Genomic DNA, 115,343 nt, shown 5'->3' with positions numbered 1-115,343 from the left:
AACCAAAAGATAAGAAAAAGCGAAACGCTTCCACATCTGCCGTTAAACGAGACATTAGATCTCCCGTTTTAGCATTGTCATAATATCTAAAGGGCAAGAACTGAAGCTTCTCATACAATTCATTACGTAAGCGATATACAGACGTAATTCCAAATAAGTCTCCATAATATTGTTGAATAAAAGTGGTAATGCCTTTAATCACCATAATTCCAATAAATCCAAAAGCAAGATAAGGAATCCACTCGTATTCCCCTTTTAAAATGACATCATCAATCGTTATTTGTAAAATCATTGGATAAACGACTGTAATTCCTGTTACAAATATCAAAAAGAACATTGAAATAATAAAGTACTTTTTATATGGCCAATAAAAGCCTTTTAATTTCTTAAACGTTTCCATAGTCTCTCTCCCTTCCCTTGTTGCAAAAACGACGTATAAATAAATATATCGGTTTTCGAAATAATTATCTACCCTTTTTTTAGAATTTTTTACTTTTTTATGAATTATTCATTTAGTCTTACTATTCTTATTTATGTTAAAAATAATCCAGTAAAAAAAGATCGGTCTAATGACCGATCTTTTCTCCATAAAAGGTATTATTCACTTTTTTCTATTTCATCTAAAACCCTGTTCACACGTTTTTCTAACATTTTCATCCCGCTTCCTCCGGCTTGGAAATGACGAAGGTTTCCTTCTTTGTCAAACACATAATAAGCAGGTACATATTGATTCTCAAATGCGTCCGTTAATTTGTGCTCAGAATCCACAAAGATTGGTTGAGTGATGTCATGCTCTGCTGCCACTTTCTTGATTTCATCAAGATCCAGGTCGTCCTCTGAACGTGGCATGTGGACAGCAACAACATTTAACTTATCGCTGTAATTGTCTCTGAATTCATTTACCTGAGGCATAGCCTCCTTACATAAGTGACAACTAATAGACCAAAAGTGAATAAGCGTTGGTTTATCTCCAACTAAATCTTCCTTTGATCGTTCTCCATTCAACCATTCTGTTGCCCCCTGTAATGCTGGCATAGGTTCACGAAGTCTCATAATAACTCCTCCTTTAAATTATTGGTTCTTTTAAATTATTCTTTACCGTTTTGCACTCATGATACAATTTAAAAAAGTACATTATAAACATGGAAACATGAAAAAGGCCTAACAAACGGTTAGGCCTTTATTCATTTGAAACTTATAAAGTTTTTTGTCCTGGCTTCCAGTTTGCTGGGCAAAGACCACCTGTTTGAAGAGCTTGTAGTACACGAAGCGTTTCTTCCACGTCACGTCCAATGTTGTTGTGGAATACTGTTTGGTACTGCATTTCTCCTTCAGGGCTGATAATGTATAGACCGCGAAGGGCTACACCCTCTTCTTCAATAAGTACACCATAATCGCGAGATAAACTGTGATTAGTATCTGCTGCTAATGGATATTTTAATTCACCTAGACCATTCTCTTTACGATCTGTATTGATCCAAGCTAAGTGTGTATGAATAGTATCTGTTGAAACACCGATAACTTCAGCATCTAAATCTTCGAACTCATCGTAACGGTCTGACATTGCCGTAATTTCAGTTGGACATACAAAAGTGAAGTCCATTGGATAGAAGAACAATACTGTCCACTTTCCGTTTTTCATGTTTTCTTCAAGTGATACCTTACCGAATTCTTTGTTTGGCATTACAGCGTCCATTTCAAAACGAGGAGCTTGTTTACCTACCATGCGTTCAGCCATGAATAAATCCCTCCAATGAGTTTTATGTTAAATTATCTTGAGTAAGGGAGAGACAAGATTGTCTGCCCTTTCTGACTCACGATTTCCATTATAAAGGATTAGTTAATTTTAGTCAATATCAAATTATAATAATTGTAAGATTAAAATCATTATAATTAACCTTTTCTAATCCCCTATTTGTTTTGCCCTAATCACCAACATTTACTCTTACATCTACTGATATGTAGTTAATCAGACGACATATAGAGTTTATCATTTCTCCCCAGGGGAATAAAACAATATGCACTTTAAGGGTTGCACCTTTGACATAACCCATATAGTTTTGTGTATACTATAATCGTTCAATTTAAACATTAGTAGTAAAGGTGAAAGGATGATTTGTTTGAATTACATACTAGGAATGAATGTACTGGGTGATCGGATTACCAATTTTAATTGGAATGGATTACTTGTAACGATTGGAATCGGCGCTTTACAATTGTTAGCTATTTGGATTGCTTTTATACTTGTTAAAGTTGCTGCTAATAGGGTTCTTAAAAGAATTTTCCAAAAGTATCGTGAACGAAAAGATGTATCTGAAGGCCGCGCACAAACCCTGGAGAGCCTTTCAAAGAACATTGTAGGTTATGTACTTATCTTTATATTCTTTGTTACTATACTACAAATTTTCGGGATTGAAGTAACCGCAATTTTAGCAGGAGCTGGAATTATCGGTCTGGCTGTCGGTTTTGGAGCACAAGGATTAGTTAGTGATGTCGTAACAGGATTTTTTATTCTTTTAGAAAAACAAGTAGATGTTGGTGACTATGTTACAACGGGAAGTTTTTCAGGAATTGTTGAAGAAGTTGGATTAAGAACGACTCATATTCGAGGATTTGACGGCACTTTGCATTATGTTCCTAATAGAGAGATCACAAGCTTAAGCAATCATTCTAGAGGAAACATGAGAGCACTTGTAGATATCGGGATTTCGTATGATGATGACATTGATAAAGCCATGGTCGTTCTCCAACAGGTTTGTGATCAAATTTCACAAGAAGACGACAATATTGTAGACGGACCAAACGTCCTTGGTGTCCAAACTCTTGGTGCTTCTGATGTTGTATTACGAGTTCTTTGTAAAACCAAAAACATGGAACAATGGGGAGTAGAACGTAAGCTTCGAAAAGCTTTAAAAGAAGCATTAGATCAAAATGGGATCGAAATTCCTTTCCCACACCAAGTTTATATTGAGAAAAAAGAACAATAATACGAAAAAGATGGGCTCACACACGTAAGCCCATCTTTTATGTCATTAGAGGTTTTTCAGATTGCCTATATAGTCACTCATTAGACCAATGGCAAAATCAATGGCATCTTCATTAGGGTCTAATTTTGAATGATGCAGACCATATTGAGAGTCTACTCCTAGCCAAAACATGAATCCCGGGATTTCTTCCAGCATATATCCAAAGTCCTCTCCGGTCATAGCTTCTTTACAAATGACAAGGTTCCCTTTATCAGCAGACTCTACAAACGAAATAAAATCTTTTGTCCATTCAGGGTCATTATAGACCTGGCAATACATGCTTCCATAATCAATATGTATATTACAGTCATAGCTAATTTTCATTCCTTCAATTAAAGCTTCTAATCTATTTTTTACATTGATCATGGATTTGGGAGAAAGAGTTCGAATCGTCCCCTCCAGCTTAGCTGTTTCAGCAATTATATTTTGGACCGTTCCGCTTTCCATTTTTCCAACAGTAATCACAGCACTATCCAAAGGGTCCACGTTTCGTGAGACGATCGATTGAAGCTGGGTGACAAATGAAGATGCTACAACGATCATATCTTTTGTTTGGTGAGGGTATGCTGCGTGCCCACCTTTTCCTTTAAACTCAATGAACAATTCAGAAGTATTAGCAAATAAAAGCCCTTCTTTGATTGCCACTGTCCCGACTTCATACTCAGGAGCAATATGTAAGGCAAAGATTACGTCCGGTTTCCACTCTTTCATGATGTCACTTTCAAGCATGGGCTGTGCACCACCAGGTCCTTCCTCTGCAGGTTGAAAGATAAAGAGTATGTCATCTTCGATTGGGTGTTGAATAAAGTGAGTAAGAACTCCTAACTCAATCGTCATATGAAAATCATGACCACATGCATGCATTTTACCTTCATGTTCAGAGGGGAAACCTAATCCAGTCTCTTCTTGAATAGGCAATCCATCAATATCGCCACGATATCCAATCATTCTTGAAGGCTTTGTACCATGCACTTTTACAAAAATTCCCGTCTTCCAAGTCTTCATTTCAAACCGGTCTGAAGGCATAGAGGAAATATAATTCATTAAGTATTGCTGGGTTTTATGCTCTTGGAATCCTAACTCGGGAATTTGGTGGAGATCTCTTCTTATTTTTTTATAATCTACATTAGACATGCTTCTCCTCCTAACAATATGACAGTACAAGAAAAGAACAGACGAAAAGGGTTCTTATATTCGTCCGTTCTTTTCTTCTATAAGGTAAGCGATGTAAATCAATTAAAGTTGACGTAGTTCTTGTTTAATCTCTGTTTTAGATTTTGTCTTTTCATCAATATCTTTTAACTTTTTGGCAGGTGTACCTGCAACCACGGTATATGGAGGTACATCATCGACAACGACTGCTCCAGCTGCAACTACGGAACCCTTCCCTACTGTTACCCCTTCTAATACGACTGCATTTGCTCCTATTACAACATCATCTTCAATGATAACAGGCTTAGCAGAAGGCGGCTCAATAACTCCAGCCAGTACTGCACCTGCTCCGATATGACAATTCTTACCGACAGTAGCTCTTCCACCTAGTACTACATTCATATCAATCATGGTTCCCGCACCTACAACGGAACCAATATTAATAACTGAACCCATCATGATAACGGCATTATCACCAATTTCAACCTGATCACGAATAATCGCTCCTGGCTCAATTCGTGCTTTTACTCCCTTAAGGTCTAACAAAGGTATGGCCGAATTACGACGATCATTTTCCAGAACATAGTCTTCTATTTTATCTTTATTCTCTTCAAGAATGGTAGATAACTCACTCCATTCTCCAAATACTACACCTGTATTGCCTTGAAGAAACGTTTGTGAGGATGAACCAAAGTTGATTCCATCTAATTCACCTTTAACATAAACCTTTACAGGTGTTGACTTTGTACTATTTTGAATAAAAGAAATAATTTCGTGTGCATCCATCATTTTCATTTTAATACCCTCCAGAATTATGTATATATTCAGAATTTGTTTCTTGAATTACTTTATCAAATTAAAGGAAAGAAGACAACTAAAAACCAATTTTATTCGTCTTCATTTTCATTTAAAAATTGCTTTATTACTTCAACAAATGCTTCAACCTGCCTTAATTGAAACGCAGATTCATAGCCTAGTAACCAAGTGTCTCGATGGATCAACGTATCATGCTCATCAAGCAATGGAATTTTGTAGATATTTTCTTCCATCCCATCTAGTGTTATAGCTGGTAAAATAGCATAACCAATTCCATTTAGGGTCATTTGCTTACATGTTTCAATTTGATCCACTACAATTGTTCGCTTAGGAGTGGTTTGAAATTGCCGACGCCACCAATCTTGAATTTCCTGATAATAATTGGAGTCACTTTTAAACTGGATAAAAGGTCGATCCGTTTTCATTACCTCTTCAACAGATTGTATTTCACGATCTACTAAATACAGTGTATCTTGAAACAGGTGATGCTTAGGACCTTTCCAATCAGGCGTTCCACGAATGATGCCGATATGGACTTCATCTTCATAAATGGATTTTAATATTTCGCTGCTCCATCCTGTCATTAACGAAATCTTTGCATGTGGATAGGTTTCTACGAATTTTTTTAACACTTTAGGAAGCCAATTCTGACCAACAATGGAAGCACAAGCAATTTTCAACGTCCCGTGAACCTCATATTCCAAGGATTGAATTTGCTCTTTAACGATTTCTTCTTTTAACAGCATTTCTTCAGCTAATTTCACTACAAGTTCACCAGCAGGTGTTAAGGATAACCCTTTTTGAGAGCGGAGAAAAAGTTTAGTCCCCCAATCTTTTTCTACGTTCTGGAGTCTTTGAGAGAGTGCGGGCTGGGAGACGAATAATCTTTCAGCAGCTTTGCGCATGTTCATTTCTTGTGCCAGAACATGTAAAATTTCATATTCAGAAAAGGACATATTCTCACCTTCATAAGTTTTTCTTATATTATATCTTAATAATTATAGAATTTCATTATTAAGGTTAATCGAATAAGCTGAAGTATAAAGAAGGGGTGAGCATTTATGGAGATGGTATTATTTTTGACAGGTTTTCTCGTAGCCTTAATCGGAACACTTGCAGGTAGCGGGGGACTAATAGGAATGCCTATTATGCTACTTTTAGGCATTCCTGTTCACATTAGTATCGCTACTGCTAAATTTTCAAATATCATTAGCTCTTCCTCTAGTTTTGGTTACTTATTGAGGGACAAAAGAGTAACCTTATCAGAATGTCTCCCAATCCTTCCAATTGCTTTAATTGGAGGGATGACAGGGGCTGTGATAGCAGATCAAATTTCAACTAAAATCTTAGAAACTATAGCTTTTCTATTTTTAATCATGGCGTTATTTTTAAGTATAAATAAGGGGATTAAACCTAAAGGAAATCATAAACAGCGTCGAACACTATTTGGTTACCTTTTATTTATTAGTACGTATGATGGAATGTTCGGGCCGGGTCAAGCAACAATGTTAATGTATACTCATTTATTGCACGGATCTAGTTACTTAAAATCTATTGCCCTTACAAGATTCCAGACATTTGTTAGTTGTCTTGGTGCATTCGCTATTTACTTCCAAAATGGCCATGTAGATTGGAGTATAGGAATTCCTTTTGCCGCTGGTGCTTTTCTAGGTGCATCATTAGCAGTGAGGATAGCGAAAAAAATAGATATTTCACATGTCAAGCTTCTATTAAATTTCATTACAATGATTTTAATATTGCAATTTGGTATAAAATTGTTTTTTTCATGAGCGGTCCTTTGGCAAACACAATATCCCTATAAAACTTACGACCGCAAAAAGAAGGACAATAAGGTAAACATCATGTAGAGACTCAGTAAGCCCTTCTTGTAATACATCAAGAAGCTGTGGAGGTAAGAGTTCTCTTTCTGATTTATTTAATAGAGAGTTAGTACTATCAATTGAAATATCTCTTGATATATTCGCATCTTCGAAATATTCTTTTAGTCGACTGTTCAATATTCCTCCGAGTAAGGCTGCTCCAATCGTCGTTCCTAAGTTCCTCATAAACATATTTGTAGCCGTGGCGATACCTCGAACCTTCCATTCCACACTTGATTGAATAGAGACAATAAATGCAGTAGAGGACATACCCATTCCGATTCCAATAAAGAAGGAACCGGCCGCTGCCCATAACGGGCCATAAGATGGCTCCATGAGGGAAAAGATCGTTGCCCCAATAACAAGAGACACTCCTCCTATTAATGATGTTTTGTAATAACCTATCCTTAATAAAAGCCTACCTGCAATCGTGGCAGAAATTGGCCAACCAATGCTCATAGCAGTTAATGTAAATCCTGCAACGGTTGCACTTCTTTCCATTACTCCCTGTACAAAAGCAGGTAAAAAACTTGATATTCCTATTAACATTACGCCTGTTGTTAATGACACAAGGTTCGCAACCAATATAGAACGGACCTTCCATAAATCAAACGGCATCATAGGTTGAGGCACTTTTCTTTCGTGATAAATAAAATAAGCAAGTGTAATGATTGATGTGACGATTAACAGAATGGTTTCCCATGAATACCAAGGAAGGCGCACCCCACCTTCTACCAAAACAAACATCAGCGAAGAGATCGAAATGACCAATAAAGTCGCCCCTCCATAATCAATGACTGGCTTTTTCTTTTCGATGTTTTCATGTAAAAACATCCAAAGTCCTACAATTGCAAGGATTCCCAAAGGGATATTAACCCAAAATACATATCGCCAACTCACAAATTCGACAAGGATTCCTCCAACAAGTGGACCACTTATTGCTGAAAGTCCCCATACACTTGATAAATATCCTTGTATTTTTGCTCGTTCTTCTTTTGAATAGATGTCTCCAACAATTGTGGTGGCCATAGGTAGTACAGCTCCTGCCCCAAGCCCTTGAATCAGTCTAAACATAATCAATTGCTCCATATGCTGTGAAAATCCACATAAAATTGAACCAATTAAAAATATAATAATTCCGAACGTTATGACTGGTTTTCTTCCGAAAATATCAGATAACTTTCCATAAATCAGCACAGTTATTGCATTCATTAAAAGATAGGCAGAGAAAACCCAGCTATATAAAGAAAATCCACCTAAATCCCCAACAATAGCAGGCATAGCGGTGGATACAATAGTCGCTTCAATGGCCCCCATAAACATTGCGAGCATAACAGATACTAATACAATGGGTCTATTTGTCTTTTTACCTGCATTTTTTCCAGTACTATTCATACTTTACTCCTCTAATTATGTAGTTTATTAAATGGATTTTTTCTTTCTATAAGGCTCTTCACACAATCTTTGTTGCTTTCTATAAAGGGAGTAGTGAATGTTTGCAGCTCGCTTCCTCTCCTATCACCTTTCTAAGCATGAGTTTCTTAAAATAACTACCATACACGGTTAGAGAAAAGCCTTTCTTGCACTCTGAACTTAGTTAATAAAGAATCCCCAAAAATAAAAGAGGATGACTATAAAGCCACCCTCCTACCGTTTAACACATTCATTTTTAAACAGCCTTATGTATTTGCACTTATTATGACATTTTATACATATGGCGTTGAAAATGTTTTAACACGACTCTTCTTGTCAAAATCCCTTCAAAATATCCATTTTCAGATATAACACATAAAAAAGGATGATCTACCAAAAGTTCAATAGCTTCTTTGAACTTTGATTCCAGGGAAACGGTTGGAAAGTCTGTCGTCATAACTTCTTCTACCTTCTTTAGTTCAAGCTGTTCAAACTCAAACCGTTCAAGTCCTAAAATTGAATCCGTAATAAGACTGGAACTAATTAAACCTTGAAAATGAAACCTTGGGTCAAGAACCGGAATGGAAGAATAACCACTCTTTGTTAACAATAGTAGAGCATGTTCAAGAGAATTTCCTACTTGCACATGAGCTACTTTTTCAGAAGGAATAATGAAATCTGTTATGTTGGTATCTAATAATTCCTGATTACTTAGTGAAATCATCTATAACCCCTCGTTTTATTATTAAATGTAACCACAATAATTTTAACACAATGTCAGCACAATGTATGTTTTCAAGATTAAAAATACAAAAAAAGGGAGCCAAAGAAGAATCCTTACATGGCTGCCCTTTTTCATCTTATTAGTCTTGAATTGCTTCTTGAAGAAGCTCATATATCTCTATTGCTGTAATATCAATGTTATCAAAAGGGAAGGTACTTCCTTTTTCATTTACTACTTCAATTTCAAAAGTATCCTGTTTAGGTAAGTACTTTACTTCACAAACTTTCTTTCCATTGTACTCAAAGAATCTTTGTTGAGTTTCCCCTTGTTCACCTTGTTCTTGTAAGGTTTTTAGTCTTTGTATAATTCCAAGAAGCTGAGACATAAACGGTCTCTCCTTTCCTATCTGATACTTGGTCATAGCTTTTGCATTGTACCAGATTCTATCCTGTAAATTCTAATGTTTTGTCCTTTTTTTCATAATATCCTTTATACTAAAAATAGAAATCATTTAGAAGCAGAAAGGATTGTTAAGATGAGTATTTATCGTATAGATTCTCGTATATCTTTAATTGACTTAATGGATCTATCCTTAAAGGAACGTACAGGAAGTTATGTCATTAATGAAGAGTCCCTAACTATTATTGAAACATCTGCAAGCCCTTCTATACCTCACCTAAAAAAAGGTCTCTCTAAGTTAAACATTAATTTAGAAGATATTCAATACATAATTTTAACTCACATCCATCTTGATCATGCTGGCGGAGCAGGTCTATTTTTAGAAGAATGTCCTAATGCTACAATCGTCGTTCATCCTAAAGGACAAAGGCACCTTATTGACCCTTCTAGATTAATTTCTGGAGCCAAGGCAGTATATGGAAATAAATTTGATGAATTGTTTGCCCCCATTAAATCCATACCCGAGGATAGAATTGAAATTAAACAACATGGAGACTTATTAAAGCTAAGCGATACTTGTACGTTAACCTTTTTTGATACACCTGGACACTCCAACCATCATTTAAGTATTTATGACCCTGTCTCGAACGGGATGTTTACAGGAGATACGAGTGGAATTCAATATACTGTCGGTTCGAAACATTTTTATTTTCCGTCTACCTCACCTAACCAATTTAATCCAATACAAATGAAGGAAGCTATTGCTTTTTATAAAGGTTTAAAGTTAGATTACCTTTATTTTGGACATTATGGTCCTACTGAAGACGTATCATTTGCCCTTTTGGAAGTTGAGAAATGGCTGGACTTATTTATGGAATGTGGTAAAACATATTTTGACCCGAAAAATTCATTAGAAGTTAATATTGAAGAGATTACCTCTATACTTTTCGACCTTTCAAAGAAAACCATGATACAAAAAGGAGTTGAAGCAGGGGATCCCATCTTTCAGTTATTAAGGCTTGATATGAATGTTTCGGCAATGGGAATTGTAGATTATTTAATGAAGTACGAAAAAGGAGATTGATAAACATGAAGCAAGTAATTCTATACTCTCAGCCAGAGTGCCCACCTTGTGAGGTTGTGAAAATGTTTTTAAAGGAAAACAAAATACCGTTTGAAGAAATTAATATAAAGGAGGATTCAGAAGCAAGAGATTATATTATTCATCGTTTGAAATCTTATTCTACCCCAACTATAACTGTAGATAAGGAAGTTATTACAGGCTTTAATCTTGAAGCTTTATCTAAAGCTCTTCACTTATAAAAACGTCAACGTTACACCAACATCAAAGCAAATTGATAAAAGGGGCCATTATATCGATTATATTGGCCCCTTTTACGTGTTATTGAGTTTTCATTCTCCTGATTGAATATTTTCTGGAAGTTCGTACGTGATAGAAGTTACTTTCCAGGTGCCTTCTTCTTCTGATAAAACGACCACTTCGACACCAGGAACGGTAGCAACAGGACCTTTTTCATCTCCACTACGCTCTTCCCATATGTACCATTTCCCATCTGCCTTTTTCACATGAGTTGACTCGTCATATTGAAAGAATGGAATATAATATGATGCAAAATCTGATCCGAACGTTTGGTATCCACCATCTACTTGATAGACATTTTCTTTTATAAAAGAGTTTGTCATTTCTTTTGTGAAGTACTGGGTAAGGCTATCCACGACTTTTTGTTTGGATTGTGGCTTTTCACTTAGTGAAACTTGAGTATGAAATGCTTTTTCAGCAAGTGAAAGTGCCTGTTCCCCACCGAAAGTGGATGCTTGAGTTTGGTTAACCTGTCCACATGAAGCTGAAATTAAACCTAAGATTAATAATAATAGCAAAAACTTTTTCTTTACCATCTTCTTCCCCTCCTAGAAAACTATGTATAATTATTGTAGCAATGAAATGAATTTGTTAGTAAAATTTTCCTTCGCGAAATAGTAACAAAGAATTGCAAGTTTTTCATTATAATTGTAAAATTCCCACTTAATTTGTCACTGAAACATGAATTCAACTGGTACATATAACCAAAAACCCGCCTTTCGTTCGAAAATTCACGAACGAAAGGCGGGTTTTTATCAGAATTAAGTTAAATAGCGAATAGACCTATAAATAATAAATAGTGTAATCAGTATAGTAGCAATGAGAATTGATACGAATACTGGATTACGAATATAAGGGTGCTCTTTAACGACCTCTGGAATATCTGTATCATATTCTCCTTTTAATCGTTTTTCTTGCCCTGCAATCCTAAATGTATACACCAATGAATAGCCCGCTATTCCAATAACGATAAGTGAAAGTACAATCATATAGATACTCATTGTATCCCCTCCTTAAATTCGTCTTTAGGGATAATTTCCCCTATAAGGAGAAGGATATTCAACAAGAAAGTTTCAAGGGCTTTATACATAGAACGACAAAATAGCGAGCATATGCTATAGCGATCTGTGCGTGTTTTAGTTAACAACTATTTAAAAGAGTAAACTATCTTCTTCAAATAAAAATTCATACGATAAATCAATAAACAAATACAAGCCATCTCCAAATGGATAGGAATAGGTCCTGATGGATTCTCCAGAATCAATATCACTGTATACGTCTGATAGTAAACCTTTTTTTCCCATTCTCATACGCATGATATTTTCTAAAAAGTAAGGTCGCCAGCTCCAATTCTTCCCTTTAAATGTAGGTTGGATTTGCCATTTTCGATTTACTTTTTCAATATTACTTGTTACTTGAAATCCATTTTCATCGCAAATATATAATCGAAAGCATTTATCATTGAAAAAAGCAGCCAATTCATACAATAGCTGATCATATCCATTACATTGCTTTTTTAACGGAATTAATTCATGACTAATCTCTTTATGAAATAAGTCAGCAAAATGATAACCTGCCTCTAGATGTTTTTTTTCATAACGAATATAATCCTGGCATTTCTCTTTAAGCTTTTGTTTTAATATTTCCTTATCTAGAAAAGAGGCAGAAGGGCTTTGTAAATAGTATCCTTGATAATATCTACCTCCATTTAACCATGAAAATTGAAGTTGAAAATTGATTTCGATATGTTCGAATAACAATGAAGCTCCAATTTTCCTTGCCAGAATAGACAGGCTATATAAAATATCTTTATACATTTTATTCCCTGCATCATTTCGTAATAAATTCAGATCCACTTTTAATATATCTGGAGAGAATTGAGAAATTCGCTCTAAGCTACCGCTGTTTCCCCCTACGTTATCAATGGCAATTTTGATTCCATATGTCTTGTAATATAGTAGTAAGTGAACTAATTGATCTAAATCCCCTTGAAATGTTTTTTCTGACAGCTCTAAAACAATACGATTCAATCTCAACCCTTTAGTCTCAAATTCCTTTAAAAGGGTTAAGAGTGATTCTCCATGATCAAGCATCAATAACCTGGCATCTCTATTAAGAAAAATAAAACCTTCCTGACCTTCGTCTGTAAATTTTTGAAGAGCTAATTTAGTTATTTTTTCATCTACTTCGAGTTTGTATTCATCAGGAACTTCTTCATCATTAAAGAACGGACCTAAAGTATCTATTACACCTTCTGTATTTGTTATTCTTCCTAAAACTTCATATCCAACAATACTATGTTCATCAGCACTAAATATTGGTTGAAAATACGGTATAACTCTTTCAATATTAGTCAACACATCTAAAGCGTCCATGTAATTTCCCCACCATTACTCATCTTTTTGCATAATTATAACACAATGTATGATTAATGATGGTAGCCAGTGATTTACTACCTAATAAAAAAACAATGAACATTTATAATGTTCATTGTTCTTTATTCTAAATGCTCTTTTCGCAAAGATTGATGTTTTATTAAAACACATGATTTACCAAGGCTCTGTCAACCAGTGTGTGCTGGATGATGATCAATAGCAACACAGTTTACGAATACATCCTTTTTTAAAAAATATATTATTGATTTAGAATCTCTCTGAATCAAAAAGGAAATTGATTTAACCACTGTCCCCCATCCATGGTGACGCATTCTCCATTAATATACCCAGCCTTCTCGGATGCTAAAAAGAATGCTAGACCTGCAATTTCTTCAGGTGTTCCTAGTCTTTTTAATGGTACACTATCAATGGTTCTTTTCGCAGCTTCCTCTGAAATCCATAATTTCTCTGCTCCACCAGTTCTTTCGATTGGTCCTGGAGCAATGGCATTTGTACGTATACCATATTTATGTCCCCATTCCACTGCAAGGGTTCTCGTCAATGAAAGAACTCCTGCTTTTGCTGCAGCTGAATGAGCAACACCCGCTCCTGCATTCCATGCATATGTAGCAACCATATTAATGATAGAACCTGTTTTCTTGTTCTCAATCCAGTAGTTCCCAACGGCGTGAGAGCATAAGAAAGTGCCATTTAAGACAATATCTATGACTGATTTCCAGCCGTTTGGTGTCATTTTTTCAACTGGGCAAATAAAATTACCGGCAGCATTATTAATTAACACGTCTATCTTCCCAAACTTTTCTAGGGTGAATTCCACCATAGCTTTTACATGTTCTGACTCTCTAACATCCATTTGAAAAGTCTCGATTTTACCTTTTAAAGATGAGAATTCTTCTTTTACTGCTAGAAGTCGTTCCTCATTTCTTCCAGTCACTACGACACTTGCACCTGTTTCTACAAAATGCTTCGCCATATATTTCCCCATACCATTTGATCCACCCGTAACAATGACAACTTGCTGTTCAGACATAAATTCTCCCCCTTAATGAATGAATATTCACTCATTATTTTATCACATCTATCTTAACTTTAGCTATCCTTAACAGAAAAAAAGACTGACTTTTAAGAAAATAATAACTTCTTAAAAAATCAGCCTAATATAATCAACTATCCGGGTTATTCACAATCGTTTCATGTAATTGTGCCAGTGCCTTAACAATCGTTTTATTTCTCTTATATCCTTTTGCTTCAACAGAAACATTATTAAATGAAACAAGAACTTGACCTAAAGATCGAGGAGACTTAAAGCCATAAACATACACTTTAATTGTTCCTCTTTCGGTAGGGAGAAATAGGATTTCCATTTGTTTTGTCTTTTTCATAATCCCTCTCCTTTGTAAAGCATTAGGATCTATGGTTCATTCGCCGAATTCACTCAAACTTCTTTACACCTATGAACCTATTACTCTCCTCACCTTAAAATAAGTCATTGTAACAACTGTGTCAAACATTATGAGCAATTTATTATACGAGTTTAGTAATTCTGCCTTTGGTTACATAACTACAAATTGCTGTTCTTCAACTTCTCTAGGACAAATTGGTTTGCTAAAATAAAACCCTTGTGCCTTTTGACAGTTCGCTTCCTTAAGAAAGTGAACTTGCCCTTCCCTTTCTACCCCTTCTGCAATAACCTCGAGCCCTAAACTATGAGCCAGGTGAATGATTGTGGTCGTTATCGCCGAGTCCTTTTGATTCAAACCGATTTCGCGAACAAAGGATTGGTCGATTTTTAGAATGTCAATAGGAAATCGCTTTAAATAATTCAAAGAAGAATATCCAGTACCAAAATCATCAACAGAAATAAAAATTCCAAGCTTTTTTAACTTTTTCAACATTTTTAACGTTTGCTGTGTATCCTGCATTGCTCCCTCTGTAATTTCAATTTCTATGCACGAGGCAGGGATGTTATACGAAGATAAGTAATAATCGATTGTATCAACCAATTCTTCTTGCAAAAATTGTTTTGGAGAAATATTAATAGCCACACGAACATTTCGATAGCCCTTTTGTCTCCATGTTTGTAATTGAATACAGACTTGCTCAAGTACCCAATCTCCAATTTGATGAATCAACCCTGTTTCCTCTGCCAAAGGAATAAATTGTGCTGGTGATACAAAGCCAAATTTGCGATTATTCCAACGTATTAAAGCTTCAAAGCTTTCAATCGTTCCCGTTGATAAGTTCACTTGTGGTTGATAATGAATGTAGAGTTCCTCTTTTTCAATCGCTTTCCTTAAATGTGACTCCATAATAATATAGTTGGGGAAACTTGATTTCATATGGGTCTGATAAAACCGAAAATGAGCTCTTCCTTTTTCTTTCACCTCAAATAATGCTTGTGCTGCTTTTTGAATAAGTGAATTAGAGTCATATCCATCTGCTGGATATCGGCTTATGCCGATAGAAGGACTGGTATAAAACTCCTGGCCATCAATTGTAAAAGCCTCAGCAAACAGATTTAATATTTCTTTTGCTTTTTCTTTCGTTTCTTCAAAACTACTATTTTTCAGCAAGTAAATAAACTCATCTCCGCCTTGACGATACAGTAAACATTCATCATTGGTGAGAGTAATTAAACGCTTGGTTATTTTTATTAGAAAACGGTCTCCACCTTTCAAACCTAAGGTGTCGTTTACAAATTTAAAGCGATCTAAATCTAAATAGAGTACCGAAAGTTCTTTACCGTGTTCTTCCATGTTATGAATCATTAATGGGATATGATCGTCCAATGCTTTTCTGTTCCATAAACCAGTTAACTGGTCATGGAGAGCCATGTAATGAATGATTTCATTTTGTTCGTGATGCTCTGTCACATCTTTAGCAATGATATAGCAGCCGTCACATTTTTCATTAATGACAATGGGTACGGTTTTAAGATGTGTAATCTTTTCTTGTCCCAAACTATTTCGTAAAAGGCAATATTCTAATGTTGTCGGAGTTCCTACTAACGTTTTTCTAACAGACTCTTTAATTGCGTTTTTATTTTGGAAATGAAACAGATCATAAATGCTTGTATTCGTTAACTTCTTTTTTGAATATCCTGTTAGTTGGCACCCTGCCCCATTAGATTCTTTAATAATTCCATTGGAGTCTAAAATAAAAATGGCATCTAAATTATGCTCAATTATTGATTTATACCTTTCCTTTGCCTTTAGAAGCATCTTCTTCTCGTTAACTGCTTCCGTAATATCTCTAGTAATTGAAGCTACATACTCGACTTCACCCAGATCATTTTTAATAGGAGTTAAGATTGATTCATTTACTACCTGTTTTCCCGTAGAAAGTTCCAGTTCGTCCTGGTACGTAATACTAACTCCTGAGTGTACGAGCTCCGTATACCTAATTTGTAGCTCTTTAGCTAAATCAGTAGAGACTACTTCCTCTAATAGCTTTCCCATATCCTCATTTTTAATTGACGTATAATGGATGGCGGATTCATTAATATAGGCATATCGGAATTGATTTCCGTTCTCCACCTTCATGATAAATATCATGTCATGTATATAATCTAATATAAGTTCTTTAATAACTGAGTCTAGCTTTTCATTTTCAGTGTGAAAGTCTTTGTTCGTATCAGTTAATCTCATGGATTCGTCATCCCTTTTGCCTTCTCTATTTTTCTGTCATTTTCATCCTACATATATTTTACTAGTTATTGCTAACATTTCCTATATTCATATAAGAATATTCAAACTTTTTTTCATTTTTTAATACTTTAGACCTATGTTCACTGTATTAATTACTATGCCCATCCTATATTAAGACAGGCGCAGGGATTTACCTTTGACCATACACTGATATGTATAGAGAGGAGGTTCGTTTATGTATCAACAGCACATTATGCCTTACTATCGTAGTTACCAGCCCCACGTAGGAAGGAATCAACGTTTTTTCCCTTTTTTCGGTTTACCTTTTTTAGCAGGAGGTTTAGCAGGATTGGCTATCAGTCCTTTCTTCTTTAATCGACCGTTTTATGGACCTTATTATCCGCCATATCCACCATACCCACCTTATGGCTATGGTCCTCCCCCTGCTTACTCGCCATATGGGCCAAACTATCAAGGATCACCAAATCCTGTTACAGAGAATATTAACATTTACCCTCAAAGATAATTAAAAGACTTACCCAATTCATAACTACAATTGGGTAAGTCTTAGTTATTTATTCTATATCCGTTATTAATTGATAAGAAGATTCTAATAGTTCCTGCTGACTATTTATTACTCTATCCTGCTCACTTCTCCTTACATAGTGGTAATTTCCATCAGAATCCTGATATCTTCCTTTAACGTTGTCTGAAAGTGTAATCGCAAGGATGTCTGATATTCTCTTCTTGATATTCCCTTGAAATATAGGAAATAGAATTTCAACTCTTTTCACCATGTTTCGCGTCATCAAATCCGCAGAAGATAAATACATCTTCCCTTCCCCACTATGGTGGAAATAATATATTCTTGTATGCTCTAGAAAACGGCCAACGATACTAATGACACGTATATTCTCACTTATGCCTTTTATGCCCGGGCGCAAACAGCAGATTCCTCGAACTATAAGGTCTATTTTTACCCCTGCAGAAGAAGCCTCATATAACTTTATGATGATTTCCTTATCAGTTAAAGAGTTAAATTTGGCGATGATATGACCAGTTCCATCTTTTTGGTGGCAGGAAATTTCTTTTTCAATTAAAGCAATAAATTCATCACGAATATCAAATGGAGCCACTACTAAATGATAAAAAAATGGTTTTTCAGTAAAGCCGCTTAGATAATTAAAAAAATTGGTGGCATCTATTCCAAATTTTCGTTTAGATGTTATTAACCCCATGTCGGTATAAAGCTTTGCTGTTTGATCATTGTAATTTCCTGTACCAAGGTGAACAAATCTTTCAATATGGCCGTTCTTCCTTCTCACAACCAACGTAATTTTACTATGGGTTTTTAAGGCGTTCATTCCATAAATCACATGACACCCTGCTTTTTCAAGTTCCTTGGCCCATTGCACATTATTTTCTTCATCAAATCGAGCCTTTAACTCTACTAACACCGTTACTTGCTTTCCATTTTCTGCTGCCTTTTTTAATCCTTTGATCACAGGCGAATCTCCACTTACTCTATATAACGTTTGCTTAATAGCCAGAACATCTTTATCATCTGCAGCCTCTGACACCAAATCAACAATTGGATCAAAGGATTCATATGGATGATGGAAAAACAGATCTTCACGTAAGGCTTTTTCAAATAAGTCTTCACCCGGCTGGAGGTCTTTTGGGGGCTGTGGAATAAAGGGATCAAAAGATAAATAATCTTTTCCGTCCTTTAAAAATCCAACAAATTGAAATAAAAAGGTTAAATCTAATGGTCCATTTATTTTATATACATCTTTCATATGTATTTCCAGTTCGTTCAGAAGATAGTTCAATACTGCACCTTCCATTTCACCTTCTTGTATTTCCAGGCGAACGGCTGCGCCCCACTTGCGCTTTTTTAACTCTTTCTCAATTTCAAGAAGTAAGTCTCTTGCACCTTCTTCATGTATTGTCATATCTGCATTTCTAGTAATTCTAAAAGCACCGACTGAGAGTACTTTATGCCCTTTGAAAATTTTGTTTATAAAGCATTTAATCACATCCTCAAGTAAAACAAAACAGTTTTCTTCAGGATGTGATGGTAAATGAATGAATCTATCTAAAACTGAAGGAACTTGTACAAGTGCTAATTTTTGTCCTTCATCCTCAAGCTCATCTTGAGGATTTACATTATTAAGCATTACGACTAAATTTAAACTTTTATTTAACAACATAGGAAATGGTCTATATGCATCTACGGCCATTGGAGTTAAAACAGGGAAAATTTGGTTATCAAAATACTTCTCTAAATAATGTAAATGTTCTTCTGTTAACTCTTCTCTGTTTAAAAGAGATATCCCTTCCCTTTTCAGGTATGGCATCACATCATGATTGAAGCATTGATATTGAAGCTTGACTAACTCGTGATTTTTCTCAGAGATGGATAATAGCTGATTCTTTGGTGTCATACCGGCTTTATTCTCAGGTTTTTGAAAACCGGCTTTAACCTGATCCTTTAAGCCGGCTACACGGACCATAAAAAATTCATCTAGATTCGAGCTAAAGATGGCTAAAAATTTCATTTGTTCTAAAAGCGGATTGGAAGAATCCATTGCTTCTTGCAAAACCCGTTCATTAAAAGCCAACCAACTTAGTTCCCGGTTGTTATAAAAATCTGGAGAACCAAAGTTTATACCATTCATCCCTAAAACCCCTGCCTTTCCATAAAAGAATTTTCTAGAAGTATCATTTACAGATTAATAATTTCTATAAAAAATCTATTTTCGCAAAGATTGTTGGTTTAATACGTGTTTTTGCCAATGGCTCTGACAATCAGTACGTGCCTAGATGATAATTTCGAGACAGAGCTTAATAGTGAAAAATATAAATATTTACGATACACAACAGCAGAACGTAGATCAACTACTATGATCTTCTCTAAAATAGTAACAATTTTTCAAAAAAATCCTTAAATAAGAAACAACCCTACTTTTATCCTATTAAAGAAAAAAAGAGTGTGTTAAATAAATTCCAGTAAATGAAAATGGACATTAATATTGAGCTTTAAAGCTTTTTCAAGATGTTTCTTCTGCTTTTCAACTTGATATTTTTCTGGTAAATAACGTCCGCTACAAAAGGCATGAATGTTGATTTGTTTTTGATCATCCATTTGTACTTTAATTTCCTTTACAATTTTTCTCTTTGTTGTATTGAGACTGTAGGCAAGCTTAATCAAAGCTCCCCATTCACGTAGTTTTTTCATCTCTTCTTTAGAAAACCAACTCGTAAAAGGGGTTAAATAGTGAAATAGAGTTGACTTACTTTTAAATGACGCCAAACAAGCTAAACTTATTCTTTCTTTATGGTATAGGCCATTAATCGAACGGTTGGCAATAATATAAAAGGTATGTTGACTGCTGGAGCCAGCATCAATGTACTTACCTAAATAATACAAATACGCTCCCATCCGTACCAGCTTAAGTTGATGTGGAAGATCATCCAAAATTCCTAATTTACTAAACTGTATTTGTAACGATTCGGTTAAATAAACTGAATGCTCAGCCCGCTGAGGATTGATAGAATAATCATGTTCAAGTTCTTTTATACTATTTTCAATGATTTCAGTTGTATCCCAAGGACGTTTTACAGTTTCTTCCATTTCATCTAATACTATTCCATCTCGCAATCCCTTCCGGCTAAACATAATAAAAGAAGCTTGGGAATAGTGATAAAGATGAAAGAAAACCTCTAAAGCAGGTAAAATAATATCGAATCGATCACTTGAAAGTCCTTCAATTTTTTTTAACTCACTAGCTGACAAATACAAGAGATCACTACGTAAGGTGGCCAGTTCCTCTCCACTCATCTGATATTGATGCACACCAGCAATTGAATATCCTACTCTATGCTGATGAACTTGTGCAATATTTCTTGCACTTCCACCAATCATGACAATAGGAACCCTTTTATCCTTTAACCAATCTAAAGTAGAAAATTGATCAATGAGGAATTTCTTTAATTTATTTACTGTATCGTCAGTTAAAGGGTCTTCTCCTGTAAACATTTGATTTAATGAAACTACACCGAATGGAAAACTGTGAAAATAAATCATTTTCTTATTTTCAAAATAGGTTATTTCTGTGCTTCCTCCCCCTATATCGATTGTTACTCCTGTATCTATTGGAGTGTTATTGACTACAGCATAATAACCATAATAGGCCTCTTGCTTTTCAGAGAGTATTTCCATTTGAAACCCTGTTTTTTTAAAGACGGATTCTACTATTTTAGTTTGATTTTTGGCTTGACGGATGGTAGCAGTAGCGACACATCTAATTTTTTCTATCCGATGAAAATCTGCAACTTCTTTAAAATTAACTAAAATCTCCAACAATACATTTATTCCTTTTGATGTTAAGTAATTTGATTCATCTAAATAATTTCTTAACCTGGCAACTGTCTTAACATTTTCAATTTCTTTGAACTGACCATTTATATAATGTTCATGAATAACGAGCCTTATTGTATTAGAACCAACGTCAATAATTGCAGATTTATGTTGATGCAAGCCCATGCCGAATTTACCTCTTTTCTTTAAGCACTAAAAGTGCCTTTATAAGATACCTTCAAATTTAGCAATACAATATGTTAAAATGTACTTTATTTGTTTTAAAGATGGTATTAAAAAATATAGTAGAAAAAGTTCCATTTTTCAAACAATATAAATGTCGAACCTTTCCATTCATACAAAAAAAAGTTATAATAGACATACTATCAATATGAAAGGAGACTTATGCTTGAGTAATACTAGTAAATATACCCCTACTTCCACTTCAGTAACCACCCTCTCAAAAGCCATTTTCACTGTTAATAGACATGCCAAAACAGCGGGTAATCCGAAATTTCTTTATTTTTTAAAGAAAAAAGCGTTAATGAAAATGATACGAGAAGGTAAAGCAAAAAAGGTTGGGCTCCATTTTTCTAATAATCCAAAATTTAGTCAGCAACAATCTGATGTCTTAATTGATTGTGGAGATTATTCCTTTCATATGCCCCCATCCAAAGAAGATTTTAAAGAGTTACCACATTTAGGAACACTTGATCATTCGTCGAGAAACCCTAAATGTAAAATGGGCCTTCAAAAAGCGAAAGAGATTTTAGAAGAATATACTGGAATAACGGAAAACGATGACAACCATAGGAAACAAGGAAAAAACAGTTATCAAAAACCTGTATTTAAAAAACTGGGAGATAGCTTCTTTTAATACCGAAATATTTTACTGCTTTAAAGCATATTCCTAAACTACAAAAGCCTGCCGGATTTATTCAAATCCGGCAGGCTTTTTTTATTAAACTCTACATGAAGATAGAACGAATTGGAAAGACGTTAACTAAAGAATATATTTATCAATCTTTAAAATTAATTCTGCGATTTCCGGCTTGCTTATTTGGTCTTCAGCACCTACCATTTCACCCTTATGCTTCAGATCATTTGTAATAAGAGAAGAAAAGATGATGACAGGCAATTTTTCTAATTTCGAATTACTTTTAATTCTTTTTGTTAGATGATGTCCATCCATTAGAGGCATTTCTATATCTGTTAAAACTAGTTGTACAGAGTCTTCTATCGCTTTACCTGAATCAACAAGTGATTCAAGATATTGTAGGGCGTCAGAGCCATTTTCAAAGAATTCAACCGATTCATACCCAGCCGCACCAAGTGTATCACTTAAAAGTTTTCGTAGTAAAGGAGAATCCTCAGCAGCAACAATCTGTTTATTACTTCTCTCTCTTGGTCCCAATTTCTTTACTTGATCAACATGAATTCCTGACTCTGGATTGATTTCCACCATAATGCTTTCAAAGTCTAACAGAAGAATCATTGACTCGTTTCTTTTAATAACTCCAATAATTCCTGAATTAATTCCCGAATACATATCTGACGGTTTCTCAATTTGGTTCCATGAAATTCGATGAATCTGAGTTACATTATGAACGTGGAACACAACTTTTTGTTTATTAAACTCTGCTACAATATATTTTGATTGTGGAGACTCATCACCTATTACCCCAAGGACCTTAGCCATATCAACAACCGGGAGAACTTCCCCTCTCAATTGAATAAGACCCTTTACATGGGGATGTGAGTGTGGAATAGGAATTACTGGTGTAGGTTGTATAATTTCTTTCACTTTAATAACATTAATTCCAAATTTATTGTTTCCAACTTCAAACTCAACGATTTCAAGTTCGTTTGTACCACTTTCTAGTAATATCCCTTTTGACTCATTCATTATGTATTCTTCCTTCCAATCTTAATAACCATTTTAACTTTTCTTAATCTACTCTTTTATTATATCGAACAAATAAGACAATTCTTTAGGCTCTTAGTACAATGTTCTTTTCGTTAATGATGTTTTCCCTCAGTAAAGATGCTTCTTCCTCTCAAATCAACTTTCTAGCATGAAATTTACGAATAAAATTAGTCTCTTTCGCAAAGATGGTTGTTAGTATAAATCACACAATCTCGAAGGCTCTGTCAACCATTGTGTGCCAGATGATGAAGGAAACAACCATTACGACCTATAAAAAAAAGTCCACTTGCAGAATACACAAATGGACATTATGTTTACTGTTCAATTTTCAGAACTCGGTTAATTCTTTTTCTAAGCATTTTCATACCGCTTCCTCCTGCTTGAAAATGACGAAGCTTTCCTTCTTCATCAAATACATAGTAGGCAGGAACATATTTGTTTTCAAATGCCTCCGTTAACACATGATCACTATCGACAAACGTAGGCTGAGTAATATCATGTCCTAATGCCATTTGTTCAATAACACTCAAGTTCAAGTCATCCTCAGAACGTGGCATGTGAACAGAAACTACATTTAGTAAGTCTTCATATTCATCACGTAGCTCATTAATCTCAGGCATTGCTTCTTTACATAGATGACAGCTAACAGACCAAAAATGAATGAGAGTAGGCTTTTCCCCAATTAATTCTTCCTTCGTAACTTCTCCATTTAACCATTGAGTGGCTCCTGCTAATTCTGGCATTTTCTCTCTTAATTTCAATTAAACTCCTCCTCAAATAATAAGAACTACTTATTTATAATTATTATTAACTAATATACATTATATTTAACCCACGATATCTCGTCAATAGGAATGCTCACTTATCAGTTTTAATGTATACATATATCTGAATAGAATAAAACAAACTATTTATAGGAGGTGTTCATAAATGAGAAATGGAAAAGACTCGGAAAACAGGAGCGTTCCAGATTACAATGAAATCAGTCACCACATCCTGCCAGCTCAGAACAATATTCCTTACATCGCCATTGGAAAAAATATTGAAGGAAATGATGACCTACAAGAACTGGATTATGTAGAAGGAAAAAGAGGTCTAAATAAAGAACATAACGATAATGCTAAACAGTGACTTGAAATAAAAAAGCGATGGTAGGTTCTTAGAACCTTCCATCGCTTTTTTACATTCATGCTATACTCCCCTTTTATTTCCCCATACTAAAGTATGCAATTGAGGGAGTACCCGTATATTATTTAGTTTTTCGCTTGCAGAGACTTTTTCGATAAGATTCTCATAGTCCAGTAGCAGGTTTGTTACTAATTTACTTGTGTCTCCTTCTGAGACTTCAGGATTCCCAGTCTGGATATAAAAAGGTACATTTGGATACCTTTCGTGAACATATGTTGCATAATCTAAATCCTTCTCATCAAATACAACGACTTTAAGGCTAAACAAAGATTCTTGTTCCTGTAGTCGTTGTATAATATCGTCCAGCACTTCAAAATTTGTTTCCATTTGCGAGCTTGGAGGTTTCGGTGAAATGGTTAAATCATCAATATCATAAAACCAATCTTGCCATCGACTTCCTTGTGTTTCTAGTGCAGATTGAATATTATTTTCCTTAAAGATGGTTAAAAGCTCCTTAAGGTTTGAAAGTAGGGCTGGATTTCCTCCTGAAATCGTAACGTGTGAGAAACGATTCCCCCCCATTTCTTTTAGCTTATTCCAAGTCTCTTCTGCTGTCATAAGCATAATTTCTTCCTTAGCAGATCCATCCCACGTAAATGCTGAATCGCACCATGCACAGCTATAATCACAACCAGCTGTACGCACAAACATTGTCTTTTGCCCAATGACCATCCCTTCCCCTTGAATGGTTGGACCAAACACTTCTAATACCGGGATTTTCTTCATGAAACCCTCCCCTTTTTAGGTCGATAAATGACATAACTAGTAGGAGTTTCACGTAGAAAAACCTGCAAACACTGGGGACGATGATCTAAAGTATCCAAATGGCTTTGGATAATTTTACACATAGTTTTAGCTACCACTTCAGTGGTAGGAAATTTGTTAGAATCACTATCAGAAAACAAAGTATCATTGTTCATAATACTATGATCAAATCGTTTATGAATCAGATTTTTAATGTGCTGAAAATTAATTAAAAATCCAGAATCGTCCAGTTGGTCTCCACCTATCGTTATGTTGGCAAAATATGTGTGACCATGAACTTCCTTACAGCTTCCTGCTGCTTCGTGTGGAATATAATGTGCTGCTGAAAAATGCATATCTTTATTTAATTCAAATTCAAAATTGTGCTCGGGAGTCGGGTAAATTTGTTGTAACAACTTATTCCCCTCCCTTTTTATTATTTAAGTATTCATCAAGTCCATTTTGTCTAAGTTCGCATGCAGGGCATTCACCACAGCCACTTCCGATTACCCCATTGTAGCAAGTAAGAGTATGATTTTGAATATATTCGAAAGCTCCTAAATGATGGGCCATTTCCCATGTTTCTGCCTTATTGATCCACATGAGGGGCGTATGAATAACAAATTGTTCGTCCATTGACAAATTCAATGTAACGTTTAAAGACTTTACAAAAATATCCCTACAATCAGGGTAGCCACTAAAGTCAGTTTCGCAAACTCCTGTTATGATATGTTTTGCACCAATTTGCTTTGCTAAAACCCCTGCAAAAGATAGAAATAACAAGTTTCTCCCTGGTACAAAAGTAGAAGGTAGCTCTCCAGCTTTATGAGTGATTTTTTCTTCTGATCTTGTTAATGCACTAGGAGCAAGTTGATTTAGTAAACTCATATCTAAAATATGGTGATTAATATTTAGATCCTCTGCAATTTCTCTTGCACAGTCTAATTCTGCCATATGTCTCTGACCATAATTAAAGGTAACGGCTTCGACTTCCTTAAAATGCTTTTGGGCCCAAAATAAACACGTTGTACTATCTTGACCACCACTGAATACGACTAACGCTTTCTCTGTGTTCATAAAGGTTCTCCTTTCTTTTCTAAAGGCTATAATTTTCTGCCATGAAAAGAAGAAAAAGATTCTTTAATACTCTATAACAAAAAATAACGACACCTAAGGATGTCGTTTCCTTAGTTTTTTATAGAGGGTTGTGCTAGAACCTCTCGAAACGAATAGATTCGCTTCTATTTCTTCTTTTAATCCTTACTCAATATACCGTTTTTTATGATAAAAATCCACCTTTTACATAAATTCTTTTAAGTCACGTTTTTTTATATCATTACTTTAAACGTAAGAGTCTTCTTCTCCTCTTTCTTTTTTTCGAACTAAACCTTAACCAGCCTATCTTCATAAAGAAACCAAACATAATAAGAGCAATGATTCCCATAATAGCCAATACAATAAAATATCCATTTTTTTCGTTTAATTCTGGCATATAAACAAAATTCATTCCATAAAGGCCAGCAATAAATGTAAGTGGCATGAAAATAGTCGTGATAACCGTTAATGTCATCATAATATTATTCATTTTATCCGAATTAATAGATAAATAATTATCTCGGATATCTGAAGAAAATTCACGATATGATTCAAGCATTTCTACTAATTTAATCAAGTGATCATACACATCATTGAAGTATAATTGTTCTTCTTTTAAGGAATTTAACCTTCCTGAATTACTAATTCTATATAACAGGTCCCTCATGGGTACAAGAGTTCTTCTTAACTTAGACATATCATGTCGAATGTCGAATAATTCATCCATCAAGTCTGCATCTGCGTCCTCATTTGTGTTATCTTCAATTTTATTTAAGCGATCTTCGATACTATAAACTAAAGGAAAATAATCATCGACAAGCCGATCAATAATTCCATGCATTATTTTGAACGGACTAAGTTGATTTCCTTCTTCACTTACTCTTTCCCATAATTGATCGAGTTCCCTAACAGGTTCTTTATGAAATGTCACAATGAGTCTTGAATTAACAAACATATTTACTTCATGGGAATTAAGTGTATTTTTGTTTACTGCATGCTGTAAAACGAAAATATACTGGTCATAGAAATCAATCTTGGGTCTTTGGCTGAAATCATCCAAGCAATCTTCAATGGCTAGAGGATGAAATTTAAAATAAAGTTTAAGTATTCTTAGATCTTTATTAGTAGGTTCTGAGAAATCTACCCAATACCATTTAACATCATTTTCTTTTATCTTAGAAAGTTGGACATTTTGAAATACTTCCCCATTTTCCATAATTACGCTTGTTCGAATCATTTGCTTCTCCTCAAGTTAAATTTAGATGTATATCCTTAACCATTCCCATTTCTATTATTAATCAAACTAAACCATTACTTTAATAAGCTAAAAAGTGTTAAAATATGAATCAAATTGTAAAAGTAGGTGTAGTATCGTGGAACAATATATTAACCCTCGTGTAAAAGACATACAAATTTCAGGTATTAGGAAATTCTTCAATATGGTTGCTGATATTGAGGGAATGATTTCCCTCACAATTGGACAACCTGATTTCCCGACACCGTCACATATCAAAGAAGCTGGAAAAAAAGCCATAGATGAAGATTTCACCTCTTATACACATAATGCTGGATTCCTTGAGTTAAGAGAAGCAGCTGCAGCTTTTGTTTCACATAAATATAATGTTAACTATGAATCGAATGAAGTGATTGTTACCAATGGAGCTTCCCAAGGGATTGATGTTGTTCTTCGCACCATTTTGACAGAAGGAGAAGATTGTCTTCTGCCTGGACCTATATACCCTGGATATGAGCCAATCATACGATTATGTGGGGCTAATCCCATTCATATGGATATTACACAAAGCGAGTTTAAATTAAATGCAGATTTAATTGAGAAGAGCATAACTCCATCTACAAAATGCATCATCTTACCCTACCCTTCAAACCCAACTGGTGTAAGTTTATCAAGAGGAGAACTAAGAGATATTGCTACATTATTGAAAGACAGAAATATCTTTGTTTTAGCAGATGAAATTTATAGTGAGCTCACCTATGACGATTCACATTCTTCCATTGCTGAATTTCTTAGAGAACAAACGATTATCATTAATGGATTATCAAAATCACATAGTATGACTGGATGGAGAATAGGTTTCATATTTGCACCAGAGTCCATTAGCAAGCACCTATTAAAGGTTCACCAATATAATGTTTCATGTGCTTCATCTATTTCGCAAAAAGCCGCGTATGAAGCCCTAACCGTGGGCAAAGATGATGCAATTGTCATGAAGGAAGAATATAGAAAAAGAAGAGACTATGTTTACAACCGATTACTTGAAATTGGTTTTCAACAAGTAGTAAAGCCCCATGGTGCCTTTTACTTCTTTGTAAAAATACCAGACCATATTAAACTCGATTCTTTCAATTTCTCAATAAACCTAGCCAAACAAGAAAAGGTAGCTGTCGTACCGGGCAATGCCTTCTCTAACCTAGGTGAAGGATATTTCCGGTTATCCTATGCCTGCTCCATGAAAGAACTTGAAGAAGGACTCAATCGACTTCAATCATTTATCAAAAATCGATAATACTTGAGGGACGGACCTTAAATTCAAGGTCCGTCCCTCATCCATTCTATCCTTTAAATTCACCATTATTTTTAGATGCTTTTTCTTTTTTAGCTTTGTCTTTATGAATTTTATTAGTAGCTGCACTACCCATTTCGTGAGCAAATTCTTGATTAAGTTGAGATGAATCGAACCCTTTTTTATTCTTTTGTTGCGGATCATTCTTTTTCGTACGTTTAGCCATTGCTGATGCACTCCTTTAAGCGTGTCACTGTCATCACTATTCCTAATCGGAAAAGCTATTCTTAGTATTCATCTTTTTCGTAACGATATTCAAATTTGACACCAACAGAACAAGGATTTTCATTCACTTCTTCTTCTTAATCATATTGATTCGATCCTCTACTTGAGGTGGTTCCTCCATCCACCCGTTTTTTATCATAAGTTTAATCCCTTCATTTGCGTATAAATAAATGTCTTTTGCTATCAAAGTATTTTTCAAAGTTAGATCCTTTCTCAAGCTAAAAAAAGCACCAAAACTACTCCCAACAAGTCCAAATCCATTAAGTAGATAAACGCAATACATCATGAGTTTTGGTGAAAATGGAGCTGTTGTTGAATCAGTGACAGTGCTCCCGGTAGTAGAAGATAGCTGTATGTCACATTCATGAAGAATTTCTTCATAAATTTTAATTTGTTTCTGAGCAAGATCTTTTCCCTTTACAAAAAATTGTTTCACTTCTTTCTCTTCAGCACATTGAGAAAAGCCAGTAACCAATTGCATTCCAATATTATTCACTTCAATTCCATGATGTACAGTGCCTAATTCAATGTCATTTAACACTCTTTTTTCACTAAAGGGATTGAAGCCATTCAGATAACTTTTTTCCTTAATAAATCCTGTTGTTTTTGGCATCATAACCTTTGGTGGCAGCGTTAAAATTCCTTTATTTAGCAAGTAGTGAGTGGCTAATTTATAAACTTTTTGTGTAACAGATGTTAAACCTTCATAAATAGACATAACATCTTCACGGTATGCCATACTCATATTTATAGTGTACATCCCCATACTCACTTCCTTTAAAATACGAAGAAACATAATATCAAAACCGTTGTCGTATAATTTTGGAGCATCAATGTTCACATCTTCTTTTTTAAATCCTTGAGGATAGACTATACCTTCCTTTTCGAAAATACCTTCCATCTGTTTCACAAAATGGTTTAACTCTTGCCACAGCCCTCCCATAATATTGATGGCTTCTTGATCATTCGCTTTTTTCATGAAGTATTCCAACATTCTTAAAATAAGTGTTTTCTCTTGGTATGTAAGCCACAATGTTCCAAGTTCAGATGAGCTAATTGGATTTTTCACTTTCAAGGTTTTCTTCCTCCAGTATGTTCTTTACTATTATTTATTTTCCTAATGCTTCCAAATTATTCGTTAAAAGGACTGGTTCTAGAATTATGTAAGAAAAACAAAAAAAACTGACACAGTATAAACTGTATCAGTTCAAAAAAGGAAAAGGGGGGTGTTAGTGAGAAATTAATCTCCAATTTCATGCTTAGTTATAGAATACCCGCTTTTATTTTTGATAAACCTTCTTTCTGAAAAATATTATTAATATTTTTTGAAGCTGAAATTATTTTAGTAAAACACTTTAAAAAAGCGCTTTCATAAAGTATAATAAACAAGTAAAATCTGAGAAATGGGGTTCTAATTTGTATTTAAAAGAACAATATGTTTTCAGAAATGATCAGGTTCAAAAAGCTATTGTTAGAAATTATTATGAAGAAGATTTCAATAATCTCATTCCTCTTCAGAAAAAGGCTTTTCCTCCGCCTTTCCCTTCGGAATTATGGTGGAATGAAGATCAACTAACCCACCACTTAAAACACTTTCCCCTTGGTGCCGTTTGTGTTGAATTAAATGGGAAAATAGTTGGTAGTATGACAAGTTTGATTGTTGATTATACCCTATCACAACCTGATCATACTTGGGAGGAAATAACAGATAATGGATATATCCGGAATCACATTAATAGTGGTAACACTCTATATATAGTAGATCTATGTGTTGACCCTGAATATCGAGGTTTTAAGCTAGGCAAGCTTTTAATGAATGCTATGTATGAGATTGTCATTCATTTAAACCTGGACCGTTTACTCGGTGGTGGGAGAATTCCTACTTATCATAATGTTGCACATGAGCTTTCAATAGAAGATTACCTAAATAAACTTACCAACGGGGAATGCAAAGACCCTGTCATCACGTTTCTCCTCCAATGTGGACGTACTCCTTTGAAGGCAGTAAAAGGGTACCTAAAAGATGATGAATCACGTGATTACGGAATATTAATGGAATGGAAGAATCCTTTTTACAAAAAAAAGGATTGAAAGAACAATGTTGTTCCATCAATCCACTATAAAGGGGGAAATGAGAATGAAAAGGCCTGTAGGATGCCGATTCTTCTTAAATAAATTACCCCCATACTCAACTGTTAAACCAGTTATTCACACAATATTTTTATTTTGAAATGGCTTTATTTACAGCCTCTATTACTGCATCATTCGTATCTAGCATTAATGCCTGGTTTGCCAATTCTTCCATTTCCTTTTGATTTAGCTGACGAATTTGAGAACGAGCCTTTAAGATAGAGGTCGCACTCATTGAGAATTCATCTAAACCTAGTCCCAGTAATAACGGAACAGCAATCTCATCTCCAGCCATTTCACCACACATGCCTGCCCATTTTCCTTCTTTATGAGCCGCATCAATAACCATTTTTACAAGACGTAAAATGGCTGGGTTATACGGTTGATATAGATAGGATACACGTTCATTCATGCGATCGGCAGCCATTGTATACTGAATTAAATCGTTCGTACCGATTGAAAAGAAATCAACTTCTTTTGCAAAAGTGTCTGCCATAACTGCCGTTGATGGAATTTCAACCATGATTCCTACTTCAATGTTATCCGAAACGCTTGTGCCACTTTCTTGAAGAGCTTTCTTCTCTTCTTCAAGAACGGCTTTTGCTTCTCTAAATTCTTGAAGATTTGAAATCATTGGGAACATAATCTTAAGATTTCCAAATGGGCTCGCTTTTAATAAAGCTCTAAGCTGTGTACGGAAAATCTCTTGCTCGTCCAAACAAAGACGAATAGCGCGGTAACCTAAGAAAGGGTTCATTTCTTTAGGTAAATTTAAATATGGAAGCTCTTTATCTCCACCAATATCCAATGTACGGACAACAACTGGTTTACCTTCCATCCCTTCAAGAACAGCCTTGTATGCTTCATACTGCTCTTCTTCAGTTGGTAACTCGTCGCGCCCCATATATAGGAATTCTGTGCGATACAGACCTACTCCTTCGCCGCCATTATTCTTAACCCCTTCTAAATCTTTAGGAGTTCCGATATTTGCAGCAAGCTCTACTTGTTTTCCATCCTTAGAAACTGTTGGTTCATTCACAAGTTTTGCCCATTCGGCCTTTTGATCTTCATATCGGGCATGCTCTTTTTTGTACTCTTCAATAACTTCTGGTGTTGGATTAATATGTACTTCTCCATTTAATCCATCTACGATGATCACATCGCCATTTTCTACAGTAGAGGTGATTGATTTAGTCCCTACAACAGCCGGAATCTCCATGGAACGAGCCATTATAGCAGAGTGAGAGGTTCTTCCTCCAATATCTGTTGTAAATCCTTTTACAAATTCACGGTTTAGCTGTGCTGTGTCAGAAGGTGTTAAATCCTCTGCAATCACAATCACTTCTTCCGTTACCATACTTGGGTTGGCAATTTGAACACCTAGGAGATGTGAAAGAACTCGTTTCGTAACGTCACGAATATCTGAAGCACGCTCTTTCATATATTCGTTATCCATTGATTCAAACATAGAAACGAACATATCAGCTGTTTCTTTCAGTGCGAATTCAGCGTTTACGTTTTCTGATTTAACTTTATCTTCAATTGGTGTTAGTAATTCTGGATCGCTTAAAACAAGAAGATGCGCTTCAAAGATTTGAGCTTTATCTTCACCTAATTCTTCTCTTGCTTTGTCTCGAATCGCTTCAAGCTCTGACTTAGATGTAGAAATCGCTTCCTGAAAGCGTGTAACTTCTGTTTCAGCATGATCGATTGTCTTTTTGTCGAAGCTTAAGTCAGGCTCAACTAATCGATATGCTTTAGCAATGGCAATCCCGTTAGATGCCGCAATTCCTTTTAAAATACTAGACATTACTCAGCTAAACCTTCTTTATTTAACGTTTCTTTCAGGCTGTTTAATGCTTCGTCCTCGTCACTACCTTCAGTAATGATTGTGATTTCTGCACCTTTACCAACACCTAATGACATAACACCCATAATTGATTTTAAGTTAACTTTCTTTTCTTTGTATTCAAGATGTACATCGCTGTCAAATTTGCTTGCCGTTTGAACTAATAGTGTTGCCGGGCGAGCATGAATTCCTGTTTCAGCTGTTACTGTAAATGTTTTTTGTGCCATGTAAATCGACTCCTTATTCTTATCTTGTTTTTAGTAACTTCATAAAAGTAAAGGATTATATCTAAAACGTCAACTAATTCTAGAGATTAATCCAATTCTCCTATAAACCTGTTCAATAAAAAAGAATAGCATGCAATGAAGATATACACAATTGTAAAGCTTGGTTTTTTTAGTATTTCATTAATTTGCCACTCTTATGAATTCTCTTTTATATGTATGTTTCCAATATTTATCATTTCAAAACTTATTTATGAAACTTCCGCCCTGAAAGTGCTTGCTTTTTCACGGCTGTGAATTGCGCCTCCTCCAATTCTCGCAGGAGTAGAGCAACTTGCGCCCTGATCAACCTTTTAACATGAATATTTCAAATGAAAAAAGACACTATTTTTTAAATATGGTAGATTTATTCTGGAAATAAATACTTGATATAAATTATTTGTTTTCTCTATTAAACTCTTTAACATATTCTCTTATAGATGGGTAACATATCCATTAAGAGACTCATGTAATAAAACAACAAAGAGAAGATTTTATTAATCTTCTCTTCAGTGATATCTTCAAGTCTGTTCCTCTAAACTTTCTGCAATGTTTTTAATTGTGTTATATCCTACCTTCGCTTTCATAACAGTTCCTTTTAAGGTCATTTCATGATCTTCAGAAATATTTGCATACACGTTAACTAAATCACAAATGCATCTTCCAAACAATTCGGACAGGCTTCTTAATTCTTTTGTTCCATATTCATTTTGGTCATTCATTAGTTCCTCTAAAACATCCAGTGCCAAGCTTTTCACCCTAAGTGCCTGTTCAATTTCATATTTCATATGGAACTCTCCCCTTTTTCGTCAATTCTATTACTATCATATGTTTTGAATGAAAGAATAGAACTGTTTAGGGGGACTAAAACTTATTACTAGATGATAGATTTGGTTCTAATATACTTCACCAAATCACAAATACCAGTCTAGTCTATACTTATTTGGTTTTATCTCTTTCCTTTAAAGAAGCAACATGAACTTGAATACGCTTAATAAAAAAGTCTACTTCCTCTTGAGTGGGAACCTTACGTCCATATCTGACACTTTCATACAACGAGAAAAACTCCTCATTTTCAATTAAATTCATTCTTTTAAACCAAGGTCTAACATTTTCATTTAATCGTCTGCCTACTTGATGATCAGCTGCACAGTCCTCTAACGAAACCATTGACTTCCGTACAATGTTTTTTGCTTTGGAGTATGGAATGTTTCCCCCTTCTCCTTCCTTTATCGGTCTGTGAATACTTTTAGGTATAATGACAGGCACAATTGCTTCGTTAGAGGTCAAAGCAAAATCGATTTTTCTTTTTCTTACGAAATAAATAATGACTAGAACTATAACTATCCCAATAAAAATCTCGTTCAGCCATGGAAAGGAAAAACTTTCATAAAATGCCTTTTGCTTGAACTCTTCAAGATTTTGTTTTTGCATTTCCACTCCCATCCCACTCTGACTTTCATTGTCAATCAGGCTCATCAATTTATCTCTTAATACAATCAAAGCATTTAAGATTGGATTGACCAGAAAAGAAAACATCCAAAATATTTTTGATAAAACCCAATATATCCCTTCAGCCACCATAGAGCTAACAGCTGCAAGTAAAGCACCTACCGATACTATTCCTGTCAGTATAGCAAATGGCTTGAAATAATTCTTTTTAACCCCTTTATTTTCGTTACTCATCATTCTTTGAAGTGGGGTAATGGTTCCTATTAATGTAAACAGCAAAAACAACAAACCATAAATAATATGAACATTTCCTAAATCCCTTATTGCTCCTACAAGAATGGCAAAAGAAGATAGGAAAAGAAACACTAATACCATACCGCTACTCACTTCTATCGAAGGATCTTCACTTTGGAAGTAGGATGTACTTTTCAAATGTAGAAAGAGTAGTAACGGTGTTAATACCAACCATGAAATAGAAAAAACAAAAAAACCAATCCCAAATAATAGTAGTAACACTGCATATAATAGAATGTTATTCATTCTTTGGTGCTTAGTAGATAACACTAAATACATTAGTAAAGATAGAAAAGCTGTACATAAGAGAGGTACATATTGTGTGAGTATCGCTTCTTTCGTAAATAAAATAGTCAAAATTAAAGTTGCAAATAAAATATCGATCCCTAATAACATACCCATTTTTAGAAGATGCATTTGCCTTCCCTTCATTATGAAGGAAGTTTCAATTTGCGATTCCATATAGTGACGACTCCTTGTTTTTCTTCTGTATTTAGTTTGAAAATTTTAGTTTGACTTTTGCTGATTTTTAGTAACCGTTCTTCTTCTTTAGAATCAAGTTCTCCGGCAACTATAAGAACGGGAGGAACCAATTTGCGAAGGTACAAATGCTGCAATGCAATATTGAACGGAATAGTAAAATCATCCCGGGATAATGTGGACAATAACTCCAGCCCCTTTTGACGGTGTTTTCTTCCTGTTCCAGAAGGAAGAAAGTAGTACGGTGTCAAACCTGGAATTCGCACATTTAATACGAGTGAAAACGATATATTCTTTTCTACAGCAAGGTGCATTAAGTAGGATGTATGTTTAATGATCGATTCTATTTGATCCGTGATAGAATAACGACTCGAAAGATTAATGGCAATCATCCATTCTTTCTGAGTAGCTGGTTCAAAAACCTTGGTTTGAAGCTGACCAGTTCGTGCCGATGCTTTCCAGTTCACATCCTGGAATCTGTCACCAGCCACATATTCTCTCGTTCCGATTGGGTGAAACACATCATAAAACAGGGAACTAGGAGTAAATACATCCCCTTGATTAAACGTTCGTTGATCTTCTTCAATGATTACAGGTGAAGCTGTTGGAAATACCATTATAGTTGATGGAACAGGGTCAAGAAGGTTTAATAACACTTTTCCACTTCCAAATAAATGAGGGATTTCCAATTGCATAGTCTTAATCTTACATAATCCTCTCCTTTTGCCTTTAATAGGCAAAGAAACATGGCCGATTTCTCCTCTGCCAATCGAAATCGGCATGGAAACTTCTAGGATATTTCCAGGATTCGTGGCATATGGGTGGGAAGTAGGCTCCACAATATCTTCAAATGTAAGATTCATGGTTGCTCCCCAAATTGGCAGCCCGTTGTTCTCAATTTGAAATTCCCAATTATGATCATCATCACAATGCAAACGAATTCTCTTAGGAGATTTCCCCATAGTTATTTCTTTTCCAATATTCATTAAATACCATTGATGAACCCGAAAATAAAGAATCGTTAATAAAAATAAGCCTAAACCAATATAGGATTGAAAATATAGACTCAAAGTTCCCGCAATGACTAAAATAACCATACTTATAGAGGTATTAGAGTCCTCTACAATCTCACGCTTCCAGTTCATTATGCATTCCTCGCTTCTACTGGAAGCATAACCATTTCGATAATCCCATGAATGACTTCTTCCTCTGTCCTTGTTAAAGATGCTTCAGCTGTCAACTGTACTCTATGCTGCAAAACAAATGGTGCAACAGCTAAAACATCCTCAGGAGTAACAAAGTCTCTACCCTGTATAAACGCCTGGCCTTGACTTGCTTTTAAAAGCGCTAAGCTAGCACGTGGACTAGCTCCCACTTCAATCCATTCATGTTCTCTCGTTCCACGAGTAATCTGAAGAATATACGATTCGATGTCTTGAGATATATGTACTTCCTTTACACGTTTCACCAATGATTGAATTTCCCTTAAACTCATGATTTTTTCTACTTTATCCAAAGGCTGTGAGGATTTAAATCTGTTAAGGATATTTCTTTCTTCTTCAAAACTTGGGTATGAAAAGGGGATTTTCAATAAAAATCGGTCTAATTGAGCTGCCGGGAGTGGAAAGGTTCCCTGTTGAGATTCAATTGGATTTTGGGTAGCGACCACAATAAAAGGAGGCTCCAATGAAACGGTTTCTCCATCAATGGTAAATTGTTTTTCTTCCATCACTTCTAATAAACTCGCTTGCGTACGGGGAGTAGCTCTATTAATCTCGTCGGCTAATAATACATTTGAGACAACAGGCCCGGTTCTCAATTCAAACTCCTGTGTTTTTGGATTAAAGAATTGTATTCCCGTTACGTCACTCGGTAACACATCAGGAGTAAATTGAATTCTTTTAAATGCTCCGTCAATGCATTGGGCAAAGGTTTTGGCTAACAATGTTTTCCCAGTCCCCGGGACACTCTCAAGCAAGACATGCCCTTCCTGGAGTAAAGCAATCATTAAAAGATCAATTTCTTTGTCTCTTCCCACTAACACTTTGCTCATTTCTTCTTTAATATATTGTATAGATGACATCTCATTTCCCCCTAGAAAAATTTATAAGTATAATGAATATTATAATAATAGAATAGTAAATATTTAGCAAATATTCATAAAATTCCATTTCACTATACAACTCTATTGTCACACGTTTTTTATTTAAGTATGATAGAATCATAGGAAAATTCTCTTGCAAATTGGGTGAGGAGTATGAAATACAAACGTGATGAGGCTTTTCGATATTCTTTTAAACAACCTATAGAAATGGAGTTTAAATTACTCCTTGAGAAGGATGGAGTTTTAAATGAAACTCGAAGTTCTACCGCTACTCTATTGGATATAAGTCCTCGGGGAGTTCGCTTAAAAACCCCCTTAAGTTTACCTTTAGAGGATCAAATGAATTATTTATTAGAAATGCATTTCAAATTAAATGAAGTTCCTATATCCATTATAGGGAAACCTGTTTGGAAACGGAAAGAGTTTAACTATTATTTATATGGGATAGAGGCATTAGAAGATAAACAAACGGAAGAAATCATTATTCAAGAACTAAAACATTTCGCTAAAACTAGAAAAAATAGGCTAGAACCTTAAAATTCCGCCTGACATATTCACTTATGTCAGGCGGATTTTTTGTTTTTATATACAAAACTTTACAATTTCTTTAAATAGAACAAAAATGACTACAATCATTTTTATGTATCCTTTATAAAAAGGATAACAGGAGAGTGACTGAGATGATTTCATGTTTACTATTTATATGGATTATAGGAATAATCAATGTACTTATTTTAAGAAAAGGCTGATATCAATGTTTGTATATCATCTTCCTTGTCATCCCACCATCAATAACTAAATTCTCACAAGTAATAAAGTCATTTTCCGGGTCAGCTAAAAAGAAACACGCTCTAGCTATATCTTCTGGCTTGCCGACTCTCTTTGACGGGTGCTGTAAATGATCAATCTCTCTAAGAGATGAATAATTTTCTGTTTCTATCCAACCAGGACTTATAGAATTCACTCGAATTCCATATTCACTTAATGTAATGCCTAAAGAATGAGTAAGACTTACAATCCCACCCTTTGTAGCAGAATAAGCTTCAGTATTTGGCTCAGACATAGCAGCGCGTGTAGAAGCCATATTAATGATTGAGCCTCCTTTTCTTTTCATTAAACGGGCCGCTTCCTGCGAACAATAAAACACACTGCTTAAATTAGACGAAAGAATTTCATTCCATTCCTTAGGACTCATATCCCAAAATGAGATAAAGTTTGATATGCCTGCATTATTAATCAACACATCTATCTCCTGGTGATGTTTTTTTATGGTGGAAAATACTTCTTTGACATCTTCATGAGATGAAACATCTACTTCATGAAATCGTGTGGAAAACCCTTTAGAATTTAATGCATTCTCAAGCTCTTTCCCATCTTCACGATTCTTGTCTAAAAACTCAACACTCGCACCTTTTTTGGCGAAATTCTTTACTAGTGTCCTTCCAATTCCCTTTGCCCCTCCGGTAATACAAACTACTTTATCTTCCATCATTTTCCCCTCCACATTAATGTGCCTTCAATTTTAGTAGATTACCCTTTTAATCTAAGGTTGAATCAACAAGGTCAAAAAAAGGCCATCTAACAGAAATGCTCTTTCTCAAGAGAACAACCTGATTAGAATAACCTTTTACGGTAATGCTTGCCACATCTTCAAATATAGGTATATATGATCTTCATCATTAATATTCTATACAAATGGAAACCTAACTTCTTGGTGTATCTAAATATCGATAAGAAATACTTCCACCATGGTGAGCAATTCCACGGAATTGCTTAAAGTCCTTTTGTGTAACTAATATAGACCTAAAGGTTAGAAAATCTCCCTTCTCAACTCTAATTTCATCCACTTCTTTGTTTCGTAATAACGATAATTGTTCTAATACGTCTGATTCGTTCATCTGTTCCCCTCCATCGTTAAAAAGATCTATCTCTATTGTAAAGGATATCGCTCTTAGCTCAAGAAAATATTTTTTTGTTAAATTTTTAGAAAACTCTTTACCTTTCGTGTAGTTTACGTCAAAATATTAGTAATTGTTTGTAGAATTTTGGCAAAAAAGGAGAGACCCTTGATGAAAAAAGCAGAAATTGGCAATGTGATCGAATTTAAAGAAGGTCTAAAAGGAATTGTAGAAAAAGTAAATGAAAATTCTGTTATCGTAGACCTCACCTATATGAAAAATTATCGAGAGCTAGAACTAGAAGAAAAAACGGTTGTAAATCATAAAAACTATAAAATCGTTGAAATGTAATTTGTGCAATCAAATATATGTAAGAAAGAAGCTGCTCAGTAACGCTGGATAGGGGATTTGTTCCCTTCACTAACAGGCTTATACTGGTTGGGAAAACCCATTAAATATTACAACATGTATAATAAGCCTAAATAAAAATCCACCAATGAGGTGAAGATAATAGAAACGGTAATGTAACAGAACCTTCTATTATCTTCACTTCTTTTGTCTTCTATAATGAGATAAAAAAGGTTTACTACTATCCATTTGAGGATATTCTTATATCATACTGTGCAGTTAGGTGGCATTTGAAATGAATATATTACTATTTAAAAAGGCAAGAAAAAGCTTTTGGTTCATTCCCGTGGTATTCTCCCTATTCTCATTAATATTAGCGATTATTACCTTTTATTTTGATTCGTGGTTAAGTCATAATGATTATCCACTTTTCCCAAAAGTTCTATTCTCCAATTTCGATTTATCTACAATGATTATAAGTACGATTGCTTCATCTATCATGACTATGACAACGATTACTTTTTCAACTATAATGGTTGTTTTAACAACGTTTCTTTCTCAATATTCACCAAGAACTTTGCAAAACTTTATTAATGATAGACCTACTCAACGAGTTCTGGCCATTTTTGTATCTGGGGTTGTATATTGTATCACCCTCCTCATTCTATTAAGAGATGAGTCCGGGCAAGACCTATATATATCCTCTGCATTTGCAGGAATTGTCGCCATTGTTTGTTTATTTGTATTCGTCTATTTTGTTCACCATGTATCCAATTGGGTGAAAGTTAGTAATTTAATACATAACATTACGATTAAAACCAATAAAAAAATTGACACTAGTTATTTATTCCGAAAAAATGATGTAGAAAAAGACGAGGCTCCTCCAGAGTTAAACGATGCTTTCTTTGAGGATATTGAGCCTATTTATATTTCAAGTAAACAAACAGGCTATCTTCAAGAACTCGATATTAATGGAATGATAAAAAAAGCAGCAAAAGACGAAGCTATTATTCGAATGCTAAAAAAACCCGGTGAGTATTTATTAGAAGATACACCTGTCATAACGGTATGGACTTCTAATCAAGAAATAAATAAAGACTCCTATTTGAACTTTCTCATTATTGGTCCAGATAAAGAGCCAATTGAAGACATTGAACTTGGGATTAGAAAATTAGTCGAGATCGCTTTAAGAGCCATCTCTCCTGCAATAAATGACCCTAATACGGCAAAGAATTGTATCGAGGAAATTGGAATTATTTTATCTAAATTAGCCAAGCACAAACTTCCTAGCTCCTATTTGTCAGATGAAAACAAAGTAGTGCGTATTATTTTGGAACAACCTACATTTGTCGATTATTTATATAAAAGTTTTTATCAATTAAGACATTACGGAAAACACGATATTTCAATCATCACTGAGATGTTGGGCTCATTGAAAATGATTGCGGAAAACAATAATGAAGAAACCAAAAACATTGTTTGGACATTTAAAAATCATATATTAGAGGGAATTGATTATTCAAGCCTTCAGAGTCTTGATATGCAGTATTTAATGAGACATCTGGAGGAATTAGCAATCAGCACACAAAACCCTGATTGGGATAAAGATGAAATTCGCAATCGTTTTTTTCCAGAAGTATATAAAACCGAAGACGCTCTACCAACAGATTAGAAAAGAGATGCCAAAGAATTGGCATCTCTTTTCTTAGTCCTTCTTTTTTCCTTGATCTAATTCTTTCAAGGATGGTACTTTTCCATGTGGGTGCTGATCTTGTTTCCTTACATTCCACTGTCTCTCTTTTTCATGTTTAGATTGTGTCAAAGCAGTAATAACCTCCTTCCGCGTGGTTCTTTATTAACATAAACAATGTGAATGCTTTTTACTCAAGTCTCTTTTCGTAAACTTTGTTGCTATTTTAAAGAAGAAAGTAGTAGTTGATTGCAGCGAGCAGTCCCCCCCACCATCCAGCACACACTGATTGACAGAGCCCAGGCAGAACTCATGTTAAAAACTACAATATTTACGAAAAGAGCCTTTAAAAAGAGAATACTTTAGGAAAATAGGTTTTCTATAACATCCGCTTCCATTTTAATCGTTACATCGTTTACTTATCTCGCTTCATCCAAAGAAGAATTAGAAACAATAAGCTCATGTAACCAAAAAGGGGATATAAATATGATAGAAGTTTACTGTATTCGAAAAAGCTCAGAGAATATATCACAAGGAAAATTCCTGAAAACGTGGTGACGGACGAAAACTTCCAATAATTTGTCAATTGTTTTTCCAGTCCAAAAACGCCACCAATAACAGAAGTAAAAATTTCACCGTAGATAATGATGATATAAATAACATAAATACCAGATACAAAAGATTTCATCACGACCGCCATTGGAATTTCATACTGAGTGACATTTGGAATCATGACCAAAGTAAAATGACTTGAGATGAGGATCAAAGTAAGAAATATTCCACCCAGGTATCCACCATACTTAATGGTTTGGACATCTTTTACCTCACTGGCAACAGGTACTAACACTGCTTGAGCCATTGCTAAGTTAAAAGCCACATACGAAAACGGAGCAATAACTGATTTCCAGCCATCATCAGAATGAGGGATGGTTAGAAACGACTCCAAAAAAAGCGAATTTTTCACTGAAAAAACCATTAATAATAGATTAAAGATAATCATGATTGGCACTACAAAGGTATTAACGGCAAAGAGACCCTTGATTCCTACCATCATAGTAAGAAAACCTAAAGCAATTGTTATTCCTATTCCTAATTGCTTTGGTAGAAGTAACTGCTCCTCAAATACAGCCCCAGCACCTGAAAGCATAACAGCGGATACCCCTATTAACATGACCATCATGACAAAATTCATGAATTTCGAAAAGACTTTCCCAAATAGGTATTCGTTAAAGTGTTCAAATGATTGAGCATTAATCTCATGAGATTTAAGCATAATCTTCGTTCCAAGTGTAATAAATAGATATCCACTTAGTAAGATGGCAATAAAGCCAATAAAACCAAAACGGGTAAAAAATTCGACTATTTCTCTTCCCGTTGCAAATCCAGCTCCAATTACAGTTCCTACATAAACTGCTGCAATTTGAAATGAACCCGTTATTCTTTTCAACATATCACCTCTAAACTCCTTATAATTCAAGATATGTACAAGCAAGGAAATTCAGAAGCAAAAGTACTCAATTTACATTATTGTGGAGTGTTTCTTAAACATTGTTTTTTACATATTCTCTTATAGTTGGTGAGGGGAACTTTGTAGGCTCCTGTGGAAGTACAATCGTGGCGGAGCTGAGGAGGCTCGGACGAACGCTGGCTGCAAGGAGAGTATTTCACCCTCACCTCTAGCACATACTGGTTGACAGAGCCATTGGCAGAACTAAAATTATAACGTGTTGCACCTCTTTCCATACTTCGTTAATCTAACGGTAAAAAAGGATATTTATTCCGAAAAGTATGTGTCATTTGTGAAATATTCCTTAATTAACATATTCAAAGATGAAATCCTTTTATAAAGTGATTATAATAAAATTATAAATTCATATAGAAAAGAGGAATTGTCATTGAATTTTCTTACTAGATTCAGCTTGAGAAATGCAGTTGCTGTATTTATTATTTCATTCCTATTAATATTAGGCGGTTTATTTTCTTTTTCCAAATTAAAAGTAGATCTCCTACCGAACATCGAATTCCCCCAATTATCTGTCGAAGTCATTTATCCTGGAGCTTCACCCCAGGATTTAAATGAAAAGGTCACCACTGACTTAGAAGAAAAGTTCACAGGTATATCAGGTATCAAAAAGGTTTCCAGCTCCACTTATGAAACCATCTCGATAATTAATTTGGAATTCCCGTTTGATACGGATATGGATGACATTGAGCAGCAAGTAAATAACTACATTCGTGAAAGTGACTTACCTGAAAATGTAAAGACAGATATTAATCGTTTTTCGTTCGGGTCCTTCCCTATTTTTAATATTTCTTTATTTTCAAAAGAAGGCACAGAACTTCAAGCTTTACTCGACGATGAAATCATTCCTGATCTTAATAAGATTGAAGGCATAAATAGTGTTTCTGTAGGTGGGTTAGAAGAGGAATTGCTTCAAATTACTGTTGATAAACAGAAGGCTACAAAATCTGGCTTGTCACTATCCGAAATTAAAGAACAAATTAACAATAAAATTCTATCTTTCCCTGCTGGAAGCTTAGAAGGAAATGACATTCAAATACCTGTAAGAGTACAAGAAAAAGTTGACACAATTAATCAATTAGAGAATCTGTTATTATCTTCTGCATTTAATCCCAATGGACCACCAGTGCTTCTAAAGGACATTTCAACAATTGAAGAAGTAACAGATAAGCCTGAAGTCACTCGTTATAATTTGAAAGATTCTTTATCTATGGCGATTACGAAAAAACAGGATGCTAATACTGTTGAAGTAGCAGATAAAGTCATAGAGGTGTTAAACAGTTACGAAGACAAATTGGAATACGCCATCGGTTTTGATTCTGCAGAAGGAATTGAAAAGTCTGTTGAAACTCTGATTAAAGAAGGTCTGCTTGGGGCATTGTTTGCATCAGTTGCCGTCTTATTATTTTTAAGAAATATTAGAGCAACGATTATCGCGATTATTTCTATCCCTCTTTCATTATTAGTCTCGTCCATTTTCTTACAGCAACTGGACATATCTCTCAATATAATGACATTAGGTGGTATGGCTGTAGCCGTTGGTAGGGTAGTTGATGATAGTATCGTTGTCATAGAAAATATTTTCAGGCGAGTTAGGAAATCCGGAAGTGCTATGAGCAACGAGTTAATCCAGGATTCTACCAAAGAAATATTAAAAGCCATCACCTCTTCAACTCTTACAACTGTTGTGGTCTTTTTACCATTAGGATTTGTTGGTGGAGTTACGGGTGAATTCTTTCTACCATTTGCTTTAACAATCGTATTTTCTTTACTCACATCACTCCTTGTGGCGATTACCATCGTCCCTATTTTAGCAAAATTCTCTTTCAAGAAGGTCCCACCTGAAGAGAAGGAGAGTAGACTTCAACTCGGTTATGCTAAAGGGATTAAATGGGCGCTAAATCATAAGAAGACCGTAATTCTTTTATCATTGGTTACTCTATTTGGATCATTTGGTCTTGCAGGAAAGCTTGGATTTACATTTATTCCGAATGAAGAGCAAAAGCTTCTGGTAGCTACTATTCAACTTCCCTCGTCCACACCATTAGAGAGGACAAATGAAGTTTCATTAAAATTAGAGGAATACTTGAACAATGAAGAGGAAATTGAGGAAATTACTGCAGGAATTGGTAGTCGTGACTTCCAAACCGGATTAAAGCGAAAGAATCAAGCTAACTATTTTCTTGTATTAAAAGATGACACCAATGTTTCGTCCTATATTAAGGAAATCGAAGCAATGATGGAAGATATTGTTTTAAAAGAAGAACCAGATGCTACTTTAGGGGTTCAAGAGCAGCAAACAGGTGGACCTCCTTCAAATAACAACGTAAATATTGATTTATATTCTAACAACCTGGATGCACTTCAAAGCGCTTCTAAAAAGGTTGAGGAATATTTAAATGACCAAAAGGATCTAAAATATGTTTCAAATAATTTCACGGAAAAACAAAAACAAGTGATTGTTGAAATTGACCCTAAGAAAGCTGCAGAAGCTGGAGTTTCCGGTTTTCAAGCACTAGGAACCATTTCAGACCAAACAAAGCCAGTAAGTGTAGGTACATTAAATCTAAACGACATAGAACGTTCTGTACAACTCTCATATAACGACTCAACATCGTCTATTGAAGAATTAGAGGAGATTACATTATTCACTTCTAAAGGACCTATTCCTTTAACACAAATTGCTGAGATAAAAGAAGTTGAAGCGTACACCTCTATTCAGAAATTAGATGGAAAAATATATGCAAGGGTTTCTGCACAAATTGCAAGCGATGATATACGTACTGTATCTGAAGAGGTCATTAATGGAGTAGAAAAGCTTGACCTTTCTAAAGAAGTCTCCCTTGAGGGCGGAGGCGGAAGTGATGAGACGGTTGAAACATTCCAACAGCTAGGATTGGCCATGCTCATTGCCATTGGACTTGTGTACATTACCATGCTCATTACCTTTGGGAAAGCTAGAATTCCATTCATTATTCTTTCATCACTTATTTTCGTTCCAATCGGTTCATTACTTGGTTTATTTTTTGCACAAGAACCACTTAGTGTATCTGTCATGATTGGATTATTAATGTTAATAGGGATTGTAACAACAAATGCCATTGTTCTTGTAGACCGTATTGGACAGAACAGAGAAGAGAAGTTTATGACGATTCGAGACTCTTTAATTGAAGCAGGGAAAACACGTTTAAGACCGATTCTTATGACAGCATTTGCTACAATTACAGCCCTATTACCTTTAGCGTTTACTACTTCCTCAGGCACACTGATTTCAAAGGGATTAGCTATCACGGTAATAGGTGGATTAACTTCTTCAACTTTGTTAACACTGATATTACTTCCTGTTTTATACGAAATCTTCTTCTTTAAAACAGCGCGTGAAGAACGCAAAAAGGAATTAAGTCAATCATAAGAAAGCAAAGAGGCAGCCGAATTTCGGTTGCCTCTTTTTATTATAATGATTCGTCGTCCACTCCATTTAACCATTGTCGAATAGGCTCAATAACTCTCTCCACTGTTCCTTCCTGGAATGGAGAATCCAAATTTGCAGCATCTACAAGCTTTGTAAATGAAAGACTCCCACCCAACTTACATAGAGCAGTATAATCATTCCAAGCCTCAGATCGGTTCTCATTCATCTTTTTCCAAAATTGGAACGCACAAATTTGCGCTAAAGTATAATCAATATAATAAAACGGTGAATTATAAATATGGCTCTGTCTTTGCCAGAATCCGCCGTTCTCTAAATAAGAAATACCATCATAATCTCTATTAGGTAAGTATTCTTTTTCGATTCTCCTCCAAGCTTCATTTCGCTCTAAAGGGGAAATTTCCGGATTTTCATACACAAAGTGCTGGAACTCATCCACCGCTACTCCATACGGTAAAAATTGAAGAGCATCACTTAAATGGGAAAACTTATATTTATCTGTATCCTCTTTAAAGAAATACTCCATCCATGGCCAAGTGAAAAATTCCATACTCATGGAATGTATTTCACAAGCTTCATACGTTGGCCAAATGTACTCCGGAATATCAAAACCTCTACTAGAGTAGACTTGAAAAGCGTGCCCCGCTTCGTGTGTTAACACATCAATATCTCCAGAGGTTCCATTAAAGTTAGAAAAAATGAAAGGAGAGTCATAATTTGCTATATATGTACAATACCCTCCACCTGCTTTCCCTTTTTTTGCCTCTAAATCCATTAAGTTATGATCAATCATAAACTGAAAAAACTCTTTCGTTTCTGGTGAAAGTTCATCATACATCTTTTTTCCATTTTCAATAATCCAGTCTGGACTTCCTTTAGGCGTTGCATTTCCAGATGTGAATTTAAAACCTTCATCATAAAATTTCATTGAAGGTATTCCAATCCTTTTACTCTGTCTTTCTTTCAACTCTGTTGCTAACGGAACAATGTGGTTTTTCACTTGATCACGAAAGACTTTTACCATTTCAGGTGAATAATCTGTTCTTGTCATACGATAATATCCTAATTCCACAAAATTCTTATACCCTAACGTTGTCGCAATTTTATGACGTATCTTAACCAATTCATCATAAAGTGAATCTAACTTTTCACTGTTTTCTTCAAAAAAAGCAATACTTGCCTTCGATGCTGTTTCTCTTGTTTCTCTTTTAGTGGATTGAGTAAATGGACCCATTTGAGCTAATGTTCTTTCTTCCCCTTCGAATTGAATTTTCGCAGAGGCAATTAGCTTTGTGTACTGAGAAGACAGTTTATTCTCTTGTTGAAGCAATGTGACGACTTCAGGTGAGAAAGTTTTAATTTCACTTTCAGCTAGAGAAAATAATTGTTTTCCCCACTTTTCTTCTAATTCCTTACGAAACGGGGACCCAACGAGTTCCTTATAATAATCCGTTACCAAACCGGAAATCTCTGGTGACACTTCATCAATGTAATCTTGCTCTTTCTGATAAAATTCATCATCAGTATTAATAGAATGACGTATATAACAAATGTTTTCCATTGTATCAACGTGAAGTCGAATGGAGTTTATTTCTTCCATTGCCTTTACTTGATCATCTACCGTTGTGGCTTCTTTAAACTTCTCCAAAGCCTTTGTGAAGGCAGGTTTTAACTTTGTTAGATCTGGTCTCTCATATGTAAATTGTTCAAAATTCATTTTGTTACCCCCTCATTTTATAATCCCAATTAGTATTATTCTACTTTTACTAGTGAAATTCCTGTTTGATTAGATTAGACTGTTATTGTTTTAGGCTGTTTTGGTAACTTTGTGGGTATTGATAAAGCGAGTAGTAGTTGATTTACGCTCCAGGTGCTCGCTTTCCGCGGGGCGCGAGTTGAGCCTCCTCGGGCTATGCCCTGTGGGGTCTCAACTTTCACGCATTTCCCCCAGGAGTCGAGCACCTTCCGCTCCAACTTTCTAAGCCTGAGTTTCTTGCTATAGACTGATATAAATACCAAATACGGTTGAGGTGGTGAGGGGTACTGCGTAGACTCCTGCGGAAGAACGTGTGTGCCCAGACCTCGGAAGCGAAGCTGAGGAGGCTCGGCCGAACGTCCACGGAAAGCGAAGCAGTTCTCCTCACCACCTGTCAACCAGGAACAATAATCATACAAAAAAGACATTAAAAATGCCCCTTTAAGCTTGAAAGGGGCAAAATAATCAATATGATAAATCTTTAATGGAAAGACCTAGTTTCTTTAAATTGGTGATGGTTTCTTCTTTTTCTTGAGGAGATAGGGCAGACATTAATTCATTAATTCTCTCTTCGTGATTTGGGAAAATGTCATCAATCAACTTTCTCCCTTCCTCTGAAATCTGAGCATAAGTCACTCGACGATCCTTTGGGCACGCTACACGATTTAAGTAGCCTTTTTGTTCTAGCTTATCCACTACATACGTTATACTTCCGGAGGCTAATAGAATCTTTCCACCAATTTGCTGCAATGGCTGGTCTCCCTTGTGATAAAGTAACTCTAAAACAGCAAATTCTGTTGGATTTAATCCATTCTCTTGAATATTTTTATTTATTTCCTCGTTTAAAGCTTTAAATGCTCTAGATAGGACGATAAAAAGCTTTAATGATTGTTGTGTATTTTGTGATTCACTCATAGGTTTCATTCCTTTAATTTAGAAATATCTCAGTTTCAAAATATTATACAAATAATTATATTCATTGTCAAACAAACAGACATCTTGTATCTACATTATCTCTATTCATTCAACCGTTCCATATTTTAATATGGATGGCAATGTATGATTCCCCACTATAATTATTGAAAAACAACGATACATATAGCTTTAATCAAAAAAGCAAGATATCGATTATTTCTACCGATATCTTGCAAATCAGCTTCTATTTAAGATTTTTAACTAGTTAGTATCCGTTGAGAGAAAAATGATGAGAGCATAAGTGGTTTATTAATTATTAAAAAGTGGAATGCTTTGGGGTATTTATATGTACGTATGTCAAGATGTTAAAAAAGATAATTATGATGCCGTTCTTTTAATTAATCCTTTAATAAATTGACCGAATTCATAAGGAGTATCTTGAAGTGAAATATTTACAACTTTGTGTGAGCATCTATCATATTCATTTAACAGCTGATCTAACTGTTGGCTGCATTCAATGGTTTCTTTGGCTGATAAACCAATCGTTTCACCTAACGAAATCATTTCAGTACGCTTATGATTTATTTTTTTTAATAACCATCTCTTTTTAAGTAATCGACCCATTTTTTTCTAGACTCCTTTATTTTTTTATCTATTTATTTATCTATTTATTACGAAAAATCGTTACTTGAAAATTATCGCAAGTATTCTATTAAAAGTAAATAGAATCGCAAAACAAGACAAAATAACTATAAATATATTAAAATTTGACAAATTTCGCTAATAATATAGGATTTGATACCCTCCTTTACTAATGTACAGAGATTCAATTTAGGATTAAGATTGTATAAACACAAAGTTGATTGTAAAGAGAGAAAAGCGAGTGCTTGAAGCGGAACTCAAAACTCATGATTAACTAATTGTATAAAAAAATCCCCTTCCATAAAAAAGAAGAGGGATTCTATTCATTACTCTATCATATAGGCAGCGTGCTCTTTAATTGGGTTCATAGGACTAGCCCCTCTACCTATTCTTGTTAAGAAAAATTTAAAACTATGAATCTCTTTTATCAAATATTTTCAAATTTTCAATCCTTTTTATCGCTTCTTTTAACCGTTCCTTACTAGTAAGCAGCCCTACACGAACATACCCTTCCCCATACTCCCCAAAGCCTATACCAGGAGCTACTGCTACATTTGCTTCTTTAAGTAAATAATGAAAGAACTCTTTAGAAGTGAATTCATCCGGAACCTTTAGCCACGCAAAAAAAGAGCCTTTTGGTGCCTCTACCTCCCAACCAATTTCTATAAGGCCATTCACTAATACTTCTCTTCTTTCTTCATAGGTATCCACCAATTTCTTTACACATTCTTGAGAGCTTAAAAGTGCTTGAGTTGCTGCCTCTTGTATTCCTCCAAAAATACTCACATAGAGATGATCTTGGAAAACATTTATGGACTCAATCACGCTTTTATTCCCAACAGCAAACCCTACTCTCCAGCCGGCCATATTATAGGTTTTCGACAATGTATATATTTCAATTCCTACGTCTTTAGCGCCATCTATTTCAAGAAAACTCAAAGGTTTTTGCCCATCAAAACCAATGGCTCCGTAAGCAAAATCATGTACTACGCAAATGTTATTCCTTTTCCCAAAAGAAACGGTTTCCTCAAAAAATTTTTTTGAAGCAATAGCCCCTGTTGGATTGTTAGGGTAATTCAAAAACATTAATTTTGATTGTTCTATTTCAGCTTGAGATAGCTCTTCATAATTTGGAAGAAAATCATTCTCTTTTCTTAATGGCATTTTCACCATGTGAGCTTCGGCTAATGCTACCCCTGATAAGTAATCGGGATACCCGGGATCAGGAACTAGCACATTATCTCCTGGATTTAGTAGGCATTGTGGAATTTCAACTAAACCTGATTTTCCTCCAAACAAAACGGCTACTTCACTATGAGGATCTAAGTCTACGCTATATTCCCGTTTATAGAAGGTTGCAATCGCCTCTTTAAAAGAAACTACCCCTCTAAATGGTGGATATTTATGATTCTTTGGTAATTTTGATGCTTCGTTTAATTTTTTCACGATATGTGGAGGAGTGGGCTGATCTGGATTCCCTTGACCTAAATTGATAACATCATGGCCTTCATTCACAGCATGATTTACTTTTTCAGCAAGTGATGCAAAAAACTGGTCTGGTAACGATTTTAATCGATCTGATTTTTGAAAGGATATCATAGGGTCCACCTTCTTCTATTTTTTGAAAATTAAATACTTTCAAATTCTAGTCACAAATGATATAACGTAACAAACAGAATGTAAAGTAAAAAATGGTATGAGGTGATGTAAATGATGCAAAAAATAGGTCTAGCCCAAATGGATATTTCATTTGGAAACCCTGAAAAAAATAAACACAAAGTAGAAAATTGGATAAGAAAAGCAAGTGAAGAAGGTTGTCAAATAGCTGTTCTTCCTGAGCTTTGGACAACAGGATATGACTTAACGCGCATTGAAGAGATTGCTGATGAGGAAGCAAAAGATTCCTCTGCATTTCTTTCTGCACTTGCAATAAAGTATTCTATTAATATTGTAGGTGGATCGATCCCATGCAAAACTAAAAGTGGGGTAACCAATACACTTCTTGTAGTTAATCAAAATGGAAAAATTGTTAAGCACTATTCGAAATTACACTTATTTAAGCTAATGGACGAACATCACTACCTACTTCCCGGGAATGATGATGGGCTATTCTCCCTCCTAGATACACAAATGGCCGGGTTGATATGCTACGATATTCGATTTCCCGAGTGGTTTAGAAAACATGTTTTATCTGGGGCACAGGTAGTGTTTGTCGTGGCAGAGTGGCCAAATGCTAGAATTGATCATTGGCAAACCCTCCTCCAAGCAAGAGCAATAGAGAATCAATGCTTTGTGATAGCTTGTAACCGTGTAGGCAGCGATCCAGATAACGATTTTGGAGGTTGTTCATTAATTATTAACCCATGGGGGAAAATCTTATCAAAAGGTACAACGAAAGAAGAATTAGTGGTTGGAGAAATAAATCTGGCTGAAGTAGAGCAGGTACAGAATAAAATTCCTATTTTTCAAGACCGTCGTCCTGACTTCTATTAATTAGAATATTTTCATTTTGGTTTAAATGTTGTTTAATTACATGAATTGGCTTTGTCAATCAGTGGTCATTAAAGGTGAGGGGCATTGTGGAGAAACCCTGCCGGGAGTACGTGGTGCCGAGGCCCCCAGAGGCGAAGCTGAGGGGGCTCGTCGGAGCGCTAGACGCAATTGGAGTAGTCCCCTCATCATCCAAGCACATTTCTGATTAACTGATCCCTTGAGATGACTCATGTTAGAAAATAACAACCTTTGTGAAAGAGTCTAATTTTATTCTTTTAATAATCTAGTAGAAGCCCACATTTCTCTTGGATTGACTTCATAAATGCTATTTTCCCTATACATAAATTGATGAATGATGAATTCTCTTCTTAAGGTTGCAAAGTCATCGTGAAATTGTAAAATGAATTCATTTATTTCTTTCTCACTATATTTTCTTCCAATTTTCAAAGCTTCCACCATGTGTTCTAGTATAAATAATTTTTTCTTTTGTTGAGATGGTATATTTTTAATTTTACCGTTCTTTTCCATGAAATTATTTAGTACCTTTTGCTTTTCTTTTATGATTTTCTCGGACATATTAGCTTCCACTCCCCCTTCTTCTATAAACCGGTTAAGGACCTCTGCATGATGCTTTAGGACTTTCTTATTCAAATAATAGTAGATTGAATTTTTCTCTCTTCTTGAATATACCAAATTACATTCTTTTAACTTAGTAAGATGGTGTGAAATCGTAGGTGCTGTTAGTCCTAATTTACCGGCTATTGCTCCTACATGTAATCGTTCAAATGATAACAAATGAATAATTTTTATTCTCGTGGGGTCTCCCATGGCCTTATGAAAGGCAATCTGTTTATTTAGTTGCAAGTAAAGGTTCCTTTCTATTCTAATTAGATATTCATCTAATTAGATAATAGTCTAAATAAAAAATTAATTCAACTAGTAATTTCTAAAGTAAATAAAAAGGTACTTCCTCATTGGAAAGTACCTTTTATTGACTCATTATTGTTCCAGTAATAATAATGTTTTCTTCTTGTCTACTTGATTTCCAGCATAGCCAGTTAAAGTTTTATTTTTTCCAATCACTCTATGACAAGGGATAATAATGGGGAAACGATTTACCTTGTTTGCCTGTCCTATGGCCCGAACTGCTTTAGGTCTATCAATCGCCTCAGCCACATCCTGATAGGACCATGTTTCACCATATGGTATCTTCTGTAATGTCTTCCACACTTCTTTTTGAAAGGGAGTTCCTTCTATTCGTAATGGCAAATTAAATTCTTTCCTTCTACCATTAAAAAATTCCTCTAACTGACTCTTGGCTTGAAGTAAGATCCCATGATTCGTATTTGTAGGGTATGACGTTTTTTCATGGACAAACTCAACGGAAAGGAGGTTTTTGTCGTTTGCATGAAGGACTAAATCTCCAATAGGACTGTTCATGACAAGTGTATACATTACTCATATCTCCTTTATGATTTAGGTAAATAAATATGGAAAACAGTTCCTTCTCCCATTTTACTTTCTACTCTTACTTTACCTTTATGTTCTTTAATTATATTAAAGCTTACCATCAGCCCAAGTCCAGTTCCTCTTTCCTTGGTGGTATAAAATGGTTCTCCTAGCTTCTTAATCTTATCCTTAGATATTCCACTTCCTTGGTCACTAATTTCTATATGAATGAAATGATTTTCAACTTCCTCTATTTTTATTGATATGATTCCTCCATCTGACATTACTTCAATGGCATTCTTTATCATGTTGATAAAAACTTGCTTTAATTGGTTTGGTTCAGCAATGATTGTAGGAAGATTTCCTTGATAGCTTTCGTTGTATTGTACATTATGCATGACTGCTTGAGCATTTAATAATTCTACTGTATCCTTCATAATTTTGATTAAATCGGTTTTTTGGTATTGAACAGCTTGGGGTTTAGCCAATACTAAAAATTCAGTGATGATCGATTCAATTCGTTGGAATTCAGAGGTGATCACATTAAAATACATTTCATGATCTTTCCCCACGCTGTTTTCAAGCAATTGAATAAAACCTTTTAAGGCGGTCATAGGGTTTCGAATTTCATGGGCTATTCCAGCTGCCAATTCCCCCACAACACTTAGTGTATCTGATTTTCTCAATTGCTCTTGTAATTCTACTTGCTCTGTCATATCTCTCATGATCGTTAAATTTAAATTTGAAAGCAAATTATATTTTGAAGAAAGCTCTACATACTGAGTTCTACCTTCGGAAGTGCAGACCTCTCTTAAAAAGTTCGACTGACCTTCTTCTTTCAATTGTTGTAAATATTCAACATAAGAATCATCATCACGATCAATATTCAATATCTCTCGTACATCTTTACCGATAAGCAAATCCTTTTTTACATTTAATATATTACTAGCTTCAGGATTAGCATCGACTACAACATAATGATGGTTAGTAAGAAGCAGACCGTCTAAAGAGCCTTCAAAAATTTTCCTGAAACGCTCTTCACTTTCCCTCAATTCTTTCTCCATTTGATACCGTTCACTTACATTTCGAAAAATGGTCATATTATACCCATCTACTGAATGAAGCTTTGAAGTAAATTCCAAATGCTTTAATTGATTGTTCGGCATTAAAAACAATACCTCATCCCGAACAGCTCCGCTTCTATTTAATTTCTTCATTACTAAATCAAATTTTTGACTCTCTAATGGATAAACAAAGTCTTTAATTTTTTTTGATAAAAGCTCAGAAAGTGAGCATTCGAAGATTTTTAATGCGGATGGATTTGCTTTTAATACTCTACCGTCCTGATCCCATAGAACGATTCCATCAATCGCTTCTTCAAACAGACCTTTAAATAACTCTTCATTTCTTCTTAACTGTATTTCCATTTGCCTTTTTTCTGTTACATCTCTGAGGATCGCCATATGTAGTTTATGATGAACAAATGGACTTGTAGTAAATTCAACTACTGAAATGTTTTGAGAATTTTTTATAGGAATTTCCCCACGTGCTTTTTTATTTTGAGAAAGTAAGGTTTTTATTTTTTCTATTTTAAAATGTGCGCTATTTGGAACAAAGGATTGGATATTGTACTTGGTCATTTCATTTCGATCTAATCCTACCTGTGAACAAAATGCCTGATTTGCATCATTAATATTTCCATCGATATCAAAAAGGACAATTCCTTCTGTGGCATTCTGAAAAATGTTCGATAATAAATGAACATTCATATGATCTTTTCTCTCTTTTTCCTTTAATTCTGTTACGTTTTTAAAATACATATAGGCATTTGTGGACAAAGAAGATCTTTTTAAAATGAGCTCCACATGAATAATCTGATCATCAATATTCATCAATGTTTCATCCATTAAGGAAACACCCGTATCCATCACTTCTTTATAGTGAGCAACAATAGAAGCAGGTACAGCTGCAAAAAAACAACTAAATGATTTTCCCACTATGTCCTCAAAAGGAGTTTGAACTGTTTGGCATGCATCTTCATTTGCATGAACAATTTTCATTTCGTTATTTATTACGAACATTGACATAGGTGATGCCATACAAATCTCTTTATCAATTGGATGGCAATCCTCTAATTGTTGATCCCTTTCCAATTTGTTACTATTAGTCATTTTGTTATCCCCCGATTCTACTTAAGCCTTCTATTGACTCATATATACAATAGTATTCGAATAGTTTTCCATATTTTTGGTGATAATTAACAATGATAAATAGGTTTTTCTTATTGTATCCTAGGGTAAGAATGAATTAGGACTTAGTTTATTACAAAAGAAGATGGTGAAAGATATGAAACAACGTGATTATTACTTCGATAATGCCAAATTCATTTTAATCTTTTTGGTTGTGTTTGGTCATTTGATTCGTTCTTTTATAGAAAGTGATCCCTTTATTCTCTCTCTATATAAAACGATATACACATTTCACATGCCAGCATTTATTCTTGTAGCAGGTTTTTTCGCAAAAGGGTTTTATAAACAAGGCTATATTCAAAATCTAGCCAAAAAACTTATACTACCTTATATTGTGTTTCAATTAATCTACACAATTTATTATTATTTTCTTTATCACAAATCAACATTTGAAATGGATCCATTGAATCCACATTGGTCATTATGGTTCCTAATCAGTTTATTCTGCTGGAATGCATTATTATATGCCTTCATCAAATGGTTTAAATTGAAGCCATTTATGGGGTTAACGATTGCCTTTTCCTTAGGATTGCTTGTAGGATTTGCTGATGTGATATCAAACTATTTAAGTTTATCCAGAACATTTGTGTTTTTTCCAATTTTCCTAATGGGTTATTACTTGGAGAAGCAGCATTTCGAGTATTTTAAAACGAGTAAAGCTCGATTCATTGCAAGCCTATTATTTATCCTTGTATTTATCGGAATGTATTTTATTCCTGAGTTCTCTGATAAATGGTTGCTTGGATCGAAGCCTTATGAAGACTTTGAATCAAATAATGTTATAAGCTTAGGAGTTAGAGCACTTGTTTACACTCTAAATGTTGTAATGATTTTTAGTTTCTTTACTTTTGTACCAACAAAAAGACAATTTTTCACAAAGTGGGGTAAAAACACCCTTTATGTGTATTTACTTCACGGGTTTTTTATTCGCTTATTCAGAGTAAGCGATCTAAAAGAATCTATAGACCCTACTTTGAGTCTAGTATTACTATTAGGAGTATCTTTATTACTAACGATGGTTTTTTCAACAAAACTCTTTACTTCCATTACTCAACCAATTATTGAATTTAAAGCCAGTAAGTTTCAAAAATTAATGTCCAAAAGAGAAATGAAAACAAGATAGAACTCACTAGAAAGGGCTGACCCCACAAACATGGGTCAGTCCCTTTTAATGAGAACCAATTATCTAAAAAACCAGGAATAATGAAAATCCATTCTATAAAACAGCTCCATTATCCTAACACTCGTCATAAAAGTTTATTTTTATATATAATTCGTAACTTTTTCTTAAATTCCTTCTAATTTATCCAAATAAATTAAAATCATGTCCGACAACCATTGAGCTTTCTCTTTACGTTAGATAAAATGATAGTCGGTACTATTTTTATGTAGTTGTCCGAACAACCGTATTATGATATGGCTCTTTTCGCAAAGATTGTTGTTTTATATTATGGATGCGAATGGCTCTGTCATCCGGTATTTGCTCGATGGTGAGGGAAACCTCTTCGCTTGCAGCTAGCGCTCGTCCGAGCATCCTGGAGAGGAAATCAACAACTACTTTCTTCTCTGAAATAGAAACACCTACTAGGAAAAGAACCTTTTATTTAAATGGTTCTGACAAACGATGCTATTGATTATTGTATAGGAGTTCGCAAAACTCATGCTGAATAACCAGGCTGGCAGTAGAGAGGTACGCAGAATTCTTTGAAGACAACAAGCGTTAGCAAATAATAAAAGAATTTCTATTAACTATTATTGTTATACATCTAATGGAATGTAGATAAAGGAGCTTAACCATGAAGAAAGTTGTTTTAAGTACGTTAAATGCAAAATATATTCACACTAATTTAGCCATTCGCTGCCTTAAAGCTTATGCTGAGCCAGAATACGATATTGAATTAGCTGAGTATACCATTAAGGATCCAATATTAAATATTGCTTCTGATTTGTTCTCTAAAAAACCCGATGTGATTGGATTTAGCTGTTACATTTGGAATATTGAAGAAACAATTAAAGTGATTCAAATTCTTCGTAAAATACTGCCTGAGGTAACAATTGTACTTGGAGGACCGGAAGTCACATACGATGTTCCATATTGGCTGGACCGTATACAGGAAGTCGATTTTATTGTGATCGGTGAAGGGGAACAAAGCTTTAAGCAACTGCTGGACGAGATTAATGGAGACAGAGATTGGTCAAACGTGCATGGAGTTGCTTTCCTATCAAATGGAAAGCCTGTAATAAAACCACAACAAAATAAAATTGATTTAAGGGAATTACCCTCTCCTTTTCGATTTGAAGAGGATCTACCCTTTCTTTCTAAACGAGTTACCTATATTGAAACAAGTAGAGGATGTCCATTTCGATGTCAATTCTGCTTGTCTTCCATTGAGGTAGGAGTAAGGTATTTCGATAGAGAAAAAGTAAAAGAAGATATCCGTTTCTTAATGAACAACGGAGCCAAAACAATAAAATTTGTAGATAGAACCTTTAATATCAGTCGTAGTTATGCCATGGAAATGTTTCAATTCCTTATTGATGAGCACCTACCAGGTACTGTGTTTCAATTTGAAATTACAGCAGATATTATGCGTCCGGAAGTCATTGAATTCTTGAACAATGAGGCTCCTCCCGGATTATTCCGATTTGAGATTGGAGTTCAATCTACAAACGACGAAACCAATGATTTAGTTATGAGAAAACAAAATTATAATAAGTTAACTCGAACCGTTACTATGGTTAAAGAAGGTGGGAAGATTGATCAACACCTGGATTTAATTGCAGGTCTCCCTGAAGAAGATTATTATTCATTCCGTAAAACCTTTAATGATGTCTTTGAGTTAAGACCAGAGGAACTTCAGCTTGGGTTCTTAAAAATGCTGCGTGGAACTGGTTTAAGAATTCGTGCTAATGTTCATCAGTATACCTATATGGATCACTCTCCTTATGAAATTTTAGGGAATAATGTATTGTCTTTTGATGATATTGTTAGAATTAAACAAGTTGAAGACGTCCTGGAGAAATATTGGAATGATCATCGAATGGACCATACTATTGAGTATTTAGTTACTCATTGTTTTGAGACACCTTTTGATTTCTTCCAACAGTTCGGCTCCTATTGGGAAGGTCAAGGGTGGTCACGGATCGGTCATCAATTAGAAGATTTATTTAAAAGATTATACGACTTTTTAGCTTCCCAAGGTCTGGGTACCATCAATGTCATTGAGGGCCTTATGAAATTAGATTACTTGGAAAACCAAAAATACAAGCCAAGAAAGCCTTGGTGGAATCATGAAATGACAAAAGAAGACCGTTCCATGATATATCAAACCTTGTTACGCTCTCCTTCCATAGCAGGAAGTGAATTTGCAGAGTTGAACCTATCTGAAAAAGAGGTTTATAAACATACCTTATTAGAAATGATACACTCAACTGATGGTGAGGAAATCTATCTTTTGGCATACTTTGAACCTTCTTCAGGAAAATCAACAGTCTTTACTTTCAATAAAAAAATCGTAAGCTAGACTAATAAAGAGAAAAAATGCTTAGCATTTTTTCTCTTTTTGGTTTGATTTTGTTTTCTTTTGAGTTACTTCCAACAGCTTTGCTGCATTGACATCTCCAAATTCTTGACCATATTCTTCGTGTGAAGATTCTTTTTTCTTTTTCATTAGCTACGCCCCTTCATCCCTTTTGAAGAGTTTCTATTTTTCCCTTTACCTGTATCTTCACCATTTGTGAATTCAATTGAAAGCTCTGTTTCTTGCTTATTCTTAGGTGGGGTTTTGTTGTTTTTTTCAGCAGCATCAAATTTCGCTTTGCGTTTAGTCACTAGATCATCTCCTTTTCTACACTTACTTTTCCCAGTTCCAAAATTCCCATTCTTAGAAGAACGAATTAGTCAGATTTCAGTTTTTATCAACGTTTTTAATTAATATAATAAAACCTGAATAATTGAAGCACTTTACCCAAAACTAAGTAAAAAGATAGAACGAGGAAATAATATGATCCTTACTTTATTATTCATATACATATTTATAGGCTGGAAATTTGGAAATTGGAAGGAATTTCATTCCTATTATTCAACGATCTTATTTTTTATTATTGGTGATTTACTCTCCCAATTTCTTTTATACGATTACTCAATGTGGAAATTCCAAGCTATTAGTGAACTGGATCAGAGTTTAAAGCTTAATCACACTTTAATTTCTCTTTTAAAAATGATTGTTCAATATACGGTAACCGTTGCAATTTTTATCGGAAGACTTCCCTCTTCTTTGCTCAAAAAAGTAATATGGGTCGGAATTTGGACAGGAATTTTTGCCATCACAGAAGGATTTACTCATTTTATAGGAATTATGACCTATCACCATGGATGGCATTTTGGATGGGATCTTATATTCAATGTCATGATGTTGTCTGTATTGATCATTCATCACAAGCGTCCAATAGTCGCCTGGATCATTTCCTTCCCTATCGTTCTTTTTCTTTGGTTCTACTTTGACGTTCCTTATTCTGTGATGAAATAATGCTTTCCATTGTTGTTTATGGTCAACCAGCAAAGTTAGATTGTTCCGAATAATTATTAAGTACAAAAAAACGATACTTTTTAGTATCGTTTTTTTAATAGACATTTTTCACTTAAATAGTAGTTAGATTTATTTTATGGATTTTATTTAGATTAACCAATAATAACCCGTTCTTTAGGATAATGGTATTTTGTTGTTTTTTCTTTTCCTCCTATCATAAAGAGAAAAGATAAAATCCCTACACGTCCAATAAACATTAGAACAATAATCACACATTTTCCAATAGAGGTCAGTTCAGAGGTTATTCCTAATGATAACCCAGTAGTACCAAATGCAGAAGCCACTTCAAAAACAATTTCAACAATAGAATGACTTTCAGTAAAAGTTAATATTATGACTGATAAAAAGCAAATAAAGATTGCCATCATAGTTACAACTAACGACTTTATGATATCTTGTTCGTGTATTTCACGTTTGAAAATTTTGATGGCTTTATTTCCCTTAGCAAAGTGAAATAGAAAAAGAATATTAAGTGCAAATGTAGTAGTACGAATCCCCCCACCTACTGAACTAGGAGAAGCACCAATAAACATTAATGCACACATCACTAAAAGAGTGGGAGATGAAAATTCGGCCACATTCATAGTGGATAAGCCACCATTCCTTGTAGTTGCAGACTGAAATAGTGCATAAAAGAAAGATTCATGCCATACCATACCATTAAAGAAACGGTTATATTCAAAGACAAAAATAATCACGGTACCAAATAATAATAAACTAAAGAAAGTAAGGGTAGTAATTTTTGTATACAGTGAAAAATGATGCTTATTTCTTTGCTTATTCATAAGAAAGTTTTTTGTTTCAATTAATACAGGAAAACCAATCGCTCCCAATGTTAATAAAACGATTGTAACAAACTGAACAAAGTAATCATTTTTAAAAGGTATTAACGACTGTCCAGTGATATCGAATCCAGCATTTGTTGTAGCACTAACTGAAGCAAATAGTCCTTGTAGGAAAGCTTCCTGCCAAGTAGTATAATATCCCAAGAAATAAATCCCGAGGACCAATGCCCCAATTAATTCAATAATGATTATTAACAATAAAATTTGCTTTAGTAAGTTTACAAGTCCGGCCAAACTTGTTTGATTTTGATCGGTCATAATTAATTGTCTTTCTTTAAGTCCGATTTTTTTTCCAACAATCAACCAAAAGAAAGTACCCAGTGTCATGATCCCTATACCTCCAAATTGAAGGACAAACATTAGAAGAAAAATTCCGGTTGTACTAAAGGTATCCACAGTACTTACTACGGTTAAACCTGTAACACTTACTGCGCTAACTGCTGTAAATATTGCATCCAAAAAGGTCCATTTCGCACCTGGTTTGTGGGCAAATGGTAAGCTTAGCAAAATGGTAGCTATTGTTACAGCAATAAAATAATATGAAACAATAATTTGAGCAGGCGTTAATTTATTTAAATTTAATCTCAGTTTATACCACATCTATGTATTTCCCTTTCAACTTTTATTTCCTTCTCTATCTTAATGAATTTCCACTCCGATTGAAAGGAAAAAAGGAGATTTCCTCAATGTTATTCTTCCTTTAATCGAATTATTTTAAACTAAACTGTATTGTATTGCATTGTTCAATCACTATTGAAACATGTAATCAATTCATTTCAGGAGAAAAATTACCATTCATGTTCGCATGAATACATACAAATAATATAGGTACAGAAACAATTATTGTTTCAAGTTCATGATAAAAAGGAGGAAACAACCTTGGCTAGAAGTAGAAATAAATTATTAGTTCCTGGTGTTGAACAATACCTTGATCAAGTAAAATATGAAATTGCTCAAGAGTTTGGTGTGACTTTAGGATCAGACACTGTATCACGCTCTAATGGATCTGTTGGAGGAGAAATTACAAAGCGTCTGGTAAAGCAAGCCCAGTCTCAAATTTCAGGACAATCAAATAAATAAAATGGCATAAGCTAGCTAGAATATTCTAGCTAGCTTTTCTTATATATTTTATACAAACTGTTATTCCAAAAATAGAAACAATCTTTAACAGAGCCATTCATAACAAATAAAAAGCTCATTCCTTCTCCAAGAATGAGCTTTTTATTTGTTTAATCTTTTTGTTTCTTATTGTTATCTTTATTTCTCTCGCTATGATTATTATTCTTTTTGTTCTCATTCACATTATTATGTTCATTTTTAATATCATATTTTTCAGATCCATTTCTTCCGGTATTACTTTTGCTTTGATCTTTATGATTAGAACGATTGTCTCTATTAGATTGATTTTCTTTTGTATCTTTTTCATCATGATTTTGCTTCCATTGAGAGGAGTTCGGTTTCGGTTTGTCTTCGGACTGAGCAGGGTGTGTATTCTGAGCTTTTTTGCTTTGACCATAATTCTGTTTAGGTACTACACTTTTTTGATTCTTTTCATTATCAGTCCCATTCGTTGTGCTTTGGCTATTACTTTTCACCGAAGGTTCTTCTTCTTTTATAGAATTATTTTTTTTATGATCATTAACTGCTTTCGACTCTTTCTTCTTTTCAACAGACTTGTTGTTACTTTTTTGTACTTTCTCTGTCTCTCGTAGCAGTGATCCAGCTGTCATCCCTTTTTTTGTTGCCTCTTCTCTTATATCTTTTGATGTTTCTTTAACGGTAATGTAAGCATTATATTTAGAACCATATTCTTCCACCAAGTCATTTAATGAACTTATAATAATAGAGTTATCTTTATTTTCATCTTCATTAATCAACGAAGAAGTGATAAGAATATTTTGTCCTTCTTTCAGATAGCCCAATTTTTCACTCTCTTGGATAATATCTTTTGTAACTTTACTAAGAATTTCCTTATGCCACTCAGGTAGTTGTTTTAAAAGTGCTTTCCCGTCTTCATTGTAAGGCTCTATACTTATCACTTGTTGTTCCTTATTAACGGTTAATTCTACGCTAGGATTGATATCAACAGACACATAAGCATATGCTTGATTATTTGGTAGAACTGTATTTGAAATAAGAGTCAGGATTAAAATACAAGCCATAACAAGAGGAGTGGAAACCTTCCAATTCCAATTTGTGAAAAACTTCTTCATTTTACGTTCTTCTACTATTGGAGAAAATGGAATCTCTTCACCTAACGAATATTGTTGATTTGGCTGTCTTTTTCCTTTAACAAATTCTCCTTCTGGGGTCAACATCACGAGGATATCACGTTTTATTTCCATAATGATCCCTTTATTCATATATCCAACCGCCCTTTTAAGTAATCCTTTAAATATACATAATCCCCGACGATAATGAGAGAAATCGCAATAATATATTTTCTGTTTCTTTCGATGGTTTTTCTACTCACCACTACCTGTTTCTCTAACATTTTTATTGGCAGTCGTTTCTTTTCGAATAAATATTGAAGTAACTCTTGAGAGTCGACTACTGTCTTCGCAATTTCAATTGCATTTAGTCTCGCGTCCTCATGCTTAGGTGATTGCTCAACTATATCTTGAAAAGATAATTTATATTGAGAAAGCTGCTCCTGAAATGAACGAATCTCTTCTCTTCTTTTTATGGTTTCTTCCTGCCTCTCATACTCATCAACAGAGGCAACTTGTTCAAAGGTCAAACCAGGTGAATCTTCTTCATCTTCTAAAAGACTCATATCTATGCTAATGTCTTTGTATCTGCCATTTTTCCTTATGTAGTCAATTACTTTTCTTTTAATAATGATTTCTGAAAAGCTGATAATGGAAGCTCCACGCTGTGAATTATATTTTAATAAAGCTTCATGAAATGCGATTAGACCGATGCTAAATTCATCATCACTTTCATAAATATATCGTTTGCACACAGAAGAAACTGTCTTTTTGATGAATGGCTTATAGTCATCAATTATCTCGTTCAACAATTGTTCATCACCTTGTTGAATTTGAATGGCCACTTCTTCAAGTGTCTGCTTTTTTTTCTTTTTTGCTAATAGAAATAGTAATAAATTTAGCATCAGTCTCACCCCATCCTGCTCACTATTATACTAATACATCTCGATTTTTCAATGGATAATAGAGGGGAAGGGGCTTCAAATTAAAGTGTGTGCTATACGATTATCATTTGTCAGGCATTTAAAAAGGTAATTTTCCGTATAGAAAGACACTTTAAGGTGAGACCCCTTCTTGACTGATATTAGAAAGAAATATTATACATCTAATACATTCATCCTTTTTTCACTATAATGATCTTACTCTTTATGATGTCCTTTGTTCTTTTCATGTTTATTTCCTTGATCACGCTCTTCTTTCTTTTCATTACCATTTTCTTTTTCTTGGTCTTTTCTTTCTTTACGTTGTTCTTTCATTTTGTTTTTCTCTTCATCGCGCTGCTGTTTGATTTCACGTTTCTCTTCTTTTCTTTGCTCTTTCTGTTCATGCTTCTCTTCTTTTTTCACTGACTGCTTCACTGGAGCTAGAGCAGGTGCTTCGGTTTCTTTCTCAACCTCTTCACTATCTTCAGATTCTACTTCAGTTTCAGTTGATTCTTCAACATTTGTTGCGTCTTCAGATGTTTCTGTCTTTGTATCTTCTACATTTGTTTCCATCTCTTCTGTAGTAGCCTCAGTAGATGTTTCAGTTGTAGTATCTGTTTCTTCTTCTTGCGCTTCTTCCTCAGACCATTTTGCTTCGAACTTAGCAATTTTAGCTGCTAGTTTCACATAGCTTTTTTCAATGTTTCTTTCTAAAGCAGCCTTTGCTTTAGGATTCTTTACTTTTTCCATTGCTGCTTTTAGAGCAATAATGTTTTGTGACATTAATTCTTCCATTTCACTCATTTCAACTTCTTCAGAATCTGTTTCTTCAGTTGTTGCATCTTCTGTATTTTCTTCTGTGTCTGTTTCTTCAGTCGTTGCATCTTCTGTCATTTCTTCTGTGTCTGTTTCTTCAGTTGTTGCATCTTCTGCATTTTCTTCTGTGTTTGTTTCTTCAGTCGTTGCATCTTCTGCGTTTTCCATCATTTCGATTGCTTTGTTAATCGCTTCAATAGCTTCTTCTTCATTTCCAGATTGGAATAATGCTTCTGCTTCTGCTAAGCGCTCTGCTGCAAATTCTGCAAGTAGTTTCGCTTCTTTTGCATCATCCATTGTAAATGCAAGCTTCACTTTTTCTAAAGCCATCTTTGCAAAATAGAAGAAGTCCCCTGGTAATAAAGATGGAGCATCCATAGACTCTTCCAATTTTTCAATTTCGTCTTTTGTTGAATCAACCATTGCTTCGTCGTTTACTTGGACATCAGTATTACTTGTAGCTGTTTGATCTCCTAATTGAACACTTTCAAAATTTTGATCGTCTGAATTTGCATAAGCTAATGAACCTGAAAAGCTAATGGATCCTGCTACTAATACAGCTAATGATGATTTCATGATTTTTGATTGTTTTGACATATGTAACACCTCATAATGTATTTTTTTCTTAAGCGATCGCCTTACTAAAGGAATTACGTTACAACGAATTTTTTTTAGGGGGTTTTAAAAAAAAAAATAAAAAAACACCCAAAAAAGTTTTTGAGTGTTTTTAAAAATGGCACTTTTAGAAATGATTTTTGCTTCCTAACATATGTTCTACTAATGGCCCTAATCAGCCTGTATGGGATGGTATGGAGGAAACGCTCCACTTGTAATTACGTTCAATCGAGAGCATTCTAAGCTTCCCTTCCGGAGCTCAGCAGATACGTAACGTACTTCCGCAGGAACCAACGCAGTCCCCTTTCACCATCTATATAAATTTAGTGACAGTGCTAATGCGAATATAAAGTTTGAAAAAGTTATTACTGAGTATGTTAATAATCGCTGCAGGTGAAAGACTCCTGTGGGAATAGTGAGTGGGACGCCTGAGCTTAAGCGAAGAGGATGCTCACCACCCGCCCCGCAGAAAGCGAGCATCCTGTATCGCTCACAAATTACTACTTGATTGTTTTGCTTTCTTTCTTGATAGTAAATAACCGCCTATAGCTAAAAGAAGTAAAACAGTCCAAAATACGAGCTTCCAACCTTTTGATTCTGGAAAATGATGATCTAAAATCGCCACATCAGGATGTGCTAACGTAAAAACGGCTAATTTCACACCAACCCACCCTACAATTAAGAAAGCTGCTGATTCTAATGTTGGGTATTTTTCTAACAGCTTCACAAACCATGTCGCTGCAAATCTCATAATGACAAGGCCAATCACACCACCTAAGAACATTACGATAAATTGCCCACCATCAATTCCACCAATATCAAACCAGCCTGTTGGTTGTAGTGTAACAGCCAATGCAACAGCCGCTAACATTGAATCAACTGCAAAAGCTATATCAGCAAGCTCTACTTTGATCACAGTTGTCCAAAAGCCAGAACCTTTATTAGGAGCTGTTTCTACGTTAGTAGAGTCTTTTTTCTTTTTCACAAAATGGTGTATGGAAACATAGAAAAGATAAATAGCTCCTATCGCTTGAACTTGCCATACGTTGACTAAAAATGAAATAAGGAAGAGAGCACCAAAACGAAATACGAAAGCTCCTAATAAACCATAAAATAAAGCTTTTTTCCTTTGTTCCCCGGGTAGGTGCTTTACCATAACTGCCATAACCACTGCGTTATCTGCAGCTAAAATCCCCTCTAATCCCACCAGGATGAGTAAAACCCATCCGTATTCTAATAACATTGAAGCATCCATTATTGTTAAGTCCCTCCTATTTACTCAATTAGTTTTCCTTTAGGCAAGATTTTTATAAAAATAAAAAGACCCTTGCCTAAAAAGGCAAAGGTCTTGCTTAGCATAATCAGATGCCAATAAAGCCGATGGAAATCTCCATGAATTGACGACTTTATTTAGGTATAACCCTATAGCTACTCCCCTTTGACAGGTAGAAAACATTCATTTGTATACATGTATTCTACCTCATCAACAATTATTCGTAAAGAAATAAAACTTACTTCATTCGTAAAAGAACCCATCGTAAAAGTAGTCCAATTCCTACTCCTGGAATAACAAATAACATCGGCAGGAAGATAGGACCTATAAATTTCCCAAATACATATACGTTAGGTGAATACATCAACCCAACCGTTACAAAATAAGCTGAAAAAACAAATGGTAAATAAACATACTTTTCCTCTTTTTCCATTGAGATCTTATAGGCATCCCACATGGCAAACATATATAAACAGGGATAAAACATTAACCATTGGTAATTGATGGTTTGGGCCGCTCTCTCTGTTTCCCCTAAAAAACTATACATTATTGCTTGATTAAAGTTGCTTTGTACATTAAAAACAATTTCAAGCAGCACGAATAATGTTCCTTTAAACCAAAGTCCAACCAATAACTGAGGAAAACCCGGCAGAGCAATGCTCCAAAGAATTGCTTCTAACTTGGTAATCGATGATCTCATATGTATCTCTTAAAGGGTTGGTTTATGAACATTATGGAAAAACCACTTATGGAATATTGGTTCTCTAAACGGCATAAATAATATTGGTTGAGTATCTTTGTAAGGGATAATAACATCTCGAGAGTCCTCCTATTGATGCTTCTCTCTTTATATTTACCATTTCCCTCCTAATTATTACGATGATGACTCTATTTAAGGTTTTTATAATGAAAATTCAGTTGATTTTTACATGTAGCTTTTCATTAGATGAATTCTTATTATAAAATTCAACCATTTTAGGTAACTGACTTGAAAGAGTTGGACAAGAAATGGAAGACCCCACTAAATCTTCTTGGGCTTGATTGCAATTAAAAGTGCTATCAAGGGTAAAGTAATCCAATGCTTCTCTTTCAACCTTTAAATATTTTCTGACATACTTGAATTGCAGAGCCCAATTCGAAAAAAACAATGGTATTTTACCCTTAGGGTGCCTTTTATACATATTCCATAAAATTTGATCATACACCTCTCTTACCTTTATAGGCTGAGGATCTGTAAGATGGTAGGTTTTCCCTATACCTTTTGGAGAATGACCAAGAAAGATTGTTCCTTGAACTACATATTCCACTGGTACAATATTAATAAAAGCCTCTCCGCTTCCTAGATAGGGTATCCAAGGAAGGAAGGATAATCGTTGAAACATATTCATAATAAAGTATGGACCATCAAATTTAATTGTTTCTCCAGTCTCTGAGTGTCCCTTTACGATACCTGGTCGAATAATTGTAGTAGGGAGGTCACCCTTTACCTGTTCTACTAGTACTTCTGCTTCATATTTCGTCTGTTCATAGTAGTTATTAAATTCTTCAGGCTCAATCAAATCACTTTCTACTATCTCACCTTTTCTTTTTCCTGCAACAAAAGCTGTACTAAAGTATACATAACGCTTTAATTGAGTTACCTTTTCACAAAATTCATTTACATTTCTTGTACCCTCTACATTTACATTATAGGCAAGGTCCTTTGGAACAGCTAAATCATATATTGCTGCCAAATGAAAGACATATTGTACGTCTTCACAGACTTCTTCCAATATGTCTTTAGACAATCCAAGGTCAGATTTTGTAATGTCTCCCTCTACCAAAATAATATTTGTCTCTTGTAAATTTATTCTTTTTCCTAATGTAATGAGGGCTTCATTTGCTTGAGAAGTTAAGCTCGGCAGGTGAAGTAAGTATACTGTCCCTGCTTTCCCTTGTATGATTAATTCTTCTAATAAATTGATGCTTAAAAACCCTGGAAAACCAGTAATGAAATATACTCCATTCTTCATAATTAAATGCCCTCTCTCACTAGTATTTTATTATTAAGGGTATTTCCACAAACTTTATTGTTATTAATCACACAAGACAATAGTGATGATTCGCTCTCCAGCTGGCTTTATTTCCCCTTTAAGGAACCAAAAAAACTCACCCTATCATCTTCATTATCCTACCATTTTTTCAATAGTTGATAATGATTACGCAGATGTAGGGTAAGTTTTAGGAAATATCTTAAGAATGTCTTCTGTGTTTTTTCTTCAATCGTCTTGTTTCTTTATCAAAAAAGCTGTACACAATTGGAATCACATAAATGGTAAGTAAGGTACTACTTATCAATCCACCAATTACAGCAATCCCCATTGGTTGATTAATTTCGGTTCCTTCACCCAACCCTAATGCTAAAGGAAGTAATCCAAGGATGGTTGTTAGTGCTGTCATTAATATCGGACGTGCACGATCTTGTACTGCTTCTACTATGGCGTCAAAGCTCTCTATTCCCGACTCCTTTCTTTGGTTAATATAGTCTACAATAACAATAGCATTATTTACGACAATTCCCGCCAGGACAATAACGCCTATAATTGCAGAAATACTAATCGGAGTTTGGGTAATAGCTAATGCAATCGCTACACCTATGACCATTAATGGCACAGTAAACATAATAACAAATGGATATTTAAATGACTCAAACTGGGCTGCCATTACCATGTAAACAAGTACAATAGCTAATACCAGAGCTAATATCATGTCATCAATTGAGTCCTCTAATAACTCTCTGTCACCGCTAAAGGAAACCAATGTTTCATTAGGAAGATTTAAGGATTCAATTCGACTGTCCACATCCTTCGAAATAGATCCCAAATTAGTGTTACTTGAGTATTTAAGGGTGAATTGAACAGCATGCTGCTGGTCAATCCGTTGTATACTAACTGGTCCATCTTCAATGCTAAAGTCAACAACGGAGTTCAACTGAATATATTGTCCTTTACCATTTGGAATTAGAAGCTTCTTCAATGAATCTAAATTTTCTGTTATGTTCCTGTCATATTGAACAAACACGCTTAAAACATCAGAATTTTCTGTCACCATTTGGGTAGCCATCACGCCTCTAGTTACATCTTGTACGAGTGTACCAATTTGAGCAGGTGCTAATCCTTGTTCAAGGGCTTTATCCCGTTTTACTTTTAATTGTACTTCTTTAACCGTTTCCATTTGATCAGTTGTTACTTCGGTTACGTCATCCATGTTTTTTAATGAGTCAAATAACTTTTTCACTGATTGATTTAATCGTAATTGATCTGTATCTCTTAAGTTAAAGGTAAGAGTTTGAGGACTTGACCCCGATGTGGATTGAAGATTAAAAGATATTTTAGCCGTTTTATTCACTTTTTGAGCTGATTGTTCAATCACAGGTTTTACGTTATCAGCAAACTCAAAAATAGACTGTTTACGATCCTCTAGTGGCTTCATTTTCACATAAATTTCAGCTATATTTCCTTTTTCATTCCCTCTAAATGATTCTTCTTGAGTTGTTCCAACCAAACTAACGAACACATCTACATCTGTTTCTTCTTTTAGTTGATCTTCAATTTCTTTTACTACTTTATTAGTTTCATCAACAGATGCTCCATTTTCTAATTCTACTTTCATATTAAAAAATCCTTCATCCGTTGCTGGTAAAAACTGAGTACCTACGGTCGTTAAGCCGAATCCTCCTAACAATAAAGTCAGGACTGTAATGGACAAAACAATAAACCGGTGATGAAGCGCCCATTTTACTGAACGAGCAAATGTCTTTCTTCCCTTAGACCGACGTCGTCTGGCTTCTAAATTCCCTTTAGGTTTTTTTAATAATCTACTAGCTAACATAGGGATAACAGTCAGGGCTACAACAAGGGAAGCAAGTAAACTAAAAGAGATGGTTAATGCAAACTCTGTAAATAATTCACCGAGAAGACCAGAAATGAATACCACGGGTAAGAATACAGCAACTGTCGTTAAGGTTGAGGCTGTAATAGCTCCTCCTACTTCTTTTGCACCGATACTTGCAGCCTCCTTAGGGGGTTTCCCAAGTGACAAGTGTCGATATATATTTTCAATTACTACAATTGCATTATCTACTAACATACCTATCCCCAGTGCTAATGCACCCAGGGTCATTATATTTAATGCAAAGTCCGCAAAGAACATTAACACAAATGTGACAATAACTGAATATGGAATGGCCACACCTATAATTAATGGACTTTTTATATTTCTTAAGAACAGAAATAGAACAAGCATAGCAAACGCTCCACCAATAATGAGAGCATTAGCGATATTTCCGATTGCTTGGGTTATGTAATCCCCTTGGTCAAAAAGGATATCTGCTTTAATGGATTTATATTGATCTTCTGATAAAAGCCTGTTTAATTCCTTTTGAAATTCTTTTGAAACTGAAGCAGTGTTTGCATCTGACTGCTGCAATACGCTAAATAGAATTGCCGGTTCTTGATTAGCCCTCGTGATGGTGTTAGTGCTTTTCTCTTTCAGCTCAATCTTAGCCACATCAGAAAGAGTTACGTTTTTTCCAGTTTGAGGGTTTACCTGTAATACTAATTTTTTCAAGTCCTCAACACTCTGAAGTTGACTCATTACTCTAGTTGTTAGGGTCTTCCCATCTGTTTTAATGGTATCACCAGGAGCCGTAACATTATTTGCTCTTATAGTATTAATAACGCTGGACTGAGTTAGTCGTTTTTTTTCTAACTCCTGTTGATCTAATTCAATGACTACTTCATCATTAAATGATCCTGAAACATTAACATTTGCTACTCCCTCTACCCTAGTAAGCTCTAATTTTAATTTTTCCGACAGTGATTTCAAATTGTCCTTTTCACTTTCCTCTCTCAAGGAAACTTGAATAATCGGAAATTGTGCCGGGTCAAATTTAAGGAATCTAGGATTTTGTGCACCATCAGGTAAAGGAGTTTGATCGACTCTTTGTAATACATCATTTTCTATCTCATCAATTGAGGTTGTCCAAGAAAACTCTAAGAGAATAAAGTTGGACCCTTCTCTTGAAGTGGATTGGATATTTTTCATACCCGGTAACGTCGATAAGCTTTCTTCTAATGGCTTCGTCACTTTCTCTACTACTTCTTCTGGACTTGCCCCTGGATAAGAGGTCACCACAACTCCCACTGGAGGATTTAAGTCAGGTATTAGCTTTAGTGGTATGCGGAATAATGACACTCCTCCAAGTATTAAGATTAAAAGCATCGTCACTACTGTAAATACAGGACGACGTATGGAGAAATCACTAATTTTCAATTCTTTGCTCCCCTTTCCATTTCTATATTCAGTGAATTTTTCATTTAATTGGAAGCAGTTTATTTAACTATAAGTCCTTCTGTCCTAACCTTCAATATATAAGATTCCACTTTCATATAGTTCACATATTGTTCACCAATATAAATAAATCTTCTAATTCTGTAAATAATAATTCTATACAGTATAGTAAGGAGCATTAACATGCCAAATTGGCTTCCCTTTATTATTCTCGTCGCTACGAGTATCATCCTATTTGTTTATACATTAACAATGAAAAGACAAATTTCATCTTATATCATCCTGTTTTGGTTGTTTATATCTGGATTAGCTTATCTCTTCGAATATATTGTATTTATCCTTTTTAACAGTTACGCTTACCATCCCCATCTCCTTGAAAATAAATATAATGACAGCGTTTTTGGCTCTATTAGTTCACAAGCATTCTCTGTACCCATTGCCATTACAATTATCGTCGTTTATAAACTTAAGATTAAATGGACCCTTTTAATTATTGGTCTATTCTATCTTATTGAAGCCTGTTTCATGTTTTTAGATATTTATACTCAATATTGGTGGAAATCTTTATATACTTCACTCTTTCTTATCTTTTCCATTTTCCTTGCAAAAATATGGTGGTGGTTATTAGAAACAAGGTCAAATAGACTGCTGTATTTTTTAACATTATTCTTTGCCTTATCAACTATTACATTGTCCTTGGGATGGATCTTATCACCACTTTTAAAATGGTATGAAATACCATTGAATGTTTTCTCAAATGAAATGAGAGATATTATTGCAGGCAATAGTTTATATTTGTGGTTCGCAAACCTTTTTTACAGTTTGGTCATTACGTTTAAAAATAAAGTGATTTCCTTTTACTTCTTTACCATTGCTACCCTCTTTATTTTAGAACTATTCATGCAATCAGTAGGCATTTTAACCTTCAAGAGTCCTTTACTAATGCTGGTGTTTCCACTCTTCCATTTATGCATGATTGGAATTGGGACTACCTTATATAATAAAAGTCTTACCGAAAAGAAAAAAGGATTGTTCTAAGCAATGAGAGAATAATGATTCTCATCTTAGAACAATCCTTTTCATTAATGTTTTACAACTGAATCAAGTTCAGAATGGTCCTTTTCTATTGTCCACCCCGTAAAACCATATAGTACTGTAATGATTGGCGATATTAAGCAAAATAGTGCAAATGGTAAATAGGAGATAGTAGAAACCCCTAAAACATCCGTTAAGAAAATACCACAAACACTCCAGGGTACTAATGGATTGATGACAGTACCAGCATCCTCTAATGTCCTGGACAAGTTTTTCGGATGAAGACCGAGCTTTTTATATTGTGATTGAAAGGCTTCCCCAGTTAATAGGATTGATAGGTATTGTTCTCCTACAACTAAATTAATGCCTATTGCCGACAGAGCTGTTGATAAAATGGTACGTCGAGTTGAGTGAATCATGCTTGAAACCTTGGAAAGTAACGCTGGAATAATTCCTAACTTAAATAATAAGCCACCTAAGCTTAATGAAAGTATGACAAGGGAAATAGTGAACATCATGCTGTTTACCCCGCCACGAGTTAAAAGCGAATCTATTGATTCAATCCCCGTTTTAGATTCATACCCCGAAAATAAGATTGTAAAAAGTTCATTCGCCTTTGTTGATCCATGAAGAAATGATATACCAATTGAAATCACTACATTAATTGCAAGAGATAATAAGGCTGGTACTTTAAATAATACGAGAACAATAAGTGAAGCTACTGGGATTAAACTATACCAATGGATCAACCCAGTTTGAGAAAGTCCTTCTTGTAAAAAGTGAAGCTGTGACAAATCTATATCATTCTTACTAGGTGACAATAATGCAAATACCATGATCGAGATAATAAAGGCTGGGATGGTTGTCCAAGCCATATTTCGAATATGAGTAAATAAATCTACCTTCACGATGGAGGATGCCAAATTCGTGGTATCTGATAATGGAGACATCTTATCACCAAAAAATGCACCTGATACAATGGCTCCTGCCGTTATGGCCATAGAAAAACCGAGTGCTTCTCCAATTCCAATTATGGCGACACCAATCGTGGCGGCTGTTGTTAAAGAACTTCCTACTACCAACCCACTTAATGAAGTTAACAGAAATGCAATTGCATAGAAATAAGAAGGTGAAATAAAATCAAACCCATAAAACATTAATGTAGGGATTGTTCCACTAATTAACCAACTGCTGACAAGGAGACCAATAAAAATAAATAATAGTATCGCTCCTAAGCCACCCTGTGCTCCCAAAATCATTCCCTCTTCAATGTCTTTAAATTTCACCTTTCTAATCAAACCATACATCATAAGAAAAAATAGTGAGAGAATGATTGGTATGTGTGGAACTGCTTGTACACCAATAATACTTACGCTTATTATTCCTAACACCATTAACAGAATGACAGTTGCCTCAACTACATGAGGTTTATGAACTGCTTTAATATTTAACATTTAGAACACTTCCTTTGACTTTTTGATACGATATGTTGAACTTCTATTTAGAATATGTCCAATTAGAGATGAAACACAAAAAACCCCTCATCCCTGATAGGGACGAAGAGTTCTCCGCGTTACCACCCTAATTGAAGCAAACCTTGCTAATGTTTACCCCCTCTTAAAAAGGTTCGTCTCTTTCATAAACAATGTAATTCAGTAGCCAATGACCTAAGCTTTCACCAACCGCTTAGTCTCTGTATGCTGTCTTAAGGTTCCCTACTTCGTTGTTTGAGACAAATGATATATTTTTTTGATATTAACGCCTTTAATCCCTTTTACTCTTAAACGCTTTTAAGCACTAAAGTATTTTATACTATTATTTTAACATGGTCATATTTTATGTCAACATTCTTTTTTCATTCTGGCTGTTTTCAAAAAGTTCTTTTCGTAAACTTTGTTGCTTATTAAAAAGCGAGTAGTGGTTGATTTCCGCTCCAATGAACTTTCAAAGCATGTTTCATGAAAAGATATCAGTAAAAATAACTATCTTTTAGTAACATTTTCTATTAAAACAAATCTGTTTTCTATAGATTTTCTATGACTCCTTGTAGCTCTGTCACGAAAAAAGTCTCATAAAGATGGTGGGGGAATTGTGTAGACTCCTGCGGAAATACGGTCTTGCAGAGAACCCCGAAGCGAAGCAGTTCCCCCCTCCATCTCTTTGCAAAAAGAGCCTTTTTTAAAAAAAGATTACAGCTATTTCTTTCAAGAGAATACCACGCACATAAATATAAATATCGTATGCAGAGCCCTTTATGAAAAAGGTATAGTCTTCATATGCCTGAAGACTATACCTTTTAAAAATTCTTCACTATTATACTAAAAGAGTGTGTAGAAGAGGCTTTTCAGCCATTTGTGAGGGTTTACCTATGTAATACCCTTGTGCGAAATCCACACCTATATTTTTACAGTAAGTTAATTCTTCTTCCCTTTCGATCCCTTCTGCTAACACATAAATTCCTAATTCCTTTGATATCTTTAATACCCTTTCTAAAAATTGTTGATTTTCTTCATTTGAATCACAATGGTTAATATAAGAGCGATCAATTTTCACATAATCCGGTTGAAGCAAGGTTAGCATTTCAATTGTAGAAAATCCTGAACCGACATCATCTAGTGCTACCTTCATACCCTCTCGCTGATAAACCTCCAAGACAGACTTTAAATGATTAATATCCTCAATTTTTTCTGTTTCCACCACTTCAAACACTAGGTCATTTGGATTAACACCATATTTATTCACAATATTAAAGGTGTGCCGCAAACAGAATTCTGGATTATAGATGGTAGATGGAAGAAAATTAATAAAGCTTTTAATACCCGTTTGAATTTGTCCTTTTCGACTTTCAATAGCGGATTGTCTAGCCTTCTGGTCTAACATTGAATGAAATCCTGTAACTGAAGCAGTTTCAAATAATGTTGCAGGATTTATTTGGTTGTCGGGATTTGACGATCGAAGAAGGGATTCATACCCATATAAACGAAAATCTTTTAGATTGATGATTGGCTGAAGATGACTCTTAAACTGCCCATTTTGGATAATTTCAACTAATTCTCTTTTCTTTATTCGATTAATGAATTCAGATACAGGGCTGAATTCTCCAGGTATCTCAGTCAAAGAAAGGCTGCACTTCCATTCTTGCTTCTCAAGCATTTCTATATTCATACTCAAGGTTTCCTGTAATGCCTCCTGACTGTTATAAGGAAACACGAAGGTATAATCATTTATCTTTTTAGCTCTTTCAATGGGTGATGGTAATACTTTATTATTATGTAAAATTACATTTCCACTTTCGTAGAAGTTCATGGTTATACCACAGTTAGCGCATGCAAAATTCATTTAATACCCCTACCTTTTCACATATCTAGTAAAATATCTTTACAACTATATTGGTATTCTAAGTCTTTTCGCTTACTAATTGCTAGTAATATCCTTTATTTTCACAAAATTAGTTTTCTTTTTATAAATTTGTGGACTTATGTCGTAAAGTGGTCCCTGTTAACCACGAGCACTACTCGACCTGCGGTAAGCGAAGTAGTTGCCCTTTACCATCAGCATAAACTGGTCTACAGAGTCATTAATGTCCCATATTATAAAGAGCCTTATGAAAAGAGTTCTTTACAAACAAAAAACATCCTTTAAAGTGAAAACCTTAAAGGATGTTTTTATTACATTAAGCTATATAAAGAAATGTCTGGGTTTTTATCTTGGAACCATCTCATGGCAAAGTCATTTTCAAATAGGAAGACCAATTGACCGTGACGGTCTTTAACAAGCATACTACGTGTACTTGACATAGAATCCTTTACGTCTTCCTCGTTCTCAATCCAACGGGCAATTTTAGAACCAATTGGCTCCATTTTCACATCAACATTATACTCATTTTTCATACGGTGCTCAAAAACTTCAAATTGAAGCTGACCTACAGCCCCTAAAATAACATCCTCTGTGCGGAGAGTTTTATAATATTGAATAGCACCTTCTTGAACAAGCTGAAGAATTCCTTTTTGGAAATGCTTTTGCTTCATCACATTTTTCGCTGTTACACGAACAAAAAGCTCTGGCGTAAATTGAGGTAGCTTTTCATATTGGAAGTTCTGTTTACCCTGAACAAGGGTGTCTCCTATTTGATAGGTACCTGTATCATAAATACCAATAATATCTCCACTAACCGCTTCATTCACTGTGCTTCTATCATCAGCAAGGAATTGAGTGGATTGAGCAAGCTTAATTGTTTTCCCTGTACGGGATAAATTAACGGTCATCCCTCGTTCAAATTGACCTGAGCATATACGCAGAAATGCTATGCGGTCACGGTGAGCTGGATTCATATTAGCTTGAATCTTGAAAATAAATCCGGAGAATGCCTCTGTTGTCGGTTCAATTTCTCCAATATCTGAATTTCTCGACTGTGGAGAAGGGGCGAATTGCAAATAGGTTTCAAGGAAGGTTTGCACTCCGAAATTAGTTAAGGCACTACCGAAAAATACCGGCGAAAGCTCTCCATTTGCAATCCGCTCCCTAGAGAATTCATTTCCCGCTTCGTTAAGTAATAAGACATCTTCTAATGTTTGTTTATAAAGATTACTTTCCTTTAAAGAATGATCTCCCGCAATTTCACCTTCTTCGTTTAACGGGATAAATCGATCATCTTCATCCACTCGGAATTGCTCGATTCGATTGTGAAAACGATCATATATACCAAGAAACTCTTTTCCCATTCCAATTGGCCAATTCATTGGGTAGGATTGTATACCTAGCACTTCTTCTAATTCTTCTAATAATTCCAATGGCTCGCGTCCCTGGCGATCCAATTTATTAATAAAAGTAAAAATAGGAATTCCTCTCATGCGACAGACTTTAAATAGCTTTAATGTCTGTGCTTCAATTCCTTTTGCCGAATCAATAATCATCACTGCACTATCAACAGCCATCAAAGTTCTATACGTGTCTTCGGAAAAATCTTGGTGTCCAGGAGTATCCAGGATGTTCACTCGATAATCGTCATAATTAAATGCCATTACAGAAGAAGTAACGGAAATTCCCCTTTGTTTCTCTATTTCCATCCAATCAGATGTAGCAAATTTCCCTGATTTTTTTCCTTTAACTGTACCAGCAGCACGAATGGCGCCTCCAAAAAGAAGAAGCTGTTCTGTAAGAGTAGTTTTCCCTGCATCAGGATGGGATATAATTGCGAAAGTTCGTCTAGATTGAACTTCTTGTATAAAGTCTATTTTCATTCATAAAATCCTTTCTCGTCATTATCACTTTTTCATCATATTCCTTCTAAAGTAACAATGCAACAAAAGAAAGAATGAATAATCCCTTGGTTTCTTCTTAATACTATAAGAAGCTTTTATCCTTTTACATTTCTCTAGTCCACTGCATTATTCTCGAGCTTAAACTTTCTGCCTTGTCTTCTGAGATTCTTTCGTTCAAAGACTTCCTAAGTTTTGACTGAATATCGTCTTCTTCATATGTAAAAGAATAGGACCATTCCATATCAGGAACGGCAATTAAAATAAACTCTTCTTTCTTGTTTTCATAGATATATACTTTTTGTTCCAAGGCTTCCAAAAAATTTTTTCTTATTTTCATTTGATGAATCCCCTTTCATGAAAACGCTGTATTTGCGCATACTAATGACGAACTTGTCCGTACAACCTTTAAAAAAATAAGATTTTATAGGTTGTCAGACCTCTGAAAGAATTGTAAAATAAAATTCCGAATGCATCAAGTTTATTACTTATATTGAAGAGGTGAAAGGTAATGCAATATTTATGGGGTGTTTTAGGTATTATAGTTGTTCTAGGAATTGCTTTTGCATTTTCAAACAATAAAAAGCGTATTAATCTCAGAACTGTCCTAGGTGGACTTGCAATACAATTAATTTTTGCTTTTCTTGTATTGGAAACAAGTTGGGGACAGAATGGATTAGAAGGTCTGACAAAAGGTGTTAACCAAATTATTAATTTCTCTAACGAAGGAATTAACTTTCTATTTGGTGGAATTTATACAGAAGAATCAAATATCGGGTTTGTATTCGCATTTAATATTCTTCCTGTCGTAATATTCTTCTCATCTTTAATTTCAGTACTTTATTATTTAAAAATCATGCAATTCTTTATTAAGATTTTAGGTGGAGGATTATCTTGGCTTCTTGGAACAAGAAAAGCTGAATCAATGTCTGCTGCTGCCAATATTTTTGTTGGACAAACAGAAGCTCCTCTTGTTGTACGTCCTTTCCTTGCAAAGATGACGGAATCAGAATTATTCGCTGTAATGACAGGTGGACTAGCCTCTGTTGCCGGATCTGTACTTATTGGATATTCATTATTAGGAGTACCACTTGAATTCTTATTAGCAGCAAGCTTCATGGCTGCTCCAGCAGGGTTAGTTATGGCTAAATTATTTGTTCCTGAAACAGACAATTCGCCAGAACCAGATTCCTTTGAAATGGAAGCGGATACTGATTCGACAAATGTCATTGACGCTGCTGCTAAAGGAGCAAGCGTTGGACTTTCATTAGCTCTAAATATTGGAGCTATGCTACTTGCATTTATTGCTCTTGTTGCATTAATAAACGGAATTCTTGGAGGGATCGGAGGATTATTCGGTCTTGAGAACTTATCCCTTGAATTAATTCTAGGTTACGCGTTTGCACCATTAGCATTTGCCATTGGTGTTCCTTGGAGCGAAGCTGTTTTAGCTGGTAACTTCATTGGTCAAAAAATCGTTATCAATGAATTCGTAGCTTACTCTGCATTTGCACCTGAAATTGGTAGTCTTTCTGACAAAACGGTTGCTATTGTTTCATTTGCTTTATGTGGATTCGCGAATATCTCCTCTTTAGCTATACTGCTTGGAGGATTAGGAGAGCTTGCACCTAACAGAAGAAGCGATATTGCTCGCTTAGGTGTTAGAGCGGTAATTGCAGGGGCATTAGCTTCCTTACTAAGCGCTGCAATCGCAGGAATGTTTGTTTAATTCATTTTAATAAAAGAGAAGGCTCACGCCTTCTCTTTTATTTTTAATATTTACGAATATAGAGCTTTTTTATCCACTCTTTCACACTCTGGTATAAATACTTCGTCACTGCTTAAATAAACTCTTTTCTTTCCTGATTTTTTTGCAATGTACAGCCTTTGATCGGCTAGGGAGATAAGTTTTTCAGGTTCATTACTTTCATTCGAACAAGCCAGACCAAAGCTCATTGAAATCGAAGCAGTATTTACGTTCTTTATTCTTAAATATAAATCAGACAAAAATTGTTTCAAGGTTTCTTCCGTCATCTTTGGCATAAGAAGAGCAAATTCTTCTCCTCCATACCGATATGGTTCTGCATCATATTCCTCAGTAAGAGCTAACAAAATTTCTCCTACTGATTTAATCACTTCGTCCCCTATTAAATGACCGTATTCATCATTTACTTTTTTAAAATCGTCAATATCTCCTAATAATAAGAAAAAATGATTATTTGATTCTAATTTTCTTCTGAATTTTTCTTGAAATGATCGATGATTGAATAAACCTGAAAGGTAATCCCGATGAACAAGGTGATGATAAGCTTCTTTCTGAACAAAATGAGATCGTTCTCTCAACATAATGAGAGCTCCAAACAACCCAATAATCCATAAGAAAAACAAATTAAAAAACAGTGTAAAAGCATGATGAAATTGACTGAGGTTTTCTGTTATCATTCCCATTCCTATGTAGCTTAAGCTGAATGCAGAGAGAGAAATCAATGCCCCTTTAGTTCTCCAGTAAATAGTTGAATGCATGACAAACAGAATAGAAATAGGATAAAGAGGACTATGTATCCCGTCAGATAAAGCCATTAACCAAATTAAAGCAATATAATCAAAAAGAATTCCTACTTTTAAAACAATATGTAAAGTTTTCTTATCCTCCCTTGCCTTTAATAGTGCAATCTGGGCAATCAGCATGTAAAGGACACCAGTAACTAATAAATAGGGAAAGATGGCTTTATTTGTAGATAAATTCAAAGAGAATGGAGGTACATAAAACAATATAGAAGCAATGAACACAAATAACCATCTCAAATATGAGAATAATTTTTCTGTCTCATAGTCATTTAAATACAAAGAAAATTTCATATTCTTCATTCTTTCATCTCTTATTTTTTATAGTATTCTTAATTTAACAATAATAAATAATATAGTCTATCTTTTTTTCCTTTTTTTTACTTATTTGTAGCATAAGATACAAATAAAGCAGGCCATGTAAGGGCCTGCTTTTCCTGTATTTATTTAGTTGAAACATACTTTGACTTGCTCTCTTCAATAGCAATATTTTTGTCACTGTGAGGGTATTTGGTATTTTCAATTATTTGATAATCTTCATGCCCTTTTCCAGCAAAGATAATAATATCACCCGGTTCGCTCACTTTGATTGCATGCTTAACAGCTTCAGCTCGATCTCCAATTAAAGCATATTGATCGTGCTGCATTCCTTTTCCAAGATCATTTAAAATACTATCATATTCTTCGTATCGAGGATCATCTGTAGTAAGAATAACATAGTCTGCTAAAGAAGCTTTCTCTGCCATAGTAGGACGCTTGGATTTATCACGATTTCCACCTGTACCTACTAGAAAAATAATTTTATTTTCTTTAAAAGGAAGGACGGACTGAATCGCATTTTCAATGGCATCCGGTGTATGAGCATAGTCAATATAAACAGATAATGGAGCTTCCATCTCCACCTTTTCCATTCTACCGTTTACAGGAGGCAAATTACGGATAATATCCACTAAGCGAGAAACCTCCACTCCTCTTGCATAAAGACAGGCCATTGCCGTAAGGACATTGTAAACATTAAATTTACCTAATAGTCGCATCTCCACTTCAAATATTCCATCAGGAGAATGTAATGTGAATTTTGTAGAATCATTATAATACTCAATATCTTCAGCTTTGAAATCTGCGTTTGATTCCAGTCCATAGCTAATGATTTCATGTGGAGTCATATAACTATAACGATGGTACCATTCATCATCTGCATTTAATACAACATACTTAGGGTTTTGCAGGTCTTGCCCTAATTGGGAAAACAATAGCCCTTTGGCATATCCGTAATGCTCCATTGTTTCATGGTAATCCAAATGATCGTGACTTAAATTTGTAAAAGCCACAACATCAAAATCAATTCCCCATAGTCTACCTAATGCAAGTCCATGTGAGGATACTTCTAGAGTAAAGTTCTCTATATTTCTATCTAAAGCTTTTTGAAGCATTTGCTGATTGGTTAAATTATCACAAGTTGTATTTTCACTTGGGAGCAATTCCCCATCTAAGTTAAAGCCAATCGTACCAGAAAGAGCAGAACGTTGATTATCCTCTTTTAAAATGGAATGAATGAGGTTTGTCACGGTGGTTTTTCCATTGGTACCGGTCACCCCTATAACATTTAGCTTTTGGGATGGATAATCATAATATTTATTGGACAGTTGAGCCAATGCTTTAAAAGAATCCTTTACCACTACTAATGCTGCTTTTTCTAAGTCAATATCTAACTGCTTTTCAGCGATGATTAGTCTGGCACCATTTTCTACCGCTTTTTGAGCAAAATCGTGTCCATCTACGGTATAGCCTCTAGTACAAATAAACACACTTCCATCCGCTACTTTACGAGAATCTACGTGTATTCCATTTATTTCAGCTGGAAGTTCTCCATGAACTTTTTTTAATTTAAGACTTTCTAATAAATTATATGTATTCATACTATTCCCTCTCAATAATCCAATTTTGATTAATTATATTGTATCTTATCATCTTCCCTTTGATAAGAGAAATACCTCCTAAATAGAAAACATTTTTAATATCTTGATTACTATTTCTATACCCATCGTTTATTAGATTAAAACGATAAAAGAGTCTTTCACACACCTATTTTTAATAGGTTCATGAAAGACTCTAAGGAAACTTACTCTACAACCATTTTGGATTGAACATAATGCCACAATAACTTTTCCGTATGTAAAATTGAAGATTCATGTGTACGTTCGTAAGCATGTGAAGCATCGATTCCTGCACCTATTAAACCATGAACAATATCAAAGCCTGCTCGAATAGCTGCTGATGCATCTGATCCGTAGTAAGGATAAATATCTACTTTATAGTCAATACCGTTCTCTTCTGCTAATTGTACTAAATGCTTTCTTAACTCATAATGATAAGGTCCACTGGAATCTTTCGCACATATAGAAACCGTAAACTCATCTGTTTGCTGACCATCACCAATCGCTCCCATGTCCACAGCTAAATACTCAATGGTTTCTTCTGGAATATTGGAATTACCACCGTATCCAATTTCTTCGTTATTGGAAATTAAGAAGTGAGTTGTATAAGGAAGTTCTACACCTGTTGATTTTATCTGCCTAATTAATTGTAGTAACATCCCGACACTAGCTTTATCGTCTAAATGACGAGACTTGATAAATCCACTTTCTGTGATCTCAGCACGGGGATCAAATGAAACGAAATCTCCTACTTCAATTCCCAGCTCTCTTACCTCTTTAGCATTTCGTACTCTCTCATCAATACGAACTTCAATATTTGTTTCGTCACGCTTCGCATCACCTGCATTTTTATATACATGGACACTTGTTTGATGCATTAAAATTGTTCCACTAAACGTCTTTCCTGTGGATGTTTCTATCTCACAATATTCACCCTCAACGGCGTTCCATCGAAATCCGCCAATCATGGATAAACGTAAACGTCCATCACTCTTAATTTCTTTTACCATTGCTCCTAATGCATCAACATGAGCTGTAAGCATCCGATGTCTAAGGGTATCTTTTCCTGGCAATGTAATGATAAGAGCTCCTTTTTTATTGCGAGACATCTCTAATTCTAAATCTGAAAGATACTCTTCTACAAAATTCATGATTCGATTCGTGTTCCCTGACGGACTTGGAATTTCAACTAACTGTTTAATTAATTCTAACGTTTTTTTTGTATTTGGATATGTATTCATGTTAAATCCCTCCCACCTTTCATTATAACGTGAATTCTTACAAATCTACAAAGTCTCGACCAATCATTGTGGTAATGAATTGTATATAATGAAAGACATCTGCTCTTTTCATCTACATTCATCGAATCTTCCACTTTATTTCCCTTTGGATTCCTTTGGTTGGTTTAATATATTTCTTTCTCTTCTCTTTATGAAATGGATGAATAAACCCACAATCATCACACATTAAAAAGGTGATGTTTCCTCCTACTTTTTCTCCATTAGTAGTGAATGGTGATTTTTCCGCACCTAAAGAGTACTCTTCTCTATATAAAAACTCCATTTCTCTTAAGGAATCTCTCCCACAGTATAAACATCCTTTAAATATATTCATCTGCTTCATCCTCTCCTTTTGTACATGCCTATGTTAATGAAGGGAATACTATGAAGGTGTTATTTTATGTTTAGCCTTTAGATACAATTTTTCTTGAAAAATGAAAGTGGGAGTGATAAAGCCGTGAATTCTTCGCAACTAGACACATTACCACAAGGTAAAAAACACCCAAAGGGTTTATACCTACTGTTCTTTACTGAACTTTGGGAGCGATATAGCTACTATGGTATGCGTGCACTTTTAGTGCTCTATTTAACGACTGCATATATAAGTGGAGGATTAGGTGTTGATTCAGCTAAAGCTTTATCGATATACGGAATGTACACTGGTTCGGTTTATTTCACACCGATTATTGGTGGCTGGCTGACAGATAGATATATTGGACTGAGAAGAGCGATTACCATTGGTGGCATAACGATGGCATGCGGGGATTTCAGTATATTTCTAACTCATTCTCAAACGGGATTATTTTTTGGCTTGGCTTTACTTGTCATTGGAAACGGTTTTTTCAAACCTAATATCTCTACCCTCGTTGGAGAACTTTATCCAAGAAATGATAAGCGTAAGGATGCTGCTTTCACTATTTTTTATATGGGGATTAATCTTGGTGCTTTTTTTGCTCCTCTTATCGCAGGGTTTCTTGCAGAGGATCTATTCTTAAATACGATGGCTGATGGATCGATGCATTACGGGTTTAAGTGGGCTTTCCTAGCTTCTTCCATAGGAATGGTCATTGGACAAATCATATTTAGCACATTAAGCAAAAGGTATTTAGGTTTAGTGGGATTAAAACCGAATAAAGCTTTAGCAGAGGAAGCAAATGCAAACGTAAATGTTCCATTATCAAAAAAAGAAAAACAGAGAACAACAGCAATTCTCATTCTTGCCTGCTTCGTAGTATTCTTTTGGGCAGGTTTTGAGCAAGCGGGCAGTTCCTTTACATTGTATACAAAAAACTTTATTGATCGGGATGTTTTTGGATACACGATCCCAGTTGCCTGGTTTCAATCAGTAAACCCTTTATTTATTATTATTCTGGCTCCCATCCTCTCCAGCGTCTGGTTAAAATTATCTCATTCTAAACGAGGAGATATCAATATGACTACTAAAATGGCCTTTGGAATGATCCTGCTAGGTCTTGGTTTCATGGTACTAATTCCAGCAGTTTTACAAACAGGTTCTGACGAGCAAAATGTGGTTGTAAAAGCAAACTTACTGTTCATCATCTTCACCTATCTTCTTCATACTCTTGGGGAATTATTTCTGTCTCCAGTTGGACTTTCATTAGTAAGTAAAGTTGCACCTGTAAAGATCGCGTCTTTACTAATGGGCGTTTGGATGGCAGCGATTGGTGTAGCCAGTTTGTTAGCCGGACAATTAGCATCTTTAACTGCTACCCTTGGCTATTTAGAGATCTTTGCAGTTATAGGGGCAACAGCAATCATTTTAGGCTTGATTTTATTAACCATTTCAAAGAAATTAGTGAATATGATGAAAGAGGAAAATACCGTTTAACTCCTTTAAGCATTGTAATTCCTGTAGCGTTCCTTCAAAATAACAAGTGAATGGTCATAGTAACAACAAAAAAATCTCCGAGTGGCGGCTCAGAGATTTTTTTGTTTCAAGTTGAATGCTTTAGATTTCCTTCTCCATCACAACGTTGGTGGTTTTGTAACCAATTTTTTCGTATAGATTCCTGGCAACTTTATTGTGACCAAATACATGAAGTCCAATTTTTTGTACACCTATTTGTTTTGCTTCTTCTTCTACCTTTTTCATCGCGTCTTTCCCGTATCCTTTTCCTTGATGCTCCTCTAAAATTCTTATATCATATATGAATGCTTTTTCAGAAGATTGTTTAGCCAGCCATATAATACCCACATCTTGGTTGTTCTCTTTCAAAATCGTATATAAGTAATTATTTTCTGTATTCTCACCATTCGGCAAAAGTTTAGCAAATTCTTCTTTTGCTTTCTCTAAAGACTCTTCCTCTTCCCAATTTCCTGATAACACTTTTTCTTTCGCATAATCTTTAACAGATATATCAAGATATTTTTGGAACTCACTAGAGCTCATAGTTTGTAACGTTACCAATTTGTTTATCCCCCTTTAATATTCCTTCTTATACGAATGATTTTATTCCAGTCATTTGCACTTACCACTAGCTGTACTATGACAACCCTCTTTAGATTATTCTTACGGATGGGATTAGATTTAGTTTCATTATTAATTAAAAATTTGGTTTTTTCGTTTCTGTTCTTATTTAGCTATTTGCTGATTCCTTTATTCGTTATTTTTCGAAACTATCAGTGAAAACCCTTGATTTATCCGTGGTGATTCACTATTTATCCGTATGAGTCCGGAGCATATCCGTGAAATACACAAGTTTTTCCGTTTCATTGTGAATAATGAAAATGATTCTAATTAAAAATGGCTTTAAAACCGCCAACTACAAGCGGATCAGCCACCTTCACCCTCTAGCATATACTCGTTGACAGAGGAATTAGCAGATGTTTAAAAACAACAAACTTTGCGAAAAAAACCTAAAAAAAAAAGTATAAAATCTTCGCGATTTCATACTCGACCCAAACATGGCTATTTAATACTTTTCTCTGCAACACTCCCATTTAACAATCCACCTATTAACAAAATAGTTGAGGAAATATAAAACCATACAACCAATGTTATTACACTACCCAATTGACCATAAAATTGAGTGTAATCATTCAGCTTTACATACGTTCCATACAGTAATGAGACAAGCTGCCAACCAAATGTAGCAACTAATGCTCCAGGTATAACATGAATAAATGAAATTCTCTTACTCGGTACCACTAAATAAAGGAAAATAAATAACGCCATCATAAAAATAGAGCTTAACCCCCATTTTCCAAGTACCCACGCTTGGCTCCACTCACCTTCAAGCTTTCCTTCTGTAAATCTAGCGTGACGAACATATTCTTCAACAACTGGAACAATAAGAGAGAAAGAAATTAAAATCATAAACCCTACTGTTAGTAATAAATCATACAGTAAGGCAATCAGAAAAGGCTTCTTTCTTTCTATTCTGTACGCCTGGTTCAATGAACGAACCATTGATTGTACAGCCATGGAAGCTAACCAGAAAGTAAAAATGATGGAAATAGATAAAATATCACCTCTTTGATCATACAATATACGATCTATATTACTTTGAAGAATGGCATAGGATCGTTCAGGAGCAAACGGTTTAATAAGTAATAACACATTTGTTTCTGAAATAGGTAGATAGCTAATCAAGGAGAAGACAAAAATTAAAAACGGAAAAATCGATAATAACAAATAATAAGCAAGTTGAGCAGATTGATCAAAGAACCGTTCTTGAAAGAAGCGGCTGACTACCTGCTTAATATGGTGGATCATGTTCATAGTGAGTACCCCTAATTAAACGATAATACTATTATGTTCCCCAACTATAGAATTTCAATCATTTTGATGCTGCAAAAGGAAGCACTAAGCCTCCACCTCTAATCACCTAGGAATAGTGAAAAAACCGTATTCCTATATTCAAGCGAATCAATAAAGGATTTTTCCCTTTCATTCGAGAAATTACTACAAGAAAGGTTTTTTACCTTTATCTAATTTTTGAACAGCAGAAAGGGAGATCTCACATGACAAATAAAGATAAGACAAATTCTATGGGAAATGAGCATGTACATACTGATTTCATTAATAAAATGACATATGGAGATTACCTTCAACTCGATACATTATTAGATAGTCAGAAAAGATTGTCAGGACATCATGATGAGATGCTATTTATTGTGATCCATCAAGTAAGTGAACTTTGGATGAAGCTTATCCTTCACGAGCTTAGGGCCAGCATTGAAGCAATTAAAGCAGGAGAGCTTTCTCCAGCATTCAAAATGTTGTCCCGTGTATCAAAAATACAATCTCAAATTATCCATGCATGGGATGTGTTGTCTACCCTTACACCGTCTGAGTATATTGAATTTAGAGATGATTTAGGTCAAGCATCCGGATTTCAATCTTATCAATACCGAATGATTGAATTTGCGTTGGGCTATAAAACACCACATGTACTGGAAATTTATAAAAAGGACCCTATACTATTAACTCAACTCAAAGAGGCATATGAAGCACCCTCATTATATGATGTCGCTATACTTGCATTAGCTACGAATGGACTAAACATCAATGAAGACATCATGAACAGAGATGTCACAAAACCTTACCGAGAAGACGAATCAGTATTAAATGCTTGGACAAAAGTTTATGAGGATACAGAGAAATATTGGGATTTATATGAGCTCGCCGAAAAACTTATCGATATTGAAGATTGGTTACAGCAATGGCGTTTTCGTCACATGAAAACAGTAGAACGGATTATAGGACACAAGAAAGGCACAGGTGGTTCAAGTGGGGTTGGATACTTAAAAAAAGTTCTCGATCATCAGTTTTTCCCTGAATTATGGGCAGTGCGGACCAATATTTAATTATTCTTTTCGCCTTTTTTTAAATCTTTTTTATCCAATCTTCCATTTGTCCTATTTTCCAGAAATCGGATTTCCTATTGCTTGCAATCTTCATTATTTCTTGCTATTATTAATGTGAATTATTTTTGTTCGGAATTAAAGGATAGACAAAGTTTTTAAGCTTTTCGCCTTGAAGTTTTGAAGAGCAAGAATAGTAATACAATTGTGTGGAGAACACACGAGGAGGTAACTAATATGTTACAAGGTACAGTTAAATGGTTTAACGCAGAAAAAGGTTTCGGATTCATCGAGCGCGAAGGTGGAGACGATGTATTCGTTCACTTCTCAGCTATTCAAGGCGAAGGATTCAAAACTTTAGAAGAAGGTCAAAAAGTTTCATTTGAAATCGTTCAAGGAAACCGTGGCGACCAAGCTGCTAACGTTACAAAAGCATAATGAATGCTTTAAAAAAGACTCTACTCTGTGTAGAGTCTTTTTTGTAGGTACTTTTCTTAAAGATTTTGAATTACAGCCATAAATCATTATTATGGTCCCTAAATACATACTTTCTTTTATTAAATAATCCAGGAGGTTATCTTAACTTATGGCAGAACACTCTTTCTATATCGAAACAAATTGGCCCGGCTTACGAAATGATGTGGGATCTCTTCAATCCCCCAACGTCCATACAAAGATATCAATTCCAAAAGAAATGGATGGTCCAGGTGTTGGAACGAATCCTGATGAGATGCTTCTTGGAGCTGCCGCTACCTGTTACATCATTACTCTAGCCGCTATGCTTGAAAGAAGTAAAATTAAGAAAAGCATGCTCACGATGGTTTCTGAAGGAATTGTTGAAGTTGAAAAAGGGGTCATTACATATAAAAAAATCATTCATAAGCCAGAACTGATTTTGGAAGCAGACTGTACAGAAAAAAATGTATCCACTGCAAAAAAATTATTCTATAAAGCGGAGAAATCTTGTATGATTTCTAGAGCTCTAAAAGGGAATGTGGAAGTAGAAGTCGAAGAAACCATTAAATTATCACAATAAAAGGGTGCATACATCTCATGTATGCACCTTTTAACAATTATGATTCAGAGTGAACCAGTTTAACTAACATATGGGATAGCATATGCTGCTCGTCTTTGTTACCGGCTTTCCATAATTCATATAATAACTTTTCTTCTCTATTTTTCGGCTCCTCATGAGCTGCTAAATAATCTCCAACTTTTTGAGCTGCTTTTGCTTGTTGTTCTTCATTCAATCCTAACTTATCTGCTAATGATACCTTATTACCTAAGTATTGTTTAAAGTGATCAAAATTTGAAAGAATGTCTTCCTTTTTATCTTCGGACATATTTGATAATGTACTTTCTACCTTACTTTCCATTTTATCTTCTGTAGAATGATTTGCCATGTACAATCTCTCCTCTCTCAATCTAGTTAATGTATTCCCGTATTAACGTCAAATAAACATTAAATAGCTAAAATTGGGATAAAAAGTAATTTAATAGGAAGTAAGCCTCCCCCTTTTTACTTCAAGCTGTTGGTTTATTAATGGAAACAAAGTTTAAGAAAACATCCTTTCTTAAACTCTCTTTGATTTGTTTAAAACTTTCTTTATGGGTGTAAACAATAGAAGTAGTAAATAATAACTCGTATCTTAGTTCTTAATAGGAGGATTCTAAATGACAACCAAAAAAGTAGCGATTATTACAGGAGCAAGTAGTGGAATAGGACAAGCAACTGCAAAACAATTAGCTTCAAGTAACATTACCGTTATGCTTGCAGCTAGGCGAGAAGATCGCTTGCAAGAGTTAAAAAAAGATATCGAAAAAATGGGGGGTGAGGTTGACTATACCCTAACGGATGTATCGAAAGTAGACGAAATGGAGCACTTGGCAAAAAGAACAATTGAGCGATTTGGACGAATTGATATTTTAGTAAATAATGCGGGCTTAATGCCTCTTTCTTTGATAAATAAACGAAAAATTAAAGAATGGGATCAAATGGTTGATGTAAACATAAAAGGGGTTCTTTATGGAATTGCTGCTGTTCTTCCGTACATGGAAGATCAAAAATCTGGCCATATTATCAATATTTCTTCTGTTGCTGGGCATAAAGTAATGCCGGGTAGCTCCGTATACAGCGGTACAAAATATGCCGTAAGAGCCATTACAGAAGGGTTAAGACAAGAAATGAATGCCTCACACAATATAAGAACCACCATTATTAGTCCAGGAGCAGTAGCAACAGAATTGACCCAAACCATTACAGATGAAGATATTCTAGAAGCTTTTAAAGAACAGGAGATGAAACCTCTCGATAGTGAAAATATTGCAAAAGCAATTTCTTACGCAATTGTCCAGCCAGACCATGTAGATGTAAACGAAATTATCGTTCGCCCTACTCAGCAAGGAATGTAAACAAACTAGGAGGAAACCATCATGCAAACCAATTTTGATAAGTTATTTATTAATGGAGAATGGGTTAAAGGTAGAAGCAAAAGTGTCATTACAAATACCAACCCTTTTGACCAATCAGAACTTCTTACTATTCAAGCAGCAAGTAAGGAAGATGTTGATCACGCCTATAAGTCATCAGAACAAGCTCAAACTAAGTGGGCACAAGAACCACCTCAAGTTAAAAGAGAAATACTGGAAAAAGCCGTCCATCTTGTTGAACAAAATAAGGATATGATTATCGATTGGCTTATTAAAGAATCTGGAAGCACGTATATGAAAGCTGCTGGGGAAGTAAAAGTTTCCATTAATAGTATGAAGGAAGCTGTAACTTACCCTTATAGAATGGAAGGGAAAATACTCCCTTCTCAAGTACCTGGGAAAGAAAATCGGGTATACCGAGAACCATTAGGTGTCGTAGGTGTAATCAGTCCTTGGAACTTCCCGTTTCACTTAGCCGTCCGTTCTATTGCGACAGCATTGGCAACAGGAAACGGAGTCGTAGTTAAACCAGCTACTCACACTCCCGTTACCGGTGGTTTATTATTCGCCAGTATCTTTGAAGAAGCCGGACTTCCAAAAGGCTTGTTAAATGTAGTTGTAGGAAAAGGTTCAGAAATCGGGGACGACATTGTGACTCATCCTATACCTAGGTTAATCTCATTTACAGGTTCTACTGAAGTAGGACGACATATTGGAGAACTTGCAGGTAAGAACCTTAAAAAAACCGCTTTAGAACTAGGTGGAAATAACGTATTTATCGTTTTAGATGATGCGGATATCCATAACGCAGTAGAATCTGCATTGTTTGGCAAGTTTTATCATCAAGGTCAAATTTGCATGTCTATAAATCGAATCATGGTACAACAAGAGGTCTATGAAGAATTTGTTGAGGCTTTTGTATCTAGGGTAAAGGATTTAACTGTTGGAAATCCCGCAAATAAGGGCACTCAAATCGGACCACTAATTGATCAAGATCAAGCAGATCGAATATTAAAGGATATTGAAAGCAGTAAAGCAGAAGGTGCAGAACTGATTCTTGGAGGAAACTCTGAAGGTAACCTGCTCTATCCTACGGTTTTAACAGGAGTAAACAATCATATGCCGATAGCAAAAAATGAAATTTTTGGACCGGTAGCAGCTATCATCCCTTTCAAAGATGATGAGGAAGCCATGAAATTAGCGAATGAGCATCCATATGGACTAAGTGGTGCCATTCATTCATCAACAGAAAGAGGAACTGCATTAGCTTCTACTATCCACACTGGAATGATCCACATCAATGATCAATCAGTGAATGATGAACCCCATATGCCTTTTGGAGGAGAAAAGGACTCTGGACTGGGTCGCTTCAATGGAGAATGGGCTCTAGAGGAGTTTACTACGGTAAAATGGGTAGGAGTACAGCATGTGAGAAGAGATTACGGACCATTTATTGAAAAAAAATAGTGGTATTTGAAAAAGGAGAGCAATTTTCATCGCTCTCCTTTTTTTATAACTCGTCAAAGCCATTTGCATCGGAGGTTTTCGTATATTGCCTGGATTTTTGTTCAAAGAAGTCTGTCTTTCCTCTATCCACTTCCTGATATGCCACAATCCACCTTAAAGGGTTTTTCTCGTATCCTTCAAATGGTTCTTTAAACCCTAGCTGTTTTGCTCTTTTATTCGCCATAAATTTAATATAATCAGACAAGTCAGTCATCATTAGACCATCCATGTGGTTGCCGATAATCTCTTCCCCCCACTCGATTTCAAGCAGAGCAGCCTTTCGAAATGATTCTGTTCCATAGTTATTTAATTCTTCTGTTCCAAAAACTGGATTCTCTCTTATTATCTCTTTAAAAATCTTTTCAAAAAGACCCACATGTAATTGTTCATCTCGATTAATATAATTAATCATTGTACTTGTAGCAACCATCTTTTGATTCCTAGCCAAATTGTAAAAGAAAGCAAATCCAGAATAAAAGAATAATCCTTCTAAAATCACATCGAAAATAATGGATTTTAAAAGATTTTCAATGTTTGGAGACAGAACAAATTCATTATAACCATTGGTGATAAACTCGTTTCTTTTCTTAAGAATGGGGTCATGCTTCCAATAATCAAACACCTCATCCTGTCTCTTCTTTGAAACGAGACTTGACAATACATAGCTATATGAATGATTATGAACAACTTCTTGCTGTGCTAAAATTATCATTAACGCATTCAAGCTAGAATCGGTTAAATAATCTGCTACCTTTCCAGCATAATCCGTCTGAACACTATCAAGGAGAGCAAGCAGACCAATGATTTTCAAAAAGGACTCTTGTTCTCTAGTAGATAGTGTTGGAAATTGCTTTATATCCTTCGACATATTTATTTCAAATGGCGTCCAGAAATTCCCTAACATTCTCTTATATTTTGGGTATGCCCACGGAAAACGTACATCGTCCCAATTTAATATGTTCGAGCTTTTTCCGTTAATAATAGCCGTTGATTGATTTGGTGCTTCTGAGTCAATTAGTAATCTTCGTTGTAAACCATTCAAGATTCCTTCTCCCCTTCCATTAACTGTGACAGCTTTCGCACTCTTCAAAATTCGATACGGATGTTGATCGAACATAGTAAGTTGTTTTTAATCCTGACCTCCATGCATCCAAATGCAAAAATAGTAAGTCTTTTGCTCGAATATCATTTCGAACATACAAATTAAAGCTTATACCTTGGTCAATATGGTTCTGTCTTTTAGCATTTTGTTTAATACTCCAATGTTGATCAAGATTATACGCAGTTTTGTAATACCACTTCGTTTCTGGAGATAAATCTGGCGCAGTTACAGGGATCTTATAATCCTTTTTTTCTTCTGAATACTCCAACCTGAACAAAGGGTCGATGCCAGCAGTTGAACCTGCGATGATGGATGTCGAAGAGTTTGGAGCAACGGCCATTAAATAACCGTTCCTCATTCCGTTACGTGATACTTTATTTTTTAAAGTTACCCACCGTTTCCCATAATAATTTTTGTTTGTGAAATAAGCTCCAGTAGACCAATCAGATCCTTTGAAGTAAGGATATGCTCCTTTTTCCTTGGCTAATTCATGACTAGCTTGGATTGTATAATAAGCTATATCTTCATATAAGGAATCACAGTATTCCACCGCTTCTTCACCTTCCCATTGTATTCCTTTTAGCGCCAGCAAGTGGTGCCAACCAAAAGTTCCTAACCCTATCCCCCTGTACCTTTGATTCGTTAACTGTGCTTGCAACACAGGAATTTCATTCAAGTCAATTACATTATCCAATAAGCGAACTCCAATAGAAGTAACTTTTTCTAACTCATTGTCCGTCACTGCTTTAGCTAATGAAATGGAAGCCAGATTACATACAACATAATCGCCTGGAGATTTGTACGTTATGATTTTCCCGCCTTCCACTCTTTCTTCTTCCATAACAGTGGCACTCATATTTTGAGTAATTTCAGTACATAAATTACTACAATAAATCATACCTTTATGGCGGTTGCTATTTTGTTGATTCACTGTATCTCGATAAAACATATAAGGAGTTCCTGTTTCCAGTTGCGAAATCATGATCCGTTTAAAGACTTCAATAGCTGGAACAACTTCTTTAGAAAGAGTTTGATTATCCACACATTCCCAATACTTTTTTCGAAAGCTCCCTCTTCCTTTCTCCTCGTCATAATAATCTTCTAAAGAAAAACCCATGACACTTCTTACTTCGTGAGGATCGAATAAATACCAATCTCCCCTTTTCTCTACTTGCTCCATAAAAAGATCTGGCAGTGAGACTCCTGTAAATAAATCATGAGTTCGCTGACGTTCGTCCCCGTTATTTAATCGACTATCTAAAAAAGGAAAGATATCTTTATGCCATATATCCAGATATACAGCTATAGCTCCTTGTCGTTGTCCTAGTTGATCAACAGATACCGCAGTATTATTAAGTTGCTTCATCCATGGAATGACACCAGAACTTACACCTTTAAAGCCTTTAATATCACTTCCCCGGCTTCTAATCTTTCCTAAGTAAATACCTAACCCACCTCCATTTTTACTCAGTGTAGATACATCCGTATTGGCGTCATAAATGCTTCTCAAATCATCTTCAACCGTATCTATGAAGCAGCTTGAGAGTTGTCCATAGCTTTTCCCTGCATTTGCAAAGGTTGGAGTTCCAACGGTTAAATACTGATTGGATAATGCCCAATAAGCTTCTTCTATTCGCTTCAGTCGTTTCTCTTTAGGCTCATTCATTAATAGGGTCATGGCGATAATCATGAATCGTTCTTGTGGAAGCTCATAAACAACACCATTATGAGACTTGGTTAAATATCGTTCTGCCAGAGTCACAATTCCTATATAAGTAAAATATTGATCTCTTGATGAGTCCATGATTGTGTGTAAATACTCTATTTCATCCCTTGAATATTTCTTTAATATTAAAGGGTTGTATAATTTCAACTCTGTCAGGGTATGAATTAATTGCTGAAAGGAACCATACTTTTCTTTGTGAGAGTAACCTCTTGATTTTGCACTAGATTCATAAAGATTTTTCAAATATATTGATGCTGCTACATAGGTCCACTGAGGTTCCGTTGCAGAAATCTTTTCTACTGAAAATAAAATAAATAAATGAACGAGTTTTTCTATTGTGATTTCAGGATGATCATAGACATAACGATTTGCTTTATCTTTAAACTCCTCAAAGCAAAGTGACGGAAAATCCCTTTCCAATTCTTTTACCATTTCATTTCCTTGCCTAATGAGTTTCTGTTTACTTTCTGATTCTTTAACGACAACTGACATTGTTTTTTCCTCCCTTTACTACACTTATCCTAAGGAGGGAAAGATCGAAAAAAGCCCATCCAATAGAGGATGGGCTTAAAAACGTTGATAAAATTATAGACTCAAAAGCCGTCTAAAATACTACCCTCGTTCTATCCTCCCAATTCCCGAAGAAGATAACACGTGATAAGTACGGCAGGTCTCCTGACTTGCGCTTCACCCTACTTTAAGGCCTTCCCATCAATTTGACAGTGGCAGTTCCTTATTTCGTCAGCACTTACAGTTGCGGGGACAGCTCTGGATTTTCACCAGATTCCCTTTTAAGTCTACTTAGACACCATACTTACGGTTATAATCAATATGTAGTTATAAATTATTAAAAGAACACTATATTTTGTGTTCTGTTACATCATAAACAATTAGAAAGCATTTTTCAATAGAATCATTCTTTTATTTTTTTTGAAATAAACAAGCCCATAGAAACGATAACCCAAACTCTTGATTGGGATCAGAAGAATGATTCATTCTTCTCATTTCAATTAGTTCAAAATCTTGAAATATTTTTTCTAGCTTTTCTTTGGAATATGCCATTCCACCTTTCATACTCCAATTTCTATAAACATCCCAATCACTTTGTGTAGTTCCATTTCGATCATCCTCATCATCAGCAGCAAAACAAGTTAAACCAAAATGACCGCCAGGCTTTAATACAGACATGACTTTTTCCACATAAAGAGGTCTTCGGTGTGGAGGAATATGATGTAAGCAACCTGAATCATAAACTAAATCATAAGATTGAGCCGAAACATCCAGAGTGAATAGGTCCTTACATTGATAAGAAACTTGAACACCCTGCTCTTTTGACCTTTCCTTAGCCCAGTTTAACGCTTCCTGAGATAAATCGATGGCATCAACAGAACAACTCTTAGAGGCAAGGTAAATGGAATTCCTTCCAGGTCCACACCCTAACTCAAGTGCATCCTGAGCTATAATCTTTCTATTTTCTATATATTGAACTAAGTTTTCATCAGGTGCATTTATGAAAAATGGGACCTTCTTATCTCTATCTTTATAGAACTCATCCCAAAAAGGTGTAGGGTCACGTAAAAGTGAATCTAGCATTGTAACAACATCATCGTTTAAAAAAATAGTTTCCTCTACTTTGGATTTAATCATCTTTTTTTCTCCCCTAAAAACAGATTTTCCCTTCTATTATATATTCGACAAAAGCGAGTGAATCCCTATTTTATCAAAGGATTTCTTATTTAAATTTCTTAAACATTGTTGCTATTTCAGAGAAGAAAGTAGTAGTTGATTGCAGCTAGAGAATGCTTAAGGGCGGTCAGTGAGCATCTTCGGTTGGGCCTGCGGGGGAACGCACATTTTCAGGATTTTTCAGAGTATTTGAATTCTATCATTTAAAATATGCTTAGAATTATTTTTTTCACTAAATAAACTAGAAACCGTCTAATTTCAAGTGTTCTATTGCAAATAGAAGAGAAATAACCTCCCTCATGAAGTTTGAGTATTGTATATAAAAAATTTATAATTCTTTTATGAAGGCTGTTTGACCGTATTCTTTGGTCCCCGTATTACCTTTTTACAGGTTAAGGAGAGATTTTATCCTTAACCTGTCTTTTTTTTGATAACTTTTTAATTTACAAATAGATTTCATGAATGAACTACAAGATATTAGTAAACGCATTCATCCTGTATATTATTGGAGTGAATATACTGCTTCATGTATTTCATGCTTATTACAATCAATACTTTTTTCTAAAAAGGTTTCTTTTTCTGCCTCTATCATTTAAAATTCCCTTTAAGTGATTTTTTTCATGAATCACACCTTAGTTTTGAAAGGAGCACATTATGAAAAAACTACTTACAACACTTTTATTAGCAACAATGTCTCTTGTACTAGCCGCTTGTGGGGCGAATGAAGAAAGCCAGAAACAAGCTGACAATAAACCAAAGACAGAAGAAAATAGCAAAGATCAAGCAAAAGCTCAAGAAGAGCAAGCTAAGAAAATGGAAGAAATGCAGAAAAAAATGGATAAACAAAAAATTGAAAAAGATAAAATTGTAGCCATTGTTAACGATGAAAAAATCAAAGGTGAAGACTATAATAATGTTCTAAGTCAATCTCAAATGCAATTTCAACAAATGGGACAAGACCCAACGAGCAAAGATGCTGCAAAAAAAATTAAAGACCAAACGATTGATAGCCTTGTAGGACAAACCCTTTTAATGCAACAAGCAGAGGAAAAAGGTTATACAGCTTCTGAAGACGAAATTAACAAGCAATTAGAAGAAGTAAAGAAGCAATATGGTGACGAAAAGAAATTTGAAGAAGCAATGAAAAAAGCTGGGTTTACAATGAAAGAGTTGAAAACTCAAATTGCTGAGAATATTAAATACACGAACTATGTTGAAAAAGAAATTAAGATTGAAGATGTGACTGAAGAAGAAATGAAACAAGCCTATGACCAATATGCTGGTCAACAAGGGCAAGATCAATCAAAAGAAGCTCCTAAATTTGAAGAAGTTAAACCTCAAATTAAGACTCAACTGGAACAACAGAAAAAACAAGAAAAACTAGTGAAACATGTAGAAGAATTAAAGAAAAATGCTAAAGTTGAAGTGAAAATATAATCGGTTTGACAAAAAACAGCACCTAACTTAAGGTGCTGTTTTTTATTTAAGGATTTCTGAAAATATTGTTGTAATCCTTCACAGAATGAATATAGGGAATTACTCTAAATTGAATAGGTTTTTAAGAGAGAATTGAGGGTATTGAATACCATTAAGAGAGAATTTCATATAAAGGAGGACGATATTTATGAGCAAAAGATCAAATGACAATCCAGAACAAATCAATAAGGATCATGATGGCATTCTTGATCGGTATGAAAGCGAGCAAAATGTCGACCCCATTCCACTTGAGGATTTGAAAAAGGAACAGCGCGAAGAAAAGAAAAAGCATCATACGAAAAAAGATTCATCTAGTAAAGAATAGGCTAGAAAATCCTTTTATACAAAAATGAAACCTCCTTAAAATCATTAAGGAGGTTTCATTTTTTGTTTAGGGAAAGATTCGAGAAACTTGAATACTCCCTCTAGTCTTTTATTTTGAAATCCATTCCGTATGGAAGGTTCCCTCTTTATCAATCCTTTGATACGTATGAGCACCAAAATAATCACGTTGAGCTTGCAGCAGGTTAGCTGGAAGCGACTCAGATCGATAGCTGTCATAATAAGCCAACGCACTAGCTAAACCTGGTACTGGTACACCCAGTTTAATAGCCGTCGCTACGACTTCCCTTGCTTCGTCTTGATAAGACTCTACAATTTCCTTAAAGTATGAATCCAACAATAAATTAGTTAAACTTGCATCTCGATCGTAGGCTTTCTTGATTTCTTGAAGAAATCCTGCACGAATGATACATCCTCCTCTAAAAATCATGGCAATTTCACCAGGTTTTAAATTCCAGTTATGTTCATCTGATGCAGACTGTAATTGAGCAAAACCTTGAGCATAAGAACAAATCTTACTTAAGTATAAAGCTTTGCGAATCATTTCAATGAAATCTTCTTTATTTCCTGTAAATTTATTATTTTTGGGACCTCTCAATATTTTACTTGCCTTCACTCGCTCTTCCTTCATGGCAGAAATGAAACGGGCAAAAACGGATTCTGTAATGATTGAAAGAGGAACACCTAGCTCAAGAGCACTTATACTCGTCCATTTTCCAGTACCCTTCTGACCAGCTGTATCCAAAATAACTTCGACAAGAGGCTTACCTGTCTCTTCATCTACTTTTGTGAAAATATCGGCTGTAATTTCAATAAGGTAGCTATCCAGCTCTCCTTCATTCCATTCTTTAAAAATGTCATGAAGCTCTGTTGCATCAAGGCCTAACACATTTTTCATAAGATAATATGCTTCACAAATTAATTGCATATCACTGTACTCTATTCCATTATGGACCATTTTCACATAGTGTCCGGAACCATCAGGTCCAATATACGTACTACATGCCTCTCCATTTACCTTAGCCGCTATGTTCGTTAAGAATGGTTCTACCCGATCATATGCTTCTTTTTGGCCACTAGGCATAATAGCAGGACCATACAGTGCCCCCTCTTCTCCGCCAGAAACACCTGCTCCAATAAAATTGATGCCCTTTTCTTCTAAACTTTTATTACGGCGAATTGTATCCTCGTAGAACGCATTTCCACCATCAATTAATATGTCACCTTTATCCAGGTGTGGAAGTAATGATTCAATGGCTTTATCTGTTATAGTACCTGCTGGAACCATAAGCATTATCTTTCTTGGTGTTTCAAGTGATTGAACAAATTCTGCTACTTGGCTAGAACCAATGATTTGTTTGCTACTGTGTTCCTTTAAAATTTCGTTTACTTTTTCATCTGAAACATCATATATAGAAACAGAATATCCTCTGCTTTCAAAATTCAAAGCAAGGCTTTTGCCCATTACTCCAACACCAGCGACTCCAATTTGTTGTTTATTCAAATCGTTCATTCCTTTCAATGTATGTATTAAATAATCCATTCACCGTATATATTATAATACGAAATAAATTTTCATTGTTAAAATATATCGAAAAAATATTTTTCATCAATCTTATTTTGACGATTTCCACTCAATTCTACACAAAATCATTCGTACTCTCACTATTTACCACAGTTTTATGCCATTTATTCATATGAAGGCATAATGGATAAGTTATCTTACTCTAAAGGAATAGGCTAATTCATTTTTCCCATCTAACTTAAAAGCAATTAAGTTCATTCTTAAAGGAGGGGATATAACATATATTGGAATAAATCCAAAGGAAGGGGATCCTTTATGAAAAACATTTTGCTTTTTACGGACCCAGGAATAGATGATTCTATTGCCATTATGTATGCCTTGCTACACCCTGAAATAAATATAGTTGGGATTGTTTCAGGGTACGGAAATATAGATAAGGAACAAGCCACAAATAATGTTGCTTATTTACTTGACTTAGCAAATCAAACCTCTATTCCTTTAATTGGTGGGGCTACACGTTCCTGTACGGGTAAATACCCTATTTATTATCCGGAAATCCACGGGAAAGATGGTTTAGGTCCTCTCCAACCTCCTGATACGATTAAAGGGAAGCTCTTAAACTTTAGTGAAATATTTAAGATAATTGAAAACCACCCTGACACCATTGTTGTAGATGTGGGAAGAAATACCTCCCTCGCCACCGCATTAATCTTGGATGAGAATTTCGAAAAGAAAATAAAAGAATTCTATATTATGGGAGGGGCTTATTTTGTTCCAGGAAATGTAACAAAATTGGCTGAAGCAAATTTTCATGGAGACCCTGTTGCAAGCAACTTTGTTCTCGGTTATTTAGAAAACGTAACTACTATTCCCTTGAATGTCACGAATAATGCTGTCATAACAACTGAACATATTCAAATGATTAAAAAACAATCTAATAACCCTCTCATATCTATTCTTGACGATGTATTTGATTTTTATTTCAAAGCTTATCAAGAATTAGTTCCGGGAATTAACGGAGCACCTCTTCATGATGTTGTGACCCTCAGTATATTAATGAATCCGGACTTTGGAAATTTTATTAAACGAAAGGTGAAAGTGCAAACCTGCGGTGAAGAAAAAGGACAATCTTTAGCTGACTTCAGAGTTGGTTCAGAACAAAAAGAAAAAAATCAGCAAACAAAAATATACCTTACACTGGACTACCAAGCCTTCGTAAATGACTTTATTAAGATCATGACCAATGAGGGGTAATCCTACCGGTATAAATATACACCAACCCTTTAAACTGGGTATTTACGTGCGTTTTTTTCTAATTTTTGATATACCTCTTTTTCCAAATCAACATTCATTTTATCAGCAAGTTGAACTAAATAAATGAGTACATCTGCCATTTCTTCTTTAATATTTTGATGATTACTTGAAATAGCCTCTTCACTCGTCTTCCATTGAAAGTTTTCAAGAAGCTCATTGGCTTCTAATGAAATCGATAAGGCTAAATCTTTTTCGTTATGATTAGGACCCCAGTTTCTCTCGTCACGAAACTGGATTACCTTTTCATAGATTTTTTTCATGGTTCTATCTCCTTTTTTCTCGATGATAAATTTTTAAATATAGACATTCATTTCATTCCATTCCTTACTATATCATGTTACGCACAATTTTCATTACGACTTATATGTCTTTAATTCAACAAAAAAGAGTGACATAGTCACTCTTTTTTCCTTAATTGATTTCTTTGTATTATTGTAGCATTTGCCATACCATGACCTTCACACATGGTTTGTAGTGCATACCGACCACCCGTTTGTTCAAGTTCATGCATCATACTTACCATAATTCGAGCTCCATTTGCTTCTAAGGGATGCCCAAGAACAAATTCTGTCTTTTATTAACTAGCATATTATTTTATTCATTGTACAACCTATTCCTGTACAACCATTTACGAAGGAGGCAACCTTTTGACCAACAAGAATGATAATCGTGAACGAAAAAACAAGTACCCTAACAATAAGAGAAATGACACGGAATTCTCAAAAGAAATAAATATTCGAAGTGAAATAACCAAAAAAGACTTAGGAAAATAATAAAAATGTCCATGAACAGTTCATGGACGTTTTTTTATTATCTCTGTGGAATATCAAATTTATCTCAGAACAGTGTTGGGTTTTTTATCGGTTGATTTGGCTGTTTTTACGGTGGAATGTATATTTATTGCGGGGGTATCCTACATTTTTGCGTAAATTTCATTCCTTTATGCGTGAAAAATACTGATTTATCCGTTTCCCTGTGAATAACGAAAATTATTCTAATTTATTATCTACATGAGGTCAGGTCATTGTCTGATTTCCGTTGAATTGGCTCATTATTGCGTTGGAATATAGGTTTATCCCGTAAGTATCCTATATTTATCTGTAATCCTCATCTTTTTATCCGTATAAATCACACATTTTCCCGTATCAGTGTGAATAACGAAAATTATTTTCTACACTTGAGACCAGTCCAGTCATTAAAACAAAAAAACAGACCCAAAAATGGGTCTGTTTTTGAAAAGTAAGTTTTAATTACATTTTGCGAACGTTAGCTGCTTGTGGTCCACGAGCGCCTTGTTCTACGTCGAAAGAAACTTCTTGACCTTCGTCAAGAGATTTGAATCCTTCACCTTGAATCGCTGAGAAGTGTACGAATACATCGTCTCCACCTTCTACTTCGATGAATCCAAAACCTTTTTCTGCGTTAAACCATTTTACTTTACCATTTTCCATGTTTGTTGCCTCCTAAAGTGCGTTACACACAATGTATTACTATTCTTGCGATATCAGGTGAAAAGCAAATCTTGTTCTTCCCTTGTATACCGAACAAAAATAATTCTCCCTTAGAATAACAGCAATTAAATAAATAATCAAGTAGTTGGGATGTAAGATTTAAAGGTCAGACATCTAAAGTGAAAAATGCTGTAATTTGATCTAAGCTCGATCTAAAACGAATACCTAAAATCGTTCCATATTCCTTTGATTTCTTGGTTATACTTATAGTATAAACATGAAATATTCAGATAAAACTCGGCGAATGAATTAGCAAATTAAATCTTATTTCCGATTAGGATAAGACAAAAGAAGCATATTTTTTATGGTATAATAAATATGAAAGGAAGTGCCGAATGAAATCTTCTAAAAATCGATATAGTGATGGTGCAATCGTAACGATAAAAGAAACTGGTGAATCAGTGACAGTTATGAAATGGCAATATGTTAAAAACATGAAGCGATATTCTTATATCGTAAAAGAACACCCTGGAACGTTTTTCTTTGAAGAAGAATTAGAAGCAAATGAATAATGTTTAAGTAACTGTAGCAAATCGTCTACAGTTTTTCTTTTGACTATAAACATAAAAAACAAAAAGGCAGGAATCTTCAAATAAGATTCCTGCCTTTTATTAAAATATGACCTGTGAGGGACTTGAACCCCCGACCCCCACCCTGTCAAGGTGATGCTCTCCCAGCTGAGCTAACAGATCGTTGTTTAAAGCTACATATTCAATTATATTCATAGCAGACAAATTGTCAATGACTTCTTTAACATTCTAAAAGTTAAAGTTCAAAAAAATAAACATCTCCGAATAAAGAACGTTTGTTCGTATATACTTATAGTATACCTTTTATAAAAGGAGTACGACTATGATTCATACACTCAAACGATCTCTTGAAGAAAAACGAGCCATTGAAATCATTTATATGAGTCATCAACAATTCTCTAAGAGACGGATACTCGTAAAGCATTTGAAAGGTGAATATGTTGTTGGCTACTGCTTTCTTCGTAAAGATATTCGAACGTTCCGAATTCAGTCCATTTTAGCTGCTTTCCCACTTTCTTCGAGACAAGACTATAATATTTCTTAACTTCAAAAATTGAATAAATCATCTTTTTTTCAATTACACCCTATCCCTCAACCATAAAAAAGAAGCTGACTTCAACAAGTCAGCTTCTTTCAATTTATGCCGTTGCTTTCGTAGGGTGTTTATCTTCCCTTTTGATGAAGTATTGTAGTCCTAACATGATTACAAATAAAATTAATCCGTATATATCCGTACTACCTTCAGGATATATCAACAACAGTCCTGTAATGACACACAGAACTCGCTCGATGACATATACTCTCCGGAACCAATAGCCAATCATTCCGGCTCCGATGGCCATCATACCAGTTACAGCTGTAAATATAACCCATAGCAGGCTTGGAATAGTCGTATCAATCATTAATAACTCTGGGGACATAACAAACATGTAAGGAATAATAAATGCTGCAATGGCTAGTTTTGCAGAATTGACTCCAGTACGTATTGGTTCTCCGCCAGAGACACCGGCTGCAGCAAAAGCTGCTAGCGCTACTGGTGGAGTGATATCAGCAATAATCCCAAAGTAGAATACAAATAAATGGGCTGCTAATTCAGGTGCACCTAATAAGATAATCGCAGGTGCAGCAATCGTTGAAGTGATTACATAGTTTGCTGTCGTAGGAGAACCCATTCCTAAAACAATCGATGCAATCATCGTAAAGAATAATGTTAGAAGAAGCTTTGCCTGAGCAGAATTAGTTAAATCCGCTGCTAAGTCTACTAGACCATTCGCTAACGTTAATCCTAAACCTGTTTTGGTTACAACTCCTACAATAATTCCAGCAGCTGCCGTTGCTACGGCTACTGAAAGGGCTGTTCTTGCACCATCTACTAGAGCATCAATGGCATCTTTCCAGCCTATCCGAGTATCTTTTCGTATGGCACTAATGGCCACTGTTGCTACTATGGACCAAAGTGCTGCTCTCATAACACTCATACCACTTACTAACAAAATAATGACAGTTAATATCGGAAGCAATAAGTAAATTTTCTTTAGAACCTCTTTGCGATTAGGCATTTCTTCTTCAGTAAGGCCACGAAGACCTATTCGCTTCGCTTCAAAATGTGTCATGATCCAAATTCCTGTAAAATAAAGAACTGCAGGTATAGCAGCAGCCTTTGCAATATCCCAATAGGATATTCCACCAATGAACTCTACCATTAAGAAAGCAGCAGCTCCCATGATTGGTGGCATCAGCTGACCACCTGTTGATGCAGCCGCTTCTACTCCGCCTGCAAACTCTTTACGGTACCCAAGTTTTTTCATCATTGGAATGGTAAATGAACCGGATGTAACTACGTTTGCTACAGAGCTTCCGCTAATTGTTCCTTGTAAGGCACTTGAGAAAATCGCAACCTTTGCAGGTCCACCAGTTCGCTTCCCAGCAATGGCAACAGCCAGGTCATTAAAGTATTGACCAACACCGGTTTTCACAAGGAAAGATCCAAATAATAAGAACAAGAAGATAAAGGTAGCAGAAACGTATAATGGAGTTCCAAGGATACCTTCTCCTGTAAAGAACATGGTTTTCACGATATCATCTAAATCGTATCCTCGGTGAGCAAGGAATCCTGGCATCTGCCTACCATAATACATATATAGCAGGAAGGATGAAGCAATAATGGTAATTGGAAGCCCCACCGCACGTCTAGTTGCTTCAAGAACTAAAAGAATAGCTATTAAACCAACGTAGAAATCTAAGGATGTCATTAAACCTACACGGTTAACGATATCATCCTGCATAATCGGCCAGTAAGCTCCAATCCCAACTGAAACTACTGCTAAAATAACATCATACCAAGCTATTTTATCCTTACGTACATTCTTTTTTCTTGCAGGGAACAAAAGGAATACTAGAGATAGAGCAAATCCTAAATGTATAGATAATAAAAGTTGTCTTGGTAATATCTGAGAAATAGATGCTACTAATTGGAACAATGAAAATGATAATAATCCAAAGAAAATAATCCACTTGAACATACCGTGATGTAATTTTCGAGTGGAAGACTCCGGGTCATATTTTTCTAATAATTCTTGTTGTTGTTCTGCTGTTAATGACTCAAATTCTTTATCTTTTTCCAACAACAGTCACTCCTTTCCATTGATTAAAAAGTGATAGTTTTTTAAATTCCATTCGGACAATCGATCCCTTTTCAAAATAATTCGCTAAAGGATACTCTTTATTCTTATAAACAAAACGGTGATTTGCTATAACTTGTCCAATTTGAATATCAATAAATGGGAACTTTCTATTCATGTTTGATATTAAATATTTCCCTTCCTCTGTGACTTCGAAATTTTCGTTTCCTTCAGCGTTTGCAGGCATACCAATCGAAGTGTCTTCATACAGTAGCATGGTTTGTTGAATGTGAAGGGGAGGTGTTTGGCGATAGAATTCTTCTACTTCTGAAAGATGAATGGAGTGTGTGTACCGCACAGAAAAAGTATCTCCTTCAGAAATATAGAACAAGACAGGTTCAGTGCTATCCTTGTCTCTCGACTCTATAACCAAGTAAGTTTGCATGGGAATTAAAAAGAAAAATAAGAGAATAAGAACAATGAGTATTCCTCCTACGAATAAAAGCCTTTTCATTACGAGTACCCCCATTATTCAAATAGTCATTCATAGAGTTAACCTTCCTAAGAAGCATTCAAACTAAATTTTCCCCTAGACCAAAACAAAAGAATAGACCGGTTTTAACGGCCTATCCCTTCATTTCTCTTTTGGTGAATTACTATTCTTTTGAAATTCCTTTTTCATCAAAGTACTTCTTCGCTCCTGGATGTAATTCGATTCCCATACCTTTAAGAGCATTTTCAGCTTTGATTACCTCACCTTTTGCGTGAGTAATTTTATCAGTATTTTCAAAAATTGCTTTAGTCACTTTATAGATAACATCTTCAGAAATATCCGCATTCGTTACTAACATTGCACGAACAGCAACTGTTGGTGTTGCTCCCTCTACTTTGCTGTACGTACCTGCTGGAATTTCATCTTCAGCATAGTAAGGATATTTTTCGATTAATTCATCAATTTTGCTTTTCTCAACAGGAACGATCGCAATATCTTCTGTTGCAGCTAATCCTTCAACCGCACCAGTTGGTGTACCTGATGTAATAAAAGCAGCATCGATAGTTCCATCCTGAATACCAGTGGTAGAATCATCAAATGATAAGTTACGTGCTTCTAAATCTTCTAATTTGATACCATGAATTTCTAGAATCTGCTTAGCATTTAGTAATGTACCTGATCCAGCTTCACCGACAGAAACAACTTTTCCTTTTAGGTCTTCAACAGACTTAATTCCAGAATCTTTCGTTGTTACGATTTGAATCGTTTCAGGATATAGAGTAGCAATACCACGAGCATTTTCTACTTTATTATCACTAAACATTTCTGTACCTTCAGATGCATATGATGCAATATCTGTTTGTGTAAAAGCGATTTCAGTTTTTCCATCTTTAATGGAAGCCATATTCTCTGCTGATGCTCCAGAAGTTGATGCAGTTGATTTAATACCAGCTTCATCTTGAATAATTTTTGCGAAAGTTCCGCCTAACGGGTAATATGTACCTCCTGTTCCACCAGTAGCAATACCAATGAAGTCAACATCTTTGTTTCCTTCACCATCTGACGATCCGCCACCTGCTCCACCGCCACATGCTGCAAGAACTACTGATAGGACTAGAAGTAGAGCAGTACCTAGAAATAAACTGCGTTTTTTCATATTCTTATTCCCCCTATTAAATTTGTATTTTTCATTTAATAATTGTATCACATACTGTAATATTTATGTCAAATTTGATACTCAATTTCAAAAAAATCCTTATAAAAAATCCAATTAAGTATATTTTTACTAAATGGCTGTTCATAATTAGGTATGAAAGAACTATGAATTGCAAATAAAATCCGAAACAAAAAGCTGGTTTGTATACCAGCTTCTTACTCTTTTTATCCAATAAGCTCCTCGTCTTCAAAATGCATTTTATCTTCCTCAGAGATGTTTTCATCTCTGTCACGAAGACTGTGGGCAATTCTTGAAGAAGCATTCGCAGCAATGCTGGCTATTATATCATCTAAGAATGTATGAACCCCATTACCGCTTTTGGTATCCAACTCTCGAATAATACCGATCTTATTTTTGTCCAAATGGCCAAAGGTTGTGACAGCAATACTTCCATAGCCTAAAGCTGCACCTAATGCAATGGTTTCATCTACTCCAAATAGACCTTCATCTTGTTCAACAATCGATTGTAACGGCTCTGATAACTTCTTGTCTTCAGCAAGTTGATCCAATTCAACTCCTACTAGTATTGCATGCTGAATTTCTCTCTTAAGCAAGACTTTCTTCACACTATCTACACAATCTTCCATATCTAGTTGATTGTTATATGGATATTGCATTTCAAAGACGATCTCAGCAATATCTTCTATTCTAACGCCTCTTTCTTTAAGCTTCTTTAAAGCCGCTTTTGTTACATCTCTTGAATGCACTGGCTTATTCATTTTATGACTCCCCTCTTTAATTCTGTTTTTTCGTTCTTAAATTATATCATTTTTAAGAATATTCGTATTGTAATCAGCTTCCGGGAATTCTTTAAGAGATTATGATACAATCTTTCTGTAAACGTTAACACTTATTTAGGAGGGTAAAACATGACCGCTGCAAGAGGAACTGTAAACGAATTAAACCTCTTTAGTAAAGAATTAAATGAAGAGATTAAGATGCTGGTATATCTCCCTGCTACCTTTTCTCCTCTATATAAATATTCACTATTAATTACACAAGATGGGAAGGATTATTTTCAACTTGGGAGAATCCCCCGTTTAGCTGATGAATTACTTTCCAATAGAGAAATTGAAAATATGATAATTGTCGGTGTACCCTATAAGGATGTAGAAGACCGCAGAAGAAAATATCATCCTAATGGTGAGGAGAACGATGCTTATATTCGCTTTTTAGCGCATGAGCTGGTTCCATACTTAGACGAACATTATCCTACCTACCATATGGGTATGGGACGTGCATTAATAGGAGATTCACTAGGAGCAACTGTTTCGTTAATGACAGCATTAAAATACCCAAACACATTCGGTAAAGTTCTATTACAATCACCTTTTGTAAATGAAAAAGTGTTGGAAGACGTTGAAAAATTTTCTCAACCACAGTTGTTATCGATTTATCATATTATCGGTAAGAATGAAACCGAGGTAAAAACCACCGATGGAAAAACAAAGGACTTTTTGAAACCAAACAGACAAATGCACGATTTGTTTGAAGAAAAAGGGTATTCATCCTTTTATGAAGAGTTCGATGGTGACCACACTTGGAAGCATTGGCAGCCGGATTTAAAACGAGCATTAAAGATGATGTTTAGCTAATACTGAAAGGATGGTATATAAAGGCAAGTGAATGATGTACAGTCAACTCTTGCCTTTCCTTATATCCCTTTACATAAAGAGAAAATTGTCTTTCATTCGTCCTATATTAAATTTTTTAAAAATTTGCTATACTATAAGTTAAACAAGAAGTTATACACGAACGTAACTATGGAGGAGGAATGAAGAAAATGAACTACGGTATTGTCATTTTCCCATCTAAAAAGCTACAAGATAAAGCAAATTCTTATCGGAAACGTTATGATCCTCATTATGCGTTAATCCCACCACATTTAACATTAAAAAATGTCTTTTCAGCTGACGATGTTCAAATTAAAGATATCGCAGATAAACTCACAAATATTGCCAAAAAATATGATCCGTTTAATTTAAAAGTATATAAAGTTAGCTCCTTTCAGCCAGTTAACAATGTCATTTATTTTAAGGTTGAATCAACGACTGAGTTAGAGGGTCTTCACCATGACATGCACCATCAAAACTTTATGGGAGACGAACCAGAATACGCCTTCGTTCCTCACATTACAATTGCTCAAAAGCTTTCTAATGATGAGCACTCAGATATTTTTGGTTCTCTAACCATGATGGGTGTGAATCATGAAGAGACCATCGATCGTTTCCACTTACTATATCAATTAGAAAATGGATCCTGGACAGTCTATGAAACATTCCGCTTAGGAAAGGACTGTTAACTCTTTGAAGGTAGAGATTGCGACAACAGAAAATCAAATTCAAGCAGTGTTCTCTGTCAGAAAAACAGTATTTGTGGATGAACAACAGGTTCCTCTTGAAGAAGAAATCGATTCATTTGAAAATGATTCTACTCACTTTGTACTGTATGATGGTAAACGCCCTTCTGGTGCTGGTCGTTTCCGCATCGTTGATGGTATAGGCAAAGTAGAAAGAATTTGTGTACTTAAATCGTTAAGAGGTAAGGGAGCAGGAAGAGAGATCATGCTCGCAATTGAGGACTACGCTAGGGAAAAAGGATTATCGAGTCTGAAATTAAATGCTCAAACATATGCAATTCCTTTTTATGAGGGATTAGGTTATGAAATAACTTCTGAAGAATTTTTAGACGCAGGTATCCCCCATAAAACAATGAAAAAAATGATATCTTAATAAAACAAAAAGAACAAAACTTTAAGCCGATATGGCTCAATAGTTTTGTTCTTTTTGTTTTATTTTCTCCCATTTTGTTAAGGTATAAACTAATCTTAACTAGTCGATAATGATGAAATAAATGGGAAGGGGGAACCCATATTGGAAATTAAGTCAATTGCAGTAGAATTAATTATTGGTTATTTTGCTTTACTATTAATCACAAAAATTCTCGGAAAAACACAAATCACACAAATATCTGCATTTGATTTCATTTCTGCATTAATTCTTGGTGAGCTTGTTGGGAACTCCCTTTATGATGGGAAGACGACTGTTGTACAAATACTTTCAGCCATTACTATTTGGGGCAGTTTGATTTTCTTCACAGAGTATGTCACTCAAAAATCCAGACGCTTCCGACATCTATTAGAAGGAACACCGGCCATCATTATCAATAAAGGGAAAATTGACTTCAAAGAGCTAAAAAAAAATCATTTGGATCTTAATCAACTTCAACACTTACTTCGAGCAAAAGATATTTTCTCAATACGGGAATGCGAATATGCACTACTAGAATCAGACGGTACTCTAAGTGTTATACGAAAATCAATGTTTGATAGCGTTCAACGACATGATTTGAACTTACTCCCAACAAAAGCAACTCTCCCCCTTTCATTGATTGTGGATGGAGAAGTGGTTCATGACAATTTAACATTGGCGGAGTATGAAGAATCCTGGCTAATGGATGAGATAAAGAAACAAGGCTTTCAATCCCCAAAAGACGTATTATACGCCGAATGGCAAGATGGTGAAAGCCTATTGATTCAAGGATATTAATTTAAGCAGATACAATCATCAGTTCATTGTCTTTTAGGATGAACTGAATTAATTTTTTACGTTCAAGACTAGTCAGATAAGCTGTTATGGATGTTCTGAACAATAGCCATTGTCCTATGTTTTTCGCAAACACCCCGTGAATATTCAGGAAATTCTTCGATAAGTTCTCAAAAGATACTCCTGCACCGGATTCATTTACTAGTGATAAAAGTGTATGTAATCTCTCATTATGAAGGCTAATATTTTGCTTTACTGTATGATAAAAAAGCTCTTCAAATTCTCCATGACCTGGGACAGCTCCTTTGCACTTTAATTCAAACAGTTTTTCCAGGGATGAAATGGTCTGATCAGCATCTACTATAAAAGGAATAATATGTTTTTTTAGAACATCTTCCCCAAAATAACTATCTGCTGCGTACAAAATATCTTCTATTAATATTCCCACCTGAGCATATGAATGTCCCGGTAAATGTATAGCCTGAAAAGCGAACGGCCCTATTGTATTATTACCGGTATTAATTTCATAATCGATATTCACCGCTTGTCCTTCAAGAAACTTATTCCTTAATTCTCCTATAGGTTTTGCTCCATTAAAGAGATAGATAGGTTCTAAAATAGGATGCTCTAGTATGGATTTTTCTAGGCTTGGTGCAAACAATGGTATTTCCAATTTTTTTTGTAAATAACTAGCTCCTCCAAAATGATCCGTATGGGCGTGAGTAATAATACAATAATCTAAAGGAAAGCCTTTTTGATTTAATATCTTTTCAACCTTTTTAATGGATGAATCATCCAAGCCAGTATCAATTAAAAGACCTTTTCCATCCCTCGTACAATAACCAATATTGACAGCTCCTGTAAAAACATAACAATGTTCATTTAATTGTTGAAGTTTCACTTTCTCACCTTCGCTCTCCAAAAATCAATAGAAATGAGGTTCTTTGACAATGTCATAAGATCATTCTGCAAAAAAGCAAAAAACGCCTTTTTACCATGCTCGCCTTAAGCTTGTCGGGGCTGGTCAAGTCGTTTCCGCTTTTCTTTTTATACGTATTCGTTAAAGTAACTGCCTTTTCCTGTAACTTTGGCTAATATCTCTGGTGGAACAGATGGTTTTTGAAGGTTTGTACTGTTGGTTGTATTCACAGAATATCTTAAATGATTTTCATGCATTTCTTCATCATTTGTATCCGGCTTATTTTTTAATGGTTTTATAGGTTGAACGGGGAAAAATTTAAATGGGTGTTTTTCTACTTTGATTTCTCTTTCTTGATATTGTTTATACTGATGTTGTGGTATTGGAGCAATGTATCCCATATTTATGACCTCCTTAATGATTTAATACCCATATCTTCATCTATTTAAAACGTTTATATGGTATGTAAAACTAAATTTATTAAGTGAAAAGTTTGTACAAAAAACATTACCTTCGCTCTACTTACTTAAATGTGACATTAAATAAAGGGAGAATTAACATAAAATACGTAGAACAACGTATTTTTATGACCATCCTCCCCAAATTGTTCTCATGTATTATTTTTTACCTTTATTTATCATGTTTGAGATGGTGCCAAAATCTAATTGCTTACCTTCATTTACAATCGATTTAACAATTTTATCTTCCATCTCTTTATTTACGGGTTTATTAGCAATTTTAGATACACGTTTGATAACACTTCTTACAGTCGCTTCATCTTTGAAATTTGCATTTTGTAATGAATTAGCAAGTTGAAACACTTCATTCATATCCACGCCTGTTTTCTTTTCCAAGTTCTTAAAGAAATTATTATTCATTTCACATCACGCCTCCTTTTAACTATAAATATCTTATGTAAGCATAAAGAAGAGGGTGATAAGGAATTGTTAATTGCTCATATTCAAAGCATAAAAAAAGCAAGATCCCTCTAATTGAGAAATCTTACTATTTTTATCCTACTTAATTAATTATAGAAGCTAGCACCGACGATGATTAATAAGATAAATAATACTACGATTAGTACAAATGTAGAACCGTAGTATCCACCTCCTGGGTAGCCACAGCCGCCATATCCATATCCGTAAGGCATTGAGTATCACCTCTCTTTACCTTTAGTCATTACTAACATATGTAATATGACTCTCTTTCGTATGGGCTATTGATGAATTTATTGTGTGTTTGTCCAATTGTAGAGGTCGAAGGTCAGGTTTCCCTCTCTGTCTAATTGAGCTAGAAATATTTTATCAAGCGTTAGATGCCTATTGGATATCTCTTTCATTAGCCAGGGTTTAGGAAATCCAACCTCCTTCAAAGCCTCTATATCTATCTCACCATCTGTTATTACGGCTTGTGGAGGGCTAGCGATTTGTAACATTTGAAATACATCTTCTTTTACAAGAGGCTGTTTTTCTTTTTTTAGCATAACGCTTAAATCTCCATTTGTATCTAATGAAGCAAATTCAACATCCGACACTCGGAATACATCCTTTTTTCGAAGCTGCTCGAGTAATTCGTCCACGGAATATTTCTCTTTCTTTAAAGCCGCATCATCTAGCTCTCCATCTTTAATAAAGACAGTCGGTTTCCCTTCAGCAAATCGTCTAAACTTAATACTCTTAAGTGACAAGTAGGAAAATAAGAAAGGGAATACAAACCAGATGAGAATGCTCATTAATCCTTCACTTAACGGAAGCTGGAGATCCATCGAAAGAGTACCTGCTAAACTTCCAACTGTAATACCCGTAATGTACTCAAAAAAAGATAATTTTGAAAGCTGTTTTTTCCCAAGTAATTTTGTAATACAAAATAAAGAAAGTAAGATAAATATACTCCGAAATGCTACCTCTAAATATTCTGGCATAACCCTTCACCCCTATTACCCCTTTGGTTTAAAAAGGAGAGCTCCTATAAATCC

The 115,343-nt window shown here is 35.0% G+C and carries 114 protein-coding genes, 1 tRNA gene, 2 pseudogenes and 3 riboswitches (2 of these 120 running past the window's edge); of the genes and pseudogenes, 36 read left to right on the top strand and 81 right to left on the bottom strand.

Annotated features, from left to right (window positions below):
* From IQI_RS09375 to IQI_RS09365, 3 genes are all read right to left on the bottom strand, one after another.
* Window positions 1–400, bottom strand: the 5' end (the start) of a protein-coding gene (locus tag IQI_RS09375) for an ABC transporter ATP-binding protein (RefSeq protein ID WP_064092382.1). Its footprint begins 1,355 nt before the window's first position; only the first 400 of its 1,755 coding nucleotides appear in the window; it begins with the start codon at window positions 398–400; the stop codon falls past the left edge of the window.
* Between the two features lie 197 nt (window positions 401–597).
* Window positions 598–1,053 (bottom strand): TlpA disulfide reductase family protein, encoded by a 456-nt coding sequence (locus IQI_RS09370; RefSeq protein WP_064092381.1) that lies wholly within the window; start codon window positions 1,051–1,053, stop codon window positions 598–600.
* 142 nt (window positions 1,054–1,195) lie between these two features.
* A complete protein-coding gene (locus IQI_RS09365) occupies window positions 1,196–1,738 on the bottom strand; it encodes a peroxiredoxin (RefSeq protein ID WP_064092380.1) in 543 nt (180 codons plus the stop codon).
* A gap of 400 nt (window positions 1,739–2,138) precedes the next feature.
* Here IQI_RS09365 and IQI_RS09360 point away from each other — a divergent pair, with 400 nt between their 5' ends.
* Window positions 2,139–2,987: a mechanosensitive ion channel family protein gene (locus IQI_RS09360; RefSeq protein WP_064092413.1), complete on the top strand. Its 849-nt coding sequence runs from the start codon at window positions 2,139–2,141 to the stop codon at window positions 2,985–2,987.
* A 45-nt stretch (window positions 2,988–3,032) separates the two neighbouring features.
* Here the strand turns inward: IQI_RS09360 and IQI_RS09355 are convergent, their stop codons facing one another.
* From IQI_RS09355 to IQI_RS09345, 3 genes are all read right to left on the bottom strand, one after another.
* The gene (locus tag IQI_RS09355) at window positions 3,033–4,160 is read right to left on the bottom strand and encodes an N-acetyldiaminopimelate deacetylase (RefSeq protein ID WP_064092379.1); all 1,128 of its coding nucleotides are present in this window, start codon (window positions 4,158–4,160) and stop codon (window positions 3,033–3,035) included.
* 102 nt (window positions 4,161–4,262) lie between these two features.
* On the bottom strand, window positions 4,263–4,973 hold the full coding sequence (gene dapD / locus IQI_RS09350; RefSeq protein ID WP_064092378.1) for a 2,3,4,5-tetrahydropyridine-2,6-dicarboxylate N-acetyltransferase: 711 nt from the start codon (window positions 4,971–4,973) through the stop codon (window positions 4,263–4,265).
* 92 nt (window positions 4,974–5,065) lie between these two features.
* Window positions 5,066–5,950, bottom strand: a complete 885-nt coding sequence (locus IQI_RS09345) for a LysR family transcriptional regulator (RefSeq protein ID WP_064092377.1) — start codon at window positions 5,948–5,950, stop codon at window positions 5,066–5,068.
* A 105-nt stretch (window positions 5,951–6,055) separates the two neighbouring features.
* Between IQI_RS09345 and IQI_RS09340 the strand changes: the two genes are divergently transcribed.
* Complete coding sequence (locus IQI_RS09340) at window positions 6,056–6,784, top strand: sulfite exporter TauE/SafE family protein (RefSeq protein WP_064092376.1); 729 nt, start codon at window positions 6,056–6,058, stop codon at window positions 6,782–6,784.
* Here the strand turns inward: IQI_RS09340 and IQI_RS09335 are convergent.
* The 3 genes from IQI_RS09335 to IQI_RS09325 form a co-directional block, all read right to left on the bottom strand.
* On the bottom strand, window positions 6,779–8,269 hold the full coding sequence (locus IQI_RS09335) for an MDR family MFS transporter (protein ID WP_064092375.1): 1,491 nt from the start codon (window positions 8,267–8,269) through the stop codon (window positions 6,779–6,781). The genes IQI_RS09340 and IQI_RS09335 overlap by 6 nt on opposite strands.
* A gap of 301 nt (window positions 8,270–8,570) precedes the next feature.
* The gene (gene cbpB, locus IQI_RS09330) at window positions 8,571–9,011 is read right to left on the bottom strand and encodes a cyclic-di-AMP-binding protein CbpB (protein WP_064092374.1); all 441 of its coding nucleotides are present in this window, start codon (window positions 9,009–9,011) and stop codon (window positions 8,571–8,573) included.
* A 139-nt stretch (window positions 9,012–9,150) separates the two neighbouring features.
* Window positions 9,151–9,396: a YkuJ family protein gene (locus IQI_RS09325; RefSeq protein ID WP_064092373.1), complete on the bottom strand. Its 246-nt coding sequence runs from the start codon at window positions 9,394–9,396 to the stop codon at window positions 9,151–9,153.
* 150 nt (window positions 9,397–9,546) lie between these two features.
* Here IQI_RS09325 and IQI_RS09320 point away from each other — a divergent pair, with 150 nt between their 5' ends.
* Window positions 9,547–10,494, top strand: coding sequence for an MBL fold metallo-hydrolase (locus tag IQI_RS09320; RefSeq protein ID WP_064092372.1), 948 nt, complete (start codon window positions 9,547–9,549; stop codon window positions 10,492–10,494).
* A gap of 5 nt (window positions 10,495–10,499) precedes the next feature.
* Entirely contained in the window at window positions 10,500–10,733 is a 234-nt protein-coding gene (locus IQI_RS09315; RefSeq protein ID WP_064092371.1) for a glutaredoxin family protein, read from the top strand.
* A gap of 90 nt (window positions 10,734–10,823) precedes the next feature.
* Here IQI_RS09315 and IQI_RS09310 read toward each other — a convergent pair whose 3' ends face one another.
* From IQI_RS09310 to IQI_RS09285, 6 genes are all read right to left on the bottom strand, one after another.
* Entirely contained in the window at window positions 10,824–11,327 is a 504-nt protein-coding gene (locus tag IQI_RS09310) for a DUF3993 domain-containing protein (RefSeq protein WP_064092370.1), read from the bottom strand.
* Window positions 11,328–11,552: 225 nt separating this feature from the next.
* The gene (locus IQI_RS09305; RefSeq protein WP_064092369.1) at window positions 11,553–11,792 is read right to left on the bottom strand and encodes a hypothetical protein; all 240 of its coding nucleotides are present in this window, start codon (window positions 11,790–11,792) and stop codon (window positions 11,553–11,555) included.
* A 150-nt stretch (window positions 11,793–11,942) separates the two neighbouring features.
* The gene (locus IQI_RS09300) at window positions 11,943–13,166 is read right to left on the bottom strand and encodes an EAL domain-containing protein (RefSeq protein WP_064092368.1); all 1,224 of its coding nucleotides are present in this window, start codon (window positions 13,164–13,166) and stop codon (window positions 11,943–11,945) included.
* Between the two features lie 283 nt (window positions 13,167–13,449).
* Window positions 13,450–14,217 carry a 2,4-dienoyl-CoA reductase gene (gene fadH, locus IQI_RS09295; RefSeq protein WP_064092367.1) on the bottom strand — a complete coding sequence of 256 codons (768 nt, stop codon included), beginning with the start codon at window positions 14,215–14,217 and terminating at the stop codon, window positions 13,450–13,452.
* 133 nt (window positions 14,218–14,350) lie between these two features.
* Complete coding sequence (locus IQI_RS09290) at window positions 14,351–14,569, bottom strand: hypothetical protein (RefSeq protein WP_064092366.1); 219 nt, start codon at window positions 14,567–14,569, stop codon at window positions 14,351–14,353.
* Window positions 14,570–14,740: 171 nt separating this feature from the next.
* Complete coding sequence (locus IQI_RS09285) at window positions 14,741–16,834, bottom strand: sensor domain-containing protein (protein ID WP_082892645.1); 2,094 nt, start codon at window positions 16,832–16,834, stop codon at window positions 14,741–14,743.
* A 253-nt stretch (window positions 16,835–17,087) separates the two neighbouring features.
* Here IQI_RS09285 and IQI_RS20850 point away from each other — a divergent pair.
* Window positions 17,088–17,294 (top strand): annotated as a pseudogene (locus IQI_RS20850) (hypothetical protein); the annotation flags it as partial.
* Between the two features lie 115 nt (window positions 17,295–17,409).
* Here the strand turns inward: IQI_RS20850 and IQI_RS09275 are convergent.
* Both IQI_RS09275 and IQI_RS09270 read right to left on the bottom strand, forming a co-directional pair.
* A complete protein-coding gene (locus tag IQI_RS09275) occupies window positions 17,410–19,515 on the bottom strand; it encodes an RNA degradosome polyphosphate kinase (RefSeq protein WP_064092365.1) in 2,106 nt (701 codons plus the stop codon).
* A 317-nt stretch (window positions 19,516–19,832) separates the two neighbouring features.
* A complete protein-coding gene (locus tag IQI_RS09270; RefSeq protein WP_064092364.1) occupies window positions 19,833–21,383 on the bottom strand; it encodes a Ppx/GppA family phosphatase in 1,551 nt (516 codons plus the stop codon).
* A gap of 223 nt (window positions 21,384–21,606) precedes the next feature.
* On the opposite strand from IQI_RS09270, the gene IQI_RS09265 reads away from it, so the two are divergent.
* Entirely contained in the window at window positions 21,607–22,074 is a 468-nt protein-coding gene (locus IQI_RS09265) for a YkyB family protein (protein WP_231893405.1), read from the top strand.
* Between the two features lie 126 nt (window positions 22,075–22,200).
* Here the strand turns inward: IQI_RS09265 and IQI_RS09260 are convergent, their stop codons facing one another.
* Both IQI_RS09260 and IQI_RS09255 read right to left on the bottom strand, forming a co-directional pair.
* A complete protein-coding gene (locus IQI_RS09260) occupies window positions 22,201–23,103 on the bottom strand; it encodes a chemotaxis protein (protein ID WP_064092363.1) in 903 nt (300 codons plus the stop codon).
* Between the two features lie 335 nt (window positions 23,104–23,438).
* Window positions 23,439–23,885 carry a TlpA family protein disulfide reductase gene (locus IQI_RS09255; RefSeq protein ID WP_064092362.1) on the bottom strand — a complete coding sequence of 149 codons (447 nt, stop codon included), beginning with the start codon at window positions 23,883–23,885 and terminating at the stop codon, window positions 23,439–23,441.
* 169 nt (window positions 23,886–24,054) lie between these two features.
* Here IQI_RS09255 and IQI_RS09250 point away from each other — a divergent pair, with 169 nt between their 5' ends.
* Window positions 24,055–24,255: a hypothetical protein gene (locus tag IQI_RS09250; RefSeq protein ID WP_064092361.1), complete on the top strand. Its 201-nt coding sequence runs from the start codon at window positions 24,055–24,057 to the stop codon at window positions 24,253–24,255.
* 60 nt (window positions 24,256–24,315) lie between these two features.
* On the opposite strand, the gene queE is transcribed toward IQI_RS09250, so the two are convergent.
* From queE to corA, 4 genes are all read right to left on the bottom strand, one after another.
* Complete coding sequence (gene queE, locus IQI_RS09245) at window positions 24,316–25,038, bottom strand: 7-carboxy-7-deazaguanine synthase QueE (protein ID WP_064092360.1); 723 nt, start codon at window positions 25,036–25,038, stop codon at window positions 24,316–24,318.
* Window positions 25,035–25,472, bottom strand: a complete 438-nt coding sequence (locus IQI_RS09240; RefSeq protein WP_064092359.1) for a 6-carboxytetrahydropterin synthase — start codon at window positions 25,470–25,472, stop codon at window positions 25,035–25,037. The genes queE and IQI_RS09240 overlap by 4 nt, the downstream gene beginning before the upstream one ends.
* Before the next feature lies 1 nt (window position 25,473).
* The gene (queC, locus tag IQI_RS09235) at window positions 25,474–26,133 is read right to left on the bottom strand and encodes a 7-cyano-7-deazaguanine synthase QueC (RefSeq protein WP_064092358.1); all 660 of its coding nucleotides are present in this window, start codon (window positions 26,131–26,133) and stop codon (window positions 25,474–25,476) included.
* 104 nt (window positions 26,134–26,237) lie between these two features.
* Window positions 26,238–26,282: riboswitch (PreQ1 riboswitch) on the bottom strand.
* A gap of 110 nt (window positions 26,283–26,392) precedes the next feature.
* Window positions 26,393–27,388 (bottom strand): magnesium/cobalt transporter CorA, encoded by a 996-nt coding sequence (gene corA / locus IQI_RS09230; RefSeq protein ID WP_064092357.1) that lies wholly within the window; start codon window positions 27,386–27,388, stop codon window positions 26,393–26,395.
* 136 nt (window positions 27,389–27,524) lie between these two features.
* Between corA and IQI_RS09225 the strand changes: the two genes are divergently transcribed.
* On the top strand, window positions 27,525–28,676 hold the full coding sequence (locus IQI_RS09225) for an aminotransferase A (protein ID WP_064092356.1): 1,152 nt from the start codon (window positions 27,525–27,527) through the stop codon (window positions 28,674–28,676).
* Between the two features lie 46 nt (window positions 28,677–28,722).
* Here IQI_RS09225 and IQI_RS20845 read toward each other — a convergent pair whose 3' ends face one another.
* Both IQI_RS20845 and IQI_RS09220 read right to left on the bottom strand, forming a co-directional pair.
* Entirely contained in the window at window positions 28,723–28,899 is a 177-nt protein-coding gene (locus tag IQI_RS20845) for a hypothetical protein (protein WP_197489731.1), read from the bottom strand.
* 123 nt (window positions 28,900–29,022) lie between these two features.
* Window positions 29,023–30,027, bottom strand: a complete 1,005-nt coding sequence (locus tag IQI_RS09220) for a DUF3231 family protein (protein ID WP_328585736.1) — start codon at window positions 30,025–30,027, stop codon at window positions 29,023–29,025.
* A 347-nt stretch (window positions 30,028–30,374) separates the two neighbouring features.
* Between IQI_RS09220 and IQI_RS09215 the strand changes: the two genes are divergently transcribed.
* A complete protein-coding gene (locus IQI_RS09215; protein WP_064092354.1) occupies window positions 30,375–31,049 on the top strand; it encodes a GNAT family N-acetyltransferase in 675 nt (224 codons plus the stop codon).
* Window positions 31,050–31,179: 130 nt separating this feature from the next.
* Here the strand turns inward: IQI_RS09215 and ptsP are convergent, their stop codons facing one another.
* The 6 genes from ptsP to IQI_RS09185 all read right to left on the bottom strand — a co-directional run bounded on the left by ptsP (window position 31,180) and on the right by IQI_RS09185 (window position 37,509).
* Window positions 31,180–32,898: a phosphoenolpyruvate--protein phosphotransferase gene (gene ptsP, locus IQI_RS09210; RefSeq protein WP_064092353.1), complete on the bottom strand. Its 1,719-nt coding sequence runs from the start codon at window positions 32,896–32,898 to the stop codon at window positions 31,180–31,182.
* Complete coding sequence (locus IQI_RS09205) at window positions 32,898–33,164, bottom strand: phosphocarrier protein HPr (RefSeq protein WP_064092352.1); 267 nt, start codon at window positions 33,162–33,164, stop codon at window positions 32,898–32,900. The genes ptsP and IQI_RS09205 overlap by 1 nt, the downstream gene beginning before the upstream one ends.
* Window positions 33,165–33,721: 557 nt before the next feature.
* Window positions 33,722–33,988: a hypothetical protein gene (locus IQI_RS09200; protein WP_064092351.1), complete on the bottom strand. Its 267-nt coding sequence runs from the start codon at window positions 33,986–33,988 to the stop codon at window positions 33,722–33,724.
* A gap of 151 nt (window positions 33,989–34,139) precedes the next feature.
* Window positions 34,140–35,408, bottom strand: coding sequence for a hypothetical protein (locus IQI_RS09195; RefSeq protein ID WP_064092350.1), 1,269 nt, complete (start codon window positions 35,406–35,408; stop codon window positions 34,140–34,142).
* Complete coding sequence (locus tag IQI_RS09190) at window positions 35,378–36,571, bottom strand: DUF58 domain-containing protein (protein ID WP_064092349.1); 1,194 nt, start codon at window positions 36,569–36,571, stop codon at window positions 35,378–35,380. The genes IQI_RS09195 and IQI_RS09190 overlap by 31 nt, the downstream gene beginning before the upstream one ends.
* A complete protein-coding gene (locus tag IQI_RS09185) occupies window positions 36,571–37,509 on the bottom strand; it encodes an AAA family ATPase (protein WP_064092348.1) in 939 nt (312 codons plus the stop codon). The genes IQI_RS09190 and IQI_RS09185 overlap by 1 nt, the downstream gene beginning before the upstream one ends.
* A gap of 174 nt (window positions 37,510–37,683) precedes the next feature.
* Between IQI_RS09185 and IQI_RS09180 the strand changes: the two genes are divergently transcribed.
* Window positions 37,684–38,067, top strand: a complete 384-nt coding sequence (locus IQI_RS09180) for a PilZ domain-containing protein (RefSeq protein WP_064092347.1) — start codon at window positions 37,684–37,686, stop codon at window positions 38,065–38,067.
* Window positions 38,068–38,281: 214 nt separating this feature from the next.
* Here the strand turns inward: IQI_RS09180 and IQI_RS09175 are convergent, their stop codons facing one another.
* Window positions 38,282–39,019: an SDR family oxidoreductase gene (locus IQI_RS09175; protein ID WP_064092346.1), complete on the bottom strand. Its 738-nt coding sequence runs from the start codon at window positions 39,017–39,019 to the stop codon at window positions 38,282–38,284.
* A gap of 214 nt (window positions 39,020–39,233) precedes the next feature.
* Window positions 39,234–39,428: a hypothetical protein gene (locus IQI_RS09170; RefSeq protein ID WP_064092345.1), complete on the bottom strand. Its 195-nt coding sequence runs from the start codon at window positions 39,426–39,428 to the stop codon at window positions 39,234–39,236.
* A 171-nt stretch (window positions 39,429–39,599) separates the two neighbouring features.
* Here IQI_RS09170 and IQI_RS09165 point away from each other — a divergent pair, with 171 nt between their 5' ends.
* Both IQI_RS09165 and IQI_RS09160 read left to right on the top strand, forming a co-directional pair.
* Window positions 39,600–39,779, top strand: a complete 180-nt coding sequence (locus IQI_RS09165; protein WP_064092344.1) for a YkvS family protein — start codon at window positions 39,600–39,602, stop codon at window positions 39,777–39,779.
* Between the two features lie 292 nt (window positions 39,780–40,071).
* On the top strand, window positions 40,072–41,448 hold the full coding sequence (locus IQI_RS09160) for a DUF2254 domain-containing protein (protein WP_064092343.1): 1,377 nt from the start codon (window positions 40,072–40,074) through the stop codon (window positions 41,446–41,448).
* 33 nt (window positions 41,449–41,481) lie between these two features.
* Here the strand turns inward: IQI_RS09160 and IQI_RS21035 are convergent, their stop codons facing one another.
* On the bottom strand, window positions 41,482–41,598 hold the full coding sequence (locus tag IQI_RS21035; protein WP_231893404.1) for a DUF6254 family protein: 117 nt from the start codon (window positions 41,596–41,598) through the stop codon (window positions 41,482–41,484).
* Between the two features lie 283 nt (window positions 41,599–41,881).
* Window positions 41,882–42,916, bottom strand: a complete 1,035-nt coding sequence (locus IQI_RS09155; RefSeq protein WP_064092342.1) for a YkvI family membrane protein — start codon at window positions 42,914–42,916, stop codon at window positions 41,882–41,884.
* A 445-nt stretch (window positions 42,917–43,361) separates the two neighbouring features.
* Here IQI_RS09155 and IQI_RS09150 point away from each other — a divergent pair, with 445 nt between their 5' ends.
* Complete coding sequence (locus IQI_RS09150) at window positions 43,362–46,400, top strand: efflux RND transporter permease subunit (RefSeq protein WP_064092341.1); 3,039 nt, start codon at window positions 43,362–43,364, stop codon at window positions 46,398–46,400.
* 40 nt (window positions 46,401–46,440) lie between these two features.
* Here IQI_RS09150 and IQI_RS09145 read toward each other — a convergent pair whose 3' ends face one another.
* From IQI_RS09145 to IQI_RS09125, 4 genes are all read right to left on the bottom strand, one after another.
* Window positions 46,441–48,135, bottom strand: a complete 1,695-nt coding sequence (locus tag IQI_RS09145) for a M3 family oligoendopeptidase (protein WP_064092340.1) — start codon at window positions 48,133–48,135, stop codon at window positions 46,441–46,443.
* Window positions 48,136–48,639: 504 nt separating this feature from the next.
* The gene (locus IQI_RS09135; RefSeq protein ID WP_082892644.1) at window positions 48,640–49,098 is read right to left on the bottom strand and encodes a MarR family winged helix-turn-helix transcriptional regulator; all 459 of its coding nucleotides are present in this window, start codon (window positions 49,096–49,098) and stop codon (window positions 48,640–48,642) included.
* A gap of 369 nt (window positions 49,099–49,467) precedes the next feature.
* Complete coding sequence (locus IQI_RS09130; RefSeq protein WP_064092337.1) at window positions 49,468–49,713, bottom strand: aspartyl-phosphate phosphatase Spo0E family protein; 246 nt, start codon at window positions 49,711–49,713, stop codon at window positions 49,468–49,470.
* A gap of 429 nt (window positions 49,714–50,142) precedes the next feature.
* Window positions 50,143–51,330 carry a pyridoxal phosphate-dependent aminotransferase gene (locus tag IQI_RS09125; protein ID WP_064092336.1) on the bottom strand — a complete coding sequence of 396 codons (1,188 nt, stop codon included), beginning with the start codon at window positions 51,328–51,330 and terminating at the stop codon, window positions 50,143–50,145.
* Window positions 51,331–51,441: 111 nt separating this feature from the next.
* On the opposite strand from IQI_RS09125, the gene IQI_RS09120 reads away from it, so the two are divergent.
* Entirely contained in the window at window positions 51,442–52,224 is a 783-nt protein-coding gene (locus IQI_RS09120) for a carbon-nitrogen family hydrolase (RefSeq protein ID WP_064092335.1), read from the top strand.
* A 267-nt stretch (window positions 52,225–52,491) separates the two neighbouring features.
* Here IQI_RS09120 and IQI_RS09115 read toward each other — a convergent pair whose 3' ends face one another.
* The 3 genes from IQI_RS09115 to IQI_RS09105 form a co-directional block, all read right to left on the bottom strand.
* On the bottom strand, window positions 52,492–53,088 hold the full coding sequence (locus IQI_RS09115) for a DUF2087 domain-containing protein (RefSeq protein ID WP_064092334.1): 597 nt from the start codon (window positions 53,086–53,088) through the stop codon (window positions 52,492–52,494).
* A 135-nt stretch (window positions 53,089–53,223) separates the two neighbouring features.
* On the bottom strand, window positions 53,224–53,679 hold the full coding sequence (locus tag IQI_RS09110; protein WP_156509867.1) for a methylated-DNA--[protein]-cysteine S-methyltransferase: 456 nt from the start codon (window positions 53,677–53,679) through the stop codon (window positions 53,224–53,226).
* 14 nt (window positions 53,680–53,693) lie between these two features.
* A complete protein-coding gene (locus IQI_RS09105) occupies window positions 53,694–55,844 on the bottom strand; it encodes a PAS domain-containing sensor histidine kinase (protein WP_064092333.1) in 2,151 nt (716 codons plus the stop codon).
* A gap of 175 nt (window positions 55,845–56,019) precedes the next feature.
* Between IQI_RS09105 and IQI_RS09100 the strand changes: the two genes are divergently transcribed.
* Both IQI_RS09100 and IQI_RS09095 read left to right on the top strand, forming a co-directional pair.
* Window positions 56,020–57,045 (top strand): acyltransferase family protein, encoded by a 1,026-nt coding sequence (locus tag IQI_RS09100; RefSeq protein WP_064092332.1) that lies wholly within the window; start codon window positions 56,020–56,022, stop codon window positions 57,043–57,045.
* Between the two features lie 673 nt (window positions 57,046–57,718).
* Window positions 57,719–59,446 carry a B12-binding domain-containing radical SAM protein gene (locus IQI_RS09095; RefSeq protein ID WP_064092331.1) on the top strand — a complete coding sequence of 576 codons (1,728 nt, stop codon included), beginning with the start codon at window positions 57,719–57,721 and terminating at the stop codon, window positions 59,444–59,446.
* Window positions 59,447–59,467: 21 nt separating this feature from the next.
* Here IQI_RS09095 and IQI_RS21175 read toward each other — a convergent pair whose 3' ends face one another.
* Complete coding sequence (locus IQI_RS21175) at window positions 59,468–59,593, bottom strand: hypothetical protein (protein WP_268874483.1); 126 nt, start codon at window positions 59,591–59,593, stop codon at window positions 59,468–59,470.
* Window positions 59,593–59,754 carry a hypothetical protein gene (locus IQI_RS20840; RefSeq protein WP_197489730.1) on the bottom strand — a complete coding sequence of 54 codons (162 nt, stop codon included), beginning with the start codon at window positions 59,752–59,754 and terminating at the stop codon, window positions 59,593–59,595. Before IQI_RS20840 ends, IQI_RS21175 begins: the two co-directional genes overlap by 1 nt.
* Window positions 59,755–59,926: 172 nt before the next feature.
* Between IQI_RS20840 and IQI_RS09090 the strand changes: the two genes are divergently transcribed.
* The gene (locus tag IQI_RS09090) at window positions 59,927–60,451 is read left to right on the top strand and encodes a CBO0543 family protein (protein ID WP_064092330.1); all 525 of its coding nucleotides are present in this window, start codon (window positions 59,927–59,929) and stop codon (window positions 60,449–60,451) included.
* A 152-nt stretch (window positions 60,452–60,603) separates the two neighbouring features.
* Here the strand turns inward: IQI_RS09090 and IQI_RS09085 are convergent, their stop codons facing one another.
* On the bottom strand, window positions 60,604–61,956 hold the full coding sequence (locus IQI_RS09085; protein WP_064092329.1) for a TrkH family potassium uptake protein: 1,353 nt from the start codon (window positions 61,954–61,956) through the stop codon (window positions 60,604–60,606).
* Window positions 61,957–62,235: 279 nt separating this feature from the next.
* On the opposite strand from IQI_RS09085, the gene IQI_RS09080 reads away from it, so the two are divergent.
* The gene (locus IQI_RS09080) at window positions 62,236–62,436 is read left to right on the top strand and encodes an alpha/beta-type small acid-soluble spore protein (RefSeq protein ID WP_064092328.1); all 201 of its coding nucleotides are present in this window, start codon (window positions 62,236–62,238) and stop codon (window positions 62,434–62,436) included.
* 149 nt (window positions 62,437–62,585) lie between these two features.
* Here IQI_RS09080 and IQI_RS09075 read toward each other — a convergent pair whose 3' ends face one another.
* The 7 genes from IQI_RS09075 to IQI_RS09045 form a co-directional block, all read right to left on the bottom strand.
* Window positions 62,586–63,719 carry an anti-sigma factor domain-containing protein gene (locus IQI_RS09075; RefSeq protein ID WP_064092327.1) on the bottom strand — a complete coding sequence of 378 codons (1,134 nt, stop codon included), beginning with the start codon at window positions 63,717–63,719 and terminating at the stop codon, window positions 62,586–62,588.
* A complete protein-coding gene (gene sigI / locus IQI_RS09070; RefSeq protein WP_064092326.1) occupies window positions 63,716–64,471 on the bottom strand; it encodes an RNA polymerase sigma factor SigI in 756 nt (251 codons plus the stop codon). Before sigI ends, IQI_RS09075 begins: the two co-directional genes overlap by 4 nt.
* Window positions 64,472–64,705: 234 nt before the next feature.
* Window positions 64,706–65,902, bottom strand: coding sequence for a DUF5667 domain-containing protein (locus IQI_RS09065; RefSeq protein ID WP_064092325.1), 1,197 nt, complete (start codon window positions 65,900–65,902; stop codon window positions 64,706–64,708).
* A 508-nt stretch (window positions 65,903–66,410) separates the two neighbouring features.
* Entirely contained in the window at window positions 66,411–67,175 is a 765-nt protein-coding gene (locus tag IQI_RS09060; RefSeq protein WP_064092324.1) for a TerC family protein, read from the bottom strand.
* Between the two features lie 41 nt (window positions 67,176–67,216).
* A riboswitch (yybP-ykoY riboswitch) is annotated at window positions 67,217–67,369 on the bottom strand.
* A 62-nt stretch (window positions 67,370–67,431) separates the two neighbouring features.
* A complete protein-coding gene (locus IQI_RS09055; protein WP_064092323.1) occupies window positions 67,432–67,893 on the bottom strand; it encodes a hypothetical protein in 462 nt (153 codons plus the stop codon).
* Between the two features lie 214 nt (window positions 67,894–68,107).
* On the bottom strand, window positions 68,108–69,205 hold the full coding sequence (locus IQI_RS09050) for an SDR family oxidoreductase (protein WP_064092322.1): 1,098 nt from the start codon (window positions 69,203–69,205) through the stop codon (window positions 68,108–68,110).
* A gap of 220 nt (window positions 69,206–69,425) precedes the next feature.
* Entirely contained in the window at window positions 69,426–72,506 is a 3,081-nt protein-coding gene (locus IQI_RS09045; RefSeq protein WP_064092321.1) for an efflux RND transporter permease subunit, read from the bottom strand.
* A gap of 201 nt (window positions 72,507–72,707) precedes the next feature.
* Here IQI_RS09045 and IQI_RS09040 point away from each other — a divergent pair, with 201 nt between their 5' ends.
* Window positions 72,708–73,562 carry a hypothetical protein gene (locus tag IQI_RS09040; protein ID WP_064092320.1) on the top strand — a complete coding sequence of 285 codons (855 nt, stop codon included), beginning with the start codon at window positions 72,708–72,710 and terminating at the stop codon, window positions 73,560–73,562.
* 44 nt (window positions 73,563–73,606) lie between these two features.
* Here IQI_RS09040 and nhaC read toward each other — a convergent pair whose 3' ends face one another.
* The 4 genes from nhaC to IQI_RS09020 form a co-directional block, all read right to left on the bottom strand.
* Window positions 73,607–75,013, bottom strand: coding sequence for a Na+/H+ antiporter NhaC (nhaC, locus tag IQI_RS09035; RefSeq protein WP_064092319.1), 1,407 nt, complete (start codon window positions 75,011–75,013; stop codon window positions 73,607–73,609).
* A gap of 859 nt (window positions 75,014–75,872) precedes the next feature.
* Window positions 75,873–76,898, bottom strand: coding sequence for an EAL domain-containing protein (locus IQI_RS09030; RefSeq protein ID WP_064092318.1), 1,026 nt, complete (start codon window positions 76,896–76,898; stop codon window positions 75,873–75,875).
* Between the two features lie 329 nt (window positions 76,899–77,227).
* Entirely contained in the window at window positions 77,228–78,799 is a 1,572-nt protein-coding gene (locus IQI_RS09025) for a peptide chain release factor 3 (RefSeq protein WP_064092317.1), read from the bottom strand.
* Between the two features lie 124 nt (window positions 78,800–78,923).
* A complete protein-coding gene (locus IQI_RS09020; protein WP_064092316.1) occupies window positions 78,924–79,157 on the bottom strand; it encodes a YueH family protein in 234 nt (77 codons plus the stop codon).
* A 171-nt stretch (window positions 79,158–79,328) separates the two neighbouring features.
* On the opposite strand from IQI_RS09020, the gene IQI_RS09015 reads away from it, so the two are divergent.
* A complete protein-coding gene (locus tag IQI_RS09015; protein ID WP_064092315.1) occupies window positions 79,329–80,546 on the top strand; it encodes a NupC/NupG family nucleoside CNT transporter in 1,218 nt (405 codons plus the stop codon).
* Window positions 80,547–80,596: 50 nt separating this feature from the next.
* Here IQI_RS09015 and IQI_RS09010 read toward each other — a convergent pair whose 3' ends face one another.
* From IQI_RS09010 to IQI_RS08995, 4 genes are all read right to left on the bottom strand, one after another.
* On the bottom strand, window positions 80,597–81,685 hold the full coding sequence (locus tag IQI_RS09010; protein ID WP_064092314.1) for a GGDEF domain-containing protein: 1,089 nt from the start codon (window positions 81,683–81,685) through the stop codon (window positions 80,597–80,599).
* 140 nt (window positions 81,686–81,825) lie between these two features.
* The gene (locus IQI_RS09005; protein ID WP_064092313.1) at window positions 81,826–83,301 is read right to left on the bottom strand and encodes a UDP-N-acetylmuramoyl-L-alanyl-D-glutamate--2,6-diaminopimelate ligase; all 1,476 of its coding nucleotides are present in this window, start codon (window positions 83,299–83,301) and stop codon (window positions 81,826–81,828) included.
* Between the two features lie 203 nt (window positions 83,302–83,504).
* Complete coding sequence (locus tag IQI_RS09000) at window positions 83,505–84,560, bottom strand: M42 family metallopeptidase (protein WP_064092312.1); 1,056 nt, start codon at window positions 84,558–84,560, stop codon at window positions 83,505–83,507.
* 118 nt (window positions 84,561–84,678) lie between these two features.
* Window positions 84,679–84,933, bottom strand: coding sequence for a hypothetical protein (locus IQI_RS08995; RefSeq protein ID WP_064092311.1), 255 nt, complete (start codon window positions 84,931–84,933; stop codon window positions 84,679–84,681).
* Window positions 84,934–85,056: 123 nt separating this feature from the next.
* On the opposite strand from IQI_RS08995, the gene IQI_RS08990 reads away from it, so the two are divergent.
* Complete coding sequence (locus tag IQI_RS08990) at window positions 85,057–86,448, top strand: peptide MFS transporter (RefSeq protein WP_064092408.1); 1,392 nt, start codon at window positions 85,057–85,059, stop codon at window positions 86,446–86,448.
* Window positions 86,449–86,568: 120 nt separating this feature from the next.
* Here IQI_RS08990 and IQI_RS08985 read toward each other — a convergent pair whose 3' ends face one another.
* Together IQI_RS08985 and IQI_RS08980 are read right to left on the bottom strand one after the other, a co-directional pair.
* Entirely contained in the window at window positions 86,569–87,027 is a 459-nt protein-coding gene (locus IQI_RS08985; RefSeq protein WP_064092310.1) for a GNAT family N-acetyltransferase, read from the bottom strand.
* Between the two features lie 501 nt (window positions 87,028–87,528).
* A complete protein-coding gene (locus IQI_RS08980) occupies window positions 87,529–88,341 on the bottom strand; it encodes a YihY/virulence factor BrkB family protein (RefSeq protein ID WP_082892643.1) in 813 nt (270 codons plus the stop codon).
* 242 nt (window positions 88,342–88,583) lie between these two features.
* Between IQI_RS08980 and kynA the strand changes: the two genes are divergently transcribed.
* The 3 genes from kynA (at window position 88,584) to IQI_RS08965 (ending at window position 90,462) form a co-directional block, all read left to right on the top strand.
* The gene (kynA, locus tag IQI_RS08975) at window positions 88,584–89,429 is read left to right on the top strand and encodes a tryptophan 2,3-dioxygenase (protein ID WP_064092309.1); all 846 of its coding nucleotides are present in this window, start codon (window positions 88,584–88,586) and stop codon (window positions 89,427–89,429) included.
* 234 nt (window positions 89,430–89,663) lie between these two features.
* Window positions 89,664–89,864 (top strand): cold-shock protein, encoded by a 201-nt coding sequence (locus IQI_RS08970; RefSeq protein ID WP_064092308.1) that lies wholly within the window; start codon window positions 89,664–89,666, stop codon window positions 89,862–89,864.
* 148 nt (window positions 89,865–90,012) lie between these two features.
* Window positions 90,013–90,462: an OsmC family protein gene (locus IQI_RS08965; protein WP_064092307.1), complete on the top strand. Its 450-nt coding sequence runs from the start codon at window positions 90,013–90,015 to the stop codon at window positions 90,460–90,462.
* A 37-nt stretch (window positions 90,463–90,499) separates the two neighbouring features.
* On the opposite strand, the gene IQI_RS08960 is transcribed toward IQI_RS08965, so the two are convergent.
* Window positions 90,500–90,829: a DUF3243 domain-containing protein gene (locus IQI_RS08960; protein ID WP_064092306.1), complete on the bottom strand. Its 330-nt coding sequence runs from the start codon at window positions 90,827–90,829 to the stop codon at window positions 90,500–90,502.
* Between the two features lie 271 nt (window positions 90,830–91,100).
* Between IQI_RS08960 and IQI_RS08955 the strand changes: the two genes are divergently transcribed.
* Both IQI_RS08955 and IQI_RS08950 read left to right on the top strand, forming a co-directional pair.
* Complete coding sequence (locus IQI_RS08955; protein ID WP_064092305.1) at window positions 91,101–91,838, top strand: SDR family oxidoreductase; 738 nt, start codon at window positions 91,101–91,103, stop codon at window positions 91,836–91,838.
* A 21-nt stretch (window positions 91,839–91,859) separates the two neighbouring features.
* A complete protein-coding gene (locus IQI_RS08950; protein WP_064092304.1) occupies window positions 91,860–93,323 on the top strand; it encodes an aldehyde dehydrogenase family protein in 1,464 nt (487 codons plus the stop codon).
* 43 nt (window positions 93,324–93,366) lie between these two features.
* Here IQI_RS08950 and IQI_RS08945 read toward each other — a convergent pair whose 3' ends face one another.
* From IQI_RS08945 to IQI_RS08935, 3 genes are all read right to left on the bottom strand, one after another.
* Complete coding sequence (locus IQI_RS08945) at window positions 93,367–94,404, bottom strand: ribonucleotide-diphosphate reductase subunit beta (protein WP_408007231.1); 1,038 nt, start codon at window positions 94,402–94,404, stop codon at window positions 93,367–93,369.
* A gap of 19 nt (window positions 94,405–94,423) precedes the next feature.
* Window positions 94,424–96,682 carry a ribonucleoside-diphosphate reductase subunit alpha gene (locus tag IQI_RS08940; protein ID WP_082892642.1) on the bottom strand — a complete coding sequence of 753 codons (2,259 nt, stop codon included), beginning with the start codon at window positions 96,680–96,682 and terminating at the stop codon, window positions 94,424–94,426.
* A gap of 156 nt (window positions 96,683–96,838) precedes the next feature.
* Window positions 96,839–97,018: riboswitch (cobalamin riboswitch) on the bottom strand.
* A gap of 93 nt (window positions 97,019–97,111) precedes the next feature.
* Window positions 97,112–97,837: a class I SAM-dependent methyltransferase gene (locus IQI_RS08935; protein WP_064092303.1), complete on the bottom strand. Its 726-nt coding sequence runs from the start codon at window positions 97,835–97,837 to the stop codon at window positions 97,112–97,114.
* Window positions 97,838–98,530: 693 nt separating this feature from the next.
* On the opposite strand from IQI_RS08935, the gene IQI_RS08930 reads away from it, so the two are divergent.
* Window positions 98,531–99,313, top strand: coding sequence for a SurA N-terminal domain-containing protein (locus tag IQI_RS08930; protein WP_064092302.1), 783 nt, complete (start codon window positions 98,531–98,533; stop codon window positions 99,311–99,313).
* A 187-nt stretch (window positions 99,314–99,500) separates the two neighbouring features.
* Window positions 99,501–99,677, top strand: coding sequence for a hypothetical protein (locus IQI_RS20835; protein ID WP_197489729.1), 177 nt, complete (start codon window positions 99,501–99,503; stop codon window positions 99,675–99,677).
* A gap of 108 nt (window positions 99,678–99,785) precedes the next feature.
* Here IQI_RS20835 and gndA read toward each other — a convergent pair whose 3' ends face one another.
* On the bottom strand, window positions 99,786–101,198 hold the full coding sequence (gene gndA, locus IQI_RS08925) for an NADP-dependent phosphogluconate dehydrogenase (protein WP_064092301.1): 1,413 nt from the start codon (window positions 101,196–101,198) through the stop codon (window positions 99,786–99,788).
* A gap of 336 nt (window positions 101,199–101,534) precedes the next feature.
* Here gndA and IQI_RS08920 point away from each other — a divergent pair, with 336 nt between their 5' ends.
* Window positions 101,535–102,473 (top strand): nucleoside hydrolase, encoded by a 939-nt coding sequence (locus IQI_RS08920; RefSeq protein WP_064092300.1) that lies wholly within the window; start codon window positions 101,535–101,537, stop codon window positions 102,471–102,473.
* Between the two features lie 29 nt (window positions 102,474–102,502).
* Here the strand turns inward: IQI_RS08920 and IQI_RS08915 are convergent, their stop codons facing one another.
* On the bottom strand, window positions 102,503–102,793 hold the full coding sequence (locus IQI_RS08915) for a nucleotide pyrophosphohydrolase (RefSeq protein WP_064092299.1): 291 nt from the start codon (window positions 102,791–102,793) through the stop codon (window positions 102,503–102,505).
* Window positions 102,794–102,930: 137 nt separating this feature from the next.
* Window positions 102,931–103,092 (bottom strand): annotated as a pseudogene (locus tag IQI_RS20275) (hypothetical protein); the annotation flags it as partial.
* An 88-nt stretch (window positions 103,093–103,180) separates the two neighbouring features.
* On the opposite strand from IQI_RS20275, the gene IQI_RS21170 reads away from it, so the two are divergent.
* Entirely contained in the window at window positions 103,181–103,306 is a 126-nt protein-coding gene (locus IQI_RS21170; RefSeq protein WP_268874482.1) for a hypothetical protein, read from the top strand.
* 477 nt (window positions 103,307–103,783) lie between these two features.
* Here IQI_RS21170 and IQI_RS08910 read toward each other — a convergent pair whose 3' ends face one another.
* A complete protein-coding gene (locus IQI_RS08910) occupies window positions 103,784–103,984 on the bottom strand; it encodes a cold-shock protein (RefSeq protein ID WP_064092298.1) in 201 nt (66 codons plus the stop codon).
* Between the two features lie 395 nt (window positions 103,985–104,379).
* On the opposite strand from IQI_RS08910, the gene IQI_RS20830 reads away from it, so the two are divergent.
* Complete coding sequence (locus tag IQI_RS20830; RefSeq protein ID WP_197489728.1) at window positions 104,380–104,556, top strand: hypothetical protein; 177 nt, start codon at window positions 104,380–104,382, stop codon at window positions 104,554–104,556.
* 107 nt (window positions 104,557–104,663) lie between these two features.
* Here IQI_RS20830 and IQI_RS08905 read toward each other — a convergent pair.
* Window positions 104,664–104,736 (bottom strand) — tRNA-Val (locus tag IQI_RS08905).
* Window positions 104,737–104,896: 160 nt separating this feature from the next.
* On the opposite strand from IQI_RS08905, the gene IQI_RS08900 reads away from it, so the two are divergent.
* Window positions 104,897–105,118, top strand: a complete 222-nt coding sequence (locus IQI_RS08900) for a WYL domain-containing protein (protein ID WP_064092297.1) — start codon at window positions 104,897–104,899, stop codon at window positions 105,116–105,118.
* Window positions 105,119–105,212: 94 nt separating this feature from the next.
* Here the strand turns inward: IQI_RS08900 and IQI_RS08895 are convergent, their stop codons facing one another.
* From IQI_RS08895 to IQI_RS08880, 4 genes are all read right to left on the bottom strand, one after another.
* Window positions 105,213–107,198 carry a TRAP transporter permease gene (locus tag IQI_RS08895; RefSeq protein WP_064092296.1) on the bottom strand — a complete coding sequence of 662 codons (1,986 nt, stop codon included), beginning with the start codon at window positions 107,196–107,198 and terminating at the stop codon, window positions 105,213–105,215.
* A complete protein-coding gene (locus tag IQI_RS08890; protein WP_197489727.1) occupies window positions 107,185–107,709 on the bottom strand; it encodes a DUF1850 domain-containing protein in 525 nt (174 codons plus the stop codon). Before IQI_RS08890 ends, IQI_RS08895 begins: the two co-directional genes overlap by 14 nt.
* A 142-nt stretch (window positions 107,710–107,851) precedes the next feature.
* On the bottom strand, window positions 107,852–108,844 hold the full coding sequence (locus IQI_RS08885) for a TAXI family TRAP transporter solute-binding subunit (RefSeq protein ID WP_064092294.1): 993 nt from the start codon (window positions 108,842–108,844) through the stop codon (window positions 107,852–107,854).
* A 224-nt stretch (window positions 108,845–109,068) separates the two neighbouring features.
* Window positions 109,069–109,623 carry a phosphatidylglycerophosphatase A family protein gene (locus IQI_RS08880; RefSeq protein WP_064092293.1) on the bottom strand — a complete coding sequence of 185 codons (555 nt, stop codon included), beginning with the start codon at window positions 109,621–109,623 and terminating at the stop codon, window positions 109,069–109,071.
* Between the two features lie 150 nt (window positions 109,624–109,773).
* Between IQI_RS08880 and IQI_RS08875 the strand changes: the two genes are divergently transcribed.
* The 4 genes from IQI_RS08875 (at window position 109,774) to IQI_RS08860 (ending at window position 112,452) form a co-directional block, all read left to right on the top strand.
* Window positions 109,774–110,499 (top strand): alpha/beta hydrolase, encoded by a 726-nt coding sequence (locus IQI_RS08875; protein ID WP_064092292.1) that lies wholly within the window; start codon window positions 109,774–109,776, stop codon window positions 110,497–110,499.
* Between the two features lie 188 nt (window positions 110,500–110,687).
* Window positions 110,688–111,206, top strand: a complete 519-nt coding sequence (locus IQI_RS08870) for a YjcG family protein (protein WP_064092291.1) — start codon at window positions 110,688–110,690, stop codon at window positions 111,204–111,206.
* 4 nt (window positions 111,207–111,210) lie between these two features.
* Window positions 111,211–111,636 (top strand): GNAT family N-acetyltransferase, encoded by a 426-nt coding sequence (locus IQI_RS08865; protein WP_064092290.1) that lies wholly within the window; start codon window positions 111,211–111,213, stop codon window positions 111,634–111,636.
* A gap of 141 nt (window positions 111,637–111,777) precedes the next feature.
* Entirely contained in the window at window positions 111,778–112,452 is a 675-nt protein-coding gene (locus IQI_RS08860) for a DUF421 domain-containing protein (RefSeq protein WP_064092289.1), read from the top strand.
* A 1-nt stretch (window position 112,453) separates the two neighbouring features.
* On the opposite strand, the gene IQI_RS08855 is transcribed toward IQI_RS08860, so the two are convergent.
* From IQI_RS08855 to spoVAE, 6 genes are all read right to left on the bottom strand, one after another.
* On the bottom strand, window positions 112,454–113,350 hold the full coding sequence (locus IQI_RS08855) for an MBL fold metallo-hydrolase (protein WP_064092288.1): 897 nt from the start codon (window positions 113,348–113,350) through the stop codon (window positions 112,454–112,456).
* Window positions 113,351–113,496: 146 nt separating this feature from the next.
* Window positions 113,497–113,769, bottom strand: a complete 273-nt coding sequence (locus IQI_RS08850) for a hypothetical protein (protein ID WP_064092287.1) — start codon at window positions 113,767–113,769, stop codon at window positions 113,497–113,499.
* Window positions 113,770–113,985: 216 nt separating this feature from the next.
* Window positions 113,986–114,246 (bottom strand): stage VI sporulation protein F, encoded by a 261-nt coding sequence (locus IQI_RS08845; protein ID WP_064092286.1) that lies wholly within the window; start codon window positions 114,244–114,246, stop codon window positions 113,986–113,988.
* 146 nt (window positions 114,247–114,392) lie between these two features.
* Window positions 114,393–114,518 (bottom strand): YjcZ family sporulation protein, encoded by a 126-nt coding sequence (locus IQI_RS08840; protein WP_064092285.1) that lies wholly within the window; start codon window positions 114,516–114,518, stop codon window positions 114,393–114,395.
* Window positions 114,519–114,596: 78 nt separating this feature from the next.
* Complete coding sequence (locus tag IQI_RS08835) at window positions 114,597–115,289, bottom strand: DUF421 domain-containing protein (protein WP_064092284.1); 693 nt, start codon at window positions 115,287–115,289, stop codon at window positions 114,597–114,599.
* A 15-nt stretch (window positions 115,290–115,304) separates the two neighbouring features.
* Window positions 115,305–115,343, bottom strand: partial view of a stage V sporulation protein AE gene (spoVAE, locus tag IQI_RS08830; protein ID WP_064092283.1) — the end only. It continues 318 nt past the right edge of the window; 39 of the gene's 357 nt are visible here — the last part of the coding sequence; its start codon lies off the right edge, out of view — the gene reads right to left on this strand; its stop codon occupies window positions 115,305–115,307.

It is taken from the genome of Rossellomorea aquimaris TF-12 (assembly GCF_001648555.1).
In the GTDB taxonomy this organism is placed as follows: domain Bacteria; phylum Bacillota; class Bacilli; order Bacillales; family Bacillaceae_B; genus Rossellomorea; species Rossellomorea aquimaris.
Note: the sequence above shows the minus strand (reverse complement) of the source record. Positions and strands in the feature narration are given on the sequence as shown.

Bases quoted from the DNA above. Each gene is read 5' to 3' on its own strand.
- IQI_RS20845 (WP_197489731.1), bottom strand. From the start codon at position 28,899: ATGGCTAAACGTACGAAAAAGAATGATCCGCAACAAAAGAATAAAAAA.
- IQI_RS08980 (WP_082892643.1), bottom strand. From the start codon at position 88,341: ATGAACATGATCCACCATATTAAGCAGGTAGTCAGCCGCTTCTTTCAA.
- IQI_RS09155 (WP_064092342.1), bottom strand. From the start codon at position 42,916: ATGTTGAAAAGAATAACGGGTTCATTTCAAATTGCAGCAGTTTATGTA.
- IQI_RS08875 (WP_064092292.1), top strand. From the start codon at position 109,774: ATGACCGCTGCAAGAGGAACTGTAAACGAATTAAACCTCTTTAGTAAA.
- IQI_RS09285 (WP_082892645.1), bottom strand. From the start codon at position 16,834: ATGAGATTAACTGATACGAACAAAGACTTTCACACTGAAAATGAAAAG.
- IQI_RS09000 (WP_064092312.1), bottom strand. From the start codon at position 84,560: ATGAATACATATCCAAATACAAAAAAAACGTTAGAATTAATTAAACAG.
- IQI_RS08870 (WP_064092291.1), top strand. From the start codon at position 110,688: ATGAACTACGGTATTGTCATTTTCCCATCTAAAAAGCTACAAGATAAA.
- IQI_RS08970 (WP_064092308.1), top strand. From the start codon at position 89,664: ATGTTACAAGGTACAGTTAAATGGTTTAACGCAGAAAAAGGTTTCGGA.
- IQI_RS09270 (WP_064092364.1), bottom strand. From the start codon at position 21,383: ATGGGCTTGCATCAACATAAATCTGCAATTATTGACGTTGGTTCTAAT.
- IQI_RS09345 (WP_064092377.1), bottom strand. From the start codon at position 5,950: ATGTCCTTTTCTGAATATGAAATTTTACATGTTCTGGCACAAGAAATG.
- ptsP (WP_064092353.1), bottom strand. From the start codon at position 32,898: ATGTCTAGTATTTTAAAAGGAATTGCGGCATCTAACGGGATTGCCATT.
- IQI_RS09085 (WP_064092329.1), bottom strand. From the start codon at position 61,956: ATGTGGTATAAACTGAGATTAAATTTAAATAAATTAACGCCTGCTCAA.
- IQI_RS08835 (WP_064092284.1), bottom strand. From the start codon at position 115,289: ATGCCAGAATATTTAGAGGTAGCATTTCGGAGTATATTTATCTTACTT.
- IQI_RS09290 (WP_064092366.1), bottom strand. From the start codon at position 14,569: ATGAAAAAGACAAAACAAATGGAAATCCTATTTCTCCCTACCGAAAGA.
- IQI_RS09020 (WP_064092316.1), bottom strand. From the start codon at position 79,157: ATGAAAATAAGAAAAAATTTTTTGGAAGCCTTGGAACAAAAAGTATAT.
- IQI_RS08910 (WP_064092298.1), bottom strand. From the start codon at position 103,984: ATGGAAAATGGTAAAGTAAAATGGTTTAACGCAGAAAAAGGTTTTGGA.
- IQI_RS09125 (WP_064092336.1), bottom strand. From the start codon at position 51,330: ATGATATCCTTTCAAAAATCAGATCGATTAAAATCGTTACCAGACCAG.
- IQI_RS09340 (WP_064092376.1), top strand. From the start codon at position 6,056: ATGGAGATGGTATTATTTTTGACAGGTTTTCTCGTAGCCTTAATCGGA.
- IQI_RS09050 (WP_064092322.1), bottom strand. From the start codon at position 69,205: ATGAAGAATGGAGTATATTTCATTACTGGTTTTCCAGGGTTTTTAAGC.
- IQI_RS09135 (WP_082892644.1), bottom strand. From the start codon at position 49,098: ATGAAACCTATGAGTGAATCACAAAATACACAACAATCATTAAAGCTT.
- queE (WP_064092360.1), bottom strand. From the start codon at position 25,038: ATGAAGAAAATCCCGGTATTAGAAGTGTTTGGTCCAACCATTCAAGGG.
- IQI_RS09105 (WP_064092333.1), bottom strand. From the start codon at position 55,844: ATGACTAATAGTAACAAATTGGAAAGGGATCAACAATTAGAGGATTGC.
- IQI_RS08930 (WP_064092302.1), top strand. From the start codon at position 98,531: ATGAAAAAACTACTTACAACACTTTTATTAGCAACAATGTCTCTTGTA.
- IQI_RS08840 (WP_064092285.1), bottom strand. From the start codon at position 114,518: ATGCCTTACGGATATGGATATGGCGGCTGTGGCTACCCAGGAGGTGGA.
- dapD (WP_064092378.1), bottom strand. From the start codon at position 4,973: ATGAAAATGATGGATGCACACGAAATTATTTCTTTTATTCAAAATAGT.
- IQI_RS08880 (WP_064092293.1), bottom strand. From the start codon at position 109,623: ATGAATAAGCCAGTGCATTCAAGAGATGTAACAAAAGCGGCTTTAAAG.
- IQI_RS08890 (WP_197489727.1), bottom strand. From the start codon at position 107,709: ATGAAAAGGCTTTTATTCGTAGGAGGAATACTCATTGTTCTTATTCTC.
- IQI_RS08915 (WP_064092299.1), bottom strand. From the start codon at position 102,793: ATGAAAAAAATCTATGAAAAGGTAATCCAGTTTCGTGACGAGAGAAAC.
- fadH (WP_064092367.1), bottom strand. From the start codon at position 14,217: ATGTCTGAACAGCAAGTTGTCATTGTTACGGGTGGATCAAATGGTATG.
- IQI_RS09090 (WP_064092330.1), top strand. From the start codon at position 59,927: ATGATCCTTACTTTATTATTCATATACATATTTATAGGCTGGAAATTT.
- IQI_RS08845 (WP_064092286.1), bottom strand. From the start codon at position 114,246: ATGAATAATAATTTCTTTAAGAACTTGGAAAAGAAAACAGGCGTGGAT.
- IQI_RS09060 (WP_064092324.1), bottom strand. From the start codon at position 67,175: ATGGATGCTTCAATGTTATTAGAATACGGATGGGTTTTACTCATCCTG.
- IQI_RS08885 (WP_064092294.1), bottom strand. From the start codon at position 108,844: ATGAAAAAACGCAGTTTATTTCTAGGTACTGCTCTACTTCTAGTCCTA.
- kynA (WP_064092309.1), top strand. From the start codon at position 88,584: ATGACAAATAAAGATAAGACAAATTCTATGGGAAATGAGCATGTACAT.
- IQI_RS09365 (WP_064092380.1), bottom strand. From the start codon at position 1,738: ATGGCTGAACGCATGGTAGGTAAACAAGCTCCTCGTTTTGAAATGGAC.
- IQI_RS08960 (WP_064092306.1), bottom strand. From the start codon at position 90,829: ATGGCAAATCATTCTACAGAAGATAAAATGGAAAGTAAGGTAGAAAGT.
- IQI_RS09165 (WP_064092344.1), top strand. From the start codon at position 39,600: ATGAAAAAAGCAGAAATTGGCAATGTGATCGAATTTAAAGAAGGTCTA.
- IQI_RS08940 (WP_082892642.1), bottom strand. From the start codon at position 96,682: ATGTCAGTTGTCGTTAAAGAATCAGAAAGTAAACAGAAACTCATTAGG.
- IQI_RS09315 (WP_064092371.1), top strand. From the start codon at position 10,500: ATGAAGCAAGTAATTCTATACTCTCAGCCAGAGTGCCCACCTTGTGAG.
- sigI (WP_064092326.1), bottom strand. From the start codon at position 64,471: ATGCTAAATTTATTACTATTTCTATTAGCAAAAAAGAAAAAAAAGCAG.
- IQI_RS09360 (WP_064092413.1), top strand. From the start codon at position 2,139: ATGAATGTACTGGGTGATCGGATTACCAATTTTAATTGGAATGGATTA.
- IQI_RS08950 (WP_064092304.1), top strand. From the start codon at position 91,860: ATGCAAACCAATTTTGATAAGTTATTTATTAATGGAGAATGGGTTAAA.
- corA (WP_064092357.1), bottom strand. From the start codon at position 27,388: ATGATTCGAACAAGCGTAATTATGGAAAATGGGGAAGTATTTCAAAAT.
- IQI_RS08955 (WP_064092305.1), top strand. From the start codon at position 91,101: ATGACAACCAAAAAAGTAGCGATTATTACAGGAGCAAGTAGTGGAATA.
- IQI_RS09260 (WP_064092363.1), bottom strand. From the start codon at position 23,103: ATGAATGAGTCAAAAGGGATATTACTAGAAAGTGGTACAAACGAACTT.
- IQI_RS09095 (WP_064092331.1), top strand. From the start codon at position 57,719: ATGAAGAAAGTTGTTTTAAGTACGTTAAATGCAAAATATATTCACACT.
- nhaC (WP_064092319.1), bottom strand. From the start codon at position 75,013: ATGTTAAATATTAAAGCAGTTCATAAACCTCATGTAGTTGAGGCAACT.
- IQI_RS09300 (WP_064092368.1), bottom strand. From the start codon at position 13,166: ATGGACGCTTTAGATGTGTTGACTAATATTGAAAGAGTTATACCGTAT.
- cbpB (WP_064092374.1), bottom strand. From the start codon at position 9,011: ATGATTTCACTAAGTAATCAGGAATTATTAGATACCAACATAACAGAT.
- IQI_RS09160 (WP_064092343.1), top strand. From the start codon at position 40,072: ATGAATATATTACTATTTAAAAAGGCAAGAAAAAGCTTTTGGTTCATT.
- IQI_RS09310 (WP_064092370.1), bottom strand. From the start codon at position 11,327: ATGGTAAAGAAAAAGTTTTTGCTATTATTATTAATCTTAGGTTTAATT.
- IQI_RS20835 (WP_197489729.1), top strand. From the start codon at position 99,501: ATGAGCAAAAGATCAAATGACAATCCAGAACAAATCAATAAGGATCAT.
- IQI_RS09335 (WP_064092375.1), bottom strand. From the start codon at position 8,269: ATGAATAGTACTGGAAAAAATGCAGGTAAAAAGACAAATAGACCCATT.
- IQI_RS09065 (WP_064092325.1), bottom strand. From the start codon at position 65,902: ATGTCAAAACAATCAAAAATCATGAAATCATCATTAGCTGTATTAGTA.
- IQI_RS09320 (WP_064092372.1), top strand. From the start codon at position 9,547: ATGAGTATTTATCGTATAGATTCTCGTATATCTTTAATTGACTTAATG.
- IQI_RS09175 (WP_064092346.1), bottom strand. From the start codon at position 39,019: ATGGAAGATAAAGTAGTTTGTATTACCGGAGGGGCAAAGGGAATTGGA.
- IQI_RS08935 (WP_064092303.1), bottom strand. From the start codon at position 97,837: ATGATTAAATCCAAAGTAGAGGAAACTATTTTTTTAAACGATGATGTT.
- IQI_RS09325 (WP_064092373.1), bottom strand. From the start codon at position 9,396: ATGTCTCAGCTTCTTGGAATTATACAAAGACTAAAAACCTTACAAGAA.
- IQI_RS20830 (WP_197489728.1), top strand. From the start codon at position 104,380: ATGAAATCTTCTAAAAATCGATATAGTGATGGTGCAATCGTAACGATA.
- IQI_RS09040 (WP_064092320.1), top strand. From the start codon at position 72,708: ATGCCAAATTGGCTTCCCTTTATTATTCTCGTCGCTACGAGTATCATC.
- IQI_RS09130 (WP_064092337.1), bottom strand. From the start codon at position 49,713: ATGGGTCGATTACTTAAAAAGAGATGGTTATTAAAAAAAATAAATCAT.
- IQI_RS08900 (WP_064092297.1), top strand. From the start codon at position 104,897: ATGATTCATACACTCAAACGATCTCTTGAAGAAAAACGAGCCATTGAA.
- IQI_RS09170 (WP_064092345.1), bottom strand. From the start codon at position 39,428: ATGAACGAATCAGACGTATTAGAACAATTATCGTTATTACGAAACAAA.
- IQI_RS21175 (WP_268874483.1), bottom strand. From the start codon at position 59,593: ATGAAAAAGAAAAAAGAATCTTCACACGAAGAATATGGTCAAGAATTT.
- IQI_RS09355 (WP_064092379.1), bottom strand. From the start codon at position 4,160: ATGTCTAATGTAGATTATAAAAAAATAAGAAGAGATCTCCACCAAATT.
- IQI_RS09370 (WP_064092381.1), bottom strand. From the start codon at position 1,053: ATGAGACTTCGTGAACCTATGCCAGCATTACAGGGGGCAACAGAATGG.
- IQI_RS09055 (WP_064092323.1), bottom strand. From the start codon at position 67,893: ATGAGATCATCGATTACCAAGTTAGAAGCAATTCTTTGGAGCATTGCT.
- queC (WP_064092358.1), bottom strand. From the start codon at position 26,133: ATGAACACAGAGAAAGCGTTAGTCGTATTCAGTGGTGGTCAAGATAGT.
- IQI_RS09100 (WP_064092332.1), top strand. From the start codon at position 56,020: ATGAAACAACGTGATTATTACTTCGATAATGCCAAATTCATTTTAATC.
- IQI_RS09030 (WP_064092318.1), bottom strand. From the start codon at position 76,898: ATGAATTTTGCATGCGCTAACTGTGGTATAACCATGAACTTCTACGAA.
- IQI_RS09120 (WP_064092335.1), top strand. From the start codon at position 51,442: ATGATGCAAAAAATAGGTCTAGCCCAAATGGATATTTCATTTGGAAAC.
- IQI_RS08850 (WP_064092287.1), bottom strand. From the start codon at position 113,769: ATGGGATACATTGCTCCAATACCACAACATCAGTATAAACAATATCAA.
- IQI_RS09145 (WP_064092340.1), bottom strand. From the start codon at position 48,135: ATGAATTTTGAACAATTTACATATGAGAGACCAGATCTAACAAAGTTA.
- IQI_RS09250 (WP_064092361.1), top strand. From the start codon at position 24,055: ATGAGAAATGGAAAAGACTCGGAAAACAGGAGCGTTCCAGATTACAAT.
- IQI_RS09025 (WP_064092317.1), bottom strand. From the start codon at position 78,799: ATGAAAATAGACTTTATACAAGAAGTTCAATCTAGACGAACTTTCGCA.
- IQI_RS09200 (WP_064092351.1), bottom strand. From the start codon at position 33,988: ATGAAATATGAAATTGAACAGGCACTTAGGGTGAAAAGCTTGGCACTG.
- IQI_RS09305 (WP_064092369.1), bottom strand. From the start codon at position 11,792: ATGAGTATCTATATGATTGTACTTTCACTTATCGTTATTGGAATAGCG.
- IQI_RS09275 (WP_064092365.1), bottom strand. From the start codon at position 19,515: ATGAATGGTATAAACTTTGGTTCTCCAGATTTTTATAACAACCGGGAA.
- IQI_RS08920 (WP_064092300.1), top strand. From the start codon at position 101,535: ATGAAAAACATTTTGCTTTTTACGGACCCAGGAATAGATGATTCTATT.
- IQI_RS09180 (WP_064092347.1), top strand. From the start codon at position 37,684: ATGAAATACAAACGTGATGAGGCTTTTCGATATTCTTTTAAACAACCT.
- IQI_RS09190 (WP_064092349.1), bottom strand. From the start codon at position 36,571: ATGAACTGGAAGCGTGAGATTGTAGAGGACTCTAATACCTCTATAAGT.
- IQI_RS09110 (WP_156509867.1), bottom strand. From the start codon at position 53,679: ATGTATACACTTGTCATGAACAGTCCTATTGGAGATTTAGTCCTTCAT.
- IQI_RS08995 (WP_064092311.1), bottom strand. From the start codon at position 84,933: ATGAATATATTTAAAGGATGTTTATACTGTGGGAGAGATTCCTTAAGA.
- IQI_RS09185 (WP_064092348.1), bottom strand. From the start codon at position 37,509: ATGTCATCTATACAATATATTAAAGAAGAAATGAGCAAAGTGTTAGTG.
- IQI_RS09005 (WP_064092313.1), bottom strand. From the start codon at position 83,301: ATGAATACATATAATTTATTAGAAAGTCTTAAATTAAAAAAAGTTCAT.
- IQI_RS09195 (WP_064092350.1), bottom strand. From the start codon at position 35,408: ATGGAATCGCAAATTGAAACTTCCTTCATAATGAAGGGAAGGCAAATG.
- IQI_RS09015 (WP_064092315.1), top strand. From the start codon at position 79,329: ATGCAATATTTATGGGGTGTTTTAGGTATTATAGTTGTTCTAGGAATT.
- IQI_RS09205 (WP_064092352.1), bottom strand. From the start codon at position 33,164: ATGGCACAAAAAACATTTACAGTAACAGCTGAAACAGGAATTCATGCT.
- IQI_RS09075 (WP_064092327.1), bottom strand. From the start codon at position 63,719: ATGAATAAAGGGATCATTATGGAAATAAAACGTGATATCCTCGTGATG.
- IQI_RS09010 (WP_064092314.1), bottom strand. From the start codon at position 81,685: ATGAAGAATATGAAATTTTCTTTGTATTTAAATGACTATGAGACAGAA.
- IQI_RS08965 (WP_064092307.1), top strand. From the start codon at position 90,013: ATGGCAGAACACTCTTTCTATATCGAAACAAATTGGCCCGGCTTACGA.